128 protein-coding genes (2 of these 128 cut by a window edge) are annotated in these 109,298 nt (G+C 64.2%); 58 read left to right on the top strand and 70 right to left on the bottom strand.

All coding sequences use genetic code 11. From position 1 onward, the window contains the following. The 5 genes from cyoB to ACQY4Y_RS19625 form a co-directional block, all read left to right on the top strand. Positions 1-383, top strand: partial view of a cytochrome o ubiquinol oxidase subunit I gene (cyoB, locus tag ACQY4Y_RS19645; RefSeq protein WP_428492272.1) — the end only. Its footprint begins 1,621 nt before the window's first position; only the last 383 of its 2,004 coding nucleotides appear in the window; its start codon lies beyond the left edge, outside the window; it ends in the stop codon at positions 381-383. Beyond that, positions 380-1,030 (top strand): cytochrome o ubiquinol oxidase subunit III, encoded by a 651-nt coding sequence (gene cyoC / locus ACQY4Y_RS19640; RefSeq protein ID WP_428492271.1) that lies wholly within the window; start codon positions 380-382, stop codon positions 1,028-1,030. Before cyoB ends, cyoC begins: the two co-directional genes overlap by 4 nt. Then, positions 1,027-1,404 carry a cytochrome o ubiquinol oxidase subunit IV gene (gene cyoD, locus ACQY4Y_RS19635; RefSeq protein WP_428492270.1) on the top strand — a complete coding sequence of 126 codons (378 nt, stop codon included), beginning with the start codon at positions 1,027-1,029 and terminating at the stop codon, positions 1,402-1,404. The genes cyoC and cyoD overlap by 4 nt, the downstream gene beginning before the upstream one ends. Before the next feature lie 246 nt (positions 1,405-1,650). Then, entirely contained in the window at positions 1,651-1,989 is a 339-nt protein-coding gene (locus ACQY4Y_RS19630) for a hypothetical protein (RefSeq protein WP_428492269.1), read from the top strand. 140 nt (positions 1,990-2,129) lie between these two features. Then, complete coding sequence (locus tag ACQY4Y_RS19625; RefSeq protein WP_428492268.1) at positions 2,130-3,176, top strand: hypothetical protein; 1,047 nt, start codon at positions 2,130-2,132, stop codon at positions 3,174-3,176. Here the strand turns inward: ACQY4Y_RS19625 and ACQY4Y_RS19620 are convergent. Both ACQY4Y_RS19620 and phnF read right to left on the bottom strand, forming a co-directional pair. Then, on the bottom strand, positions 3,173-4,330 hold the full coding sequence (locus ACQY4Y_RS19620) for an alpha-D-ribose 1-methylphosphonate 5-triphosphate diphosphatase (RefSeq protein WP_428492267.1): 1,158 nt from the start codon (positions 4,328-4,330) through the stop codon (positions 3,173-3,175). The genes ACQY4Y_RS19625 and ACQY4Y_RS19620 overlap by 4 nt on opposite strands. A 21-nt stretch (positions 4,331-4,351) precedes the next feature. Further along, positions 4,352-5,110 (bottom strand): phosphonate metabolism transcriptional regulator PhnF, encoded by a 759-nt coding sequence (gene phnF / locus ACQY4Y_RS19615; RefSeq protein ID WP_428492266.1) that lies wholly within the window; start codon positions 5,108-5,110, stop codon positions 4,352-4,354. A 102-nt stretch (positions 5,111-5,212) separates the two neighbouring features. Between phnF and phnG the strand changes: the two genes are divergently transcribed. The 8 genes from phnG to ACQY4Y_RS19575 are packed head-to-tail and all read left to right on the top strand — an operon-like array spanning position 5,213 to position 11,496. Further along, positions 5,213-5,680, top strand: a complete 468-nt coding sequence (phnG, locus tag ACQY4Y_RS19610) for a phosphonate C-P lyase system protein PhnG (protein WP_428492264.1) — start codon at positions 5,213-5,215, stop codon at positions 5,678-5,680. Beyond that, complete coding sequence (phnH, locus tag ACQY4Y_RS19605; protein WP_428492263.1) at positions 5,677-6,273, top strand: phosphonate C-P lyase system protein PhnH; 597 nt, start codon at positions 5,677-5,679, stop codon at positions 6,271-6,273. The genes phnG and phnH overlap by 4 nt, the downstream gene beginning before the upstream one ends. A gap of 2 nt (positions 6,274-6,275) precedes the next feature. Next, entirely contained in the window at positions 6,276-7,346 is a 1,071-nt protein-coding gene (locus ACQY4Y_RS19600; protein ID WP_428492262.1) for a carbon-phosphorus lyase complex subunit PhnI, read from the top strand. Continuing rightward, positions 7,343-8,209, top strand: a complete 867-nt coding sequence (locus ACQY4Y_RS19595) for an alpha-D-ribose 1-methylphosphonate 5-phosphate C-P-lyase PhnJ (protein ID WP_428492261.1) — start codon at positions 7,343-7,345, stop codon at positions 8,207-8,209. The genes ACQY4Y_RS19600 and ACQY4Y_RS19595 overlap by 4 nt, the downstream gene beginning before the upstream one ends. Beyond that, positions 8,206-8,982: a phosphonate C-P lyase system protein PhnK gene (gene phnK, locus ACQY4Y_RS19590; RefSeq protein WP_428492260.1), complete on the top strand. Its 777-nt coding sequence runs from the start codon at positions 8,206-8,208 to the stop codon at positions 8,980-8,982. The genes ACQY4Y_RS19595 and phnK overlap by 4 nt, the downstream gene beginning before the upstream one ends. Next, positions 8,979-9,677, top strand: a complete 699-nt coding sequence (gene phnL, locus ACQY4Y_RS19585) for a phosphonate C-P lyase system protein PhnL (protein ID WP_428492259.1) — start codon at positions 8,979-8,981, stop codon at positions 9,675-9,677. Before phnK ends, phnL begins: the two co-directional genes overlap by 4 nt. Continuing rightward, the gene (locus ACQY4Y_RS19580; protein ID WP_428492258.1) at positions 9,674-10,813 is read left to right on the top strand and encodes an alpha-D-ribose 1-methylphosphonate 5-triphosphate diphosphatase; all 1,140 of its coding nucleotides are present in this window, start codon (positions 9,674-9,676) and stop codon (positions 10,811-10,813) included. Before phnL ends, ACQY4Y_RS19580 begins: the two co-directional genes overlap by 4 nt. Beyond that, a complete protein-coding gene (locus tag ACQY4Y_RS19575; RefSeq protein ID WP_428492257.1) occupies positions 10,813-11,496 on the top strand; it encodes a DUF1045 domain-containing protein in 684 nt (227 codons plus the stop codon). Before ACQY4Y_RS19580 ends, ACQY4Y_RS19575 begins: the two co-directional genes overlap by 1 nt. Here the strand turns inward: ACQY4Y_RS19575 and phnN are convergent. After that, complete coding sequence (phnN, locus tag ACQY4Y_RS19570; RefSeq protein WP_428492256.1) at positions 11,462-12,067, bottom strand: phosphonate metabolism protein/1,5-bisphosphokinase (PRPP-forming) PhnN; 606 nt, start codon at positions 12,065-12,067, stop codon at positions 11,462-11,464. The two genes, ACQY4Y_RS19575 and phnN, sit on opposite strands and share 35 nt — an antisense overlap. A 2-nt stretch (positions 12,068-12,069) precedes the next feature. On the opposite strand from phnN, the gene ACQY4Y_RS19565 reads away from it, so the two are divergent. Next, on the top strand, positions 12,070-12,915 hold the full coding sequence (locus ACQY4Y_RS19565) for a PCC domain-containing protein (protein ID WP_428492255.1): 846 nt from the start codon (positions 12,070-12,072) through the stop codon (positions 12,913-12,915). Between the two features lie 89 nt (positions 12,916-13,004). On the opposite strand, the gene ACQY4Y_RS19560 is transcribed toward ACQY4Y_RS19565, so the two are convergent. Then, positions 13,005-13,652, bottom strand: coding sequence for a cytochrome b/b6 domain-containing protein (locus ACQY4Y_RS19560; RefSeq protein ID WP_428492254.1), 648 nt, complete (start codon positions 13,650-13,652; stop codon positions 13,005-13,007). A 175-nt stretch (positions 13,653-13,827) separates the two neighbouring features. On the opposite strand from ACQY4Y_RS19560, the gene ACQY4Y_RS19555 reads away from it, so the two are divergent. The 3 genes from ACQY4Y_RS19555 to ACQY4Y_RS19545 all read left to right on the top strand — a co-directional run bounded on the left by ACQY4Y_RS19555 (position 13,828) and on the right by ACQY4Y_RS19545 (position 16,918). Next, positions 13,828-14,664 (top strand): carbon-nitrogen hydrolase family protein, encoded by an 837-nt coding sequence (locus ACQY4Y_RS19555; protein ID WP_428492253.1) that lies wholly within the window; start codon positions 13,828-13,830, stop codon positions 14,662-14,664. A 5-nt stretch (positions 14,665-14,669) separates the two neighbouring features. After that, positions 14,670-15,473 carry an NAD kinase gene (locus tag ACQY4Y_RS19550; protein WP_428493682.1) on the top strand — a complete coding sequence of 268 codons (804 nt, stop codon included), beginning with the start codon at positions 14,670-14,672 and terminating at the stop codon, positions 15,471-15,473. A 242-nt stretch (positions 15,474-15,715) separates the two neighbouring features. Next, positions 15,716-16,918, top strand: a complete 1,203-nt coding sequence (locus ACQY4Y_RS19545) for a M20 aminoacylase family protein (RefSeq protein WP_428492252.1) — start codon at positions 15,716-15,718, stop codon at positions 16,916-16,918. Positions 16,919-16,946: 28 nt separating this feature from the next. Here ACQY4Y_RS19545 and ACQY4Y_RS19540 read toward each other — a convergent pair whose 3' ends face one another. Further along, positions 16,947-17,597: an acyltransferase family protein gene (locus ACQY4Y_RS19540; protein WP_428493681.1), complete on the bottom strand. Its 651-nt coding sequence runs from the start codon at positions 17,595-17,597 to the stop codon at positions 16,947-16,949. Further along, entirely contained in the window at positions 17,594-18,082 is a 489-nt protein-coding gene (locus ACQY4Y_RS19535; RefSeq protein WP_428492251.1) for an acyltransferase family protein, read from the bottom strand. The genes ACQY4Y_RS19540 and ACQY4Y_RS19535 overlap by 4 nt, the downstream gene beginning before the upstream one ends. A 477-nt stretch (positions 18,083-18,559) precedes the next feature. Here ACQY4Y_RS19535 and ACQY4Y_RS19530 point away from each other — a divergent pair, with 477 nt between their 5' ends. Then, complete coding sequence (locus tag ACQY4Y_RS19530; RefSeq protein WP_428492250.1) at positions 18,560-19,744, top strand: serine hydrolase domain-containing protein; 1,185 nt, start codon at positions 18,560-18,562, stop codon at positions 19,742-19,744. Between the two features lie 270 nt (positions 19,745-20,014). Here ACQY4Y_RS19530 and ACQY4Y_RS19525 read toward each other — a convergent pair whose 3' ends face one another. After that, the gene (locus tag ACQY4Y_RS19525; RefSeq protein WP_428492249.1) at positions 20,015-20,326 is read right to left on the bottom strand and encodes a hypothetical protein; all 312 of its coding nucleotides are present in this window, start codon (positions 20,324-20,326) and stop codon (positions 20,015-20,017) included. A gap of 482 nt (positions 20,327-20,808) precedes the next feature. Here ACQY4Y_RS19525 and pal point away from each other — a divergent pair, with 482 nt between their 5' ends. After that, entirely contained in the window at positions 20,809-21,321 is a 513-nt protein-coding gene (pal, locus tag ACQY4Y_RS19520) for a peptidoglycan-associated lipoprotein Pal (RefSeq protein ID WP_428492248.1), read from the top strand. 32 nt (positions 21,322-21,353) lie between these two features. On the opposite strand, the gene ACQY4Y_RS19515 is transcribed toward pal, so the two are convergent. Continuing rightward, complete coding sequence (locus ACQY4Y_RS19515) at positions 21,354-22,085, bottom strand: dienelactone hydrolase family protein (RefSeq protein ID WP_428492247.1); 732 nt, start codon at positions 22,083-22,085, stop codon at positions 21,354-21,356. 131 nt (positions 22,086-22,216) lie between these two features. On the opposite strand from ACQY4Y_RS19515, the gene ACQY4Y_RS19510 reads away from it, so the two are divergent. Together ACQY4Y_RS19510 and ACQY4Y_RS19505 are read left to right on the top strand one after the other, a co-directional pair. Beyond that, complete coding sequence (locus ACQY4Y_RS19510) at positions 22,217-23,422, top strand: serine hydrolase domain-containing protein (protein ID WP_428492246.1); 1,206 nt, start codon at positions 22,217-22,219, stop codon at positions 23,420-23,422. A 152-nt stretch (positions 23,423-23,574) separates the two neighbouring features. Next, positions 23,575-24,414: a hypothetical protein gene (locus ACQY4Y_RS19505; RefSeq protein WP_428492245.1), complete on the top strand. Its 840-nt coding sequence runs from the start codon at positions 23,575-23,577 to the stop codon at positions 24,412-24,414. A gap of 379 nt (positions 24,415-24,793) precedes the next feature. Here the strand turns inward: ACQY4Y_RS19505 and ACQY4Y_RS19500 are convergent, their stop codons facing one another. Further along, positions 24,794-25,534 (bottom strand): SDR family NAD(P)-dependent oxidoreductase, encoded by a 741-nt coding sequence (locus ACQY4Y_RS19500; RefSeq protein WP_428492244.1) that lies wholly within the window; start codon positions 25,532-25,534, stop codon positions 24,794-24,796. 301 nt (positions 25,535-25,835) lie between these two features. Here ACQY4Y_RS19500 and ACQY4Y_RS19495 point away from each other — a divergent pair, with 301 nt between their 5' ends. After that, the gene (locus tag ACQY4Y_RS19495; RefSeq protein WP_428492243.1) at positions 25,836-26,720 is read left to right on the top strand and encodes a VOC family protein; all 885 of its coding nucleotides are present in this window, start codon (positions 25,836-25,838) and stop codon (positions 26,718-26,720) included. 126 nt (positions 26,721-26,846) lie between these two features. Here ACQY4Y_RS19495 and ACQY4Y_RS19490 read toward each other — a convergent pair whose 3' ends face one another. The 7 genes from ACQY4Y_RS19490 to ACQY4Y_RS19460 form a co-directional block, all read right to left on the bottom strand. Next, positions 26,847-27,698 (bottom strand): D-ribose ABC transporter substrate-binding protein, encoded by an 852-nt coding sequence (locus ACQY4Y_RS19490; RefSeq protein ID WP_428492242.1) that lies wholly within the window; start codon positions 27,696-27,698, stop codon positions 26,847-26,849. Positions 27,699-27,761: 63 nt separating this feature from the next. After that, positions 27,762-28,811, bottom strand: coding sequence for an ABC transporter permease (locus ACQY4Y_RS19485; protein WP_428492241.1), 1,050 nt, complete (start codon positions 28,809-28,811; stop codon positions 27,762-27,764). A 71-nt stretch (positions 28,812-28,882) separates the two neighbouring features. Next, complete coding sequence (locus ACQY4Y_RS19480; protein WP_428492240.1) at positions 28,883-30,382, bottom strand: sugar ABC transporter ATP-binding protein; 1,500 nt, start codon at positions 30,380-30,382, stop codon at positions 28,883-28,885. Between the two features lie 38 nt (positions 30,383-30,420). Then, complete coding sequence (locus tag ACQY4Y_RS19475) at positions 30,421-31,041, bottom strand: DUF2291 family protein (RefSeq protein WP_428492239.1); 621 nt, start codon at positions 31,039-31,041, stop codon at positions 30,421-30,423. Positions 31,042-31,112: 71 nt separating this feature from the next. Further along, positions 31,113-32,222, bottom strand: coding sequence for an alcohol dehydrogenase catalytic domain-containing protein (locus tag ACQY4Y_RS19470; RefSeq protein ID WP_428492238.1), 1,110 nt, complete (start codon positions 32,220-32,222; stop codon positions 31,113-31,115). After that, complete coding sequence (gene dhaL, locus ACQY4Y_RS19465; protein WP_428492237.1) at positions 32,219-32,905, bottom strand: dihydroxyacetone kinase subunit DhaL; 687 nt, start codon at positions 32,903-32,905, stop codon at positions 32,219-32,221. Before dhaL ends, ACQY4Y_RS19470 begins: the two co-directional genes overlap by 4 nt. Beyond that, positions 32,893-33,912, bottom strand: coding sequence for a dihydroxyacetone kinase subunit DhaK (locus ACQY4Y_RS19460; protein ID WP_428492236.1), 1,020 nt, complete (start codon positions 33,910-33,912; stop codon positions 32,893-32,895). The genes dhaL and ACQY4Y_RS19460 overlap by 13 nt, the downstream gene beginning before the upstream one ends. A 315-nt stretch (positions 33,913-34,227) precedes the next feature. Here ACQY4Y_RS19460 and rpiB point away from each other — a divergent pair, with 315 nt between their 5' ends. From rpiB to ACQY4Y_RS19430, 6 genes are all read left to right on the top strand, one after another. Next, positions 34,228-34,734 (top strand): ribose 5-phosphate isomerase B, encoded by a 507-nt coding sequence (rpiB, locus tag ACQY4Y_RS19455; protein ID WP_428492235.1) that lies wholly within the window; start codon positions 34,228-34,230, stop codon positions 34,732-34,734. Further along, on the top strand, positions 34,731-35,768 hold the full coding sequence (locus tag ACQY4Y_RS19450) for a sugar-binding transcriptional regulator (RefSeq protein WP_428492234.1): 1,038 nt from the start codon (positions 34,731-34,733) through the stop codon (positions 35,766-35,768). Before rpiB ends, ACQY4Y_RS19450 begins: the two co-directional genes overlap by 4 nt. 212 nt (positions 35,769-35,980) lie before the next feature. Then, entirely contained in the window at positions 35,981-37,045 is a 1,065-nt protein-coding gene (locus ACQY4Y_RS19445; protein ID WP_428492233.1) for a hypothetical protein, read from the top strand. Positions 37,046-37,050: 5 nt separating this feature from the next. After that, a complete protein-coding gene (locus tag ACQY4Y_RS19440) occupies positions 37,051-38,514 on the top strand; it encodes a hypothetical protein (RefSeq protein WP_428492232.1) in 1,464 nt (487 codons plus the stop codon). A gap of 192 nt (positions 38,515-38,706) precedes the next feature. After that, positions 38,707-39,816 (top strand): NAD(P)/FAD-dependent oxidoreductase, encoded by a 1,110-nt coding sequence (locus tag ACQY4Y_RS19435; protein ID WP_428492231.1) that lies wholly within the window; start codon positions 38,707-38,709, stop codon positions 39,814-39,816. 101 nt (positions 39,817-39,917) lie between these two features. Continuing rightward, a complete protein-coding gene (locus ACQY4Y_RS19430) occupies positions 39,918-40,355 on the top strand; it encodes a rhodanese-like domain-containing protein (RefSeq protein WP_428492230.1) in 438 nt (145 codons plus the stop codon). A 179-nt stretch (positions 40,356-40,534) separates the two neighbouring features. On the opposite strand, the gene ACQY4Y_RS19425 is transcribed toward ACQY4Y_RS19430, so the two are convergent. Both ACQY4Y_RS19425 and ACQY4Y_RS19420 read right to left on the bottom strand, forming a co-directional pair. Further along, positions 40,535-42,070, bottom strand: coding sequence for a glycosyltransferase family 39 protein (locus ACQY4Y_RS19425; RefSeq protein ID WP_428492229.1), 1,536 nt, complete (start codon positions 42,068-42,070; stop codon positions 40,535-40,537). A gap of 49 nt (positions 42,071-42,119) precedes the next feature. Beyond that, a complete protein-coding gene (locus tag ACQY4Y_RS19420) occupies positions 42,120-43,259 on the bottom strand; it encodes a glycosyltransferase (protein WP_428492228.1) in 1,140 nt (379 codons plus the stop codon). A gap of 517 nt (positions 43,260-43,776) precedes the next feature. Between ACQY4Y_RS19420 and ACQY4Y_RS19415 the strand changes: the two genes are divergently transcribed. Beyond that, positions 43,777-44,046, top strand: coding sequence for a GxxExxY protein (locus ACQY4Y_RS19415; protein WP_428492227.1), 270 nt, complete (start codon positions 43,777-43,779; stop codon positions 44,044-44,046). Positions 44,047-44,088: 42 nt separating this feature from the next. Continuing rightward, positions 44,089-45,363, top strand: a complete 1,275-nt coding sequence (locus ACQY4Y_RS19410) for an ISNCY family transposase (protein ID WP_428489471.1) — start codon at positions 44,089-44,091, stop codon at positions 45,361-45,363. 603 nt (positions 45,364-45,966) lie between these two features. Here ACQY4Y_RS19410 and ACQY4Y_RS19405 read toward each other — a convergent pair. The 5 genes from ACQY4Y_RS19405 to ACQY4Y_RS19385 all read right to left on the bottom strand — a co-directional run bounded on the left by ACQY4Y_RS19405 (position 45,967) and on the right by ACQY4Y_RS19385 (position 52,051). After that, positions 45,967-46,959 carry an EipB family protein gene (locus tag ACQY4Y_RS19405; RefSeq protein ID WP_428492226.1) on the bottom strand — a complete coding sequence of 331 codons (993 nt, stop codon included), beginning with the start codon at positions 46,957-46,959 and terminating at the stop codon, positions 45,967-45,969. 37 nt (positions 46,960-46,996) lie between these two features. Further along, on the bottom strand, positions 46,997-48,853 hold the full coding sequence (aspS, locus tag ACQY4Y_RS19400; RefSeq protein WP_428492225.1) for an aspartate--tRNA ligase: 1,857 nt from the start codon (positions 48,851-48,853) through the stop codon (positions 46,997-46,999). Positions 48,854-48,997: 144 nt separating this feature from the next. Then, a complete protein-coding gene (locus ACQY4Y_RS19395; RefSeq protein WP_428492224.1) occupies positions 48,998-49,546 on the bottom strand; it encodes a GNAT family N-acetyltransferase in 549 nt (182 codons plus the stop codon). Between the two features lie 80 nt (positions 49,547-49,626). Then, on the bottom strand, positions 49,627-50,829 hold the full coding sequence (locus tag ACQY4Y_RS19390) for a pyridoxal phosphate-dependent aminotransferase (protein WP_428493680.1): 1,203 nt from the start codon (positions 50,827-50,829) through the stop codon (positions 49,627-49,629). Positions 50,830-50,848: 19 nt separating this feature from the next. Beyond that, entirely contained in the window at positions 50,849-52,051 is a 1,203-nt protein-coding gene (locus ACQY4Y_RS19385; protein ID WP_428492223.1) for a pyridoxal phosphate-dependent aminotransferase, read from the bottom strand. 244 nt (positions 52,052-52,295) lie between these two features. Here ACQY4Y_RS19385 and ACQY4Y_RS19380 point away from each other — a divergent pair, with 244 nt between their 5' ends. Both ACQY4Y_RS19380 and ACQY4Y_RS19375 read left to right on the top strand, forming a co-directional pair. Next, positions 52,296-52,538 carry a type II toxin-antitoxin system Phd/YefM family antitoxin gene (locus ACQY4Y_RS19380; RefSeq protein WP_428492222.1) on the top strand — a complete coding sequence of 81 codons (243 nt, stop codon included), beginning with the start codon at positions 52,296-52,298 and terminating at the stop codon, positions 52,536-52,538. Next, the gene (locus tag ACQY4Y_RS19375) at positions 52,535-52,960 is read left to right on the top strand and encodes a type II toxin-antitoxin system VapC family toxin (RefSeq protein WP_428493679.1); all 426 of its coding nucleotides are present in this window, start codon (positions 52,535-52,537) and stop codon (positions 52,958-52,960) included. Before ACQY4Y_RS19380 ends, ACQY4Y_RS19375 begins: the two co-directional genes overlap by 4 nt. 334 nt (positions 52,961-53,294) lie before the next feature. Here the strand turns inward: ACQY4Y_RS19375 and ACQY4Y_RS19370 are convergent, their stop codons facing one another. Continuing rightward, positions 53,295-53,792, bottom strand: coding sequence for a hypothetical protein (locus ACQY4Y_RS19370; protein WP_428492221.1), 498 nt, complete (start codon positions 53,790-53,792; stop codon positions 53,295-53,297). Positions 53,793-54,076: 284 nt separating this feature from the next. Between ACQY4Y_RS19370 and ACQY4Y_RS19365 the strand changes: the two genes are divergently transcribed. The 9 genes from ACQY4Y_RS19365 (at position 54,077) to ACQY4Y_RS19325 (ending at position 61,767) form a co-directional block, all read left to right on the top strand. Continuing rightward, on the top strand, positions 54,077-54,403 hold the full coding sequence (locus tag ACQY4Y_RS19365; RefSeq protein WP_428492220.1) for an NIPSNAP family protein: 327 nt from the start codon (positions 54,077-54,079) through the stop codon (positions 54,401-54,403). Positions 54,404-54,733: 330 nt separating this feature from the next. Further along, positions 54,734-55,923 (top strand): ISAzo13 family transposase gene (locus ACQY4Y_RS19360; protein ID WP_428492219.1). Its coding sequence is split into 2 segments (ribosomal slippage): positions 54,734-55,223 and positions 55,223-55,923, totalling 1,191 coding nucleotides; the frame shifts between segments, so codons are not numbered across the junction. Between the two features lie 191 nt (positions 55,924-56,114). Continuing rightward, on the top strand, positions 56,115-57,317 hold the full coding sequence (locus ACQY4Y_RS19355; protein ID WP_428492218.1) for a hydantoinase/carbamoylase family amidase: 1,203 nt from the start codon (positions 56,115-56,117) through the stop codon (positions 57,315-57,317). A gap of 269 nt (positions 57,318-57,586) precedes the next feature. Further along, positions 57,587-57,868: an acyl carrier protein gene (locus tag ACQY4Y_RS19350; protein WP_428492217.1), complete on the top strand. Its 282-nt coding sequence runs from the start codon at positions 57,587-57,589 to the stop codon at positions 57,866-57,868. A 24-nt stretch (positions 57,869-57,892) separates the two neighbouring features. Further along, positions 57,893-58,396: a 3-hydroxyacyl-ACP dehydratase FabZ family protein gene (locus ACQY4Y_RS19345; RefSeq protein WP_428492216.1), complete on the top strand. Its 504-nt coding sequence runs from the start codon at positions 57,893-57,895 to the stop codon at positions 58,394-58,396. Beyond that, the gene (locus tag ACQY4Y_RS19340) at positions 58,386-59,567 is read left to right on the top strand and encodes a beta-ketoacyl-ACP synthase (protein WP_428492215.1); all 1,182 of its coding nucleotides are present in this window, start codon (positions 58,386-58,388) and stop codon (positions 59,565-59,567) included. Before ACQY4Y_RS19345 ends, ACQY4Y_RS19340 begins: the two co-directional genes overlap by 11 nt. A gap of 53 nt (positions 59,568-59,620) precedes the next feature. Further along, on the top strand, positions 59,621-60,934 hold the full coding sequence (locus ACQY4Y_RS19335; RefSeq protein WP_428492214.1) for a beta-ketoacyl-ACP synthase: 1,314 nt from the start codon (positions 59,621-59,623) through the stop codon (positions 60,932-60,934). A gap of 216 nt (positions 60,935-61,150) precedes the next feature. Beyond that, complete coding sequence (locus ACQY4Y_RS19330) at positions 61,151-61,480, top strand: nucleotidyltransferase domain-containing protein (RefSeq protein ID WP_428492213.1); 330 nt, start codon at positions 61,151-61,153, stop codon at positions 61,478-61,480. Next, entirely contained in the window at positions 61,477-61,767 is a 291-nt protein-coding gene (locus ACQY4Y_RS19325) for a hypothetical protein (protein WP_428492212.1), read from the top strand. The genes ACQY4Y_RS19330 and ACQY4Y_RS19325 overlap by 4 nt, the downstream gene beginning before the upstream one ends. A 195-nt stretch (positions 61,768-61,962) precedes the next feature. Here ACQY4Y_RS19325 and ACQY4Y_RS19320 read toward each other — a convergent pair whose 3' ends face one another. Then, positions 61,963-62,538, bottom strand: a complete 576-nt coding sequence (locus ACQY4Y_RS19320) for a TMEM175 family protein (protein WP_428492211.1) — start codon at positions 62,536-62,538, stop codon at positions 61,963-61,965. Positions 62,539-62,616: 78 nt separating this feature from the next. After that, on the bottom strand, positions 62,617-63,141 hold the full coding sequence (locus tag ACQY4Y_RS19315; RefSeq protein ID WP_428492210.1) for a DUF6790 family protein: 525 nt from the start codon (positions 63,139-63,141) through the stop codon (positions 62,617-62,619). 301 nt (positions 63,142-63,442) lie between these two features. Between ACQY4Y_RS19315 and ACQY4Y_RS19310 the strand changes: the two genes are divergently transcribed. Both ACQY4Y_RS19310 and ACQY4Y_RS19305 read left to right on the top strand, forming a co-directional pair. After that, positions 63,443-63,550, top strand: a complete 108-nt coding sequence (locus ACQY4Y_RS19310) for a hypothetical protein (protein WP_428493678.1) — start codon at positions 63,443-63,445, stop codon at positions 63,548-63,550. A gap of 383 nt (positions 63,551-63,933) precedes the next feature. Further along, complete coding sequence (locus tag ACQY4Y_RS19305; protein WP_428492209.1) at positions 63,934-64,737, top strand: SDR family NAD(P)-dependent oxidoreductase; 804 nt, start codon at positions 63,934-63,936, stop codon at positions 64,735-64,737. Between the two features lie 30 nt (positions 64,738-64,767). Here ACQY4Y_RS19305 and ACQY4Y_RS19300 read toward each other — a convergent pair whose 3' ends face one another. Beyond that, complete coding sequence (locus tag ACQY4Y_RS19300; protein WP_428492208.1) at positions 64,768-65,169, bottom strand: Zn-ribbon domain-containing OB-fold protein; 402 nt, start codon at positions 65,167-65,169, stop codon at positions 64,768-64,770. Between the two features lie 5 nt (positions 65,170-65,174). Continuing rightward, positions 65,175-66,347, bottom strand: a complete 1,173-nt coding sequence (locus ACQY4Y_RS19295) for a thiolase domain-containing protein (protein ID WP_428492207.1) — start codon at positions 66,345-66,347, stop codon at positions 65,175-65,177. 229 nt (positions 66,348-66,576) lie between these two features. On the opposite strand from ACQY4Y_RS19295, the gene ACQY4Y_RS19290 reads away from it, so the two are divergent. Then, positions 66,577-67,302: a response regulator gene (locus ACQY4Y_RS19290; RefSeq protein WP_428492206.1), complete on the top strand. Its 726-nt coding sequence runs from the start codon at positions 66,577-66,579 to the stop codon at positions 67,300-67,302. Positions 67,303-67,391: 89 nt separating this feature from the next. Here the strand turns inward: ACQY4Y_RS19290 and ACQY4Y_RS19285 are convergent, their stop codons facing one another. After that, positions 67,392-67,655, bottom strand: a complete 264-nt coding sequence (locus ACQY4Y_RS19285; RefSeq protein ID WP_428492205.1) for a DUF1150 family protein — start codon at positions 67,653-67,655, stop codon at positions 67,392-67,394. 76 nt (positions 67,656-67,731) lie between these two features. After that, complete coding sequence (locus ACQY4Y_RS19280; protein WP_428492204.1) at positions 67,732-68,211, bottom strand: Hsp20 family protein; 480 nt, start codon at positions 68,209-68,211, stop codon at positions 67,732-67,734. 476 nt (positions 68,212-68,687) lie between these two features. Between ACQY4Y_RS19280 and def the strand changes: the two genes are divergently transcribed. The 5 genes from def (at position 68,688) to ACQY4Y_RS19255 (ending at position 71,835) form a co-directional block, all read left to right on the top strand. After that, entirely contained in the window at positions 68,688-69,254 is a 567-nt protein-coding gene (gene def / locus ACQY4Y_RS19275) for a peptide deformylase (RefSeq protein WP_428492203.1), read from the top strand. A 6-nt stretch (positions 69,255-69,260) separates the two neighbouring features. Next, positions 69,261-70,169: a methionyl-tRNA formyltransferase gene (gene fmt, locus ACQY4Y_RS19270; protein WP_428492202.1), complete on the top strand. Its 909-nt coding sequence runs from the start codon at positions 69,261-69,263 to the stop codon at positions 70,167-70,169. 32 nt (positions 70,170-70,201) lie between these two features. Further along, positions 70,202-71,011: a tRNA pseudouridine(38-40) synthase TruA gene (truA, locus tag ACQY4Y_RS19265; protein ID WP_428493677.1), complete on the top strand. Its 810-nt coding sequence runs from the start codon at positions 70,202-70,204 to the stop codon at positions 71,009-71,011. Positions 71,012-71,269: 258 nt separating this feature from the next. Continuing rightward, positions 71,270-71,437 (top strand): hypothetical protein, encoded by a 168-nt coding sequence (locus ACQY4Y_RS19260; RefSeq protein WP_428492201.1) that lies wholly within the window; start codon positions 71,270-71,272, stop codon positions 71,435-71,437. 173 nt (positions 71,438-71,610) lie between these two features. After that, complete coding sequence (locus ACQY4Y_RS19255; RefSeq protein WP_428492200.1) at positions 71,611-71,835, top strand: hypothetical protein; 225 nt, start codon at positions 71,611-71,613, stop codon at positions 71,833-71,835. A 205-nt stretch (positions 71,836-72,040) separates the two neighbouring features. Here ACQY4Y_RS19255 and ACQY4Y_RS19250 read toward each other — a convergent pair whose 3' ends face one another. From ACQY4Y_RS19250 to ACQY4Y_RS19230, 5 genes are all read right to left on the bottom strand, one after another. After that, positions 72,041-72,598: a hypothetical protein gene (locus ACQY4Y_RS19250; protein ID WP_428492199.1), complete on the bottom strand. Its 558-nt coding sequence runs from the start codon at positions 72,596-72,598 to the stop codon at positions 72,041-72,043. A 5-nt stretch (positions 72,599-72,603) separates the two neighbouring features. After that, a complete protein-coding gene (locus ACQY4Y_RS19245; protein WP_428492198.1) occupies positions 72,604-73,173 on the bottom strand; it encodes a hypothetical protein in 570 nt (189 codons plus the stop codon). Further along, positions 73,170-74,315 carry a succinyl-diaminopimelate desuccinylase gene (gene dapE / locus ACQY4Y_RS19240; protein ID WP_428492197.1) on the bottom strand — a complete coding sequence of 382 codons (1,146 nt, stop codon included), beginning with the start codon at positions 74,313-74,315 and terminating at the stop codon, positions 73,170-73,172. The genes ACQY4Y_RS19245 and dapE overlap by 4 nt, the downstream gene beginning before the upstream one ends. Further along, entirely contained in the window at positions 74,315-75,154 is an 840-nt protein-coding gene (gene dapD, locus ACQY4Y_RS19235) for a 2,3,4,5-tetrahydropyridine-2,6-dicarboxylate N-succinyltransferase (protein ID WP_428492196.1), read from the bottom strand. The genes dapE and dapD overlap by 1 nt, the downstream gene beginning before the upstream one ends. 191 nt (positions 75,155-75,345) lie before the next feature. Beyond that, entirely contained in the window at positions 75,346-75,597 is a 252-nt protein-coding gene (locus ACQY4Y_RS19230) for a hypothetical protein (RefSeq protein ID WP_428492195.1), read from the bottom strand. 140 nt (positions 75,598-75,737) lie between these two features. Here ACQY4Y_RS19230 and ACQY4Y_RS19225 point away from each other — a divergent pair, with 140 nt between their 5' ends. From ACQY4Y_RS19225 to ACQY4Y_RS19200, 6 genes are all read left to right on the top strand, one after another. Next, positions 75,738-76,067 carry an FtsB family cell division protein gene (locus tag ACQY4Y_RS19225; RefSeq protein WP_428492194.1) on the top strand — a complete coding sequence of 110 codons (330 nt, stop codon included), beginning with the start codon at positions 75,738-75,740 and terminating at the stop codon, positions 76,065-76,067. A 269-nt stretch (positions 76,068-76,336) separates the two neighbouring features. Further along, positions 76,337-76,672, top strand: a complete 336-nt coding sequence (locus tag ACQY4Y_RS19220; protein ID WP_428492193.1) for a hypothetical protein — start codon at positions 76,337-76,339, stop codon at positions 76,670-76,672. Between the two features lie 8 nt (positions 76,673-76,680). Then, positions 76,681-76,875: a hypothetical protein gene (locus ACQY4Y_RS19215; RefSeq protein WP_428492192.1), complete on the top strand. Its 195-nt coding sequence runs from the start codon at positions 76,681-76,683 to the stop codon at positions 76,873-76,875. Positions 76,876-76,951: 76 nt separating this feature from the next. Then, positions 76,952-77,152, top strand: a complete 201-nt coding sequence (locus tag ACQY4Y_RS19210) for a hypothetical protein (RefSeq protein WP_428492191.1) — start codon at positions 76,952-76,954, stop codon at positions 77,150-77,152. 215 nt (positions 77,153-77,367) lie between these two features. Beyond that, complete coding sequence (locus ACQY4Y_RS19205; protein WP_428492190.1) at positions 77,368-77,790, top strand: Rap1a/Tai family immunity protein; 423 nt, start codon at positions 77,368-77,370, stop codon at positions 77,788-77,790. A gap of 35 nt (positions 77,791-77,825) precedes the next feature. After that, a complete protein-coding gene (locus tag ACQY4Y_RS19200) occupies positions 77,826-78,098 on the top strand; it encodes a glycine zipper family protein (protein WP_428492189.1) in 273 nt (90 codons plus the stop codon). 700 nt (positions 78,099-78,798) lie between these two features. Here ACQY4Y_RS19200 and ACQY4Y_RS19195 read toward each other — a convergent pair. Next, on the bottom strand, positions 78,799-79,062 hold the full coding sequence (locus ACQY4Y_RS19195) for a hypothetical protein (protein WP_428492188.1): 264 nt from the start codon (positions 79,060-79,062) through the stop codon (positions 78,799-78,801). A gap of 423 nt (positions 79,063-79,485) precedes the next feature. Here ACQY4Y_RS19195 and ACQY4Y_RS19190 point away from each other — a divergent pair, with 423 nt between their 5' ends. Then, complete coding sequence (locus tag ACQY4Y_RS19190) at positions 79,486-79,743, top strand: hypothetical protein (protein WP_428492187.1); 258 nt, start codon at positions 79,486-79,488, stop codon at positions 79,741-79,743. A gap of 910 nt (positions 79,744-80,653) precedes the next feature. Then, positions 80,654-81,265, top strand: coding sequence for a glutathione S-transferase family protein (locus ACQY4Y_RS19185; protein WP_428492186.1), 612 nt, complete (start codon positions 80,654-80,656; stop codon positions 81,263-81,265). 77 nt (positions 81,266-81,342) lie between these two features. Here the strand turns inward: ACQY4Y_RS19185 and ACQY4Y_RS19180 are convergent, their stop codons facing one another. Together ACQY4Y_RS19180 and ACQY4Y_RS19175 are read right to left on the bottom strand one after the other, a co-directional pair. Then, positions 81,343-82,623 (bottom strand): hypothetical protein, encoded by a 1,281-nt coding sequence (locus tag ACQY4Y_RS19180; RefSeq protein ID WP_428492185.1) that lies wholly within the window; start codon positions 82,621-82,623, stop codon positions 81,343-81,345. Positions 82,624-82,968: 345 nt separating this feature from the next. Beyond that, on the bottom strand, positions 82,969-83,634 hold the full coding sequence (locus ACQY4Y_RS19175; protein WP_428492184.1) for a hypothetical protein: 666 nt from the start codon (positions 83,632-83,634) through the stop codon (positions 82,969-82,971). A gap of 201 nt (positions 83,635-83,835) precedes the next feature. Here ACQY4Y_RS19175 and ACQY4Y_RS19170 point away from each other — a divergent pair, with 201 nt between their 5' ends. Further along, entirely contained in the window at positions 83,836-85,110 is a 1,275-nt protein-coding gene (locus ACQY4Y_RS19170) for an ISNCY family transposase (RefSeq protein WP_428489471.1), read from the top strand. Between the two features lie 440 nt (positions 85,111-85,550). Here ACQY4Y_RS19170 and ACQY4Y_RS19165 read toward each other — a convergent pair whose 3' ends face one another. The 32 genes from ACQY4Y_RS19165 to gpW form a co-directional block, all read right to left on the bottom strand. After that, complete coding sequence (locus ACQY4Y_RS19165; RefSeq protein WP_428492183.1) at positions 85,551-85,982, bottom strand: hypothetical protein; 432 nt, start codon at positions 85,980-85,982, stop codon at positions 85,551-85,553. A 112-nt stretch (positions 85,983-86,094) separates the two neighbouring features. Further along, the gene (locus tag ACQY4Y_RS19160) at positions 86,095-86,544 is read right to left on the bottom strand and encodes a hypothetical protein (RefSeq protein ID WP_428492182.1); all 450 of its coding nucleotides are present in this window, start codon (positions 86,542-86,544) and stop codon (positions 86,095-86,097) included. Positions 86,545-86,558: 14 nt separating this feature from the next. Continuing rightward, positions 86,559-86,924 (bottom strand): hypothetical protein, encoded by a 366-nt coding sequence (locus ACQY4Y_RS19155; protein WP_428492181.1) that lies wholly within the window; start codon positions 86,922-86,924, stop codon positions 86,559-86,561. After that, entirely contained in the window at positions 86,921-89,002 is a 2,082-nt protein-coding gene (locus ACQY4Y_RS19150) for a hypothetical protein (protein ID WP_428492180.1), read from the bottom strand. Before ACQY4Y_RS19150 ends, ACQY4Y_RS19155 begins: the two co-directional genes overlap by 4 nt. Positions 89,003-89,012: 10 nt before the next feature. Next, a complete protein-coding gene (locus ACQY4Y_RS19145; protein WP_428492179.1) occupies positions 89,013-89,348 on the bottom strand; it encodes a hypothetical protein in 336 nt (111 codons plus the stop codon). Continuing rightward, entirely contained in the window at positions 89,345-90,181 is an 837-nt protein-coding gene (locus ACQY4Y_RS19140) for a hypothetical protein (protein WP_428492178.1), read from the bottom strand. Before ACQY4Y_RS19140 ends, ACQY4Y_RS19145 begins: the two co-directional genes overlap by 4 nt. A gap of 1 nt (position 90,182) precedes the next feature. Then, positions 90,183-90,590 (bottom strand): hypothetical protein, encoded by a 408-nt coding sequence (locus tag ACQY4Y_RS19135; protein ID WP_428492177.1) that lies wholly within the window; start codon positions 90,588-90,590, stop codon positions 90,183-90,185. Positions 90,591-90,592: 2 nt separating this feature from the next. After that, positions 90,593-91,051 (bottom strand): hypothetical protein, encoded by a 459-nt coding sequence (locus ACQY4Y_RS19130; RefSeq protein ID WP_428492176.1) that lies wholly within the window; start codon positions 91,049-91,051, stop codon positions 90,593-90,595. Next, positions 91,048-91,287, bottom strand: coding sequence for a hypothetical protein (locus tag ACQY4Y_RS19125; RefSeq protein ID WP_428492175.1), 240 nt, complete (start codon positions 91,285-91,287; stop codon positions 91,048-91,050). Before ACQY4Y_RS19125 ends, ACQY4Y_RS19130 begins: the two co-directional genes overlap by 4 nt. Beyond that, positions 91,284-91,562 carry a hypothetical protein gene (locus ACQY4Y_RS19120; protein WP_428492174.1) on the bottom strand — a complete coding sequence of 93 codons (279 nt, stop codon included), beginning with the start codon at positions 91,560-91,562 and terminating at the stop codon, positions 91,284-91,286. The genes ACQY4Y_RS19125 and ACQY4Y_RS19120 overlap by 4 nt, the downstream gene beginning before the upstream one ends. Positions 91,563-91,572: 10 nt before the next feature. Continuing rightward, positions 91,573-92,100, bottom strand: a complete 528-nt coding sequence (locus tag ACQY4Y_RS19115) for a hypothetical protein (protein ID WP_428492173.1) — start codon at positions 92,098-92,100, stop codon at positions 91,573-91,575. A 10-nt stretch (positions 92,101-92,110) separates the two neighbouring features. Further along, on the bottom strand, positions 92,111-93,079 hold the full coding sequence (locus tag ACQY4Y_RS19110; protein WP_428492172.1) for a hypothetical protein: 969 nt from the start codon (positions 93,077-93,079) through the stop codon (positions 92,111-92,113). Between the two features lie 17 nt (positions 93,080-93,096). Next, a complete protein-coding gene (locus tag ACQY4Y_RS19105; RefSeq protein WP_428492171.1) occupies positions 93,097-93,690 on the bottom strand; it encodes a YmfQ family protein in 594 nt (197 codons plus the stop codon). A 1-nt stretch (position 93,691) separates the two neighbouring features. Continuing rightward, positions 93,692-94,855, bottom strand: a complete 1,164-nt coding sequence (locus tag ACQY4Y_RS19100; RefSeq protein ID WP_428492170.1) for a baseplate J/gp47 family protein — start codon at positions 94,853-94,855, stop codon at positions 93,692-93,694. 38 nt (positions 94,856-94,893) lie between these two features. Continuing rightward, positions 94,894-95,346, bottom strand: coding sequence for a phage GP46 family protein (locus ACQY4Y_RS19095; protein ID WP_428492169.1), 453 nt, complete (start codon positions 95,344-95,346; stop codon positions 94,894-94,896). A 3-nt stretch (positions 95,347-95,349) separates the two neighbouring features. Continuing rightward, positions 95,350-95,871 carry a phage baseplate assembly protein V gene (locus ACQY4Y_RS19090; protein ID WP_428492168.1) on the bottom strand — a complete coding sequence of 174 codons (522 nt, stop codon included), beginning with the start codon at positions 95,869-95,871 and terminating at the stop codon, positions 95,350-95,352. Then, positions 95,868-97,028 carry a phage baseplate assembly protein gene (locus tag ACQY4Y_RS19085; protein ID WP_428492167.1) on the bottom strand — a complete coding sequence of 387 codons (1,161 nt, stop codon included), beginning with the start codon at positions 97,026-97,028 and terminating at the stop codon, positions 95,868-95,870. Before ACQY4Y_RS19085 ends, ACQY4Y_RS19090 begins: the two co-directional genes overlap by 4 nt. Further along, positions 97,025-98,392 carry a DNA circularization protein gene (locus ACQY4Y_RS19080; protein WP_428492166.1) on the bottom strand — a complete coding sequence of 456 codons (1,368 nt, stop codon included), beginning with the start codon at positions 98,390-98,392 and terminating at the stop codon, positions 97,025-97,027. The genes ACQY4Y_RS19085 and ACQY4Y_RS19080 overlap by 4 nt, the downstream gene beginning before the upstream one ends. Then, positions 98,389-100,395, bottom strand: coding sequence for a phage tail tip lysozyme (locus ACQY4Y_RS19075; RefSeq protein WP_428492165.1), 2,007 nt, complete (start codon positions 100,393-100,395; stop codon positions 98,389-98,391). Before ACQY4Y_RS19075 ends, ACQY4Y_RS19080 begins: the two co-directional genes overlap by 4 nt. A 200-nt stretch (positions 100,396-100,595) precedes the next feature. Further along, positions 100,596-100,892 (bottom strand): phage tail assembly protein, encoded by a 297-nt coding sequence (locus ACQY4Y_RS19070; protein WP_428492164.1) that lies wholly within the window; start codon positions 100,890-100,892, stop codon positions 100,596-100,598. After that, positions 100,892-101,260, bottom strand: a complete 369-nt coding sequence (locus ACQY4Y_RS19065; protein ID WP_428492163.1) for a phage tail tube protein — start codon at positions 101,258-101,260, stop codon at positions 100,892-100,894. The genes ACQY4Y_RS19070 and ACQY4Y_RS19065 overlap by 1 nt, the downstream gene beginning before the upstream one ends. Positions 101,261-101,326: 66 nt before the next feature. After that, a complete protein-coding gene (locus ACQY4Y_RS19060; RefSeq protein ID WP_428492162.1) occupies positions 101,327-102,874 on the bottom strand; it encodes a phage tail sheath subtilisin-like domain-containing protein in 1,548 nt (515 codons plus the stop codon). 3 nt (positions 102,875-102,877) lie between these two features. Then, the gene (locus tag ACQY4Y_RS19055) at positions 102,878-103,063 is read right to left on the bottom strand and encodes a DUF2635 domain-containing protein (protein WP_428492161.1); all 186 of its coding nucleotides are present in this window, start codon (positions 103,061-103,063) and stop codon (positions 102,878-102,880) included. Between the two features lie 11 nt (positions 103,064-103,074). Next, positions 103,075-103,611, bottom strand: a complete 537-nt coding sequence (locus ACQY4Y_RS19050; protein ID WP_428492160.1) for a hypothetical protein — start codon at positions 103,609-103,611, stop codon at positions 103,075-103,077. Then, positions 103,608-103,964 (bottom strand): head-tail joining protein, encoded by a 357-nt coding sequence (locus ACQY4Y_RS19045; RefSeq protein ID WP_428492159.1) that lies wholly within the window; start codon positions 103,962-103,964, stop codon positions 103,608-103,610. The genes ACQY4Y_RS19050 and ACQY4Y_RS19045 overlap by 4 nt, the downstream gene beginning before the upstream one ends. 7 nt (positions 103,965-103,971) lie before the next feature. Continuing rightward, positions 103,972-104,217 (bottom strand): hypothetical protein, encoded by a 246-nt coding sequence (locus tag ACQY4Y_RS19040; RefSeq protein WP_428492158.1) that lies wholly within the window; start codon positions 104,215-104,217, stop codon positions 103,972-103,974. Continuing rightward, positions 104,196-105,275, bottom strand: coding sequence for a major capsid protein (locus tag ACQY4Y_RS19035; RefSeq protein WP_428492157.1), 1,080 nt, complete (start codon positions 105,273-105,275; stop codon positions 104,196-104,198). Before ACQY4Y_RS19035 ends, ACQY4Y_RS19040 begins: the two co-directional genes overlap by 22 nt. 67 nt (positions 105,276-105,342) lie before the next feature. Further along, positions 105,343-106,026 carry a head decoration protein gene (locus ACQY4Y_RS19030; protein WP_428492156.1) on the bottom strand — a complete coding sequence of 228 codons (684 nt, stop codon included), beginning with the start codon at positions 106,024-106,026 and terminating at the stop codon, positions 105,343-105,345. Positions 106,027-106,091: 65 nt separating this feature from the next. Further along, positions 106,092-106,637, bottom strand: coding sequence for a hypothetical protein (locus ACQY4Y_RS19025; protein ID WP_428492155.1), 546 nt, complete (start codon positions 106,635-106,637; stop codon positions 106,092-106,094). A 196-nt stretch (positions 106,638-106,833) separates the two neighbouring features. Further along, on the bottom strand, positions 106,834-107,595 hold the full coding sequence (locus tag ACQY4Y_RS19020; RefSeq protein ID WP_428492154.1) for a S49 family peptidase: 762 nt from the start codon (positions 107,593-107,595) through the stop codon (positions 106,834-106,836). Between the two features lie 8 nt (positions 107,596-107,603). Next, positions 107,604-109,271 carry a phage portal protein gene (locus tag ACQY4Y_RS19015; protein WP_428492153.1) on the bottom strand — a complete coding sequence of 556 codons (1,668 nt, stop codon included), beginning with the start codon at positions 109,269-109,271 and terminating at the stop codon, positions 107,604-107,606. Further along, positions 109,271-109,298, bottom strand: the 3' portion of a protein-coding gene (gpW, locus tag ACQY4Y_RS19010; protein WP_428492152.1) for a gpW family head-tail joining protein. It continues 239 nt past the right edge of the window; the window shows 28 of its 267 coding nt (coding positions 240-267); the start codon falls outside the window, past its right edge; it ends in the stop codon at positions 109,271-109,273. Before gpW ends, ACQY4Y_RS19015 begins: the two co-directional genes overlap by 1 nt.

The following is a 109,298-nucleotide window of genomic DNA, read 5'->3' as shown; positions in this document are numbered from 1 at the left end:
CGACGCCGTCTCCGCCGCCGGCATTCAACTTCGCCGTGCTGCCGACCATCGAGGGCGAGGATTTCTATTGGGGCATCAAGCAACGCGCGCTCCGCCAGGCGAAGCTGCGCGATGAGCCCGAATACACCGCGATCGAGATGCCGCGAAACAGTCCAACCGGTTTCATTTGCGCCTTCTTCGCCACCTTCACGGGGTTCGCGCTGATCTGGCACATCTGGTGGCTGGTTGGCGTCGGATTGCTGGGCGCGTTCGCCACCTTCGTGGTGTTCGCCTGGCGCGATCAGGATGAATACGTCATTTCCGCGGATCAGGTGGCGCGCATCGACCGGGCCAACCGCCGCGTCCGCACCGAGGCGCTGTCCAGGCTCCGGGTGACCACATGAGCGCGTTCCAGGGAGCCGCCGGCAGCAGCGACCCGCCACGGATCGAGCGAGGCGGAGTGCCGGCGCGGCCGATCAGCGCATTGGCCTCCAAGCGGATCATTGTCGGCTATGGGTTCTGGGTTTTTCTGCTCAGCGACATCATCATGTTCTCCGCCTTCTTTGCCAGCTACGCGGTGCTGGTGGGGAACACCGCCGGCGGGCCCAGCGGGCACGACCTGTTCGATTTGCCCAACGTCGCGCTGGAAACGGCCTGCCTGCTGCTGTCCAGCTTCACCTGCGGCATCGCCAGCATCGGCGCCCAGCGGCGCAACGGGCTTTGGTTCTTCGGCGCAATGGCGGTCACGTTCATCCTGGGGGCGGCCTTCCTCAGCATCGAGGTGCGCGAGTTTGCCGGCATGGTGGCAAAGGGCGACGGCCCGACCCGCAGCGCTTTCCTGTCGGCGTTCTTCACCCTGGTCGGCTGCCACGGGCTGCATGTCACCTGCGGCCTGTTGTGGCTGCTGACGATGATGGCGCAGGTGTTCGCCAAGGGTTACCGGCCTGACATCCTTCGCCGCATACTGTGTTTCAGCCTGTTCTGGCATGCCCTCGACATCATCTGGGTTGCCTTGTTCACCGTGGTATACCTGATGGGAGCCGGCCAATGAGCCACGCCGACACCGAGCCGGAAAGCACGGACACCGCGCCCGGCGGCCAAGAGGTTGAAGGCGTCCTGCCCTATCTCATCGGGCTCGGGCTGGCGACCCTGCTGACCGTGGTGGCTTTCTTCATCTCCGGCACGACGCTGGTCTGGGGACCCAGCATTCCGGTGGCGTTGTCGGTTCTGGCAATCGGCCAGATGGGAGTCCACCTGGTGTTCTTCCTGCGCATCACCAGCGGCCCCGACAACGTCAACAACGTCATGGCGCTGGCGTTCGGGGTGTTGATCGTGTTTCTGGTGATCGGAGGGTCGCTTTGGATCATGGCGCATCTGAACCACAACATGATGCCGATGAGTCAGATCCTGCAGATGCAGCGCTGACGCCGGCCGCGTTCCGTATCTGGCGGATTCGCCGACGTCGAATTAGGCCGCGAATGCCACACCAAGGCGAATGCCACACCAAGGCGAATGCCACACCAGGGCGTGCGACGCCGGTTGGGCTAACACGATGGCGTGCGCAGCGAACGAAACGTGAAGAAAAAATCATCAAACCGGCGCGCCCGCGCCTCAATCCGGTCACTGTGCGCACCCATATTCCGCAACGATCGTATTTCAGGAGTGAAAAGCATGATGCGCTTCAAGGCTCTTTTGATCGCCGCGCCAGTCGCGGCGGGTCTGCTGGCGGCGCCTGCGGCGCATGCCGATTGGCACGGCCACGGAGGCGGCAACCACGGCGGCTACCACGGTGGCTATCACGGCGGATATCATGGCGGCTACCGCCACGGTCCCGGCGTCGGCGGTGTTCTGCTTGGCCTTGGCGCCGCGGCGGTCGTTGGTGGCGTGATCGCTTCACAGGCGTATGCACCTCCCCCGCCGGTGTATTACCCACCGCCGCCGGCCTACTACCCCCCGCCGCCGGTGTATTATTCGGCTCCTCCGGGCTATTATCCCCCGCCGGGCTATTGATCCCGAGGGCTGGGCGTCTACCGCGGCGGCCCCAACCGGCGGTCGCGGACGCTTAGCGCCGCGGCGACTGGACATCGCGCAGGCCGCCTCGCCGATTACGTCACGGGGAGGCCGCGGGCGCTCCGAGGGAGGATGCGAAAATGGCGAACTCCTTTGCGCCGCCTGATCCGTGGCTGAAACAGCTACTCGCCGCCGAGTGGACTGACGGAATTCGCACCCGCCCCTCCCGCCTTGTAATCAACGCCGATCATGTGATGATCGGCGGCCTGGTTGCGCCAATTGGTTCGCTGATCGATGCCAGGCCGGCAGATCAACCCGGCGCCGTCCTGTCCTTCGATCTGCTGCATGATGGATGGAAGGTCACCAGGCTGCACAAGTATAAGCCGCTGATCTACTACGCGGCTTTCGGCAGCGAGGACATCTTCGCTTGCCTCCGCGCCTCGATATTTTCGTTGCTGACCCACGGCCGTTGGCGGCACGACATTGCCGTGCTGACGAGTCCCGATCGCGTCGCTCTTGTCCGCCAGCAACTTGCCCCGATCTGTCCGCCGCAACGGCTGCATGTGGCACCCGTGACGGGTGAGGATCTGCTGGACTGGTGCTGTGCCCGCTATCGGTTGAACGCGTTCCAGGCGCTCTGGTCGGCCCAGCCGTTGCTGTATCTGGATACCGACGTGATTTGCGATCGTCCCATCGATGAGCTGATGTTGGGACTGATCGGTTCGAACACGATCAACCTGCGACAGGAAGGACGGCTCGACGAGGGTGAGGCGACTTCGGCCGGCCATTGGTTCGGATGGCGGTTGCTCGCCGGTGACGGTGTGCCATTCGACCCATCGTCACCGGGATTTTCCTCCGGTGCCATCGGATTTGCAAACGCCGTCATGGCACAGCCGCATTTCGATGCGATCCTGGCGAGCACTTACGGCCATGCCCGTTCAACAGCAAACCGGCACTACTACGAAGGCTACGATCAACCGTTCGCCAATTACGTGCTGCGCAAGCGACGGTGTTTTGCAACCGATCTTCTGAACCGGAGCTTGCGAATACACCGAGTGGCCGCCGATCACATCTCCATGCCCGCGCCCCGGTCCGCCACCGGATTGGTCCATTTCACCGGTGGGGTGGGCTTGGCGGAGCCCAAGCGTGCCGCGATGGAAAACTATCTTGCCGCTCTGAGCCCTTAACGGATAACCCGACCCGCCAGCAGACGCATCCCGCCCTCGGCGGTCAGATGCGCGATCCGGCCGCCGACGATCGTTGCGACCGCCCGCGACGTCGCCGGATCGGCCAACACCAGATCGGCGCGCTTCCCCGCCGCGATCGTTCCCCGGTCCGTCAACCCCGCGGCGCGTGCCGGATTTTCCGAGATCAGTCCCCATGCACGCGCCAGGTCCAGCGCCCCTCGGTCAGCCAGGATAAATGCCGCCCGCGTCATCGCCGGGTAGTAATAGTCCGACGTCAGCACGGTGCAGACGCCCGCCTCGGCCAAACGCGCGGCTGAGGCCCATCCCAGGTGAGATCCACCGCGGACTACGTTCGGGCAGCCCATGACGACGAAGTCACCGGCCTCGACCGCGGCGCGTCCGACGTCCTCGGCCATCGGAAATTCACAGATCCTGGCTCCATGTTCGCGGAAACCACTGCGCGCCGCGATACTGTCGTCGTCATGGCTCGCCATCGGCAGCCCAGCCGCCCGCGCCGCCGCCGCGATCCGATCCAGCGCGGCGGGAACCGCATCGGCACGTGACGCGATCGTATCCGCCATGCCGCGAAACGCATCCATTTTCATGCCGGCACGACCGCTGTACTTCGCACCCTCGATCGGATCTTTCAGCTTCCGCAAGATCGACGGCGTGTGGTCGTTGAACGCCAGCAGGTGCACGCGCCCGGCCTCGATATCGGTGATCGCGGTTTCCAGCGCGTCGAGATTATACGCCTCCCACCGCAGATGCACCCGCATGTCGCAGGTCCACGACCCGCCATCAAGCGCCGCCAGCAAGGCACGCCACGCGGTCAGGCTGCGCAGTCCAGGCTCCCACGACAGGGTGACGCCGTGGAACGCCGTGGTGATGCCGTTGGCCAGAAGTTGCGATTCGGTATCACGCAGCGCCAGATCGGTCGGAAAATTCACCCCAGGCCTGGGCTGAAGCTGACGCTCGAAGGCGTCGCCATGCAGATCGACGATCCCGGGCAGCACCAGCAATCCGGTGGCATCCAGCCGCAGGCTCCCCGGCTTGCCCGCCTCACCGACCCGCTCGATCAGCCCGTCGGCAACCGCCAGGTCGGTCCTCACCGGTCCGTCAGATGCCAGCAGAACCGTTCCGCCCGTAATACTCATATTGTGCATATTTATAGACCTTTACGGTTCGAAGACGATCTGAACCCGCGGCGTCGGATAGCACCCGGTGGTGAACTCGATGATCGTGCCGGCATGATCGACGTTGATATTTTCGGTGACCAGTACCGGGCGGTTGCGCGCCATGCGCAGCAGATCCGCCTCGGTCTGGGTCGGCAGCCTGGCGGTCACCCGGGTCTGCTGGCGGAGGTAGTCGTCGACGCCGACAGAGCGCAGCGCCTCGGTGATGCGCGGCGTCGCCTGCAGTGCCTGCAACATCCCCTTCAGCCGCACGGCAGGGAAAAAGTGCCGAGCGAGACTGACCGGACGGTCGTCGGCGAAACCCAGACGTTCCAGCACCACGACCCGACTGCCGCCGCGCACCCCAAGGCCGGCGGCGACCCGCGCATCGGCAGGAATCTCGCGCAACTGGCGAACGATGCCCGAAGGTTCCTTGTTGTGCTTGCGGATCCATTCCGCGAAGCGCGTGCGCGGCTCGACGTTGTACTCCAGCACGTCCTCGGCGACGAAAGACCCGCGGCCCTGCTCCACCCGCACCAGCCCATCGCGCGACAGTTCCTCCAGCGCCCGTCGCACGGTGTGGCGGTTGACGCCGAATTGCGCCGACAGCGCCGCCTCGGTCGGCAGTTGCGAACCTGGCTTCAGGTCACCCGAGGCAATCTCGGCCTGCAGTTGGCCGACGATCTGACGCCACAGGGCGATACCATCCTGTCGGTGCACCGGACAGATCGTCAGGTTATCCATATCGGCGGGCGCGTTCATCGATGTTTCATCCATTCCCCGGCGATGCGATGGCACTTTCGTGGTTGACGTTAGACCGGCGCGCGTCTAGCTGTCTAGACATCTAAACAAGACCCGACAGGCATGCACGACCTTTTATCCACCGATCACCCCTGCCCTGCCCGCCGCCGCTGGATGGCCGCGCTGGCGCGGGCAACCGCCGAACGCATCGCCGCCCTGCTGGGCGACTGCGCCGAACTGCCGGGCTATGCGATCATCCGCGGACCCGAGGCTGGGCTGGTGATGGTCCGCGGCCGAACCGGCGGGGGCGGATCGGTGTTCAATCTGGGAGAGATGTCGGTGACCCGGTGCACGGTACGGACCGACGCCGGATTCGTCGGCCACGCCTATGTCGCCGGCCGCGAAGACCGGCGCGCCGAACTCGCCGCCGTGGTCGACGCGCTGATGCAGGATCAGGCTTGGACGGCGAAGTTGGAAGCCTGCGTCATCGCCCCGTTGCAACGCGAGCAAGGTCAGCTTGCGAAGACTCGGGCGGCCAAGGCGGCGGCAACCCGGGTGCAGTTTTTCGCCATGCAGACGATGCGCGCATGAGCAACGATCTGTCCCCTGGTTTCGCCGATCCCGTTGCCGGTGCGCAAAGCTGCTTCCGCGCCGTGCTCGATGCGATGGCGCGCCCCGGCACCCCCCATGCCGTCAGCGGCGTAACGGCTCCGGCACCACTATGCGACGCGGCGGCGGCGGTCGTGCTGACGCTGGCCGATCACGAGACGCCGCTGTGGCTTGACCCGGGGGTGGCCGAGGCGCGCAGCTGGATCGCGTTCCACACCGGCGCACCTATCGTTTCGGCTTCGCAAGCTATGTTCGCGATCGGATTGACGCTGCCCGATTTGACCACTTTGTACGACGGCAGCGATGAAATGCCGGAAACCTCGGCGACGCTTATCCTGCAGGTCACATCGTTTTCCGCTGGGCTCTCCGCCGGGCTTTCCGCCGGCCGGCGATACCAGATCGAAGGTCCCGGATTGCGCGAGACCGGGTTGCTGGCGATCGACGGCCTGCCCAGCGATTTCGCTGCCATCTGGCAACGCAATCACGCGTTGTATCCGCGCGGCATCGACCTGATCCTGTGCGCCGGCGATCGGCTGACCGCGCTGCCCCGCGGCATCAGCATCAAGGAGGCCTGAACATGGCGTATGTAGCGGTCAAGGGCGGCGAGCGGGCCATCGACAACGCCCATGCCTGGCTGGCCGCTGAACGTCGCGGCGACACTGCGGCCCCGGCGCTCTGCGTCGGCCAGATCGAGCAGCAACTTGGCCGAGCCGTCGATCGCGTCATGGCCGAGGGATCGCTGTATGATCGCGAACTCGCCGCGCTGGCGATCAAGCAGGCGCAAGGCGACCTGATCGAGGCGGCATTCCTGCTGCGCGCCTACCGCACCACGCTGCCCCGCTTCGCCCACTCCTCACCGCTGGAAACCGCCGCGATGCGGATCGAACGTCGGGTTTCCGCCGTGTTCAAGGACCTGCCCGGCGGCCAAATACTGGGGCCGACCTATGACTACACCCATCGGCTGCTGGATTTTGCCTTGCTGCAAGATCAACCCGTTGCTTCCGGTAGCCGATCAGAGACGCCCGACTTTGAAACCATGCCGCGGGTGCCGGACATCCTGGGCGCCGAAGGTCTGCTGGAAGCCGACGTCGGATCGGATGGCGAACCCGGCGACCTGACCCGCGACCCGCTGACGTTCCCGGCCCAGCGTGATGTCCGCCTGCAGGCGCTGGCGCGCGGCGACGAAGGCTTCCTGCTGGGACTTGGCTATTCCACCCAACGCGGCTACGGCGGGTCGCACCCGTTCGCCGGCGAAATCCGCATGGGACAGGTTTCGGTCGAAATCGAACCTGCCGAACTCGGTTTTTCCATCGACATCGGCGACCTCGTGCTGACCGAGTGCCAGATGGTCAATCAGTTCAAGGGCTCCAAAACCGTACCCCCGCAGTTCACCCGCGGCTACGGCCTGGTATTCGGCTTCGGCGAGCGCAAGGCCATGGCGATGGCCCTGGTGGACCGCGCGATGCGTGCCGGCGAACTGGGTGAGGACGTGACCGCCCCGGCGCAGAACGTCGAGTTCGTGCTGTATCACTCCGATAACATCGAGGCCACCGGCTTCGTGGAACATCTGAAACTGCCGCACTACGTCGATTTCCAGAGCGAACTGCAGAACGTGCGGCGGATGCGGGCGGAGGAGGTGGCGGGATGAAAGGCTACAATTTCGCCTACCTGGACGAGCAGACCAAGCGGATGATCCGCCGCGGACTGCTGAAAGCCGTTGCGATTCCGGGCCATCAGGTGCCGTTCGGGTCGCGTGAGATGCCGCTGCCGTACGGCTGGGGCACCGGCGGCATCCAGGTCACCGCGTCGATCCTGGGCGCCGATGACGTGCTGAAGGTGATCGATCAAGGTGCCGACGACACCACCAACGCGGTCTCGATCCGGCGCTTCTTTGCCCGCACCGCCGGCGTCGCCACCACCACCGCGACCGCGGAGGCAACCGTCATCCAGACCCGGCACCGGATCCCCGAGAAACAACTGCGCGAAGATCAGATCATCGTCTATCAGGTGCCGCAGCCCGAACCGCTGTCCCGCCTGGAACCCAGCCGGGTCGAAACCAAGCGCATGCACGGACTGGCGGATTACGGGTTGATGCATGTGAAACTGTATGAAGACATCGCGAGGTTCGGCCAGGTCTCCATCAGCTACGACTATCCGGTGATGGTGAACCAACGCTACCTGATGTCGCCAAGCCCGATCCCGGCGTTCGATAATCCGAAGCTCGACATGATGCCGGCGTTGCAACTGTTCGGCGCCGGACGCGAGAAGCGGATCTACGCCATCCCGCCATGGACGCGGGTGAAATCGCTAGATTTCGCCGACCATCCGTTTCGCGCGATCAATGCGCCGCACCCGTGCGGCCTGTGCGGCGCAACGGATTCCTACCTCGACGAGGTGGTTACCGACAACCACGGCGGCCGGCTGTTCGTCTGCTCCGATACCGATCATTGCGCCGAACGGCGCGCCAGCGGCCATGTCGGCGCCGACGGCCTGCGGGACGCCGCGGAATGACCGAACCGACCCTGCTATCCGGTCGCGGCCTGGCGTTGAACTTCGGCGCGATCGTCGCCCTGTCCGATGTGGATGTCGATCTGTGGCCCGGCGAGATCCTGGCCGTTGTCGGCGAATCCGGGTCCGGCAAGACCACGCTGCTGAACGTGCTGTCCGGCCGCCAAACGCCGGACACCGGCGTGGTATGGTATCGCGATCCCGACTGCCGCCTGCACGACGTGCACGCCATGCCAGCCCCGGCGCTGCGCACGCTGCACCGTTCGGACTGGGGCTTCGTGCACCAGGATCCGCGCCAGAACCTGCGCATGGCGGTCAGCGCCGGGGGCAATGTCGGCGAGCGCCTGATGGCACAGGGCGCGCGGCACTACGGCGATATCCGAACCGCGGCGCTCGACTGGCTGGCGCAGGTGGAGATCGACGCAGACCGCATCGACCACCTGCCGCGCACCTTCTCCGGCGGCATGCTACAGCGATTGCAGATCGCCCGCACCCTGGTGACCCACCCGCGCCTGGTGTTTATGGATGAACCGACCGGAGGCCTCGACGTTTCGGTGCAGGCACGACTTCTCGACCTGATCCGCTCGCTGGTGGCGCGGCTCCGCATCGCCGTGGTGCTGGTCACCCACGACATCGCGGTCGCCCGCCTGCTGGCCCATCGCATCGCGGTGATGCAGCGCGGCTGCATCGTCGAGACCGGGCTGACCGACCAGGTGCTGGACGACCCACGCCATCCCTATACCCAGTTGCTTGTCAGTTCGGTGCTCAACGCATGACCGTGATGCTAAGCACTCGGTCGCTGGCCAAGAGCTTCACCCTGCATCTGCGCGGCGGGTTGTTAATGCCGGTGCTGTCGGGTGTTGACCTCGACGTCGGCGCGGGTGAGTGCGTGGTGCTGTCCGGCCCCTCCGGCGCCGGCAAATCCACCCTGATGCGCAGCCTGTATGGCAATTACCGTGCTGAAGGCGGCAGCATCCTGATCCGCCATCACGGCGAAATGGTGGACATCGCCGCCGCCGATCCGCGAACCATCCTGGCGGTACGGCTGGAAACCCTCGGCTATGTCAGCCAGTTCCTGCGTGTGGTTCCAAGGGTCCCGGCACTCGACGTCGTCGCCGAGGTACTGCTGTCCCGCGGCATCGAACAGGACATCGCGCGCGACAAGGCTCGGGCACTGCTGCTGCAACTCAATATTCCCGCCCGCCTGCACGCCATACCGCCGGCGACCTTTTCCGGCGGCGAGCAACAGCGCGTCAACCTGGCGCGAGGCTTCATCGCCGGCCATCCGATCCTGCTGCTCGATGAGCCGACGGCATCGCTGGATGCACAAAACCGGGCGGTCGTGATAGCGATGGTGCGGCAGGCGAAGGCGGCGAGCAGCGCTATCGTCGCGATCTGCCACGACGCCGATGTTCGCGACGCCATCGCCGACCGGCTTTTCAACCTGACGCCCTACCAGGATGCGGCATGAACCAGGAGACGATCCTAACCAACGCGATCCTGGTGTTGCCGAATGAAACGCTGCATGGAACCATCGTGCTGCATGGCACGGCGATCGCCGATATTCAGTCCGGTCGGTCACACTCCAGCCGAGCCATTGATTTCGCCGGAGATACGGTTATCCCTGGCGTGGTCGATGTTCACACCGATAATCTCGAACGGCAGGTTCAGCCGCGCAGCCTTGCCCGCTGGCCGTCGCGTTCGGCGATGGTCGCGCATGACGCACAATGCGCCGCGGCGGGCGTGACCACGGTGCTCGATGCCCTGTGCCTGGGCGATCTCGGCTTCGACAAGGAGCGGATCAAGACCTTCCGGGACGGCGTCGTCGATCTCGACGCGCTGACCGAAGCGGGGGTGCTGAAATCCGACCATTTCCTGCATCTGCGCTGCGAAGTCCCGGCGCAGGACATGCTGGATCTGCTCGATCCGGTCGCCGATCATCCGCTGGTCCGCATTGTCAGCCTGATGGATCATTGCCCCGGCGTCGGCCAGTACGCCAACATGGATTTCTACCGCAAGCTGCGCCGCCGGGACGGCCTCGATGAGGCCACTCTCGAACGCCGGATCGAGCAGATGCAAGAGCAGCGCGCGCGACTGCGTGACCCGAACCGCAGGGCACTGCTAGACCGGGTGCGCGGCGGATCGATCGTGCTCGCCAGCCACGACGACCGCACCGAGGACGAAATCGCCGAGAACGCCGCTGACGGCATCCGCATCAGCGAGTTTCCGGTCACCCTCGAGGCCGCCACGGCAGCGAAACGAGCGGGCATGCGGGTGATAGCCGGCGCACCCAACATCGTGCGCGGCGGTTCGCATTCCGGCAACGTCAACGCGGTCGATCTGTTGCGGGCCGGGGTGGTCGATGCCTTCGCCTCGGATTACGTCCCGCCCAGCCTCGTCGAAGCCGCCTTTCAGTGCGCCCGGCAGGAGGCGATCGGCTTGCCCGAAGCGGTCGCCATGATCTCCGATCACCCGGCGCAAATGTCTGGCCTGAACGATCGCGGCCAACTGCGGACCGGCCTTCGCGCCGATCTGGTCCGCATCCGTCTACTCGGCAGTCTGCCGATCGTGCGCCAGGTCTGGAGTGCCGGTGAAAGAGTGATCTGATGGCCGCGCCCGCTCGGGTGGCAATCTACTATGCTGCCCTATCCGACGATCCGCTGACGCGACTGAGTTCCCGCTGGCTGGGCCGCGACCCGCTGACCAATGCGGCAGTACCGCAACCGGCCTTGGATGGCATCGAGGAAATCACCGCCGAACCGCGCCGCTACGGTTTCCACGCCACGCTGAAGCCGCCGATGCGGCTTACCGAGGGAACAAGCTGGGCCGGTTTTGCCGCCGCCGTGCGCGAGGTCGCCGCCCACATTGCGCCGTTCGAACTGCCGCTGCTGGCAGTCGCCGATCTGCGCGGCTTTCTGGCGCTGCGAGAGACGGCCCCGTGTGACGCGCTGCAGGCCCTGGCCGATGTCTGCGTGGAACAACTCGATTCGTTCCGCGCCCCCCCTACCCAGGATGAACTCGCGCACCGACGCCGGGCTCGGCTGACGCCGGAGCAGGATGCGATGCTGGCACGCTGGGGTTATCCCTACGTGTTCAGAACCTGGTTCTTCCACATGACACTGACGCGCCACCTGTCGGAACCGGAAAAAGCCGTGTTGCTGCCGGCGGCGCAGTCCTGGTTCGCGCCGGCGCTGGCGGTTCCGCGGCGTGTCGCGGACATCTGCCTGTTCACTCAGCTCGCACCGGGCGCCGCATTCACCCTGGCGGAGCGCATCGCGCTGCGCGGATAAGAGCGGCGACGAAACGATCCGCCGCCGCTGCCGGGATCGTATCATTCACCACGATGTCGACAGGAACGTGATCCGGAATAGCCACCTCGCGGCCAAGCCGCTTCGCAACGTCCGCTGCGGTCTCGCGTCCGCGGGCGGCCAGTCTTCGCGCCAGTATGTCGGGTGGAGCGGTCACCACGATCACCCGCGTCGGAAACCGCTCCGCCGCCTGGACGATGACCCCGCGCGATACATTTGCCACCACGGTGAGGCCGCGCGCGATATCGTCGGTCACATCCGACGGGATGCCGTAGTGCAGCCCGTGCGCTTGCCAGCGCAGCGCGAATGACCGTTGAGCGAACTCGGCTTCCGACACCGCGTCATGATCCTCGCCGCCGGCATCGGCAGCCCGGGTAATCACCCGGCGCACGAAGCGAAATCGCGGATCGCCGGCCAGCGCCTGGCGCGCCATCCCCAGCAATGTATCCTTTCCGGCACCACTGGGACCGACCACGAGTATCAGCACCGCCATCCCCCATTGACCGCCGCGAACCTGAAGATAGCTTGCCGTGTGATCAACCGTCAGGAGCATCCATGGACGCGATCCGGTCGCTGCGCCAGCCCGGTCCTGCCCACCCCAGCCGGATCGACGCATTCCAAGACGATATCCACCCGCTGCGCGTCACCTTGCAGCCCGGCATGTCGCTGAACCGGGCAGTCACCGGCCCGCTGGTCGAGGCCGGATTCCAGTGCGCCACGATCGTATTGAAGGCCACCGCCCTGAACCCGTTCCGATACGTGATGCCGGGTCCGGCCGATGACGAGTCCCATGTCGCCTACTTCACCGCGCCGCGTGCGCCATCAGGTATCACCCGCATTGAACAGGCCAACGCCACCTTCGGCTGGGCCGACGGCCAGCCGTTGATACACTGCCATGGCGCCTGGATCGAACCCGACGGCAGCCGGCGCGGCGGCCATATCCTACCATCTGAAACCATCGTCGCTGAACCGGGGGAAGCGGTCGCTTGGGGATTTCGTTCCATCCGTATCGACGCGGCACTCGACCGCGAAACCAATTTCACGCTGCTCCAGCCCCACACGAGTCCCGGCGGTGGTGGCGGAGGCCTGGTCGCTCGCATCAAGCCGAACCAGGACATCCTGGAAGCGCTCGAAACCATCGCGCGCAACCATGGGTTCGGCAACGCCATCGTTCGCGGCAGCCTCGGCAGCCTGGTCGGCGCGCGTTTTAGCGGTGGCGGCCAGGTCGATGATCATGCCACCGAGGTCCTGGTGAGAACCGGCTCGATTTCTCAGGGCACCGCCGCTTTGGACATGCTGGTCGTGGACATGCGTGGCCAGGTGCATCAGGGCTGGCTGCGTCGCGGCGAGAACCCGGTATGCATCACCTTCGATCTGGTGCTGGAGACCCCGGAGCCATAATCTGGCGGTCCGATCCCGACAGTAGCATCCCCATGCGATCGGGCGGATCGACCCACGAATCAACAGATAGCGGTTCGAATCAGGCGGCGCTATACCCGCACCAGCCACGCCACCACCGCCACCGCCGCCGCCAGCGTCAGCACAGCCCAGATCGGGCGCACCAGCCGTGGCGCCGCGGCGTCCACCGGCAGCAGTTTCGTCCCCGTGACCATCGGCCGCACCAGGTTCTGCCGCTTCAGCACCGCATACACCGCGATCGCCAGCACGTGCAGCACGATCACCGCCTCGATCAGGGTGAAATTCAGCGAGTGGATATGGCTCAGCCAGTTACTCTGGTCCTTGTCGACCAGGTGCATCAGCGGCCCCTCGGTGTTGGCGTCGTCATTGGCAAATAGCCCGGTCCCCGCCTGCACCCCAATCAACACCAGCATCAGCAGCACCATCCAGCCGCCGGCCGCGTTGTGGCCGATCTCGCGGTCCGCCTCCGAGCGATGGATGCGCGCCAGGTGCCGCAGCGCGGCCACCGGGCTGCGCAAAAACCCTGTGAACCTCGCGGTGTCGCTGCCGATGAAACCCCAGACGATGCGGAACAGCAGCAGCGTCAGGATCGCGTAGCCGCTGCGCACGTGCCATTCCATGTGGTTCCACTCCTGCGTGGCCCAGGAACAGAAGATCAACACCACGATCGCCCAATGGAACAGCCGCACCGGCAAGTCCCACACCTTGGTCCGCCGCATCCGCCCCCCCTCGCTGCCGCGGTGCACCATAGCACGATGCCACCCCTGTTGCGTCCCGTCGGCGGATAAGCTTTTCTGCCGAGCTACCAGCCGCCCAACCGGCGACTGCCACCGAGTTTGCAATGCCGAACGCGGCCAACCCGCGAAACCGTGCCATCCAACCGGAGGCCGAAGAATGCGCGTCAGCGTGATGCAGATGAACCCCGGCGCCGACAAATCCGCAAACATCGCGCAGGCCAGGCGGCTGATCGAGGCCGCGGTCGATCAGGACCGCCCCGACATCGTCAGCCTGCCCGAGGTCTGGGACTCCCTCGGTGGTGACCGCGCCACCCGCGGCGCCAACGCCGAAACACTGCCAGCGAAGGGGTCCAACCAGCCCGGCGGTGAAGCCTACGAGTTCCTGCGCGAAATCGCCCGCGCCGCCAAGGTCCACGTCCACGGCGGCTCAATCATCGAGCAGGGACCGGAAAAACTGTTCAATACCACCGTGGTGTTCAACCCCGACGGCAGCGAGCTGGCGCGCTACCGCAAGATGCACCTGTTCGACATCACGGCGCCCGACGGCACCGGCTACCGCGAAAGCAACAGCTACGGCGCCGGCGACGAGGTCGTCACCTACCGGGCCGGCGGCGTCACCGTCGGCTGCGCCATCTGCTACGATGTGCGTTTCCCCGACCTGTTCTGGACGCTGCGCGAACAGGGCGCCGACCTGATCTTCCTGCCCAGCGCATTCACCCTCGCCACCGGCAAGGACCACTGGGAAGCGCTGATCCGCGGTCGCGCCATCGAGACCCAATGCTGGTTCGCCGCGCCGGCCACCTGGGGCAAGCATCTCGAAGGCAAGGGCGAGGCACGCTTCACCTACGGTCACTCGATGGTGGTCAACCCCTGGGGCCACGTCGTCGCCCAGGTGTCGGACGGCATCGGTTGGACCACCGCGCGCATCGACCCCGACCTGACCGCCCGGGTGCGCCGCGACATGCCGGTGCTGGAACACAGGAAGCGGGTTTGAGCGGGCTGGTCTCCGGCCCGCCGATCGGCGAGGACCGCAGCATCCTCGCCGGCCAGATCGCCTTCGTCGCCGCCCCCACCGAGATCGCCATCGAGGCACGTCAAAGACTGATCGGGCGTTACGGCGAATGCCCGCTGTCGCAGGCCGCCGTCGTCGTGGCGATGGGCGGTGATGGTTTTATGTTAGAAACGATTCACCAGGTCCTGGCGCTGGAGGTCCCGGTCTACGGCATGAACCGGGGTTCGGTCGGCTTCCTGATGAACGCCTACAACGAGGACGATCTGCCCGCCCGTCTGTCGCGCGCCCAAGCCGCCGAACTGCACCCGCTGCGGATGCGCGCCGTCACCACCTCCGGCAGCATCCAGGAAGCGCTGGCGTTCAACGAGGTCAGTCTCCTGCGCCAACTGCGCCAGGCCTCGAAGATCCGCATCCTGATCGACGGCCGGGTGCGACTGGCGGAATTGTCCTGCGACGGCGTGCTGATCTCCACCCCCGCCGGATCGACCGCCTATAACCTGTCGGCACATGGTCCGATCGTGCCGCTGTCGGCCAATCTGCTGCCGCTGACCCCCATCAGCGCGTTCCGCCCCCGGCGCTGGCGCGGCGCGCTGCTGCCTAGCAGCGCCGAAGTCCTGTTCGAGGCGCTGGAGACCGACAAACGCCCGACCGCGGCGGTGGCCGATTTCACCGAGGTGCGCGACATCGTCTCGGTCGCCGTCAGCGAAGATCGCTCGGTTGCGGTGACTGTACTGTTCGACCCCGATCAGGGCCTGTCGGAACGCATCATCGCCGAACAGTTCACGGTGTAATCGGGCTGATCCGGGACCGGCCGGGGACATCGCGGGGCAATCGCCTGGTCGGTACGCTACCGGTATCAACAGGCCAAATCACGTCCGACTGACACCCTTTGCGCTGACTGCGAAAAAATGGTCAGCTTGATCAAAGCCGGCGGCCGGCGAGCGATCGTTGTGGGTCGGCCGGAGCGCCGGGCGTTTTCGGCCAATTCCGGACTTGCGCAAAAAAAATTGCTCACCGACAACGAAAGAGCCCCATGGCACCGCTCGACCTGATCGCCGACCTCAAGGCCTACGAACCTGAACTGATCGCGATCAGGCATGACATCCATCGTCATCCCGAGGTCGGGTTCGAGGAAACCCGCACCGCCGCGCTGGTCGCCGAACGACTGCGCGCCTGGGGGCTGGACGTCACCGAGGGCATCGCCACAACCGGCGTGGTGGCGACGTTGAAGGGCCGCCTGCCGGGCCAGCGCGCGATCGGCCTGCGCGCCGATCTCGACGCGTTGCACATCCAGGAAGTGGCAAACCGGGCGCACGGCTCGACCGTGCCAGGAAAAATGCACGCCTGCGGCCACGATGGCCACACCGCGATGCTGCTGGGCGCCGCCCGCTGGCTTGCTGAACATCCCAACAGTTTCGGCGGCACCGTCGCCTTCATTTTCCAGCCGGCCGAGGAAGGCCTTGGCGGCGGTCGCGAGATGGTGGCCCAAGGCATGTTCGACCGCTTCCCGGTCGATGCCGTTTACGGCATGCACAACATGCCCGGTATCCCGGCGGGCGAGTTCCGCACCCGCACCGGCGCCTTCCTCGCCGCTTCCGACACCTGGTCGGTGGCGTTCACCGGGACCGGCGGCCACGGCGGCGCCGGGGCGCATCTTTCGACCGATGCCACGCTGCCGATGGCACAATTCATCATGGCGCTGCAGACCATCGTCAGCCGCAATATCGCCGCCGCCGATACCGCGGTCGTCAGTGTCGGTTCGGTCGCGGGCGGCGACCCCGGGTCATCCAACATCATCCCTTCTCGCGTCACCGTCACCGGCACCGCGCGGTCGTACAACCCGAAGGTCCGCGACCTGATGGAACAGCGCCTCGGCGAAATCGCCCGCACCCAGGCCGCCGTGTTCGGCTGTTCGGCCGAGGTGATCTACGAACGTCGCTACCCGCCGCTGATCACCCACGCCGAACCGACCGCGCTATCGATCGCTGCCGCCACCGCCCTGGTCGGCGCCGACCGGGTGGACACCGACTGCGCGCCGTTCACTGGGTCGGAGGATTTTTCCTTCATGCTGCAGGCACGCCCCGGCGGCTTCATCATGATCGGCAACGGCGCCAGCACGGACGGATCGGTGCATCATGTCCACACCCCGAACTACGATTTCAACGACGAGATCCTGACCCTGGGTTCGGCGTACTGGGTTCAATTGGTGCGGACGGAGTTGGGCGCCCCCGCTTAGGTCGGCCGTGCGGCGTCCAACGCCATCATCAACCGGTTCCGCTACTCTCGGACAAGCCGATGGGCACGGCCAGCCGGATCGCCCGCCGGTCGCGAAAGTGACCACGAAGCGAAAGGAAAGGCCGCTCAACGGCATAATACGAGATTGACGCCACCACGAGGCTGGCAACCAGACAGATGGTAGCTTGTTGCCAGGCTGGCAAGCCGGTGACAGGCAGGAAGGAGGCTACCCCTTCGTGCCATACGTATAGCGAATAGCTCAGCCGACCGATCCATCGCAGTAAAGCCATGTTCAAGATCCAGTGAATGAACCGGTAGTTCTTGCCGAAAAGCACCGCTGTCACGAGCACGACAATCGACACGCCAAGCAGGGAGTAGCGCAAGGTTTCGCGGAACCAAGGATCACGCACCAGCAGGCAGGTCATAATCGTCATCAGAGCAACGATGGGATAAACCGGGTGAGTCAGCCGAAGCAGAGTGGCGCGTCCGCCCACCGTCTGGCAGGCCAAGGCAAGGATGACCCCAAAACCAATCGAGTCCAGGCGATACTGCGATAGAGCATAAAAGATCTGCGTATCGATATATTCAGGATGCAGCCCGGCGACCGTTACCCGCAGCAGCAAACATCCGAGACATAACGCAGTCAACAACCACATCAATCGACGCGGATTTCCATTCAGCAGACAGAAGGCAAGCGGAAATAAAATGTAGAAATGTTCTTCAACTGATAGAGCCAGAAGATCTCGAAAGGCATTTTTTGCGGGATTCCATGCGTATTCAAATATACGTAATAATAGTTTGCAAAATAGCCCAATGCGGAGGCGGGCTCAAGCAGGTCGTAGGCGCGATGAAGACCGATATCCATCAGCGTCACAACGCAAGAAAACACGATGATAACCGGATAGAGCCGACAAATCCGACGGACATAAAATGCCTTTAAGGAAACAGTCCTTGTAGCGTCTTGTTCCGCCAGCAACAGACGTGTGATTAGGAATCCGCTAATAACGAAAAAGATGTACACCCCAAGCCCACCAGGAAAAATCTTCCCGCTGACGAAATGGGCTAACAGAACAATCGAAATGCTGATAGCACGCAGCCCATCCAGACTTGGCACGTTGCCTCGACGGGCGGACATCTCGTCAGCCGTTAAGTATAGATCTTTCATCGGTCGGTTGCCTGACGTTTTTAGTCCGTTGACTGGCGTCTGAAGCGGCTGAGCACGCTCGCGGTGCGGTGCGGTGCGCAAAGCGCAAAGTTGGACATCATTTGTTGAAGGTGACGGCAGGCCCTCGATAGCCTTGGTAAAAGCGAGGACGGCTCAGGCTTGTGTCATTATCATGATAACACTCGATCCACGATTTATTATGAGAATGTTATTGAATAATTTGTCACAATCATAGTCACAAATGTGCCATTTCATACAACTGCATCGCAAGTTTTACTTAATTGAAAACGCCTCCCTCCCGCGTCGGTTGGCCAGACTCCGGCAGGAAACTTGATGACTGCGCCGCCGCCCGCCAACTGCCCAGGGACCCCTCGCCACGCGGACCGGCCGATTGAGCCTCACCACTTGAGGACACCTGCTTGATCCCACCGCGCATCCGGCGATACTGCCAACTCCGCCCACCAAAGGACCGCCCGGATGACCGAACCGCTGCCCACCGCCAAGCCCGAGGAAGTCGGCCTCAGCGAGGCCGCGCTAACCCGCCTGTCCGCGGCGCTGAACGAGCGCATCGCTAGCGGTCACATCCCAGGCGCCGTCGCACTGGTTGCCCGCCACGGCAAGGTCGCCTACCACCAGGGCTTCGGCCGGCTCGATCCGACTTCGGAACAGCCCATGGGGACCGACGCGATCTTCCGCATCTATTCGATGACCAAGGCGATCGTGTCGGTCGCCACAATGATGCTATGGGAAGAAGGTCGCTTGCTGCTGAGTGACCCGATCAGCAAATTCATCCCCGCCTTCGCCGATACCCGGGTCGGCGTCGTCTCCGGCGACAGCTACACCCTGACCGCGGCGAAAAATCCCATCACCATCCAGGACCTGCTGCGCCACACCTCCGGCCTGACCTATGAATTCCGCGGCGCCGGTCCGATCCACAAGGCCTACGGCGAAGCCCGCGTCGCCCGCCTGAAGCAGACCAACGCCGACCAGGTGGATGAACTCGCCGGCCTGCCGCTGCTGCACCAACCGGGCACCGTCTGGGAATACTCCCGCTCCACCGACGTGCTGGGCCGGCTGATCGAGGTGATCTCCGGCCAGACCTTGGGCAACGTCCTGTCCGAACGCATCCTGCGCCCGCTGGGGATGTCCGACAGCGGTTTCTCGGTGCCCACCGCCGATCAATCCCGCATCGCCGAACCGTTCACTAAGGACCCCGACGACGGCATCGATGTCGCCTTGCTGGATATCCGCCGCCCGGCGATGTTCGAGTCAGGCGGCGGCGGCATGGTCGCAACCGCGATGGACTATGCCCGCTTCCTGGGCATGATGCTGGGCAACGGCCGGCTCGGCGCGACCCGCCTGCTGGGACGCAAGACCGTCGAACTGATGACCTCCGACCACCTCGGCAGCATCACCGGAGCGGTCGATCTGCTGCCCCCCGGCCACGGCTTCGGCCTCGGCTTCGCGGTGCGCACTGCCCCCGGCATGGCGCCGTTTCCCGGATCGGTCGGCAATTACTATTGGGGCGGAGCGGCCGGCACCACGTTCTGGGTCGATCCGGTCGAACGGTTATACGCCGTGCTGATGATCCAGGCACCGGTGCAGCGCGAACATTATCGCTTGTTGTTCCGCGACATGGTCTACGCGGCGGTGACCGATTGACAGACCTGCTGACCCCCGGGGGGGACGACCGGGAGCCCGATGCGGCTTGGGCGGAACGTTCGTCGTCCGAACGACGCACTGTTCCACCTTCAGCATGCACAGTCATGCTGAAAGTGGTCTAGCCAAATTTTGCAAATGGCGGCCGCGCCGGATTGGAACCATGGGAGGTTACAGTCGGATTTGACGGAAACGCTCGCGCTGGCGCCGGCGGTGCTCCCACCGGGAACAGCACGCGGCACTGTGTCCCACCGACTTCGCTTCCCGTAATGATCATCCTGCCGCCCAACTGCGATGCAAGGCCATGCAAAAGGCCCTGGCCGTGGCCCGCTGATAACATGCCGCGCCGATAAGCACCCCGGCAAACAGAAATATCCGCGCATAGAGGATGGATGCATCGGGCAGCAATGCGCCCGCGCCTGCCCCGATCATCACGACGGTCGCGAGCACACGAACCCAGCGGGAGCCACGCAGTGCGTCTGCTTCCAGCCAAGCGTTGTAGGTTCGCTCAACGGCTTCCACGCTCGCTCCGTCCAACTCGATACGCGACATTAAGTCGTTCTGGCCGTCGCGGTTCTCCGTCATGCCTTGTCCGAGGCGGGAGTGTTTACACATGTCGACAGTCCGCGGTTTCGTAATGTGCTGAAAAGCTGGCATCTTGTGGAAGCATCCGAGCCACCCTGCTCCAATATTGTCACGCGGATTTGTATCCCGGATCTTCCAGATACAAAGCTGCGTCCTCGACAATGGTACTGAGTGCAACGAGTTCCTCAGCGATCACCCCGATCCTTGTTCGCCCGATCCTTGTTCGCCCAAGCCTTGTTAGATTGTGCGCGGTTTGGGGCAATCTTCCTGAGATGTTCCCGATCCGCGGCACCACTTCACGGCCATCAACCTCGGCGTGGGATGTGTGAACCGGGGAACCCCAACCACCGGAGCTGTGGGTCGGTGGCGCACGGCTCTTGGCCGGGGCTCGCCTGTCATCCGTTACAGCATTAGAACCGTGCCGCGAATCGAGGCCGTCCGGCTACAACACGGCGGCCACATCACCCGACCGGAGATGCTTCATGAAACACCGGACCCTTGCCTGCCTGCTCAGCGTCGCCTTGCTCGCCGCCTGTTCGTCCGCCAACGAGTCCAAGACCGCCAACGGATCCGGCGGCGGCGGATTTGGCCCAGGCGGAGCAGGCGGGGCCGGTGCCGCGGGCGCCGGCAGAGCCACGCCGGGCAGCCAGGAAGACCTCACCCAGTCGGCCGGCGATCGCATCTTCTTCGACACCGACCGCAACACCCTCAGCCCGCAGGCAACCGCCACGCTGGACCGCCAGGCCGCCTGGCTGCAGCAATATCCCCAGGTCAACGTCTGGGTGGCCGGCAACTGCGACGAACGCGGCACGGAAGAGTACAACCTCGCCCTCGGCCAACGCCGAGCCGCCGCCGATCGCGATTATCTGGTGGCCCACGGTATCCAGCGCAGCCGCATAGAGACCATCAGCTACGGCAAGTCGCGACCGATTGATGCCGCCTCCACGCCCGAGGCCTGGGCGCAGAACCGCAACGCCATCACCTCGGTGCGCTGAGTCCGGCGATTCGCGGCAAGGCCGCACCCGCCTCAGGTCAGTCTGCGCTTCCACAGGTCGAATATGTCGCTCCAGGTCTGTTCCGCCGCCTCGGCGTCATAGACCGCCCGTTCGGCGAAGCAGAAGCCATGGTGGGTCCCACCGAACACCTTCACGGAGTTGGCGACATCGGTCTTCGCCAGCGCCGCGCGCAGGTCCGGGATCACCGAGGCCGGAACCGATTGGTCGTGTTCGGCGAATGCATAATAAAGCTCGCCCTTCACCTGAGGCAGCAACAAGTGCGAGGAATCCGCCTTGTCGGTGACGATGTTGACCCCATACAACGACGCCGCCGCCTTGATGCGGTGGGGAAATCTGCTGGCGACGGTCGTGATATAGCATCCGCTCATGCAATGACCGACGCAGCCCACCGGACCGGGAGAGGCCTTGTCGCTGGCATCGAACCAGGCCAGCATCGCTGCGGTATCGTCTGTCACCAGGGCGTTGGTGATGCTGTTCATCGATGCCCGGATCACCCCCGACATCGCGTCGTCGCGGCGCGGGATGTCGAACCGGACCGTTCCCAGCCTGTAATACATATCCGGCAGCAGGCAGAAATAACCCTGCTTGGCGATCCGGCGGGTCATGTTGCGCAGTTCTTCGCGGGTGCCAGGCGCATCCATGTAGAAGATGACCGCCGGAAACGGCCCCGGCCCATCCGGACAAGCGGCGAACGCCGGCATCCGGCCGTGCTTTGTCGTTACTGTGACGTTTTGTTCAAACATTCCCACGCTCCCGGCATTGTTGGACCCTGTCACCACAGTTTCCCGCGCCGACGGTCGGTTTGCAAGCCACCGCCAGCGAATGGTAGTCTGCCCGGACCTTGAAACGAGACCGACGTGACAGCGATGGACGCATGGCAACCGACTCTCCGATGCGCAGCACGGCGCTGATCGACAGCGTGCTCGCCGCCGCGGTCGGCGGCGGGAAAATCGCCGGCCTGGTCGCCGCGGCCGCCGACAGCAAGGGGGTGATCTATCGTTCCGCGTTCGGCCGCCGGGACCTGTCGCTGCCGCAGCGGATGACCGCGGATTCGGTTTTTCGCATCGCCTCGATGACCAAGGCGATCACCGCCACGGCGGCGATGCAGTTGACCGAGCAAGGCAAGCTGGCACTCGACCAACCGGCCCGCGAAATCCTGCCATTCCTCGCCGAAACCAAGGTCCTGCTCGGCTTCGACGCCAACGACATGCCGATCATGCGCGCCCCGCGCGGCGAAATCACCCTGCGCAACCTGCTGACCCACACCGCCGGCTTCGTCTACGACACCTGGAACCAGGAGATGAACCGCTACGCCAAACTCACCGACCTGCCCCCGACCCGCACCGGCCGCCTGGCGTCGCTGACCGCGCCGTTGAACTTCGATCCAGGCGAACGTTGGGAATACGGCATCAACATCGACATCGCCGGCCGCATGGTGGAGGTCGCTTCCGGCCTCGATCTCGAGGCCTACATGCAGCGCCACATCTTCACCCCGCTCGGGCTCACCGACACCAGCTTCATCCAGCGGCCGGAGTGGCAATCCCGGCTGGCAACCGTCCACTCCCGCCAGCCCGACGGTTCGCTGCGGCCGACCGCCGCACCGCCGCCGGCGAAAGAGCGCGAATTCTATCCCGGCGGCGGCGGACTGTTCTCCACCGCCTCGGATTACATGCGGTTCCTGTGCGCGCTGATGAACCAGGGCGAACTCGACGGCGGCCGCATCCTGCAACCCGAGACGGTCGCCCTGATGGGCCAGAACCATATCGGCGCGCTCAATGTCGGCCCGCTGCCGACGCAGTTGCCGGAGTTGTCCAATCCGGTCGAATTGTTCCCCGGCATGGTGAAGAAATGGGGCCTGAGTTTCCTGATCAACACCGACCCTGGGCCCGCCGGGCGCAGCGCCGGCAGCCTGGCCTGGGCCGGACTGAACAACACCTATTATTGGCTGGACCCGGTCCGCAAGATCGCCGGCGTGCTGCTCACCCAGACCCTGCCGTTCGCCGACCCGACAGTGTTGCAGGCGCTCGACGGGTTCGAGAGCGCGGTCTACGGATCGCTGGACCCGTCATCGGCTGGCTGATTTTCGGCTGATCGCGCCGCGGCCCGGGGGGTAAACGCTGGTCAACAGCGACATTACTTGCCGGATCGCACGTAGTTGTTCAAAATTCAAGCATCGTGTTGTATCAATTCCAATAACTCTGCTAGACTCGCTGAATATCATGAGGGGATGTGATGAAGCAGACCTTACTCAAAGTTCTGACCCATCCGACGCCACTCAGGGTTGTAGCAACGCGTAAGCTGGTCAAGTATTTCTCGCTGTTGTCGTACCCCCAGCGCCTCGATATGGCGGCGGTGGATCGCCCGCACTACGGCCACTGCATTCATGAAGCTGTAAAGCTCGCCGCGCGGCTCAAATATCCGGAAATCAGCGTTGTCGAATTCGGCTGCGGTGGCGGCAACGGACTGCTCAACGCCGAAATGCACATCGCCGAGATCGAGAAGTTATACGCGGTCAAAGTCCAACTCTACGGCTTCGACAATGCAACCGGATTGCCGCCAACCGAGGATTACCGTGATTTCCCACATTACTTCCGCCGTGGCCAGTTCCGGATGGATGTCGATGCCTTGCGCAAGAGATTGACCCGGGCAAAGCTGGTGATCGGTGACGTGGCGGAAACCCGCACGCGCTTCCTGCAGGATTTCAAGCCGGCCCCGATCGGCGCGATACTTCACGATCTCGACTTCTACTCTTCCACGCGTGACGCGCTGCAACTGTTCGACGTGGAGTCCAAATATTTCCTACCGCGTGTGTTCATGTATTTTGATGATATCAACGGCAACAACACATGGCTGCCCAGCGAACACACAGGCGAGTTGCTGGCGATCAACGAATTCAATCAGACCCATGATTCACGGAAGATCGCGGTCAACCGCAGCATGCCGCATTGGTACCGCGATCAGGGATGGCTGAACCAGATCTACATATATCACGATTTCCAGCACCCTGATTATAACGTATTCGTCGGCGGTGCCGAGTCCGCCCTGCATGATGGCGACATAGAACTTCGCTGACCTCGGGGCGATGCACCCAGCGATTTGCGCGACGGCACGATAGCCGCGGGCATGGTCATCGCCCGGTCGCTGGCTGTCCGGGCACGATGCCGCGTGGGCATGACTCAAACCGCAGGATAAGCCGGCGCGTCCGCATCGGCCCGCAGCGTCGCCGCCGTCGCGGTCCACCCGCTGCGGCCGGTTTCGATCACCGCGGCCCGGTCCGAGACGGGCCCCGCAAAATTGCAGGCTCTGCTCCGCCATCAATACGGTGGCGCCGCTTCAGTGCCTTGATTGCCCGCGCCACCTGCTCGACCACGACCGGCGAAACCTCGGGCACGGCATGCACCCCGCCAAACGTTTGCTGACGGCGTTGATCGCACCGATCGCCCGCCGCCGATCAGACCCGTTGGCCGCCGTCGATGTGGACCTCGGACCCGGTGATGTACATCGCCTGGTTGGAGCACAGGAAGAACATCAGATCGGCGACCTCGTTCGGCTTGCCCAGCCGTCGCATCGGGATTTCGCGTTGCACGAATTCATCGGTGCCGGGCGACAGGATGGCGGTGTCGATCTCGCCCGGCGACACCGCGTTCACCCGCACCCCGAAGCGCCCCAGATCGTTGGCCATTTCCCGCGTCAGTGCCGCCAGCCCGGCCTTGGACGTGGCATAGGCCGCGCTGGCGAACGGATGCACGCGCGACCCGACGATCGAGGTCATGTTGACGATGCTGCCCTTCGATTCGATCAGATAGTCGCTCAGCCCTTGGGCCAGCAAAATCGCGGAAAAGAAGTTGACGTTGAAGATATGCAACCAGTCCCTGTAGGCCATCTCCAGGCTGCTGATCTTGCGACCGTCGGGATGCTTGGGCGAAATCGCGGCGTTGTTGATCAGCGCGTCCAGCCGGCCGCCGGCGATGCGCTTGATCTCAGGCAGCGCATCGCGCACCACATCGACTTGGGACAGGTCGAGCTGAATGTGATTGCGCTCCCCGCCCGGCCAGGGACAGCGCGGGTCGAACGCCTGGCGCGACATGGTCAGCACCCGCCAGCCCTCGCTGCTGAAACGCTTGACTGTGGCATGACCGATGCCGCGGCTGGCACCGGTCAGCAGCAGAACAGGTTGTTGGCCGGCGGACATGATCCGGATCCTTTGCGCTGCATTCGGCTACCGACAGGCGAACATAGGCCGCGGCGAGAAAAAATCCCAGAGGGCCATGGTTTAATCCCGGAGGGTGTTTCCCCAGCGGCGTTTCCCCTTGGCGTTCCCCCCAAGACCGCGGCGCTGATCACGCCGGCTTGACGGTGGACCCATCGAAGCGGAAGACCGCCGTTACGCCCAGCGTGGCATCCGCATTATCCTTGCCTGCCCTGTCAATCCTGTCCAACAGTGCCGGGCCGGTCGCGCGACGATCGGCCGCCAATGATCGGGATCATCGTATATGCCTTGTGATTTCCCCGTACCCACGCTCGACCATGTCGTCGTCAATGCCCGCGACCGCCTCGACGAGGTCGCACAAACCTACCGCCGCCTGGGATTCAGCCTGACGCCGCGCGGCTACCACACCCTGGGTTCGATGAACCACCTGGCGATGTTCGGCACCGATTACCTCGAATTGCTTGGTTCCCGCCCAGGCGAGGACAGCCGGCCGGAGCTGATGGCCGCCCCGTTCGGGCTCGACGGCCTGGTGTTCGGCACCGAAAACGCCACCGCGACACACCGGACCCTGCTGCGCAACGCGGTGCCGATCGACCCGCCGAGACAATTCTCCCGTCCGGTGCCGGTCGAGGCGATGACCGCCGACGACACGACGGTTTGCTGCGCCGAGAGCGAACCACGCGACGCGGTGTTTCGCACCACGCAACTGCGGCGCGACGCCACCCCGGCCGGACGGTTCTATTTCTGTCAGCATCTGACGCGTGACCTGGTCTGGCGCGACGCCTGGCGCCAGCACCCCAATGCCGCCGTCGGGGTTGCCCGCGCGGTCATCGCAGCCGAAGACCCGGCGATACTGGGCGGCCTGTTCGCCCGCATGTTCGGCGCCCGCCCGGTGCGCCAGACCGACGACGGGTGTTCGCTGATCCTGGGCCTGGCGCGGTTCGACGTGGTCACCCCGCCGGCGCTTTGGGAAATGTTGGGCGCAGCGGCGCCGGACAGCCGTGGCCGGCGCGACTACATGGCGGCGCTGACCATCCGCACCCTGTCGCTGGATGCGGTGGAGACAGCGCTCGACGCCGGCGGTATTCGCGGCTGGGACCGCATCGGCACCAGCGTGCTGGTTCCGGCACGGGAAGCCTTCGGGGTGACCATCGAATTCAGCGTCTAATAAGCCCGAAGCGTCGCCATCACTTGCCAAGCGTGAACGGCGACACGAAGCGCGAGGTGTTGGCCTTGGTGATGAGAACGCAGTTGAACAGTTGCTTCTCGGCCGGCGCCCCGGTCTTTCCGGTCTTCAGGAACGAGTCCGCTTCCTCGACCGCCTTCGCGGTGAAACCGCCACCGGCTGCAACACGGTGTAGGCCATTTCCCCCGACTTGACCGCCGCGACCGCATCCGGCGACCCATCGAAGCCCCCGACCTTGATGCTCGAAAGCTTTCCCGCCTCCTTCAGGGCGGCGATCGCACCCAGCGCCATCTCGTCATTGCCGCTGATCACGCCGATGATGTCGGGGTGGGCCTGGAGCAGGTTCTGCATCTTGTCGTGGCCCTGCGTCCGGTCCCAGTTGGCGACCTGCGATCCGACCTTGATCAAGCCGGGATACTGGCTGAGCACGGTCTTGTAACCGTTCGACCGCGTCGCTGCATTGTTGTCGGACGGGGATCCCAGCAACTCGACGTAATTGCCTTTCTGACCGACGACGCGTACCCACTGTTGCGCCCCAAGTGCGGCGCCCTGGGCGTTGTTGGACACCAGTTGCGCCTTCGCCAGGCCCTCCTGATTGATCTCGGCATTGACCAGAAACACCGGAATGTGGGCGGCAATGGCCTTCTTCACCGCGCCCACCGACCCGCTGGCGTTCGCCGGATCGAGGATGATCGCCACCGACCGATTGGTGATCGCGGTGTCGATCAGGTTGCTCTCGGTGTTGGTGTCGCCCTTCGAGGCGCTGACGTTCGGTTTATAGCCCAGCTTCTTCGCCTCGGCCGCGGCGACGTTGCCTTCGGTCAGCCAATACGGGTTCGATGGGTCGTTGACGATGATCGACATCAACCCTCCCTGCGCGGCGACGGCGGGCGCGACGAACGCACCTGGCGCGATCAGAGCCACGGCGGCAAGCATCAGCAACAGTTTGTTCTTGGACACGACTTCTTCCTTTCCAGATATCGCATTGCGGATAAATTTTTTATTATTTTCCCATTACGAATTCTAACTCGCTTTCGACACGAGTGTCGGATGATCTTTGGTTGGCCTAGGAGTTTTGGGTCGACGGCGGTACTGAACTGCGTTCAACAGCACCGCCAGCACGATCACCGCACCGGTAAAAACCGTCTGCCAGTAAGAAGAGATGCCGATGATCACCAGCCCATCGGACAGAAAGCCGATGACAAAGGCCCCCAGCAGGGTTCCGCGGACCGTCCCGCGACCACCGGTCAAGGCCGCGCCGCCGATGACCACGGCCGCGATCGCCGTCAGTTCGTACGAGATGCCCGCCGTCGGTCCGGCCGAGGTCAACTGCGACGACAGAATCAGCCCTGCCATGCCGGCGCAGACACCTGACAGCACATAGACCGAGATCTGCACCGGCTTGACCGGAACCCCCGAAAGTTCGGCCGCGCGCTCGTTGCCACCCGAAGCGTACAGCCATCGACCGAAGGCGGTCCGCGTCAGCACCAGGTTGGCGACGATCGCGACCACCACCAGCACCAACACGCCGATCGGGATGCCGAACAAGTGGTTGAACCCAAGCCAGTTGAACCCGGTGTTTCCCAGTTCCGCCTTGCCGCCGAGATCGTTGTAGGTCAGGCCGTTGGTGATCAGCAGCGCCACTCCACGTGCCACATACATCACGCCCAGTGTGGCGACGAAGGCGGGAACCTTGAAGCGCGCGATCAGCACACCGTTGACCAGACCCACGAAGCCGCCCAAAGCGCAGGTCAGCACCACGACAACCCAAACCGGTGGATACAGGACGTAGCCGAGTGCGCTGAAGGTGACGCCCTGCATCAGAAAGCCGGCGATGACGCCGCACAGTCCAAGCGTGGATCCGACCGACAGATCGATGCCGCCGTTCAGGATCACCAACAGCATGCCCACCGCGAGGATTCCGAAAATGGCGACGTGAGACGCCATCGTCAGAAAGTTGCTCACTGAGAGATAATATGGCGACAGTATTGAAAACACCAATACGATCACAATCAGGGCGAAGAATGCGCGGCCTTCCAACAGCAGCCGCCCCAGCTCGAAATCGCCGGACAATACGCCAACGCCTGTACGTTTTGGAGACAAAACAGTGTCTGTCATAGTCGGGACCCTGGCTGTTGGGGTTGTCAGCTCACCACGGCTTCGCCGGAAGCGGCCATGATCTCCTCCTTCGACACGTCAGGCCCGAACTGTGCCGATATCCTGCCCCGGCGCATCACGATGATCCGGTGGGCAATGCTCAGGCACTCCTGCACTTCCGAGGTCGAGAACACGACGGCGAGCCCCTGCGCGGCCCGTTCGCCAAGCAGGCGGAACACTTCCGCCTTGGCACCGATATCGATGCCGCGACTTGGTTCGTCCAGCAGAATGACCTTCGGATCGGTCGCCAGCATTTTGCCGATGACCACCTTCTGCTGATTACCCCCCGACAACGAGCCGATCGGGGCAGCACCACCCGCGGTCTTGATGTGAACGTTGCGGATCGACGCCTCGATCAGTGCCCGTTCCCGGGGCCGCGACGTCAGCACACGCTTGATGAACGCGCCAATGCTGGCAAGCGACAGATTCTGCCCGACCGACATCGTCTGGACCAAACCGTCACGCTGACGGTCCTCCGGCACCAAAACAAGGCCCCTGCCGATCCGCTCGGCGATGCTCGAACCGGCGATCGGTGCGCCCCTGAGCAATACCCGACCGCCAGCCATCGGCACGCGCCCGGCGATCGATTCCAGAAGTTCGGTACGCCCGGCACCCATCAGGCCATAGATGCAGACGACCTCGCCGGCCCGGACGTCGAGCGACAGGTGGTCGACGATCAGATTGCCCAAACCGGCGGTGTCCGCGACGCACACGTCGTCAACCGACAGGACGACCTCGCCGAAGCCGTAGCCTGCCGGCGGCGAGCCGCGATCGAAATGATCGCCCACCATATTGTGGACGATCCACTGCAGGTCGATGTCCTTGGCCTCCGCCGTCGCGGTGATGGTTCCGTCACGCAGCACCACCGCATAGTCGGTGATCTGCAATGCCTCCTCGAGGTGATGGGAGATGTAGACGATCGACACGCCACGACTGGTCAGCTCGCGGATGACCTTGAACAGCACCTCGACTTCCGTCGCGCTCAACGCCGAGGTCGGCTCGTCCATGATCAGGATGCGCGCGTCGACCGAGAGCGCGCGCGCAATCTCGACCAGTTGCTGCTGCCCCAGACGCAGATCCTCGACCAAGGTCACCGGGTCGATGTCCTCTTCCAGATCGGCCATCAGTATCCTGGTCTGCCGCGCTTCCTCGTCGAAATCGACGCCGGTCGACCGACGCAGTTCCCGCCCCAGGAAAACGTTGTCGCGCACGCTCAGGTTGGGGGCCAGGCTCAATTCCTGATGGATGATCGAAATCCCATGATCGCGCGCATCCACCGTGGACGAGAAACTGATGCGACGGCCGTCGAGCTCGATCTCGCCCAAGGTCGGGGTCTCCACACCCGACAGGATCTTCATCAGGGTGGACTTGCCGGCGCCGTTCTCACCAAACAGCGTGGTGACTTTGCCATGGTGGATGTCGAAATTGACGCCTTTCAAGGCGTGCGTATTGCCATACGACTTGGAAATATTGCGCGCCGAGAGCACAACCTCCCGGGTGGCGGATAAGCTCGCCGATCCCATGCTCATCGAACGCTCAGCTGCACCGGCGTGACGGCCCAGTTATCCGGGTCGGTGAGCTGGAACACCCCGACCACCGAGATCGTCTTGCCGGTCAGGGTGCCCGCATTGATCTTCGAAATGACCTCTTTCTTCATTGCCATGTTCAACGCCGAGCCCGCGTTCTGATAATCGATCTGATTACGGAATTGTCCGAACGTGATCGACCCCGTGCCATCGCGCAGGTCGGTCCCCATAATCGCCGGTCCGGTCTGCACCGTGATATGGATCGCAGCGGGCACGCCCGCGACCGATACGTCGTAGACACCGAGATCCTGCTTGCCCGCCCGCCCGGTGAACTTGACCGAAATCTCCGGGCCGGCATCGGATGCGACGCCGTATTGCTTCTCCGCCGCCGCCTGATCCTTGCCCAGGGCAGCCGCCAGTTCGGCGGCACCGACCGCGCGGCTCTCGACCGCCGCCTGCACCTTCGGAAAATTGGACTTGCCGAAGGCCGTCGGGGAAAACACGTTGGACTGTACGTCCGCTTTGGAACCGATCCTCACCACCTTGGTGTCGATCACCATCGCCGCGATCAGGATCAGCACCGCGCCCGACACCAAGACGAGCCTGCCGCCGCTGGTCATCCGTCCGGTCCCCGGCTGCCGACCCGCGGGCCTGGATGCGGACCGAAGCGCCGAAGCCGCGTCGGGGATGCTCACTCCGGAACCAGTACGATCTTGATCGAGCCATCGCCCTGCTTCATCATGTCGAAACCGGTCTTGAACTCGGTCAGCGGCAGAACCGTCGTAACCACGCCCTCGGTCGGCAACCGTCCGTCGGCGATCGCCGCGGTGGTGAACGGGTAGCAATGCGGGCCGAGGTGCGCGCCATACAGGTCGAGCTGCTTGCGATCGCTGATGATGCTCCAGTCAGCGGTCACCTCCTGGCCGAACACGCTGAACTCCACGAAGCGGCCAAGCTTGCGGATCATGTTCAGACCCTGGGTGACGGCGGACGGGTGGCCGGTGGCTTCGATGTAGACGTCGCAGCCGTAGCCGTCGGTCATGTCCTTCACCGCCTGCACAACGTCTTCGTGCAGCGGGTTCATGGTTATGTCTGCACCGAAACGTTTTGCCAGTTCCAGCCGCTCCGCCTTGGTGTCCAGCACGATCAGCCTGGACGGATTCTTCAACCGTGCCGCACCCACCATGCCCAGGCCCAGCGGGCCGGCGCCGGCCAGCACCACGACGTCGTCCAACTGGATCAGCCCGCGATTCACCGCATGGACCGAACACGCATACGGCTCGATCAGCACGGCCCGTTCCATGGCGAGGTCATGCGGCACCTTGTGGGTCCGCGACTCCTTGGGGAACCGCATGTACTTCGCCATGCCGCCGTTGACGTTGCTCTGGAAGCCGTAAACGTCGTGCCGCTCGCACATCCAATACTCGCCGCGTCCGCAATAGCGGCACTGTTCGCATGGCACGATCTGCTCCGAGATCAGCCGGTCGCCCAGGCGGTATTGTCCCTTGCGGGCGACGTTCTCGCCGATCTCGACGGCGCGGCCGATGAATTCATGCCCGGGGATCATTGGCGGCTTGACGTAGCGCGCCTGGCCCTTGCCATCGCCCCAGAACGACGGCGCGCCCTGGAATGTTTTTATGTCGCTGGCGCAGATGCCACAGGCCTCGACCTCGAGGATGATGTCGTCAGGTCCGGCGCGCGGCACCTCCACCGTCTCCAGCCGGTAATCGCCCGGCGCGTAGGCCACGACGGCTGTCATGCTTCGGGGAAGGTCGTTGCGGAACGCGGTGCTCTCACTCATCGCGACACTCCTTGTGTTCCGTGTTGCTGATCCTGGGTCTGGTGCAACAGCCGGGTCAGGCCATCGGCCATGGTCGCCAGCAGCAGGTTGCAGGACGCAGCACCCGCATCCAGCGTGCCGCGCGACCGCTCGCCTAGCCGGCTGGCGCGTCCAACCTTGGCAACCATGTCGCGGGTCGACTCCAGTCCTGCCGCCGCGGCGTGCATCAGCGCGCCCAGGCAGACTTCGAATGGATCGCCGTTGCTGCGCGCGACCGCGAACGCAGCGGTGGCCGGCGCCAACACATCGACCAGCGTCTTGTCGCCGGGCTTGGCATCGCCCAGCTCCCGCACCGCGGCGCAACCGGCATCCAGCATGGCGGCAAACCGTTCGGCATCGATCGTCCGCGCGCCGTCCAGCGCGCCCGCCATCTCGGTGAAGCAAGACCCGTAGAGCGGCCCCATCGACCCGCCGATGTCGCTCAGCAGGGTATCGCCCAAGGTCGCCAAACCATGCGCCAGCCCGAATGATCCGCGGGCGCGCAGCCGATCGGCGGCCAGACGGAAGCCCTTGGCCATGTTGATGCCGTGGTCGCCGTCGCCGATCTTGCCGTCGATTTCGCTCAACATCCCCTGCTCACGCACAATCGCGGCGGCCATGTCCAGCACGATCGGCCCGGCCTGGCGTTCGCTCACCGACTGCATGTCTGGCGCTCCAGAACCGTCAGGCCGAGCGAACGGGCCGGCGCCGCGATCAGGCGGTCCAACTCGCCATCGAGCCGGGTCAGCGTGACCGACACGCCCATCATCTCCAACGAGGTGAAATAGTTGCCGACGAAACGATGGCGCGGGATGATGCCGCGTGCCCGCAGCAGGTCGTCGACATGACCATACAGCAGATAAAGCTCCATCAGCGGCGTGGCACCGAGGCCGGAGACCAGCACCGCGACGTCGTCGCCACCGCCGAGCGGCAGGTCTACGATGATCCGCTCGACCATGTCGGCGGCCATCGCGGCGGCCGTGGTGATCGGCATCACGGCGATGCCGGGCTCGCCATGGTGGCCGATGCCGACCTCCATCTCGCCATCCTTGATGGTGAAGTTCGGCTTGCCGGCAGCGGGAATGGTGCAGGGCGACAGGCCGATGCCAACCGAACGGGTCGCCTCGATCGCATTTCGCGCCGCGCCGATCACCTGCGCCAGGCTGCCGCCCTCGGCGGCACGGGCGCCGCCGGCCTTCCACATCATGATCTCGCCCGCCACCCCGCGGCGCTTGTCCCGCTCGAGCGGTCCGGCCGAGGCGACGTCGTCGTTGGCCACCACGGTCTCGACCGCGAGCCCGGCCTTGGCCGCCAGCTTGACCGCCATTTTCACGTTCATGTTGTCGCCGGCGTAATTGCCATAGAGGCAAGCGACGCCGGCGCCGCCATCGGCCGCCTCGAACGCGGCGTGAAAGCTCTTGGCGGTCGGCGAGGCGAAAATCTCACCGATGGCAACCGCGTCCAGCAGCCCGGGCCCGATATAGCCAAGGAAAGCCGGCTCGTGCCCGGACCCGCCGCCGGTGACCACGCCGACCCGGCCCGCCACCCGCGCCCCGGCGCGGCGCAGCACGCGTGGGTGATCGGTCGCGGCAAGCAGGTCAGGGCAGGCCGCGAGATAGCCGCGCAGGCTGTCCTCGACGATCTGTTCTGGATCGTTGATCACCCGATTCATGGTCGCACCTCCGCCAGCGGCGCCGCGGCGGAGCGAGATCCGTTGGGGTGAGATGATGTGCCCAGTTTGTCCTCCCGCCGACTTTCGGAAAGCGTGCCCAGCCAATGCACGAATGTCAAGCCAGTGAACGAGTGATCAAGGCGAATTTCGACCAAAACACCAAACTCTCTTGAATGTTTCGCAAGACAGCGCCCATCTTACAGCCAAACAATAGGATTTTGCAATTTCGGCCGGCTAGGATACCGTGCAACTTCTCAGATGATGAACATTTGTGCAACGCAGCATCTTGTCCCGAGCCTCGTTGGAGAGCACAGCATGACGATCGCAATCGGCTGCGATGAGGCCGCGTTCGAACTGAAGCAGGCGCTGAAACAGTGGCTGCTGGATGACGGTCTGGCGGTGGAGGATTTCGGCACCTTCGACACCCAGCCGGTGCTGTATCCCGACATCGCCTTCGCCGCCGCGCAATCCATCGTCGAGGGACGCAACCAGCGTGCGGTCTTGCTCTGCGGCACCGGCATCGGCATGGCGATCAGCGCCAACAAGGTGCGCGGCATTCGCGCCGCGCAGTGTCATGATCCGTATTCGGCGGAACGCGCGCGCAAGAGCAACGACGCCCAGGTCATCACCATGGGCGCCCGCGTGATCGGCGCCGAGTTGGCGAAGACCATCCTGCGCGCCTGGCTTGCCGCCGACTTCGAGCCCGCGAGGTCCGGACCCAAGGTGGCGCGTATCCGTGAGTTCGAGGATAACGTTGCCAGGCCGTACAGTCCGCCTGACAACCCCCCCGCCGCCATCGATAAGCCGGAACCCAAGCCGTGAGCGCCTTCGTCAAGGAGATCCCGCGCCCCGCTGATTGGGGCGACGTCTCGACCGACACCATGGTCGAGATCGCCAGCCTGTACTACTACCAGGACATCACCCAGGAAGAGCTGTCGCGCCGCTTCTCGGTCTCCCGCGCCAAGATCAGCCGCTTGCTCAAGCGCGCTCGGGAAGACGGCATCGTCGAGATCCGGGTGCACCAGCATCCCGGCGTGAGCAACGACCTGGAGAAGGAATTCATCGCCGAATTCGGCATCGATCGGCTGCTGGTCGCGCTCGATCAGCGCGACCCGGAAGCACAGCGCTTGGCCGTCGCCGGCCTGGTCGCCAACCATCTGTCGCGCACCCTGACCGAAAGCATGACCGTCGCCGTCGGCATGGGCCGCAATGTCGCCGCCGTGGCCGACTGCGTCGCGCCGACCCGCCGCGCCGTCACCTTCATCTGTGCGATCGGCGGATCGGTCCGCGCCGGGGAACACATGAACCCCGATCATATCTGCCGCCGCCTGGCGGTGCGCTTCGGCGGTGACAGTGAGACGCTATACGCGCCGGCCCTGGTCGCCGATGCCCGGTTGCGCGAAGAGCTGCACCGCAACGACACCGTCAAGCTGGCGCTGGACCGAGCCCGTCGGGCGGACGTGGCGCTGGTCGGCATCGGCGATCTGAGCGAGGACAGCAATTTGGTCCGCATGGGCTGGTTCTCGCCCCAGGAGGTCGCCGAAGCCCGCCTCGCCGGCACCATCGGCGACATCATGGGCTACGATTTCATCGATATTCACGGCCGCGCTTCCAGCGCCAACATGCAGGGCCGCGTCATCGGCCTGACCACTCGCGACCTCGGTCGGATTCCCAACGTGGTCGCGATCGCCAGCGAGAATACCAAGGCAGCCGCCATCCTGGGCGCGCTGCGTACCGGGGTCATCAATACGCTGGCGACCAGCTCCACCAATGCCCGCACCATCCTGCGCCTGCATGAGGCGACCAGGATGGCGAGCGCGGACGCAACCAGCCGTCGGACCAAACCCGAGGCGTGATCGGACGCGCCGGACGGTCGCGGCGCGCCAGTCTGCTTAGTCGTGTGTTCTGCTTCGTCGTGTGTTCTGCTTCGTCGCGTGTTCTGCTTCGTCGTTTGTTCTGCCTGGTCGCGTGTTCCGCTTCGTCGCGGGTAAGGATTGATTAAGCTGTTGGTGGCTACCCTGCGGCGGTGAAAGATCCAGCCCTTCCGCCCGACGAAACCGAGCACCCGATGACGTTCAGCAGCCGCGGCGTCAGCGTGAACTTCACGACGCCGGTGCTGGTCGGCGCGCGGGTCCGCCAATCGCTCGATCGAGAGCTCGAGATCCTGCTGCCCAATCCGTCGGGCGCGCGCGGCGTCTATGTGCTGACCTGGCCCGCGGTCCGCACGCGATGCCACGTCACACTGCACGACGCCGTCCTGTTCAAGCGGTTTCAGGGTCTGGCAACGATCGAGCCGGCCTCGATCCGCGACGCGACGCTGCTTGTCGCCCGCGAAGGCCTCGCCGGACGCAACGCCGCCCAGGCAGCCGAGGTCGCGCTGGCGCAGGACCGCGCGCAGCGGCTGCTGGCGCGGCTGCGGCTGATGACGGCGCTGGTCGAGCCGGAGGATCCCGATACCGCGGGCTGCCGGCGCACACCGGCGGAGATCGAGCACCGGGCAGGGCTGGCGCTGCGCCAGATCGCCGCCGCGATTGGCCGCTCGGCGGCCGAGCTGTCGGCGGCGCTGACGGCGCTGGGCGATCTGTTCGCCCCGATCGGGATCACCGCCACCGATCGCGATGCCAGACTGCCGCGTCTGCTCGCGCAGCTGGGGCAAACCGCGGCGGATCCCTCCGACTGGCTGCGCTCCGATCCCGATCCCGACATCAGCGGACTGGGCGAAACCATCAGAACCGCCATGCTGGGGGCAGTGCAAAGCGGCATCGCTGTGCTGCGGACCACCCGCATGGCGTTGGTCGATCCGGCGCGGCTGCTCAAGCGTCGGATCAGCGACCCGGACAGCGTCTTGGCCGCCTCGGCACGCTGCGATTGGTTGCTGGACGGCTGGGAGCGGATCAGCCTTCTGTGGCTCGCGGCCAACACCGCCGCGTCGCGACGCGCCGCCTTGCTGGAGGCAGCGCCGCTGGTGCCGGTGCTGCCGCGCGAGGTGCTGCAATGGGTCGGCGCTGCAATCCCGCCCGAAGCGATGACGCAACTTTGCCGGGTGACCAGCCAGCGCGACGCTTGGCGCACCGGCAGCGCCGCATTCCGCCTGGTCGAGCGCAACGAAAAGCTGCTGGCGATGAGCATTTGAAAGCCATGACGGACGAATGGAACCCGATGGACAACGCATCCCCCGACGCGCTGACGCCAGCCGCATCGCCGGATGCGATCAACCCAGACGCATCCCTCGACGCGATCAACCCAGACGCATCCCTCGATGCGAGCAACCCAGGCGCATCCCTCGATGCGAGCAACCCAGACGCATCCCTCGATGCGATCAACCCAGACGCATCCCTCGATGCGATGAGGCCAGACGCATCCCTCGATGCGATGAGGCCAGACGCATCCTTCGATGCGATGAAGCACGCTCTGATTGATGCCTCGGACCCGCAAATCCTCAAGATCGTGGCGGCGGTAGACGCGATGATCCAGCGTGGATCGGCGGACTTCCTGATCGTGCCGCTGCGCCCGCGGCTCGCGGTGCTGCGGCCGCCCAGGCCGCTACGCTTTGCCCGGCTGCTGTTTTACCCGCTCAACCTGCTGATGGTCCGCGCCGCTCGCTGGCGGCTTGGCCAGCCGTTGATACCGCGCAGCGTGATCAAGCCGATGGCCGAACAGGTGCGCCGCGCGATGGGCCAGGCGGTGGTGGCGTTCGGCAGCGAAATCGCCGGCCGCAGCACCGCCGAGATCGACGTCATCACCCATTGCGGGCAGACCTTGTGGCCGCTTGCCGCCACGATCCTGGCCGACCCCGCCGTGCCGGGAGGTTGGGGCGAGACCGGCCTCGGCATCACCAGCTATCGCCCGCTGGCCGACGCCGTCGCGACGCTGCTGGCCGAGGCCGTGACACTCGATCGATTTCGCCTCGACGCGGCGTTCGGCCTGCTGCCGGCGCAACCGGACGCGATCGCGGCGATGCTCGACCGGGTGGACAAAGCTAACCGCGCGGCTATGCCGATGATGGTCGCCTTGCTGCTGGACCAGTTGCCCGAGGCGGCCGACGTCCTGAACACGCGGCACTGCGGCCTGCCGGACAGCGTCATCCGAAGCGCGACCGACGCAGCGGCCGAACTGCTGCTGCGCCGGCTCGAACAGCAGAATGGAATCGAATCCCGTATCGCCACCGGAACCCTGGCCGATGCCGGAGCAGCGGCGGCGCGGATCGCCAGCCTGCTGCGGCACCTCGGACTGATCGACCCCAGCGCCCCGCGCCGGGACCGGCTGCGGACCGCAAGGCGGCATCTTGTCGCGGCCTGCGAAGCCCGGTTTGCCGCCGGCCTGCAGCAGGATTTGCTGGCACCGCTGAGCCGGATCGGCATGACCTCGGCCGCGCTGGACGTGGCCGCGCTGGAAGCGGCGGCGCGCGGTTTGCGGATGCTGGAGACCGAGGCGCGCGCGGTCGGCGGCGCCGCGACTTACGATCTGCTGCTCGGCAAGGCGACCGAGGCCATCACCGCCGACGCCATGCGTCACCGCCTGGCGCCGCCCGATCAGCTTCGCCTGGTCGAAATCCTGGCCGGATCCGATGCCGCCCTGGCGATCCTCGAGCGGGCCGGTTGATTCCGCGCGTGACCTGACCGGTCAGTCGCAAGCGATTGGTTCCTGCACCGATCCCGCCCGATCCAAGGCGACGAACCGATCGAGGCAATCGCGGACACACGCTGCCCACGCCGATCCGGCGCGTATGGACTCCACGTCGCCGCCAGCCTAACCCGTGGCGCATCGCAGCGTGGATGGCTGAAGGAGACCGGCGTGGAGCAAGTCGATTGCGTCGTGGTGGGCGCCGGAGTGGTCGGCCTCGCGGTGGCGCGCGCGCTGGCGATGGCCGGGCGTGAGGTCATCATCCTGGATGCCGCCGAGGCCATCGGCACCGAAACCTCGTCGCGTAACAGCGAGGTCATCCACGCCGGCATCTACTACCCCGCCACCAGCCTGATGGCTCGGTTCTGCGTCGCCGGCCGCCGCCTGCTGTATGCGTTCTGCGCCGCGAAGGGCGTGCCGCACATCAATTGCGGCAAGCTGATCGTGGCGACCAACCAGCAGGAAGACGCGTTACTTGGGGGCATCAAGCAACGTGCCGAGGCCAACGGCGTCGAAGGCATGCGCGTGCTCACCGAAGCCGAGGCGGTGGCGCTGGAACCCAACCTCAGATGCACCAGCGCCCTGTTGTCACCCGCCACCGGCATCGTCGACAGCCACGGGTTCATGGTCGCGCTGCAGGGCGACGCCGAGGACGCCGGCTCGGTCGGGGTTTTCTTCAGCCCCGTGCTGGGCGGGCGGGTGGTCGGGCGCGGGGTCGAAATCGACGTCGGCGGCGCCGACCCGATGACGCTGCGCTGCCGGCTGTTGGTGAACTCGGCCGGCCTGCACGCAGCGGCATTGGCCGGCCGACTGCGCGGCATGCCCGCCGAACGGGTGCCGACAACCTATTACGCCAAGGGAAACTACTTCACGCTGTCCGGACGCTCGCCGTTCTCCAGGCTGATCTACCCGGTGCCGGTGCCCGGCGGCCTCGGGGTCCACCTGACGGTGGATCTGGGCGGCCAGGCGCGGTTCGGCCCCGATGTCGAGTGGGTCGACACGATCGATTACACCGTCGATCCATCACGCTCGGACAGTTTCTATGCGGCGGTGCGGAAATACTGGCCGGGGCTGAAGGATGGCGGATTGCAGCCGGGGTACTCCGGGATCCGGCCGAAGATCGTGCCAAAAGGCGTAGCGGGACAGGATTTTGTCGTGCAGGGGCCGCAGACCCACGGCGTTGCCGGGCTGATCAACCTGTTCGGCATCGAGAGCCCGGGCCTGACCGCATCAATGGCGATCGCCGAACACGTGCTGCGGGTTTCACGCACGGAGTCGTAGTCCAGTTTATGCCGGACATCCTGCGCCTGACTGTTTCATGAGGTTAAGCCTTAAATCTGGTGACTAAGGATTGGGATGTTCATCGGGCATGGAGGTCGATCATGGCGAACGGGATTTCTGCGGTGCTTGAGTTTGGCGCGCCTGATCCGGGTGAAGCCGCGACGATGATGGGAGACAAGTTGCGGTATCACACCGATTCATGGGATTTGTCAGTTGATCTCAAAGCCGCCCTTGCCGACATCGTCGTGATGGACGCCCGCTCTCGCGCTGCATACATCGCGGGCCATATTCCCGGTGCGGTCAACTTTCCGCATCACGAAATGAACGCGGAAACCACCTCAGGCCTCGACCGCAGCAAAGTGTATGTCGTGTATTGCGACGGGATCGGCTGCAATGCATCGACCAAGGGTGCATACAAGCTCGCACGCCTGGGATTTCGCGCAAAGGAACTGGTCGGCGGGCTCGATTGGTGGCGTCGCGACGGGCATCCGGTGGCCGCTTCGAATGAACCGGGTAGTTTGGTTGCCGCTGCCGAATAGCAAGCAGCGCGGGGCGGCTAACGCCTGGCCGCGCGCACGGAAGCCGAATCCAACCGACGCGCTCAACGCGCTCGCGAGGGATTTCCATACACAGATGCCGCAGCCATTGTGCGACGGACAGTTTGGCGCCTTTTCCATTATGATTACGGCCACGACCCAGACCAAACCGTGCGGCAGGACTACCTGCCCCCGGCGATTCCACCCGATTGCCGCGCCGGCAGCGCAACCACAAAGGCGCCGCGCTTCACGGCGGTGACCCGATAGACCGTGAAACCGCGACCCGGCGCACCCGGCCGGGTCGCCGCCCCAATCCGCTCGACGTCGGTCCAGATCGCCGCATCCGGTGCCCGGCCCGCAGTGCTGACCAGCAGTCCGGTGCGCCCGGCGATCCGTGCCCGGGACAGCGTCGTCAACCGCCAGCGTTCACCTGTCGCAACGACCGGGACGGCCGGCGGCATCCGCCACGCCAACTCGCTGACAACGGCGTAGTTGTCGGCCGCGACGAAGTCGGCGTTCGCTGCCTTGCCCAGCGCCGCCACCTGTCGCGCGAGCGCACCCCATCCGTCCAGCCGTATCGCAATCGGGTCGATCCGCGGTGGCAGCGGCAGCAATCCGCTGGTCGCCTGCACATAGGCCAAAGCGGTGATCGCGAACCCGACGGCGCTCGCCCCGACCCACCAGCGCCGCGTCAGCGTCAGGCCGCCGGCACCGACCGCCAGCGCAGGATAGATGATCGCCGGCCAGTTGCCCTGCACCCGGTCGCCGAACGCATGCTGCACGAACACCAGAACCGGGGGCGCCGACAGCGCCGCCAGCAGCGACCACCCGACATCGCGCCCGGCCGAACTTCGCCGCACCGCGACCACCAGGGCGATCATGCACAGCACCCAGACAACCGGAGTGGCGAGGCCGATCTGACCGCCGACCAGCTCCGCCAGGAAGCCGACGGCGCGGGCCGGACGCCAATCCTCCACCCGGCCGCCTTGGCGGGCGAAGCTGGCCCAGCCATGCGCCGCGTTCCATGCCAGGACCGGGGCGAATAGCCCCAGCCCGATCAGGCAGGCCGCCCAGGGCTGCCAACGCCGAAGCCACGGCCGCACGGCGGGAACCAGCAACACCCAAAGCCCGACGCCGATCCACAGCAGCAGAGCGGTGTATTTGCTGTCCAGCGCCAGCCCGCCGAACAGCCCCGCCGCCAACCACCACCCCCCCGCTCCGCCGGCCGCCAGCCGAGCCACCGCCCACAGCCCGGCGGTCCAGAAGAACAGCAGCGGTGAGTCCGGCGTCATGATGACGGTACCGACGCCCAGCAGCAGCGTCGCGTTCAACAGCATGACCGCCGCCGTCCCGGCCATGATGCCCGGGAACAACACGCCGGCGGCGTCGAACAGCATCCACGACGCAAGCGCCGCTGCCAGAGGACCCAGCAGGCGCACGCCCAACGCGGTCTGCCCGGCCAGCATCGTGCCCGCCTTGATCCACAGCGCCACCATTGGCGGATGGTCGACATAACCCGCGGCGAGCGCGTGCGACCAGACCCAGTAATACGCCTCATCTGGCGCCAGCGGCGCCACCGCCGCGACGATCAGCCGAAGCAGGGTCAGCACCGCCACGGCGGCGACGAGACGCTTCGCCGGATACGTCGGACCGGCGCCGAACCGATCAAGGCCGGCAGCCGAAGCTGCCACTGGCCCGCGGATCGATGGCAGCTTCACCGGCCCGGCGGCACCGCTGCCAGCACCAACTCGAAGCTTGCGCCCGCCGTCATCGCGATCGCCACACCAGGGTAGCGGAAACGGCGTAGTTCCACACCACGCCGATCAACGCGCCGATACCGCCGGCGATGGTCCACACGGTGTGCCGCTCATACAGGACCTGGGCGATGCCGACATTGGCGATCGCACCGAAGCCGCAGACCACCGTGAACAGCAGCAATCCCCGCCACAGCCCAGGCCCGCTCAGCCGCTGGTCGCGATAGGTGACCGAGTTGTTCAGATGGAAGTTGAACACCATCGCCGCGATCGTCGCCACCGCCTGCTCGGTTTCGAACGACAACGAACTACTTTGCCGTACCGTCGCCAGCACGGCCAGGTGGATGAACACACCCAGCGCGCCGACCAGCGCGAACGAGAAGAATCGCAGCGGCAGCAACCCGCCGCACAATTTGTCCAGCAACAGTCCGGCGAACTGGACCACGACCAGCGCGTCCATCTTGCTCTGCCCCGCGGCACGTTCGCGGAACCGGGCAGGGACCTCAAGCACTCGCAGCGGCGCGGTGCTGCTCAGCACAAGGTCGAGCAGGATCTTGAAACCCTGGCCGTTCAGGCCACGCGCCAACTGCTCGAACAGCGCCCGAGGCAGCATGAAGAAGCCGCTCATCGGATCGGTCAGCCGCACCGGCAGGAACGCCTGCGCCAGCCAGATGCCGCCGTCGGACAGCATGTGCCGCCACTTGCTGGGCAGGCCAGAGCTGTCGCCGCCATCGGCGTAACGGCTGGCGACGGCAAGATCGTAACCGCCGGCACGCAGTGCCTGCAGCATCACCGGCAGCCGGGTCTCGTCATGCTGCAGATCGCCGTCGATCACCGCGACATAGTCGGCCGAGGACGACAACGCGCCCTCGATCACCGCCGAGGCCAGGCCGCGGCGGCCGATGCGGCGGATACAGCGCACCCTTGGGTCTTCGCCGGCGATGCGGCGCACCTCTTGGGCCGTGCCGTCAGGGCTGTTGTCATCGACGTAGATGACTTCCCACGCGGTGCCGGCCAATGCCTCGTCCAGCTTGGCGATCATCGGGGCCACGTTCGGCCGTTCGTTGAAGCAGGGAACGACAACGCTGAGCACAGGCGTGCCCGCGGCAAGGTCGGCCACCGAGGGTGTGGCGTGGAGGGTCGTTTCGGGCATCGGTCTGCGATCAGTTCCGCGTGAAGCGCCGGGCACAGATACAAGATGCCGATCGGCGGTCAAGAGGAGGTCGGCAGGCAACCCAGGCGTCCCGCCCAAACATGCCTTCCTCAGTCTTGCCGCTCGCATGATGGACATCATGAGTTTGACGAAGCGGCGCAGTCACCGGCGCAATGATACCGGCGGCCCGACGGGCTAACTGGTATTCGAGGCGTGGGTTGCCGTGGCCGCGGCGATGCCAATTGGGCCGATATTCCGCGGAAAGGCGCTGGCGAAGCCGGAAACCTGCTCCGTGCCACTCCGTGGCCTTGATCTTTCTCCGTGTTAAAGCCTTCGCGACGCCCGCACGCCGAGGCCGGGATGCGCCGAGAGGTCGTGTTTCGTCATGCTCCGGGTGTGCGCGTGGGGCTTGGTGGGTCAATACGAGGCATAGGGGCGAACGCGTTGCGGCTTCGGCTTTTGTTAAGGTTTAGCACGGAGAAAGTGACGAACCCACTGAGCGCCACAGAGATCGATGGTGTTGCAGCATCGCGCGCTGACCGAACGCTCCATTGGGTTGGCGATCGACGTGCATCGCGAGGTCGGGCCTGGGCTGTTGGAGACGGTTTGTGCTGCCGGTCTCTGCCTGGAACTGAACCAGGCGGGCATTGCGTTCGGGCGTCAGGTGGCGATCCCGGTGATCTATAAGGGCATCCCGATCGGGCTGGGGTTTCACGCCGATGTCGTGGTTGAGGACGCGGTGATCTTCGAAGTCAAGGCGGTGCCGGCGCTTGTTAGCCCCAAGTAGGAATGTCCCCTCCGTCCAAAGTTAGAATGTCCCCTTTTGCGCATGCTTGGGGACGCAATGGCCGAGACGGGGTTGTGGATGACGCAGGCGGAGCGCGATCGCGCCTATTGGGTGCGCCAGTCGATCGAATGTCGGTTGGGCCAGGCTGAAGCAGCGGAGCGCGTTGGCCTCAGTGTCCGCCAATTCAAGCGCTTGGTGCGTAAGGCGAAGACTGAGGGCGACGCGGGTCTGGTTTCGCATCAGCGCGGCCGGCCATCGAACAACCGGATGTCGGCGGCGCTGCGCGGTCGTATCGCGACGCTGCTGAGGGACAAATACCCCGACTTCGGCGCGACGCTGGCGGCGGAGAAGCTGCTGGAGTTGGACGGGATCGTCGTTTCGGCAGAGACGATCCGCCAGATGCAGATCGGCCTTGGCCTGTGGCGGCCCAAGCGCCGCCGGGCCAGGCGGGTGTTTCAGCTCCGCCAGCGGCGTCCGCGGTTTGGCGAGTTGATCCAGATCGACGGCAGTGCGCACCACTGGTTCGAGCGGCGCGGGCCGCGCTGTGCGCTGATCGTGTTCATCGACGACGCCAGCGGCCGGCTGACCGCGCTACGCTTCGCCCCGGCGGAGACGACGGCGGCCTATCTGGCGGCGCTGCGCGGCCACGTGCTGGACCATGGCCGGCCGCTGGCGTTCTACTCCGACCGGCACGGCATCTTCCGGATCAACGCTAAGGACGCCACGAGCGGCGACGGCAAGACCGAGTTCGGACGGGTGGCGGATCGGCTTGGGATCGAGCCGATCCATGCGCTGACCCCGCAGGCCAAGGGTCGTGTCGAGCGCGCCAACCAGACCCTGCAGGACCGGCTGGTCAAGGAGATGCGTTTGGCCGGCATTGGCTCGATCGAGGCGGCGAATGGCTTCGCGCCGGCGTTCATGGCGCGCTTCAACGCAAAGTTTGCGGTGCCGCCGCGCGACCCGGCTTCGGCGCACCGGCCGTGGACGAAGACCGCGCAAGCGTTGGACGACGAACTGGCACGGCGCGAGCAGCGGGTGCTGTCGAAGGCGCTGACCTTCCGCTCCGGCGGGACGATGTATTGCGTCAAGACACCCGGGCCTGGCACCGCGCTGCGCGGCGCGAAGGTGACGCTGCATCACTTTCCCGACGGTGCGCTGAGGGTGCATTACAAAGACCGGATCCTGCCGGTAACGGCCTATGCCCGCTATGCCATGCCCGCCCCGGCGGTGGACGGCAAGACCATCGATGCCCGGATCGACGCAATGATCGCTGCGCGGCACATCCCCAACGCCGCGGTTGAAACCGTCCCGGGGTGAGTACAGCCCGCGTAACAGCCGCCGCAGCCGTGGATAAGTGGCCCGCTTGCGCCCGATTCTGAACGATCACTCCAGCGGGCCACTTACCCACCGCTCCAACACCGCGATTGGACTAACGCTTGACCGGTGCCCACCCCCCGCCCAGCCCACAGGGGACATTTTAACTTTGGGGAGTCAGGGGACATCTCTACTTTGCATTGACAGGCGGTGCCGGCGCTGATCCCGGCGCATGAGGCGCAGATCCTGAGCTGTCTGCGAATGAGCCGGCTTGGTGTCGGGTTGTTGCCTAATATGAGTTGGCCTCAAGTTTCGGGTTGACTGGAAAAGAATGAGATTCGGATTGCTGTTGCCATTCAGCCTTTCAACCATGGTGCGATTGGCACGATCGACCAGGCTAGCGCCAAACGTGCGAGCCTGGCTCTTTAGCCTTACATTCAGCCCGGCACTCGTCCCAGCCGAAATCGGCCGGCAGAAAGAGAGATCGGTTTTAGGATGAAGTGCAACTTTCTTGCTGGCCGCGGGCACGCGGCGCGCGTGGTTCGCAGTTCGTCGTTAGTAGCCATTTCCGGTTAGATGGAGCGAGGGAGAACCGCACCCCAAACCTCAGCACCGATGCGGCTGTGGCGCGAACTCCTGCATCTTGGCGTTCATCACGAACTCGCCAAAATCCATCTTCATATTGTCGGCCACCCCGTTCTCCCAATACCGCATCGCCACCTCATACGACGGCATCATCGATTCGGGGCCATGATCGAAGAACGCGATGTTGACCTTGGTGCTGGGCAACGACGATAGCGTCGGCCACTTGTTCGGCGTCGGCGGCTTCCAGTCGAGCACCACGATGAAGCTGTCCTCCACCCCGTTCTCGTCGGTGCCGTCGAACAGCGGCAGGGCGAGGAAATGCTTCTTGCCGCGCGCCGCGGCGATGATCGCGGCGGTGTGCGCCATCGGGAACAGGGTGCCCGGCGGCAGCGCGCTGGTGGTGTCATGCGGGGAGTTGTAGTGCGCCTCGCCGGGACCGCCGACCTTTGACAGCGACGCCTCGCCGTCGGTCTGGCTGGTCACCGCGGTATCGGTGGTCTGGCGCATGTGATAGCGGAACTTCAGCCCGTCCTTGGACTCCCAGGTGGCATAGTCCGAGGCCATCTGGATGTCCTGGCCGTCGGCGTTGGTGATTGTCATGTTCAGCCGCTGGCGCACCGCCCAGCCGTCGCAGGCATCGGTCACCTCATAGCCCATGGTGCCGCGGGCAGCGATCACGTCGTTGCTCTTGGCGCTGTCCAGGGTCAGCGAATACAGCGCCTTGTGCGCGATCAGCAGGCTTGGCACCGAGGGCACGCTCGGCGCCGCGGTATTGGCCGCGAGGGCCGGCGGAACAGCAAAGATGGCGGTCAGAAACAGTGCGCCGAGGGCGGCGGGAAGGCGCATGAAGAACTCCGCTGGAAAGATCGCCGCGAACCGGCGCTTGAACGTCGCCGCGATGCGACGCTTGAACGTCGCCGCGATGCGGCGCGTGAACATAGCCCCACGTCGGCACCATGCGCCACCGCCGATCGCGGCGCCGCGCCCCGTCTCAGCCACCAGCGTCTCAGCCACCAGCGTCTCAGCCCCTCGCGTCTCAGCCCCTCGCGTCTCAGCCACCCGCGATCTTCGGCGCCGCCTCTGGCGTCGGCGCGCCGGCCCCGGCCGGCTGCGGTGCCGCCCCCGCCTTCGGCCTGATCGGCGCAATATCGAGCCGCAGCGACAATTCCTTCAGCCTCGCCGCAGCAATCTCCGCCGGCGCCCCCATCATCAGGTCCTCGCCCTGCTGGTTGAGCGGAAACAGAATCACCTCGCGGATATTCGGCTCATCGGCCAGCAGCATGACAATGCGGTCGATCCCCGGGGCGGCGCCGCCATGCGGGGGTGCGCCGTAGCGGAACGCATTCAGCATGCCGCCGAAATGCTGCTCCACATCGGCCGCGGTCATGCCGGCGATTTCGAAGGCGCGGATCATCACGTCGGGGCGGTGGTTGCGGATCGCCCCCGAACACAGCTCGATGCCGTTGCAAACGATATCGTACTGATACGCCTTGACGGTCAGCGGATCCTTGCTGTTCAACGCCTCCAGTTCGCCCTGCGGCATGCTGAACGGGTTGTGGCTGAAATCGACCTGCCCGGTCTCCTCGTTCAACTCGAACATCGGAAAATCGGTGACCCAGCAGAACCGGAAGCTGCCGCTTTCCATCAGGCCGAGTTCCTCCGCCAGGCGAGTCCGCACCGTGCCGGCAAATCTGGCCGCGATATCCTTCTTGCCGGCGGCGAAGAACACCGCATCGCCCGGCTGCAGGCCGCACGCCATCCGGATCGCTTCGGCCCGATCGGCTTCCAGGTTGCGCGCGATCGGCCCTTTCGGACCCTCGGCATCGAACGTGATATAGCCCAAGCCCCCCTGCCCCTCCGCCTTCGCCCAATCGTTCAGCTTGTCGAAGAAGCTGCGCGGCTGCGCCCCCGCCCCCGGCGCCGGAATTGCTCTGACGATGCCGCCCGAGGCGGCGATGCGGGCAAACAGCCCAAAACCGGACCCGGCGTAGTGTTCGGTGACATCGGCGATACGGATCGGATTGCGCAGGTCCGGCTTGTCGGACCCGAACGCCAGCATCGCCTCGTCATACGGGATGCGCTGGAACGGCGGCCTGGTCACCGCCCGGCCGTCGGCGAATTCCTCGAACACACCGGCGATCACCGGCTCGATGGTGTTGAACACGTCCTCCTGGGTGACGTAGCTCATCTCGAAATCGAGCTGGTAGAACTCCCCCGGCGAGCGGTCGGCGCGCGACGCCTCGTCGCGGAAGCACGGCGCGATCTGGAAATAGCGGTCGAACCCGGCGACCATCAGCAATTGCTTGAATTGCTGCGGCGCCTGCGGCAGGGCGTAGAATTTCCCCGGGTGCAACCGGGCCGGCACCAGGAAGTCGCGCGCCCCTTCGGGCGAGGACGCAGTCAGCAACGGCGTCTGGTACTCCAGGAACCCCTGCTCGATCATCCGCCGCCGGATCGAGGTGATGACCCGGCTGCGCAGCATCATGTTATGGTGCAGCTTGTCGCGCCGCAGGTCGATGAAGCGGTATTTCAGCCGGATGTCCTCGGGGAATTTTTCCTCTCCGGCAACCTGCATGGGCAGCACCTCGGCGGCGGATTGAACCACCAGGTCGGCGACCCGCAATTCGATCTCCCCGGTCGGCAGCCGCGGGTTGATGGTGCCGGCCTCGCGCATCACCACCTGGCCGGTGACGGTGATGACGCTTTCCGGCCGCACCGCGTCGGCGGCAGCGAAGCCCGGGGTGCCGGCGGCGAACACGCACTGGGTAATGCCGTAATGGTCGCGCAGGTCGATGAACAGCAGCCCGCCATGGTCGCGCTTGGCGTGTACCCAGCCCGACAACCGAGCCTCGATCGTTGCGTCGCTGGCGCGCAGGGCGCCGCAGGTATGACTACGGTAGGCGTGCATCGTTGAGGTCCCGGGGGAAAATGGGCGAGGGGAAATGGGCGAGGAAAAATAAGCCAGGCCCGACGGCCCCTGGCATCAGGACCCTCCGGCATCAGGCCGGCACACAAGCCCCGCGCGGTTGGTCAAGTCAAGCGATTGTCAGGCTCAGCCCGAAGGGTCAACGGTCGAACCATCCACCAGCTTGACAAAGCCGAACTCCTGCGAATTCGAGAGATCGTTCAGCACCCTGACCGGACCGACCCGCGCATAACCGCGTTTCTGGTAAAACCGATGCGCGCGGTGAAAGCGCGTGTCGCTCCACAGCGCCAGGCGCCGGGCACCGGCCGCGGCGGCATAGCCTTCCGCCCGGTCCAGCAACGCATGACCCAGGCCCAACCCATGTCGCTCGGGATCGACATAGACGCGGCAGATTTCCCAACTCGGCGGCTCGATCGGCCGCACCGCGATCATGCCGACCAGCGCGGTGCCCGACTCGGCGATCCCCGCCTGGGCGATCCCCGCCTGGCCGATCCCCGCCTGGCCGATCCCCGCCTGGACGATCCCCGCCTGGACGATCCCCGCCTGGGCGGTCCACAGCCGGCCACCCTGACCGCGATAGTAGCTGTCCAATGCCCGCAGTTCCGGCATCTCCCGGTCAACATCCATGATGACACCCGGATATTGCGACCAGCAGGCCGCGATCAGCGCGATCATGCCGGCACCATCGGCGTCGCGCCCTGCTCGGATCAGCCAGCCCGGATCAGCCAGCCCGGATTGGCGAGGCCCACCACCGCTCAGCGCAGGCCCTCGCAGAAAGTCTGGATCCGCCGCAGGCCCTCGGCCAGATCATCATCCGCCGTCGCGGTGCTGATGCGCAGGAACGGGCTCATGTGGTAGGCCGCGCCGAACACCGTGGCAACGAAGTTCTCCTCCAGCAAGGCCAGGCAGACGTCCTCGTCAGTGTTCAGCCCGCGTCCGCCGGCGGTGGTCTTGCCCAGGCAGCCGGCGACATTCGGGAACACGTAGAACGCGCCCTCCGGCTTGTGACAACTGATGCCCTTGGCCGCGTTCAACTGCTCCACCGCCAGGTCGCGACGCCGCTCATAGGCCGCGATCTGCACATCGACGCCGTCCTGAGGGCCGTCCAACGCGGCAGTGGCGGCGGCCTGTCCCGGCGTCGAAATCCCCGCCGTGGCCTGCCCCTGCATCACCGTCATCGCCTTGATCAAGGTCTTCGGGCCCCCCGCGAAGCCGACCCGCCAGCCGGTCATCGCATAGGTCTTCGACACCCCCGAAACCGTCAGCGTCCGCCCCTTCAGGTCCGGCGCCACCTGGGCAAACGTCGCGTGCTGAAACCCGTCGAACACCAGGTGCTCGTACATGTCGTCCGACAGCACCCAGACATGCGGATGGCGGCGCATCACCGCGGCGATCTCGGCGATCTCGGCCGCCGAACAGCACGCCCCAGTCGGATTGTTCGGGTTGTTGAGGATCAGCCACTTGGTCCGAGGCGTGATCGCCGCGTCGATATCCTCGGCGCGCGGCTTGAAGCCGTTGTTCTGCGGGCAGTTCACCAGCACCGGCACGCCGCCGCACAACTGGGTCATCTGCGCATAGGCGATCCACGACGGCACCGGAATGACCACCTCGTCGCCGGGGTCCACCGTCGCCATGATCGCGTTGAACAGACACTGCTTGCCGCCGTTCGATACGGTGATCTCCTCCAGCGCGTAGTCCAGCCGCGAATCGCGCATGAACTTGCGCTGAATCGCCTCCTTCAGCGCCCGCGTGCCATCCTGCGGGGGGTATTTGGTGTCGCCCTTCAGCGCCGCCTGATACGCCGCCTCGATGGCATGCGGCGGACTGTCGAAATTCGGCTCCCCGGTGGTCAGCGTGACCACCGGCTTGCCGGCGGCGCGCAATTCCCGCGCCTTGATCGTCATCCGCACGCTAGCCGCCAACTCGACCCGGCCGATCCGCCGCGACAGCCCCGGCATCGTCCCCACCCCCGACATCCTAGTGCATCCCCTGGCAGAAGCGCTGAATACGCACGCACGCCTCGCGCAGCTCCTCGGTCGCATTGGCATAGCTGATTCGGATGTAACCGGGATAGCAGAACGCCGCGCCATGCACCGTCGCCACCCCTTGCTCGGCCAGCAAGGTCAATGCGAACGCCTCGTCGTCCTTGATCGCCACCCGGCCCTCGCTGGTCTTGCCGATACAGCCGTGGATCGACGGATACACGTAGAACGCCCCATCCGGCCTGCTGCAGTTGATCCCCGGCGCCTGGTTCAGCATCTCCACCACCAGGTCGCGCCGCTGTTCGAACACCACGCGCATCTCTTCCACCGTGTCCTGCTGTCCCAGCAGTGCCTCGACCGCCGCCGCCTGGGCGATCGAGTTCGGGTTCGAGGTCGATTGGCTCTGCAACTTGTCCATCGCCTTGATCAGCGCCACCGGGCCACCGGCAAAGCCGATCCGCCAGCCGGTCATCGCATACGACTTCGACACCCCGTGCACCGTCAGCGTGCGATCCTTCAACCGAGGCTCCACAGCCACGATCGTGCCCGGCTTGAAGCCGTTGTATACCAGCTTGTCGTAGATGTCGTCGGTCAGCACCCAGACGTGCGGGTGGCGCAGCAGCACCTCGCAGATCGGCCTGAGCTCGTCCGCGCTGTACGCCGCGCCGGTCGGGTTGCACGGATTGTTCAGCATGAACCAGCGAGTCCGCGGCGTAATCGCCGCCTCCAGGTCCTCCGCGCGCAGCTTGAAGCCATTGTTCTGCCCGCACGGCACCAGCACCGGCTTGCCATCCGCCAGCGTCACGATGTCCGGATAACTCACCCAGCACGGGCTGGGAATGATCACCTCGTCGCCGGCATTCAGCGTCCCCAGCATGGCGTTGAACAGCACCTGCTTGGCACCGGTCGAGACGATGATCTCCTCCGGCTTGTACTCTATGCCGCTGTCACGCGCGAACTTGGTCGCCACCGCGCGGCGCAGCACCTGCGTCCCCGCCACATCGGTATATTTCGTCTCGCCCGCCTCCAGCGCTCGGATCGCCGCGTCCTTGATGTTGCGCGGAGTGTCGAAATCCGGCTCCCCCTGCGACAGGCTGATGACGTTCTTGCCCTCGGCGATCATGCGCCGCGCGACAGTGGAGATCGCAATGGTTAGGCTGGGCTGAATACGGTCGAGCCGTTCGGCGGTGAGAGACATCGGGACATACCAGTTCGAGAAAGGACAGGCGGCGTAAAGCCCGCCAACCTACCCGCGCCCATGACCCGGATCAACCGCAACGCCCAGCCTCCCAGGGTAGAAGCCCCCCGGGATTGAAGCCCCTTCCCACGCTGCACAGCCGCACAGCCGGCTCCCCCTGGCGTGACCGCCTCCCAGGCGCTCAGAACTTGCCAGACCCCACTGCAAGCCTATATATGACCAACAACTTAGTCAGGACAACGACATGGACACAATCAACCTCGCGGAAGCCAAAGCGCATCTCAGCGACCTTGTCGCCCGCGCCGAGGCGGGCGAGTGCGTCCAGATCAGCCGGCGGGGACAACCCGTGGCGGAACTTCGCCCCGCCGCGCGCCCGCGAACAGCCATTGACATAGCGATGCTGCGCGCCCTGACCGATACGATTCCGCCCGCCACCCAGCCAGCCGAAGCGCTGGTTCGGACGATGCGCGACCAGGACCGCTACTGACGCTCTACCTCGACACTTCGCTGCTGGTCGCCGCCCTGGCCAACGAGCCCGCCACCCATCGCATCCAGGCCTGGCTCGGACGCCAGCGGCCGGAAACCCTGCTGATCAGCGACTGGGTCCTCACCGAACTGGCCTCCGCCCTCTCCATCAAGGTCCGCACCGGCGACCTCAGCGGCCCGGACCGAGCCCGTTTGGCTAGCGTGTTCACCCGGCTGCGAACCGAATCCCTGACCGTTCTGCCGGTCAACCGAAGCCACTTCGGCACCGCTGCCGGGTATGTCGAACAAGCCAGCCTCGGCCTGCGCGCCGCCGACGCCCTGCACGTCGCCATCGCGGCGGAGCACGGCGCGACCCTATGCACGCTCGATCGCCGCCTCGCCGAAGCCGCCACCACCCTCGCGGTCAGCGCCGAACTGGTTTAGTTAGGTCGAACACATTGACAAACCAACCAACTTTTCCCTTGCTTAAGAGCCTGCAATTGCCGACGAATTGACTGCTCCTGAATCATCCGGCACAGACGACAATATAGCAGATGACAGTCCTAAAGCATTTTTATGGGCTCTAAAATCCTTCTTGAGGAAAGGGGAGGAGTCCTCAAAACCAAAATGCTGCCGATGCCAGATCATATAGCCTTCTCGCTCGGGACTCATCTTCACCTTAATGTCGTCCGCGAGACCGAGTAGCCGCTGGTTTTCCAGCCCGAGCTCCTTATTGACCAGAATAGCTCCTTCGGTATTGAAAGAAATCAGTCCTCTGTCAAAAGCCGCAACGGCAGTCGCGATCCTCGATTAACCACCTACGGAGTATATCCTGCCCTACGCGCTGCTTAACCAGTCGAAGAATCTCAGTCTCAACGGGGTGGTGTACAATAGCTTTTTCGAAATCCGCCAGAATGGGATTATGGCTGTCGCCCAAGACGATGGCCTTGGCTTCCGCCGATTGCACATATGCCCGGATTTTAGCCGGAATGGCGGAATACTGCTTTATGCCTCTTGGTCTTTGGACGCTGGTATGAAGACCCAATTCTGTCATCTGCTTAAGCGCAAAGGCAACGTAGTTGACCCAGGCGATTTGTTTGCCATCGGCCTGTCTACGAGTCTGTTGCTCTATGCTGAGTCCGGCCGCCTTGGTGCAGTTTTGTCTAGCCTCAATATTGGTATACGATTGTTTCTCCAGCGCCCATGGAAGGAGGTAGGGAAACAATTCGTCACCCCACGGTAGGTCATTGAATTCTCGCGTGCTGGCCGCTGTCATTGTAATACGCTATGTTTGATGGTGCCTTTCTTTAGGAGTTTCGACCAAAGACCTTTACGACGGGTTAATTTCTGGGACGGGATTCGCCGCCACAATGTGCTTCAGCATACGCAACGCCCTCCTGTTTCAACAAGTCGTTTCTTAGGCACTCAGACCGGATAACTGCAGATCATCATTAAAATACCGTAAGGAAAGCACGCACTCAATAAATTGGGATGCAATACCCTTGCTCACTACGCAGCGCCGCAGCAGACTTCGATCGTCGCAATTCCTGGAGGAAACCCATGATCTACGAACTCAGAATCTACGAAGCCATGCCCGGCCGCCTGCCCGACCTCAACACCCGCTTCAGCACCATCACCCTCAACATCTGGCAGCGCCACGGCATCCGCCAGGCCGGCTTCTGGACCACCCTGATCGGCGAATCCAACATGACCCTCTACTACATGCTGGCCTGGGAATCCCTTGCCGAACGCGAAACCAAATGGAACGCCTTCCAGGCCGACCCCGAATGGCACGCCGCGCGCGCCAAGACCGAGGCAAATGGCCCCCTCGTCGCCAAGGTGACGAACTACATCCTGGGCCCAACCCCCTACTCCAGCGTCAAGTAAGCCGAACCAGCATGCCGGGGTGAGCTCACCTCACGCCGGCATCCCGAATGCTCCAACCGCGGACCAGATGCTGACCTCCAACCAAACAGACGCAGTCCGTCAATTACCACGCCATAATAAACTTCGTGTCTCCGTGTTGACAAAACCAACAAGCGCACGAACCGCGCCGACAACCCATCGAAGACGTCAACAGCAGCAACCAGCCTTCCATCACCAACCGCCCCTTAGGACCCGCCGAGAAATTATCGAATCGCAGCGACTTTAAGAACGCAGGAATAGAATCGCGAATTTGCTGGCTGCGACGCGGTACCGCACGGCTAACCTGAGCCGGTGATTGATATCGACGACATCCGCGCGCGCTGGCAGTTGGCGGCCCCGTTTCTCGACGAGCGTGGACGGCGCTTGTTCGCCGCCAATGAAGCGCTGGCCCAAGGGCTCGGCGGCGTCACCGCAACCGCGCGAGGGTCGGGGCTGGCGCACAGTACGATCAACCGTGGCATGCGCGAGCTTCGGTCTGCGCGCAACGATATCGATCGGCGGGTGCGCCGTCCGGGCGCCGGGCGTAAGCCTGCGGTGGCGCATCAGCCTGGCCTGCCGGCAGCGTTGGAAGCGCTAATCGAGTCGGCGATCCGCGGTGATCCGGGTTCGCCGTTGCGCTGGGTCAGCCGCAGTCAGCGTCACCTGGTCAAGGCGCTCGCCGAGCAGGGGTTCAAGGCCAGCCAGCGCGTCGTCGCCAATCTGCTGCGGGAGCTGAACTACAGCTGTCAGGCCAACAGCAAGACCCGAGAAGGCGGTAAGCACCCTGACCGGGATGCGCCACCGTGAAGGCCGCGACCAACGCCGGCGAGCCGGCGATCTCGGTCGACACCAAGAAGAAGGAACTGGTCGGCGACTTCAAGAACAACGGCCGCGAACTGCGTCCCAAGGGCCAGCCGGAGGCGGTGCGGGTGCACGATTTCAAGATCCCCGCGTTGGGCAAGGTCGCCCCCTACGGCGTGTATGACATCGCGGCCAATCATGGCTGGGTCAGCGTCGGTGTTGATGCCGATACCGGGGCATTTGCCGTCGAGAGTATCCGGCGCTGGTGGTACAAGCTTGGCCAAACGCGCTATCCCAATGCCAAATGCCTAACGATCACCGCCGACTGCGGCGGCAGCAACGGGCCGCAAGTCAAGCTATGGAAGCGCGAGTTGCAGCGCTTCGCCGATCAGACCGGTCTGACGGTGACGGTGGCTCACTTGCCGCCTGGCACAAGCAAATGGAACAAAATCGAACACCGCCTGTTCGCCTTCATCACCACGAGGCGCGGCAAGCCACTGGTCAGCCATCAGGTGATTGTTCAGCTGATCGGATCGACAACAACCGAAACTGGCCTCAAGGTCTGCTGCGAGATCGACGGAAACCTCTACCCAAAGGCAATCAAGATCACGCACAAGGAAATGCAGGCGATCAACATCACCCGCGATGAGTTCCATGGCGAATGGAACTACACCATAGCACCCACCCAACGACCGCCTTGAAGCACTTATTATTCCGCAGGCCCTAAACAGCCGCCTCGTCCAAGACCGATTCGCGGGAAATGCTGATCAGCATCTTCACCCGCCTCATGCGCGCGATCTCGTCCGCACGAACAAACCCCGGCGCACGAACAAACCCCGGCCGGAATGGCGCCGTTTCGGTCCGACGCGCAACCGCCCCCAGGAGCCCACGCATGCCCGCCATCGACCCAACCCGCCTGCTCCGCGACCTCTACGCGACGGGCGAAATCGGCAAATACAAAACCGGCGTGCACCGCCCCACCTTCTCCCCCCAAGACGTCGAAGCCCGCCACTGGCTCGCAGCAAAGCTAACCGAGGCCGGCCTGGACACCTCGATCGACGGCATCGGCAACGTCTTCGGCCGCGACCCCACACCGGGGCGCAAGCTGCTGATCGGCAGCCACATGGAAACCCAGAACCATGCCGGCTGGCTGGACGGCGCCCTCGGCGTGATCTACGGCCTGGAGGTCGCCCGCAGCCTCGGTCACGGCATCGACGTCGCCGCCTGGGCCGACGAGGAAGGCCATTTTGGCTCGTTCATCGGCAGCCGGTCGTTCTGCGGCCTGCTGACCGAGGCCGAAATCGACGCCTGCGCCAATCGCGAATCCGGGGTCTCGTTGCGCGATGCGCTACGCCAGGCCGGGTTCGCCGACCGTCCGCGGCAGACCATCGACGCCGCGCGCTACCGCGGCTACCTCGAAGCCCATATCGAGCAAGGCGCCGACCTTGAAGACCACCATCTGCGGCTCGGAATCGTCACCGCCATCGTCGGCAGCCACCGCTTCCGCATCCAGTTCAAGGGCCAGCAGAACCACGCTGGCACCACCCGCATGGCGGTGCGCCGCGACGCCGGGGTCGCGCTGGTCAAGCTGGCCGCCGCCATCGAAACCCACTTCCCGCGGATCGCCGGGCCGCGCACGGTGTGGACGACGGGCGATATCAAGCTCGACCCCGGCGCCCCCAGCATCGTGCCGGGCGCCGCTGAACTGGTGTTCCAGTTCCGCGATACTGATCCGGCAATCCTGAACGCGCTCGACGCCGCGCTGCACGACCTGGTGGCCGAAGCCGCCAACGGCCCCTGCGAGGTCCGCATCGCCCATCGCGCGACCACCGCCCCCAGCGCGATGGATCAAGGCTTCCGCCAGGCCCTGTCGACCGCCGCCCAAACCCACGCCCCCGGCCTGCACCAGTCGATGCCGTCCGGCGCCGGCCACGACGCCCAGATCATGTCACAACGTCTGCCGTCGGCAATGCTGTTCGTCCCCAGCATCGGCGGCATCAGCCACCACTACGCCGAAAACACCAGCGACCAGGACATCACCCTCGGCTGCCAGGTGCTCACCGACGCCGCCGCCGCGATTCTCGCCACGGAGTGAGGGTCGGACAGCAAGGCCGGGGCTTTGCCCCGAACCCCACCAAGGGCCGGCGGCCCTTGGAACCCCGGTATAGGGACTGGGTGAGGAGGGGGCTACTCGAGGAATGCAACGAACTCGGTCGCCCCCTCCTTACCCAGTCCCTAAATCAATGGGATCAAAGGGGGCGTCGCCCCCTTTGCGGGTCCGGGCAGAGCCCTGCCTTTCTTGCGGACTCTTGCCACCCATGGGCGACAATGTTAGTGCCGCGCGACTTTCTCAGGGGCTTGGGCATGGCATCGACGTACGAAACCGTGGCGGGGATCATCTCCGACACCTGCGACATTGAACCCGACAAGATCACGCCCGAAAGCCATGCGATCAACGACCTGGGCATCGACAGCCTGGACTTCCTCGATGTCGCGTTCGCCATCGACAAGGCGTTCGGCATCAAGATGCCGCTGGAGCAATGGACCCAGGACGTGAACGCCGGCAAGGTTACCACCGACGAGTATTTCGTGCTGAAGAACCTCTGCGCCAACATCGACAAGCTGGTGGCGGCCAAGGCGGCATGACCGCCGCCCAAGCGGTGTGACCTGATGCGCCTGGAATACTTCCAGATGGTCGATCGGATCATCGAACTCGACGTCGCGGCCGGCCGCATCGCAACCGCCGGCCAGGTGCCCGACCGGTCCCCGGTGTTCGAGGGCCATTTCCCCGGCTATCCGATCCTGCCCGGGGTATTGATGATCGAGACCATGGCGCAGACCGGAGGCTGGCTGGTGCTCGCCACCCTGCGCTGTGCCCGGATGCCGTTCCTGATCCAGGTCGAAAAAGCCAAGATGCGATCCATCGTCCCACCCGCCCAAGACCTGCGCACCGAGGCAACCCTGCTGCACGAAGGCTCCGGCTACGCGGTCGCCAAGGCCTCCATCACCGCCGGCGGCAAGAAAATCGCCGACGCCGAACTGCGCTACGGAGTCGTGGTGTTCCCCAACCCGACCTTGCGCGCGGCGATGATCGCCACCGCCCACCGCATCGGGCTGGCAACAGCGTTCCTGCCCCCGGCGGAGGCCGCGGACGGGTCAGCCGATGGTGCATGACCGCGACGCGCTGATCACCGGCATCGGCATCGTATCCAGCCTCGGCTGCGGCACCGACGCGCACTGGCAGGCGTTGAACGATTTCCGCTCGGTGCTGGACCCGACCAGCTTCGCCCCCTTCGCGGTGCATCCGCTGGCCGCGCTGGACTTCGACCGTCAGATCCCCAAGCGCGGCGACCAGCGCCAGATGGAGGCCTGGCAGCGCATCGGCGTGTTCGCCGCCGGCCTGGCGCTGGAGCAAGCCGGCGTAAAGGGCAACACCGATCTGTTGTCGAGGATGGGGATGATCGTCGCGGCCGGCGGCGGCGAGCGCGACTACGCTGTCGATTCGGCCCTGCTGTCGGGTTATCCGCACGCCACCAACCCTGGACTCTTTCTGAACCAGCATTTGCAGGGCGAGCTGCGGCCGACCCTGTTCCTGGCACAACTGTCCAACCTGCTGGCCGGCAACATCTCCATCGTGCATGGCGTCATCGGATCGTCCCGCACCTTCATGGGAGAGGAAGCCGCCGGCGCCGACGCCGTCCGCATCGCCTGTGCTCGCATTGCCGCCGGCCAGGGCGAGATCATGCTGGTCGGCGGGTCATACAACGCGCAGCGTGCGGACGTGGTGTTGCACTATGAGATGGGTGGACTACAGCGCAGGGCGCCATTCGGCCCGATCTGGGAGCGCCAGGCGTCCGGCGGCGGCCTGGTGCTGGGATCGGTCGGCTGCTTCCTGGTGATCGAAGCCCGAGCCCATGCCGCCATTCGGGGCGCACCGGCCTGGGCGCACATCGCCGCGATCTGCACCGACCGCAGCCGCCGCCTGCCGGGCGAGGCCGCCGCCAATGCCAAGGCGCAGTTCCAGACCATGGCCGCACACTACCATCCAACCGAAGCCGCGGTGATCTCCGGCGCCTCGGGAGTCGCCGCGGCGACACAGGAGGAAGCGACGTTCCTGGCTGACCTGGCAGTCCCGGTGCGGGCCACCGCGACGGCGCTGGGCCACGCGCTGGAGCCGTCGTTCCCGGCCAGCCTGGCGTTCGCCGCGTTGGCGGTTCGCCACGCCGCGCTGTTCCCGCCGCTGGAGCCCGCCGAACGGCCGATGACAACACCGCTGCGGCAAGCCCTGGTGACATCCTGGGGCCACTGGCGCGGCGAATCGCTCGCCCTCGTCACCGCCGCCTGAAGCTGTTGAGCAAGAGCACCCATCCGAGGGGGGGCAACCCGCAGGGAAGCATAATGACCATCGACACCGATCACCTGGGCCGCCGCATCGTCGTGGTGACCGGCATGGGCGTGCTCACCTCGCTGGGTCAGGGCCAGTCGGCCAACTGGCAGGCGCTGACCGCCGGGGTGTCCGGCATCCACCGGATCTCCCGCTTCCCGATCGACGGCCTGCGCACGACGATCGCCGGCACCGTCGATTTCGTGCCGGTGACCGAGCCTTCCGCCCCGGCCTTGTCGCAACGGATGGCCGAATTGGTCATCGAGGAAGCCATCGCCGAGGCCGGCATCGGACGGTTCGGCGATTTCCCCGGGCCTCTGTTCCTGGCGCTGCCGCCGGTGGAGCTCGAGTGGCCGCAGCGTTTCGCCATGGCGGCGGCGTCCGGCGTGGACCACAAGCCGAGCACTGAACACGGTTCGGACGCCGAACGAACCGTGTCCTACAGCGACCTGTTGCGGGCCGCCAGCGGCGGAGCGTTCGAACCGTATTATCGCCGCTTCCTGTTCGGATCGGTCGGCGAGAACCTGGCTGATCGGTTCGGCACCAAAGGTTCGCCGGTAACCACCTCGACCGCCTGCGCCTCCGGCGGCACCGCGATCCAGCTTGGGGTCGAGGCGATTCGCCGCGGTGAAGCCGACAGCGCGCTGGTGGTCGGCACCGACGCCTCAGTCAACCCCGAGAGCCTGATCCGGTTCTCGCTGTTGTCGGCGCTGTCAACCCGCAACGACCCGCCGTCATCGGCGTCGCGCCCGTTCAGCAAGGACCGCGAAGGCTTCGTGATGGCCGAGGGCGCCGGCGCCCTGGTGCTGGAAAGCCTCGCCGCCGCCCAGGCTCGCGGCGCCACGGTGCTGGGCGTGATCGAGGGCTGCGGCGAGGTGGCGGACGGCTTCCATCGCACCCGGTCCTCGCCCGACGGCAAGCCGATCATCGCCTGCATGCGCAACGCGCTGGCCGACGCCGGGCTCGACCCGGCGGCGATCGATTACATCAACGCGCACGGCACCGGCACGCCGGAGAACGACAAGATGGAATGGGTCGGCATCACCGCGGTGTTCGGCGATCGGGCCGGATCGATCCCGGTGTCATCGAACAAGTCGATGATCGGCCACAGCCTGACAGCGGCCGGCGCGGTGGAGGCGATCTTCACCCTGCTGGCGATCCGCGACGGCTTGCTGCCGCCGACCATCAACTACGATCTGCCCGACCCGGCTCTGCCGGTGGATTGCGTGCCGAACCTCGCCCGCCCGGCCACGGTGCGCCACGCGATATCGAATTCGTTCGGCTTCGGCGGCCAGAACGTCTGCCTGGTGATCGGCGCCCCGGCGTAGCCGCGAATACGAGACGCCGGCGGTCTGCGGTATAATACAAACACCGCATCGCCGATGCCGGAACCGCCGCCCAGTCGGGACTGCGTCACCTGCTAAAAGGGGAGCTTCGTCGAACCCGCCGACCTGACCTTACGGAGCGGGGGACGGCGTGCCCCGCGCGTTTCCACGCGGGATGCACGATATCAAATGGACCACGGTTATGCTAGGCTTGAGAGAATGACTGAACCGGTTCATCCCTCGTCCGATCCCGTGCTCGTCGGCTTCCGTCAGGCGCTGACCAAGATGTATGGCGATCGTCTTGACCGTGTGGTGTTGTATGGCTCCCGCGCGCGCGGCGACGCGCGTGCTGAGTCCGACTACGACGTGGCGGTGTTCCTGAGCAACATGGATGACCGCGGCGTCGAACTCTACCGACTAGCCGACCTGAGCACCGAAATTATTGACCAGACCGGCGAATTTGTGCACGCGATGCCTTATCGCGCTGGTGCCTATGATGAGCGGACGCAGCTTATGCTTGGCATCCGCACGGACGGTATCGACCTGTGACGCCGGAAGCCGCCGCGTTTCTCGGCAAGGCTCGTGCGGCGCTGGGGAAGGCAGACGGAATGCTCGACCGCTGCCCCAATGAGGCAGGCCGCGAGGCGTATCTCGCGGGATTGCATGCCGCGCAAGCCTTGATCCTGGAAATCACCGGCAAGCTCGCGAAATCGCATCGCGGCGTGCAGAGTGAGCTTGGACGGCTGAGCCGTGTTGACCCGGAATTGCGTGCTTTCCTGAGCCGCACTTACCAACTCAAGGCCATTGCCGAGACCGGCGAGCTGAATTTTTCCTGAACGGGCGAGAGCCGCGATAGAGGTGGGCAAGCGCTTAGTAGCGAAGGTGGTCGAAATGATTGAGAAGCGCTTAAAGCCGCCTAACTCAAATCTTGACATGGAAAAATCACTACCGAACTCGCGCAATCGTTCTGAAGTATCCGGATGTAGGCGTGGTCTAGAATTCAAGACTTCCGGACAGGTTCGCTGTGCTGGTCAGGCGGCTTTACGAGTGCGAGAGCCGAAAAAAGCCGAGACAGGCATGATCAAAAGCAAGATCCAGTGCGCAATCTTCATTCGGCCACCAAACGCCACCGCTGCCGACATCAGGAAGACAATCGCGGTGAAAAAGGGTGAAAGGATCATGTCCGGGCGAACGCCAGGCTGCAGGATCCGATTGGCGAGAAAGGGCTCTCGCAAGCCATACGCAGACAGTGCGGCTGAGAGCATCGAAACGAGCGTCATAACGACCGCATACAGAATGAACGCGAAGCGGTCGCCGTGTTCGCTGAGCACGCCGGTCGCGAAGGGTATCAGGCAGAGAGTCAACAGGTAGAACAAGTTCAGCCAAAGCAGCCCGCTATTGACCTGACGAATGTAGCTGAACTTGCGGTGGTGCCCGAGCCAACTCATCCCAATGATGATGAAGGTAAAGACGAAGATGAGCAGTTTCGGTCCCATGGTCAGCAGCGCATCCCATATCGCCGCATCTCCTCCCTCCACCGGCGGTAGCCGCAGATCGATAACCAGCAGCGTGATGGCAACAGCGAATACGCCATCGCTGAAGGCCAATAGCCGCTCCGGTCCGAAGAGCTCCCTCTGCCCTGGTGTCGCCATTACTCGGTCTTTCTCGTTATGCCGAGCGCTACGCTACTGGATGGCCCAGCCCGGGCGCCTCTGGCGGTATTGGAGCCAAAGCAGCACGAAGCCGAGCAGCGGAATGAGGATGTCCAGGTAGAAGATGATTCCGGCATTGCCCGGCGCAAAATTATGTGTTGTCACCATCTGCTGGACGTGACCGACGGCGGCACCAAGCATGAAGATGCCGGGGCCGATCACCGCCACGAGCCGGCGGTCGAAACTGGCAAAAGCGGCGATGAAGCCGGCGACCGCAAAGCCCAGGCTCGCCGTGCCAACCTCGACCTGAAAGGGGCTGTCCGCCCAGCCAATGAACGCAGCTGCGATCCGGCCGAAGAATACGTGGAAAACGAAATTAACTAGATACATGAAACCAATATTAAGAAGGACATACCACGCCAGGAGCTTGTCAACCGCAACCGCGCTGCTGATCGGCCGTGGCATCCGCGCAATCGCTATCGCAGAGGCAATCAAGCCGATCACAAAGAAGGTGAGCACATAGTTTGATATGACGGCTGCTATAACTATCTTAATCATGCCGTGCCTTAGCCAAAAATCCGATGCGTCTTGCGCCGGCTCATTGGACTGTACTCTCAACCTATTGAGCTTGGCCAGTATCGGAGCGGCAAACGCGACTCAGGTGAACGGAATGAGCTTTGGCCAAATGTGACGCGTCTGCCCCCCGCGTCGTCGACCTTCGGATCAGACTTGAAGATGTGTGGAACATGTCGCGCGATACGACCGACCTTCTCAACATCGCCCGCGAAATGCAGCGAGCCGGGGCTGGTATTCGGTCACTGGCCGAGCCGTTCCTTGAAACACGTCCGACTTTGCCGAGATCGTTTTTGCGATCCTTGGCGTTGCCGCGAATCTCGAACATCGCCGCATCAAAGAGCGCACGGCGCGAGGCCGTGCTGACGCGAGAGCGAAGGGCGTGAAATTCTAGTGTCCTGCCCGAGAAGTTCGCCGCACTTCGCAGCGGACGCATGGGATCGGCAGGCCACTGAAAACAAATGGCTAGTGTCCCGAGGCTGGGGTTCGCCTGATAGGGCGAACTTCGGACTCGCGAGACTAGACCTCGAGAGAGGTCGTCAATACCAAAGTACTTACGAGCGTGAGCATCGGATGAGCCGCCTTTCAGTGTGCCGCATTAGCCGGGCCCACCGTCGGTCACATAGCATCAGGCCCGGAAATTGACAGGTCTCTGGACGGACCAGCACCCTTCTGTAACGACCCCCTGATCAGCCGACGATTTGGCATCCCGCCCGGCTCGCCGCAAACTGCGGCGTAGAACTAAAATGCCGCACCGCGGCGCGGGAGGAACCAACAATGCCGACACCACCCAAGACAGCCATCGTCACCGGAGCCGCCAGCGGCCTGGGACGCGCCATGGCGCTCGGCCTGTCCGACGCCGGGTTTAACGTCATCGCCGTCGATCGCAACGCCGCCGGCCTTGCCACCCTGCCCGAGCCGATCGCACCGCTCACCGCCGATCTCGCACAGCCCGATTCGTTCGATCGCATCGTATCCGAAACCATGACCCGGTTCGGCGGCATCGAGGTCCTTGTCAACAACGCCGGCATCGGCCAGGCGGCGATCCGCCCCGATCAGCGCGCCAACCCGATCCGCTTCTGGCAGATCACCCCCGACCAGTGGCAACGCTTCGTCAGCATCAATGCCACCGCGCCGATCCTGATGTCGCGCGCGGTGCTGCCGCACATGCTGCAGGCCAACAGCGGGCGCATCATCACCGTGACCACCAGCCTGGGAACCATGGTCCGCGCCGGTCACCTGCTCTACGGATCGAGCAAGGCCGCGCTCGAATCGTCGATGGCGGTGCTCGCCGCCGACCTGGACGGCACCGCCGTCACCGCCAACGTCCTGGTGCCCGGCGGCACCACCGATACGCCGCTGGTGGGCCAGGCCGGCGACCGGTCCAAGATGCTGCGGCCCGAGATCATGCTGCCGCCACTGCTCTGGTTGGTCTCCGATCAGGCGGTGGGCGTCAGCGGCCGACGCTTCATCGCCGCCGACTGGGACGCCTCGTGTCCGGCGTCCCAGGCAGCGGAAGCCGCCGGAGCGCCGGTGGCTTGGCTGAGCATCGCCCGCATGCCGATCGAGCCCGGCACATGACCGTCCGGGCCCTGACCCGTGCCGCGCGGGTCAGGCCGGGGTGAACACCGGCATCGACGGTCCATCGCCCTCGGTCTTGGCGAATGCCACCTTCACCGGCTGACCGATCTTCAGCGCCTTGAAGTCGCACTCGACGAAGTTGGTCAGCACCTTGGGACCCTCGGCCAGCGTGACATAGCCGATGGCGTAGGGCGGATTGGCCCGCTCCATCACGCTGAACGTGTAGATCGTGCCCTTGCCGGAGGCCTGCTCCCAGGCGCAGGCGCCAAAGCAGAACGGGCACAGTTCGCGCGGATAGTGGTGCACCTTTTTGCAACTGGTGCAGCGCCGCACCATCAGCTTGCCGGCGGACGCGCCGTCAAAGAACGGCTTGGTTTCCGGATTGGTCTCGGCGCTGCCGACGAACTGGATTTTGCGCGCGGTTTCGGCCATGTCGATTACTCCCGTTCCAGGATCACGGTGCTGCCGCAATGGCGCGTGCCAAGCGCGCCGCCGGTGCCGTGAGCGATGGCGAGGTCACAGTTGGGAACTTGCACTTTCGGATGGGCTTCGCCGCGCAACTGGCGCACCGCCTCGATGATCTTGGTGATGCCGCCGCGGTTGGCCGGGTGGTTCGAACAAAGCCCGCCGCCATCGGTGTTGAACGGCAGCTTGCCGGTGCCCGAGATCAGGTTGCCATCGGCGACGAATTTGCCGCCCTGGCCCTTCTCGCAAAACCCCAGGTCTTCCAACTGCATCAGCACGGTGATGGTGAAGCTGTCGTAGATCGAGGCGTATTTGATGTCGGACGGCTTGACCCCGGCCATCTCCCACGCCGGCGGCCCGGACCAACGCGCCGCGGTATAGGTCAGGTCGAGGTCGCCGCCCGCCTGGTGCTTGGGCGCCTCACCGACCCCGATCACCTTGACCCGCGGCCGCTTCAGGCTCTTGGCGATCTCCGGCTTGGTCAGCACCAGTGCGCCGCCGCCGTCGCTGATCACGCAGCAGTCCAGCCGGTGCAGCGGAGTGGACACCATCGGCGAGCTGACCACGTCCTGCACGCTGACCACGTCACGCAGCATGGCGTGCGGGTTGTGCTGGGCGTGGTGTGACGCGGCGACCTTGATCCAGGCCAGCTGCTCGCTGGTGGTGCCATACTCGTGCATGTGCCGAGCGGCGCACATCCCGTAGAGATTGGCCGTCGCCGGGCCATAGGGAAACTCGAACTGCATTTCCGGCGCGCTGGGATTGCCGGGCCTGGGCGCGGTGCCGGTGGCCTGCCCCTCGCTGCGCGGCCGGCCGGACAGCGTGATCAGCGCGACGTTGCAACGCCCCGTCGCGATCGCCTCCAGCGCGTGACCGACCGCCACCTGATAGGACGACCCGCCGACATCGGTGCTGTCCACGTGACGGCATTTCAGGTTCATGTAATCGACCATCGACAGCGGACCCAGCGCTCCGGGTGCGTCACCGGCGCAAAAATAGCCGTCGACATCGTCCTTGGTCAGGCCGGCATCCTCCAGCGCGCCCTTGGCGCATTCGGCGTGCAACAGCGCGATCGACTTGTCCGGCGCCTTGCGTGTCGGGTGCTCCCACGCTCCCGCGATATAGGCCGCAGCTTTCAAACTCATGCTTCACTCCCCAGGGATCGGCCCGCGGGCCAAAGGTCGGCCCCACGGAACAACCGGGGCGCGACGTCGGGGCGATTATACTGATCGGTATGCGCTCGGCTACCCCAGCATCCAATCGGCGGTCCGAGCAATCGTTGACCACCTCCAACGTGTCAATTTGTTTCCGCATACAGGTTACACTTGTTCGTGAACTGCATGCGGTGGCAATCTGGCGGCCGAAAGGTGGGCCATGGACTCTTTATCCCGTATCGCCATCGTCGAAGACGATCCCGAAATCAGCCGAATGGTGAAAACCTATATGAGTGACAATGGCTTCGAGGTGACAGCCGCGCGCACTGGGCGCGACCTCGATCAGGTCATGGCGGGCGGCCGGCTGGACTGCGTGATCCTCGACGTCGGCCTGCCAGGCGAGGACGGCCTCTCCATCTGCCGCCGGATCCGCGGCAAGTCATCCGTGCCGATCATCATGGTGACCGGCCGGGGCGCCGACACCGACCGCATCGTCGGGCTCGAAATGGGCGCCGATGACTACCTGCCCAAGCCGTTCAACCCGCGCGAGCTGTTAGCCAGGGTGCGCGCGGTGATGCGTCGCAGCGTGCAAACCGACCCAGGCCAGGCCGAGGCGCCGCAGGTCCTGGTATTCGAGGGTTGGCGGCTGGATGTCGGTCGGCGACAGTTGTTCTCCCCCGACGGCAAGTCCCGCCCGCTGACCAGCGGTGAGTTCAGCATCCTGCTGGTGTTTTGTCAGCACCCGCGAAAGGTGCTGTCGCGCGACGATCTTCTGGAACTGGTGCACGGCCGCGCGGCGGCGGTGTTCGACCGCAGCATCGACGTGCAGATCAGCCGGCTACGGCGCAAGATCGAGACCAACTTGAAGGACCCGTCCTTCATCAAGACCGTGCGCTATGGCGGCTATGTCTTCACCCCGTTGGTCACGCTGGCGGCCGACAACTGATCCCGCCGATCAAACACCGGATCACGCCCCGCCGCGCCGGCCGCTCGTTAACCCGACGGCCGGCTTACCGGCCTCACCGGGCCGGCCGATCAGTGCACTGAAAGCGGCATCATCTCGTGCTGCATCACCGCGGCGACGGCGACCTCGCGGTCACCCGCGACCGCCATCGGCGTGCCATCGGCGGCGTGAATCGCGAACCCCTGCACGCCGTTCACCATCACCGGCTTGACGTAGGCGATGTGGGCCACACCAAGTGCGGCAAGTTGCTGTTCCGAAAGATGCCTCACGTCGAACGGGATCATCTCGGCCGGCGAGGCCGCGGAATCCATTTGGTCGGCTGGGTCGATATTCATCGCTTGTGTACTCCTGTGTGACGACAGCCTTGCCGAAGCGCTGTCGGTGCTTGCGAGGCCAGCAGCCCCCGCCGCCTCATCGGTCCGCCTTGCTGTCAACCAGGGCACCAACATCGGTGCCGTTCGGCCGCATGGCGGAAGCCGAGCTATTGCGTGTGATCGGGATCGTCTTGACGCGAACCTCGGGCTGCGGCTTGGCCAGGTCGATGTGCAGCAGGCCGTTATCGAGCCAGGCCCCCTTCACCTCGATCCCCTCGGCCAGCACGAAAGACCGCTGGAACTGCCGCGCCGCGATGCCGCGGTGCAGGAAAATCCGGCCCTGGCTGTCGTCGGTCTGTCGCCCCCGGATAACCAGTTGGTTGTCCTCCTGGGTGATCTGCAGATCGTCCATGGTAAAGCCGGCAACCGCGAGCGTGATGCGAAGTCCGGTCGGGCTGGTTTGCTCGATGTTGTACGGCGGGTAGCCGTCGGACGACGTCTTGGACGCACGCTCGAGCATTTGCTCGAGGTGGTCAAAGCCCAAAAAAAGCGGTGAAGTAAACATGCGGGTCGTCAAGGCCCCCTCCTACGAGCGAAGCAACCGCCGAAACCCTGTCAAGGCGTCTCGGCTACGCAACATCTTGGCAGCCACCACAGCGGATTCAAGAGCCCCGGTGCCCCAGAAGCTCGCCGCACTTCGCGGCGGACCTATGGGATCAGCAGGCCACTGCAAACAAAAATGCGAGTGTCGCGAGGCTGATGGTCGCCTGATACAGCAACTTCAGCCTCGCGACACCAGCGGTCCGATCCCGACAGCAGCATCCCATGCGGTCGGGTGAATCGGCCCAAAAAACCACAAGCCAGTGGTTCAAATCAGGCGGCACTCTCCGGCTGATTTGAACCACTGGAATGCGCCGCCCGAGTCGGACTTGAGCAAAATCAATCCAACCCTCCGCCGCGCCGCCGAAAACGGCGCGGCGGAGCATATTATCGCATGATTAACCGCCGCAGACGTTCCGCTGAACGCGATCGTACCTTAAATGCAGCGACAGAATGAGCAACGACAAAACCCAGACCCCGACACCGGCGCAGATCGAGCCGCTGGAGATCCTGATCGCGCCAAATCCGATCTTGAAGGCCCGCGCCCAACCGGTGAAGCCAGCGGATTGGGATACCCTGCGCGAGCTGATCCCGCGGATGTTCGCAACAATGTACCTGGCCCCCGGGATCGGCCTTGCGGCACCACAGATCGGTCTCGGCCTGCGCCTGGTGGTGATCGATCTGGCCGCGGACGACAAAAACCAACCGCACAGCCTGATCAACCCCGAGATCGTCGCCGCCAGCGACGAACTCGCCACCCGCGAGGAAGGCTGTCTCTCGCTGCCCGGTCAATACGCCGACATTCCCCGCCCGGCTCGGGTCACGGTGCGCTACCTGGACGAGGCCGGCGCCAGGCGTCAGATCGAGGCCGACGGTCTGCTCGCGGCCTGCCTGCAGCACGAAATCGACCACCTGGACGGGGTGCTGTTCGTCGATCACCTGTCGCCGCTCAAGCGAAACATGATCATGCGCCGGCTGGCCAAGGAACAACGGCAGAAGCAAGACGAACGGAAACGGTGAACGCCCATGCGCATCGCCTTCATGGGCAGCCCGGAGTTCGCCGTTCCCGCCCTGCGGGCCCTGCACGACGCCGGCCATGACATCGCCGCGGTGTACTGCCAGCCGGCGCGACCGGCCGGCCGCGGCCAGGCGATGCGGCGCAGCCCGGTGCAGGTCGAGGCCGACCGGTTGGGTCTGCCGCTACGCACCCCCGCCCGGCTGCGCACCGACCCCGATGCGGCCGAGGCGTTCCGCCGCCTGCATCTGGACGCCGCGGTGGTGGCCGCCTACGGCCTGATCCTGCCGCCGCCGATGCTGGAGGCGCCGCACCGAGGCTGCCTCAACATCCACGCCAGCCTGCTGCCGCGCTGGCGTGGCGCCGCGCCGATCCAGGCCGCGGTCCTCGCCGGCGACGCCGAGACCGGCGTCACCATCATGCAAATGGAGGCCGGCCTCGACAGCGGCCCGATGTTGCTGCGCCAAAGCGTGCCGATCAGCAGCCAAACCACCACCGCCATGCTGCACGACGCGCTCGCCGCGATCGGTGCGAAGCTGATCCTCGACGCGCTGGCGACCTCGCCCACGCCAATGCCCCAGCATGCGCCGGACGTAACCTACGCGGCAAAACTGTCACGCCAGGATGGCCGCATCGATTGGCACGAATCCGCCGCCATCATCGACCGCCGGATCAGGGCATTCGACCCCTGGCCCGGCACGTTCACCAGCCTCGCCGGCAGCGCACTGAAAATCCTCGCCGCCCACCCCGCCAACGGGTCCGGAATCGCCGGCACCGTGCTGGATGGCGCGCTGACCGTGGCGTGCGGCAACGCTGCTGTGCGACTGACACGCGTGCAACTGCCCGGCCGCGCCCCGCTCGACGCCGACGCCTTCCTGCGCGGCCACCCGGTGCCCTCCGGCACCGTGCTTGGACAATGACCCGCGCGATGTCCCCCGCGACGTCCCGCGCTATGTCCCGCTGGGCGCTACTGCTGGAATATGACGGCGGCCCGTTCGTCGGCTGGCAGCGCCAGATCAATGGCCTGTCGATCCAGCAGGTGCTGGAACAGGCCGCCGCCCACCTCAACGCCGGCCAACCGGTCGCCAGCATCGTCGCCGGACGCACCGATGCCGGCGTCCACGCCGAGGGCCAGGTCGCCCACATCGATCTGCCTGACTGCCACGGCGCGGGCGCCGTCCGCGATGCGCTGAATTTCCACATGAAGCCGCACCCGGTCGTCGTGCTGGACGCGGTCGCGGTGGCGCCGGACTGGAGCGCGCGGTTCTCCGCCGACCACCGGTCCTATCGCTTCCGCATCCTCAACCGGCGCAGCCGCCCAGGCCTGATGGCCGGACGGGTCTGGCACGTCGCCGCCCCGCTCGATGCCGACGCCATGCACCAGGCCGCCCAACATCTGCTCGGCCGGCACGACTTTACCTCGTTCCGCGCCGCCTCCTGCCAGGCCGCCTCGCCGATCCGCACGCTCGACCGGCTCGACGTCACCCGCCATGGCGACATCGTCGAAATCACCGCCGAGGCGCGCAGCTTCCTGCACCACCAGGTGCGCAACCTGGCCGGCACGCTGAAACTGGTCGGCGAGGCGCGCTGGCCCGCCGAGCGGGTCAGCCAGGCACTGGCGGCTCGGGACCGCGCCGCCGCCGGTCCCACCGCCCCGCCCGAGGGGCTGGCGCTGATCGGCGTCGGCTATCCGGACAACCCGTTCCGCGCGACCGAGGCGATCAAGCACGATCCTGCAGGGCCGAACCCCCAAGGTGCATGAATCACGCAACAAAACAAAAGTGATTATACCGGGCGCTGTGTAATCCCCCAGAATACCCAAGGATGGAGGAGCAGTATTTTACTGTCGCTGCCAAAATCCAGAATGCACTCGTATACTTTCTCAAGAACGTAGCTAAGCCGGCGCCATCAGTACCAAACGAGGCGACTGCGCTCACGCGTCGGCAATAGCCGATGATCGGAGACTCACTATGGTTACTTGCAAGTCAATCTGACTACGATCAGCCGCTTGAGGTATGCGATGCCGGCACCCAAGCCACCGTCGTCTGATAAGAAGCCACAGTTTGAGCATTTCATCGAAGCTGCCCGCGATCTTGGATGCGACGAGAACGAGGCGGCGTTCCGTGCCAAACTGGCGGTGATCGCGAGACAGAAGCCGAAGCATAAGAAGAAACCGATCCAAGGATGAGTAGGGCGGCTTTTTGGCTGATCGGTTTCGTACTCGTGGCTTGTACGGCCGTTTACGCCTGTTCAGCCGGCCTCGTGTGGGATCGGATTTACCAACCTGATCCAGCATCATTCAAGGCAGCGGTAATAAGCATCGTTCCCATCGGGACCGCAGTAGCCGAGGCCAGATCCAGGATGGAAGCCAAGGGCTTCAAATGCCAAATGCACTTCAACCAACCTTACGCCGACTTTACCTCGCCGGGCGCCCGGCAGGTAGATTACCCGCCGGCCGATATTTTTTCTTGTATTGCAGGGCGCACGGTCAAATTGGTTCTTGAGAAAAGTTGGGCTGCTATCTTCGTCATCGTGAACGATAAGGTGACCGGTATTGCAACGAACGTTTACCTCACGGGGATGTAGATCGTTCCAAAATGCTGGGTGCCTTTTCCTACGCCGGTCGCGTGTTTGCAAAGTGCGTAATCGCCAAAACAAAGACTTGTGTCCTGCCCCAGAAGTTCGCCGCACTTCGCGACGGACAAATGGGATCAGCAGGTAACTGAAAACAACGAGCGAATGTTGCGAGACCGATGTTCGCCCAATACGGCGAACTTTCGGACTCGGTAAACTACGGACCGATCATCAGCGCCAACGAAGCCAGCACAACGCCGATCGACTGGTCCAGCAGCACCAGCCCCACCGCCGCCAGCGGCGCGACACCGAAAGCCAGCCTCGTGGCATACCATTCCAGCCACAGCGCCCAACCGACGGTGACCAGTTCGCATGCCTGATCGACGATCGGCGGCGCACCCAGCACGCCGGGGATGCAGCCGAGGATGATCAGCACGCCCTCGATGACGTTGCACCAGTTCCACACCGCGATGAACCGGCCCCAGCGGTCGGCTCGTCCGATCAGCGGGGCCAGGCGATAGGTCACTTCGACGAACACCAGCCAGCCGACCACGAAGACGATCAACTCACGTGCCAGCAGATGGCCGGCATCGGCCGGCACGCCGCTGTCCTGCCAGGACATCAGCAACCGGCAAGCCACCGCCGGCAGGCAGAACGCGATCGACCAGAAGCTGCGCACAATGGTCTTGCGATCGTTCGGCACCAGCACGACGCCATCCGCCCGGCCGCGCGCCAGTCGCAACGCCGCATTCAGCCCAAGGGTCACGACCGACACCGAACTCATCCCAGGTCCTTGCCCAGCAGCCGCGGGCCGATGACCACCAGCGCGGTCGCCAGGTTGACCAGAAACACCAGCGCCACGGCGCGTGACCGCGACAGACCCAGCGCCTTGCGGGCCAGGAACCAGTGCAGCCAGAGCCCGTAGCCGCCAAGGCAGCCCACCAGAACGAAACTGGCCGCGGTTTCGCTCATGCCGGCGCCGATCGCCACGCTCAGCGGCACCATGACAAAACAGGCCAGCACCGGAAGGATCCACTCGCACCAGTTGAACGCCGTGGCGAACCGCGCCCAGGCCTCGCCTCGCTCCCAGATCCGCGCCAGTTCGAACGACACCACCGCCGGGGTCAGCAGCGCGCAAAGCGTCATCGCCAGACCGGTCAGTGCCGGCCTCGGCCCCTCGCTGAATGCCGCCAGGATCGCGCCGACCAGCGGAAACGCCACCAGCGGCGCCAGGCTGGACAGGAACGCCTGCGAGGTCGCCCCGAAACAGTCGACGCCGTCAGCCCGGCCGCGGGCGATCCGCAGGATCCCCATCAGGATGCTCTTACGCGGCACCGAGCCCTGGCTCATGCCAGGAAGGCCGCGATGATATCCCGATAGATCCGAGCCAGGTCGCGCAGTTCGGACACCGGCACACGCTCGTCGGCCTGGTGCATGGTGGCACCGACCAGGCCGAATTCGGCGACCGGACAGTAACGGGCAATGAAACGCGCATCCGACGTGCCGCCCCCGGTATCCAGCTTCGGCTCGATCCCGGTCGCGCCGCGGATCGCATCGCGCAGCAAGTCCACCAACGGTCCTGGCTCGGTTACGAACGACTCGCCGCTGACACTGGATTCCAGGTCGAAGCGTTCGGCGTATCGCATCACCGTCGCCCGCACCCAGGCGGTCAGCGACACGCCGCTATGGCGGTCGTTGAAGCGGATGTTCAGCGCCGCCCGAGCCACCGCCGGGATCACGTTGGTGGCGTCATTGCCGACATCGATGCTGGTCACCTGCAGCGACGAGGGCTCGAACCATTCGGTCCCGGCATCCAGCGGCGCCGAGGTCAACGCAGCCAGCGCCTGGATCAGCCGATGAACTGGATTGTCGGCCCGATGCGGATAGGCCACGTGACCTTGGGTGCCATTCACCGCGAGCGTCATGTTGACGCTGCCGCGCCGGCCGATCTTGACCATATCGCCCAACCGCACCGGACAGGTCGGCTCCCCAACCAGGCAGAAATCCGGCAGTTGATCGTTCTCCCGCATCCATTCGAGCACCTTGACCGTGCCGTCGGTGGCGGGGCCCTCCTCGTCGCCGGTGATCAGCAGGCTGATCGAGCCTGTCCGACCCGCCGAACCTGGCTGTTGCGCGACCGCGGCGACGAAGGCCGCAATCGCCCCCTTCATGTCGCAGGCACCACGGCCATACAGCAGGCCGTCGCGCACTTCGCCGCCGAACGGATCGGTCCGCCAATCCGCCGCGCCCGGCGGCACCACGTCGGTATGGCCGGCGAAGCAGAGATGCGGACCGCCATGGCCCCGTCGTGCGAACAGGTTCTCGACCGCGCCGAAACGCAGCCGCTGGACGCTGAAGCCGAGCCCGCCAAGCATGGTGCCAAGCGCCTGTTGCGCCCCATCGTCGGCCGGCGTCACCGATGCGCAGCGGATCAGCGCCTGTGCCAGCGGCAACGGATCGGTCAGGTCCGTTTCCGTGCCCAAGCCGTCCATCAATCGCGCAACAACTCGTTGATCGACGTCTTCGCCCGGGTCTGGGCGTCCACCGTCTTCACGATGACGGCGCAATACAGCGACGGGCCCGGCGAGCCATTCGGCAGCGTCTTGCCCGGCAGCGACCCGGGAACCACCACCGAGTAGGCCGGCACCCGGCCGATGAAGATCTCGCCGCTGGAGCGGTCGACGATCTTGGTCGAGGCGCCGATGAAAACCCCCATCGACAGCACCGCGCCGCGCTCCACCACCACGCCCTCCGCGACCTCGGATCGGGCGCCGACGAAGCAGTCATCCTCGATGATCACCGGGTTGGCCTGCAACGGCTCCAGCACGCCGCCGATGCCGACGCCGCCCGACAGATGGCAGTTGGCGCCGATCTGGGCGCAACTGCCGACCGTGGCCCAGGTATCGACCATGGTGTTGCGCCCGACCCAGGCGCCGACATTGACGAAACTGGGCATCAGCACGGCGCCCGGCGCGATGAATGCCGAACGGCGAACCACCGCGCCCGGCACGGCGCGAAAGCCGGCCTGCCGGAAGCGGTTCTCCCCCCAGCCGGCGAACTTCATCGCAACCTTGTCCCACACCGGCGCGCCGCCCGGCCCCTGCATCGCCGCCGAATCGGTCAGCCGGAACGACAGCAGCACCGCCTTCTTCAGCCATTGATTGACCGTCCAGCCCGCCGCACCTGGCTCGGCGACCCTCACTTGGCCGCTGTCCAGGGCGTCGAGCGCCGCCTCGACCGCCTCGCGCGCCTCGCCCCCGGTGGCCGACGACAGGGTTTCGCGGCGCTCCCAAAGCTCCTCGATCGGGTGTTGCAGGCTGTGTTGAGGCATTGCGCGGCCGTTTCCTGGATTGCAGCGGCCGGACGATGCGTTCGCCATCCGGTCATGTCAACGCGCCCATTTCAACGTGCCGCCCATTTCAATGGGCTCATGCCAACGCGATGCCGCCCACCCACCGGGTCAACACGGCGGTCCCCCAAATGGGTCCCTCCCGGGCGAATCCCGCAGTCGAGGCTCCGCGCTCAGCGATAGAAGGTCGGATTGTGGTAGAACACCGGCGGCGGAGCGTAGTTGCCGTACGGCCTGACCGCCAGGGCGGGGGGCCAATACTTCCGTTGCCAGTGATGTTCCCGCCATTCGTGTTCCCGCCATTCGCGTTGGCGCCATTCCCGACGACCTTGCCAGCGCCAATCGTCATAGGCGAACGCCGGCGCCACCGCACTGAGCGTGGTGACCATGCAGCACAGTACGATCGCTAGCCTGCGAAGTGGCATTGGACTGTTTCCTTTGTTGATTGAACCAGCCCCTACGATGATTACCGGCAATGTCGAAAATTCGTCCGCTTGATGGCGTTTTTTCGTTCACTGGACGCAGCCGGTGCGGTAAAATCACCCAGCGAATCCTGGAATGACCGATGTCACTAGGCCGAGAATTGAAGCGACGCGCCCGCATGATGGTCGCACCAGCGGTGTTCCTGGCGATCACCGGCTATTTTGGCTGGAATGCCACGCAGGGGGATCACGGGCTGGTGGCCTACGCCCGGAGGCAACAGCTTCTGCGTGAGGTCTTGGTCGACCAGGCCGCGGCGAGGGCGGAACGCGATGCCTGGAGTATCCGCGTCTCCGGCCTGCGCGCCAGCCACCTGGATCCGGACACTCTGGACGAGCGTGCCCGCGCGATGCTCAATCTGGCCGACCCAAGCGACGTGATCGTCAAACTCGGACCGCAGGATAAGCTGTTCTAGCCCAGATCGTGCGCTGAGGCGCCTCGGACTTGCATTTTGTCGCTCTCATGCGCACATTCAGCAATGCTTCGTGCGAGGGTCCCTGACCTGCCCGGGTGCCTGCCCCGTCCACTTCCCTCCGCGCCGGACAGGTCATTCCGTCAGCCTCACGCTGACCTGATCGCCGACTGGCCTGACCAGCACCCGCGTCGTTCAACGCAAGGCCGGATAGGTTGCTCGACATTGGCGCGAACCAAAGGGTGCGACCGATCATCACAAAGGAAACCAGCATGAACAAAACCGATCAGCCGACCGAGGCCGGCCCCGGTCAACCCGATGATCCAGGCGCGGACCAATCAGCCGGCGCGATGAAGGACCAACTGCAAAAGGACGTCGCATCCTGGCGCGAAGGCCGCTCCGACGGGTCGGGGCGCGCGGCCACTGAACTCAGCGTCGCGGTCGCCCGCCCGATCGTGCCGCCGACCAATGCCAAAATGAAGCGGACCAGGCCCGCCGCCGTTGAAACCAAGCCAGCAAACACCGAAAAGAAGCCATTCGGCATGTCCTACGATGGCACCAGCCGGGCGGATTACATCAAGCTTATGATCTCCCGCGGGGCGCGATGAACTGGGCCTTGTTCGAGACCACGACCGGCGGCCTGTTGATGGTTCAGGTGCGGCACGTGGTTTCGATCTACGATGAACAGGGCGAGGTCAAGTTGGCGACCGCCGCCGGCGGGGTGCATGTGCTGAAGGATGTCACAGTGCAGCGCGCCGCCGCGATAGTATCCCGGGCCGAAGACGCGGCGCCTGTTCGCGGCGTTCAGTGACCAACAGGTCATTGACCGCCACCTCGGCCGCCTCCGTTGCGGCTGACCAGCGGGGCAAAGCATGGCGGCGTGAAACATGACCGACACATCGTACCGCATAGTCCATCGCGAAGACGACAGCTTCGCCGTCGAGATCGTCAGCGTTGGGGCGCTGCCGCAGACCGCGACCGGTTTCGCCACCGAGGCGGCGGCCAGGGGCTGGATCGCACGGGATCAACGTTTTCGATATGTCACCGATCCATTCGCCCAACCGTCGGAGCGCCGGCGCGGATACTGATCCCGGCCCACCGCGCGGCCTACCTGTCCGGCTTGCGCGCAGGCGTCGCCCCACCCAGCGCAAGCGTGACGCCGCCGGCCTGTCTCCAAGGTTGTCAGCACCGTCGAAGCGGTTAGGTTGGTTTGCTTTCAGCCATCATGGCCATGACAATCGCGTTGGGTCCCCGACCCACAGGAGAGGTAAACTTGGGTCGCCGACCCACAGGAGAGGTAAACGTGATCCGATTTTCGACCTTGGCTTGCGCAATTGCCCTGTCCGGCGCGGCGGCGTCGACTGCGGCCCACGCGGCGGTCACCCGCGACCAGTTCCCGCCGCGCTCGACCCGCGATCTGATCGATCTGTGCAGCGCCGGCGCCGACGACCCGATGATGCATGTGGCGCACAGCTTTTGCCGAGGCTTCGCCGACGGTGCGGTTGGCGTAGCACTCAGCTACGAGGCGGTCACCCGAGCGGATCGCCAGCCGTTCTGCCTGCCGACGCCACGACCGTCGTACGACGAAGCACTGGCCCGGTTCGTGACGTGGGCCAACGCCGACCCCAAGCGGATGACCGAACCGGCGGTGCTCGGCCTGATGCGGTTTCTGATCTATCAATATCCATGCTCGCATTCGCCCGCGCAACGACCTGCATCGAAATGAACACATCTGGCGACAACCTCGGAGGAAGCCGCACTATGAAGAACTTTGCCTTGGCATTGGTTGTCGTCGCCGTTTCACTCGGCGGCTGCGCCAACCTGACACCGGGTGAACAGCGCGCCGCGACCGGTACCGGAATCGGCGCCGCCGGCGGCGCGGTGCTCGGCGCTTTGGGCGGCAATGCCGCATTGGGCGCCGGTGTAGGCGCCGCCGCCGGTCTCGCCGGCGGGCTGCTGGTCAATTCCTGGAAGAATAACGAACACGAATCCTATCAGCGCGGCTACTACAACGGCCAGCGGTCGCAGTATTAGACCCGTTGTGGCGGTGGTTCGCGCAGCCGGCGAATGACCAACCGGATGGCCACATGCAGGTCATCAGGATGGGCCCATGGCTGCTCTGGCCATGCCGGCGGCAATTTCCGATCCGCCGCGCCGCGCCGTAACCTTCGTGGTCGTCCGCCCGAAACGATAAAAGCGGCGGCGTCGCACTCCCCATGCCCGCCTGTCACGCGGATGGCCTGATCGAGGACTACGCGCATTACCACCGCGGTCGTTTACCGCCTTCGCGGCGGCACTCTCCTGATTTTGCGGTCATCCGCCGGGGACCCAGCGGTCGTATGGCTGCGCTGGGGCCAGCAGATGTCAAACCCGAAGCCTTGAACCACCCCCGCACCGCTGTTGAGCTTGCGAGGAAAGCCGCTCACTTGTTGATGCTGCTGGAGGGGATCGAACTCTCGACCTCTCCCTTACCAACACACAGCCCCTGCCCGCGAGCATTGATTTCATTGATCGCGAAACTGCGAGTGGACCCGTTTTGGACCCTGTTTTGCAGGATAAACGGGGACACTGTCCCCGGTTTCAATCCTTTGGACGTTCTTGGTATGTTTCCGTGAAGCACCAACCGCCTTCATCATGGTTGGCAAGAGCGGTCACGCCGACGAACGTGCCGGCCAGTTCAGTCCATACATTATTCTGAATCATGGTCTCGCGACTGGAACAGGCTCATCCCGACCTATCGGTTCGCAACGGTCTCGATCACGAACGCAAGCAGGACAATCGTCGCAAGCACGATCCCACTGCAGATCAGATTGAGCAGCCGTGTGCAAATTCCGACGAACCGTTTATCGCGGTCGATCGGCTGCGGCGTCGGGTAAAGGTGCGGGTGAAGTATCTGCATACCGCGCAAGGTGCGCTTGGCAGCTGCACGCTGCTGGCCGCGGTTCCACAGCCATATCGCGATATAAAAACCAATGGCGGTCGTTGCGATTGTCTGCATGTGACTCGTCCTACAGGATCAGAACGTAACATATACGATATAAGATTGCAACGGACTTGTCTCTACCGCTTTGCGCGAGTTGTCGCACTTGACGCCAAGAACATAATACGAACATCATCCGCCCGATGGTTCGCCCGAACGCCCCAGCTCAAACTCCTGCCACCGCTCGGGCCATCCTCAAGAACGATGCCATCCTCTGGCTGCTGTGCCAGAACTGCGACCGCGAAGCCAAGACCGACCTGGCTGCTATCGTGGCCCGGGGCCTAGGGGATCGCCCGGTGCAGGAATTGAAGTTCCGGTGCTCGGCCTGCAGGTTGACGCGGGCGCATTTGCACCTGTCGTCGGCCGCGGCCGATCGGTTTCGCCTCCGTTGACACGTGGCGGACAGACAGTTCTAAATACGTTCCCGTGATCGGTGAACCAATGCCTGACGACGAACCCGAGTGGCGCATACAGTTTGAGAGGGGTGGCGAGCAGGAACTTCGCGATGCCATTAATCGGGGCATGGGCATAATTCCCGAGACGAAGCGGCAATTCGCCTTTCGTTGGTTACGCGAGAAGGCCGACGCCAAAGAGGTTCGGGAACGCCGGATGCTCCGTTACACGCAGTTCACACTTTGGGCTGCTATAGCGGCGGTGTTAGTCGGAGTGATCGGCATACTTGTAACGTTGCTTCACTAGCTTCGCCCTGTATGTTGCCCGTCCAGGCCGCTACACGCTGCGTGCGAACACGAGCATGTGCCTGTCATTCATCTCCACTTGCCTGGTCTTCCGTTAGCGCCCTGAAGTATTGTTTCGCCTTACGACCAGCTCCTGGCTGCTTCAGGCTATATGAAGGCCCCGCCTGCAATCGCGCTACCAAGATACTGTCCTGTGGCAACAACACACGTTGCATCTCGGTTCTTATATCTCTGGGGAGAAACCTCGCCCTTATAAAGTAACATTGTTTTATAATGCTATTTATATTGTTCGACCCTAGGAATGTTTGAAGGTGTCTTTTGAATCTGGCATAATGTGCTTGGCGCCCGTCCGAGTTTTTAAGATCAAACGTCACTATATAATACCGTGGAGTGTTCAGTTTTCGATAACCTGATTTCCGCTTCTTCATTTCGTCATCATCAGCCATTCTCATTCGCATCCTTCGCTGGGCAGAGTACCCTGGAACGTAGGAGACGACCTTGTCGTTCGCAAATCGACGGCGCAGCGCACGCATCATACCAACCGCCTGCCGCCTTCACCTTGACCAGCCGTCCGCCGAGCGCCATTTCGAGAGGGTGATAGTCACCGCCAAACCCCCGAAGCGCCTAACGCCGCGCAAACCCGTGCGCTCGCAGGCTGCGCAGAAGCCGACGGCAATCGTGGTCGAGGCGAAAAACCTCGGCCGATGGAAGCTGCCCAAGAATTCGGCCGTTGATGATCCAGAGGCCGACGCCCGGGTCGCGGCGTTCTTCAAGCGGATGATACGGCCGCGATCAAGGCAGACGCCATAGAGGTTCGTCGGGACCAGGCTCGCCGACGTGATCGTGGTCACCCCCGGCGCTGACGCAACCAAGGTGATTGACTGCTTTCAAAGCCTTCCGCAAATTCAGCCATGACACTGACGATTTATGGCTCACCCCGTTCACGCACAATGCGCGTCCTTTGGGCGGCCGCTGAACTGAAGCTCGAATACGAGCACGTCCCTCTCGCGTTCGATGATGCTGCGCTGAAGACGCCCGATTTTCTGCGCGTCAACCCGGCTGGGGCAGTGCCGACCATCGTCGATGATGGCTTTGCTCTTTCTGAGTCGCTTGCCATCAATCTCTATCTTGCGAAGAAGTATAGCTCGGTTGGTGCGGAGGCTCTGTACCCTTCAGACTCTGGGGAAGAGGCTGACGTCTGGCGTTGGACGCTGTGGGCACAGGGGCATCTAGAGCCGTGGGTGCAACAGGATGCTCTACTCGCCGAATTGCGGCGAGCGACATGGCCACATGCGCAAGAGGCCATAAAGACGGCGCTTGGCGTGCTCGATAGAGTCCTTACCGGCAAGAATTGGCTAGCTTCAAGAAGCTTCACGGTGGGTGACCTAAATGTTGCGTCGGTTTTATCTCCATCGCGCGCGAGGCATCTTAACCTTGTCCCCTATCGACATGTCTCTGACTGGCTAAAGCGCTGTTATGACCGACCGGCGGCAGTGGCAACGCGGCATCGGTTTAGCGGGTAAACCTGCTATGTGGTCGTGCCCGCTCACGAGCTCGATCACGCGGTCGAGCCCCGTGATGTGCCCCCGCTCGTATCGTATCATCCCCACACGCTGCAGTGCGCCGGCCCCGCGCTTTGCTGATTACCCGACGTCGGCGGAACGTAGGTGATCTGCGATCCTTGAACATGGAACGACGAAGCCGAGTACATCGCGCTGTTCAGATGGATGTCGGCGATCTGGCTCTTGGCGGCGGTCGGGCTAGGCTGCTCGTAGACCATCAGGTTGTTGCCCTTCAGCATCTCACTCAGGTTCGACGTGCCATCGAACTGGAGAGTACCGCCGGCTGAGATGTTGAGGGTGGAGCTGAACCCGGCGGCCGAAGCTTCACCAATAAAGCCTATCGAGCCGTGAGTGCCGCCGAACTCCAGCATGCCGGACGAGATGGTCACATTGCCGCCGGACATCGAACTTTCCAAAACCAGGCTGCCATCATCGACATTTGTCGTGGCCGACGCCGACTGCTTGACGGCTGCGGCGATCGTCAGCGTTCCGTTCCCGCTGTCCAGGGTATTGTTGTTGTCGACCACGCCTCCGCCGGCTGCGCCGAGGAAGACATTCCCGCCGCCTATGGTCCCATTGTTGACCAAAGCCGAACCGCCGAAGCTGATTTCAGCAAAGCCGCTGGCCCCGGTGGCACCGATACTGCCACTGTTGATGAAGCTCCCGCCGATGCTGGCGAAGATGTCACCGCCGGCGGCGGTCATGTGGCCGCTGTTGTTGAACGCACCGAGCCCGGAAATGTCGATTGTGCCGTCGTTGTAGCCCGAGCCGGTTGCCGTCATCTGGCCGGCGTTGCTGAACGCCGCGTCCTGGGAGACCGAGATGCCGATCACCGTTGGTTCAGTTCCCGCCGGCGCGATGATGTTGCCGGTGTTGTCGAACGTGGCGAAGGTGCCGGCGCCGCTGACATTGATGTCCAAGGCGCCATGAGCGTCTTCAATCGTGCTGGCGTTGACCACATTGCCGGTGGTGTTGATGACGACGGCCCCGTCCTCGGACACCGTGGTGATCGGCGATCCGGCACCCAGGAAGGCATTTTTCATGTTGAATATGACCGGGGCCGAACCGGTTCTGTCGAGGAAGATGGACTTGCCCTCGATGTCGGAGTTGGTCGTATTGACCGTGCCGGATTGGATCGTGAGGTTGTCGCCTGGTTTCGGCGCGCCAGCCGGCGACCAGGCTCTCGGATCGGCTAATCGGTGTGTTCCGCCGAGGTAGACTTTGTCTGCCATCGATTTGGTTTCCCCTCGTTTTTTACTAGGCTTTTTCGTTTTGGTTTGAGGGGATGTATCGAAAAATGGGGTCCGCCTAAAACACAACTACGTGTATCATTTAAGATTATCGTATCGTAAAAAAGGCATTAAGCAAATTCGGGGGCGGTCAAAACGCAGAAAGGCCGCAGGCTTGCCCTGGCGGCCGCGACAGATTGTTATCGGCGTCGCTTATTCCGATCGAAGCGATGAGGCGGCGGATTGAGCAAAAAATCGCGGTGTCCTGATCCCCGAGCAATGCCCTCTCGCTGGCTAGATCAGCGATCGCCTTCATGGGGCGGAAGTTGTGCCGCATCGAAAAGCCGGGCGTGCGGATCGAATTCAGACCGTTCCGCTCTCCAGAATCTGCCAATTTTCAAGGTATTGTGCCCACTTCCGCTCGATATTGTAGCCTTATTCTCCCGGGTTCGCTGAGTTATCGTTCCAAGACATATTGAATGGCCCGTCCGGCTTTCGGCCCTTCTGGACATTACTGGTCTGTCTATCCAGGCATTCCTGAAACACAACATGTTTCGGCATGATGTAAAAGTCGTGTTTCGCTTTACCCATTCGGACAATGATTATGTAATCTGAGTTGCTCAATTCGGGAACTACTACCGCGCCTTTCTTGCAGGCTCTGATCCTGGCGTGTCCGGCGGCAGGTCTGCACGTCTTAACGTTGATGCGAACGGAACGCGCACCTTTTTGCGCTGAAATATCAAAGTCCCGAGCGTTTTTTACAGGATGGTTCAAATCCGTTGCGATCCACTCACGTCGCCGAAGTTCAGCCAAGACCGCTTGCTCCCCGAGCGCCCCCACGACTCGGATGGTAAGCGCTTCCTCTTCATCCGCAATTTCGCTTTCGGCGACCTCCTTGAACAGCCGGTACGCGGCTATTGCCTCCACGAATGCGTCCTGAGCGATACCTGGCGGAACACAAAGCACTCCACCGGGAGTGGTAAAAGTGCTCGCCTGAAGAGCCTCGGCGGCATCGGCAACACGTCTCAACTGTTTGAATTGATCCCGGTCTGGGTCGCCAATGTTGTTTCGCATTTCGTTAACCCCGATTTCTGCGATCAATGTTCCGCTGATGTGACTCGGCTCAATACTCGCGAGCGGTTCATCGACGCGGCTGGCGGCTACCGGTCTTCGTTCTCGATCGCATCGAGACAACGCATCATGCTATCGCACTCTGCGCGAGTGCGATAGCGCGGAAGGCCAGTTGTTAGCCCCAAGTAGGAATGTCCCCTCCGTCCAAAGTTAGAATGTCCCCTTTTGCGCATGCTTGGGGACGCAATGGCCGAGACGGGGTTGTGGATGACGCAGGCGGAGCGCGATCGCGCCTATTGGGTGCGCCAGTCGATCGAATGTCGGTTGGGCCAGGCTGAAGCAGCGGAGCGCGTTGGCCTCAGTGTCCGCCAATTCAAGCGCTTGGTGCGTAAGGCGAAGACTGAGGGCGACGCGGGTCTGGTTTCGCATCAGCGCGGCCGGCCATCGAACAACCGGATGTCGGCGGCGCTGCGCGGTCGTATCGCGACGCTGCTGAGGGACAAATACCCCGACTTCGGCGCGACGCTGGCGGCGGAGAAGCTGCTGGAGTTGGACGGGATCGTCGTTTCGGCAGAGACGATCCGCCAGATGCAGATCGGCCTTGGCCTGTGGCGGCCCAAGCGCCGCCGGGCCAGGCGGGTGTTTCAGCTCCGCCAGCGGCGTCCGCGGTTTGGCGAGTTGATCCAGATCGACGGCAGTGCGCACCACTGGTTCGAGCGGCGCGGGCCGCGCTGTGCGCTGATCGTGTTCATCGACGACGCCAGCGGCCGGCTGACCGCGCTACGCTTCGCCCCGGCGGAGACGACGGCGGCCTATCTGGCGGCGCTGCGCGGCCACGTGCTGGACCATGGCCGGCCGCTGGCGTTCTACTCCGACCGGCACGGCATCTTCCGGATCAACGCTAAGGACGCCACGAGCGGCGACGGCAAGACCGAGTTCGGACGGGTGGCGGATCGGCTTGGGATCGAGCCGATCCATGCGCTGACCCCGCAGGCCAAGGGTCGTGTCGAGCGCGCCAACCAGACCCTGCAGGACCGGCTGGTCAAGGAGATGCGTTTGGCCGGCATTGGCTCGATCGAGGCGGCGAATGGCTTCGCGCCGGCGTTCATGGCGCGCTTCAACGCAAAGTTTGCGGTGCCGCCGCGCGACCCGGCTTCGGCGCACCGGCCGTGGACGAAGACCGCGCAAGCGTTGGACGACGAACTGGCACGGCGCGAGCAGCGGGTGCTGTCGAAGGCGCTGACCTTCCGCTCCGGCGGGACGATGTATTGCGTCAAGACACCCGGGCCTGGCACCGCGCTGCGCGGCGCGAAGGTGACGCTGCATCACTTTCCCGACGGTGCGCTGAGGGTGCATTACAAAGACCGGATCCTGCCGGTAACGGCCTATGCCCGCTATGCCATGCCCGCCCCGGCGGTGGACGGCAAGACCATCGATGCCCGGATCGACGCAATGATCGCTGCGCGGCACATCCCCAACGCCGCGGTTGAAACCGTCCCGGGGTGAGTACAGCCCGCGTAACAGCCGCCGCAGCCGTGGATAAGTGGCCCGCTTGCGCCCGATTCTGAACGATCACTCCAGCGGGCCACTTACCCACCGCTCCAACACCGCGATTGGACTAACGCTTGACCGGTGCCCACCCCCCGCCCAGCCCACAGGGGACATTTTAACTTTGGGGAGTCAGGGGACATCTCTACTTTGCATTGACAGCGCGGAAGGCCAGTTATGTCCTTAAAGTCGCCGCCATTCTCCGCCTCCCTTACCACCCACCTCTGGGCGAGATTCTCGGTGACCGGAAAACACTGAAACGCTTTCATGCCTGCAACGTGGCATAACCCAATCTGCAGACGCAAAAAAGACCGCTAGGGTTTCCCCCTGCGGCCTTCCTCCAACCTACGGCGCGGAAGCGGATCATCCGCCCCGTACTACCGCCATTCAGCGCCATCCTAGTAGCATTGTGTCATCGAGCCGGTACTGTAGCAGGTGGTTGATCTCGGCATCGCCTGCAGGGCTTGGATGCGGGCTGATCGATCAGCGTTTTGCTGAGACATGCGGAACTCAACCCATTTCCTTTGAGCCTCGGCTTCCGACATTTCGTGGTCTTTGGTCGAAGTGATCAGGCTATCTGTGTAGAGGACGAAGGCATTGCCGGCACTCGAACAGACATTGTGGGCTGTGCAGAACGCGTATCGGTTTGCTTTGCCACATTCGGCCATCGCAACAAATGAGGCGGTGGATTGAGCGCACTGATCGTAGAAACTCCAAACAGGCGGCAGTGGCTTTGTGGCGCACGCGGAAAGCATTACGACAAAAAACAGGAGCAACGCGAACGCGCTAATCAGGCCACGGGCGACCAGGTTTGAATCCTCATTCGTCAAGCGGGCGAACCTTAGAGTGTGCTAAAGCGACATTGTATCGACCGCCCACTAGCCGGTTCCTGTTGCCCGGCGCAAGTTTTCCGTTAACGGGGGGCCTGCCTCCCAAGGCAACTTAAGAAATCTGTAGAACATCGGCTGTCCCCGATTTCTCCACGACTGCCAGAGCGATCGGAGCCTTAACCGGAGCCGCAACCACCCCATGCGCAGCGGTGTCCACCGCCCCTACGATCATCCGGGCCGCCCCATCCGGCGTTAGCCCCATCGCAGTCGCCGCGGCGGGAACAGCGGCGATGACCGCGCGGGCCTGGTCGAGCACCGCCTGGTTGGAGACATTGATGTGGGCGCGCTGCAGCACGCCCTTGTCCAGATCGGTTTCGAGGATGCCGGCAGCGGTCTGCACCGCGCCGGTCACCACCGCGCGCTGCTGATCGGTCAGCGCGATGCCGGCGCGAGCCTGCAGCGCGGTCAGGATCTTGGGCACGTAGATCGCCAGCAGGCCGGTGATGATGGTGCCGAGACCGACCAGGATGGGCTGGACGATCGGCGTGAGGTCGAGGGTCATGGTGGTGTCCTTGATTATGGCCAGGTGATCACCGGTCCGAACCCAGGCGAGGCCGGCAACGGCAGCGGATAGATCGACAACTCGGGATCGATCTGCAGACCGATCAGCCACTCGTACGTGCGAGTGAGCGTGCCGTCGTTGGTCGTGACATCCACCTGAACACGGTAATAACGACCCGGCACACCGCCGGCGAGCACCGCGACCAGCTCGGTCCCGATCAGATCGAGGCTTTGCGCCACCATCTCGCCGGCGCCCGACGGCAGGATGCGCAGCGCCGCCATTGTAATGGTCTGCGATGTTGGGATGCAGCTCAGATCGAGGCCGTAATCGAGGTCAGAACCCGGCTGCTTCAACGGCCAGGTCAATGTTCCGGTGATCATTCTGGCGGTGCCTTCAGTGTTCGGTTCAGGACAGCCCGGGCGGTTCGGCCGGGGTTTGGAACCCGAAGCGCGCGGTCCACCAGATAGGCCGTCAGCGTGCGGATTTTGGGCGGCAGCCGGCGGACCCCGCTGGTGTTGTTGATCCAGGTCGCGATAGCCGAAGCCTGGGCCGCGAGGACCAGGTTGCGCAGCGGCTGCGCGATGGTCAGAACAGCCCCACCTCGCGCTACGGCGGCTAATACTGCTCCGCGTATCTTCGTATTCGCGGCAGACGCCCCGACCGCCACGGGGCGGATCAGCCCGGTCGCACGGGTGACGACGCCGCGCGCCGCAGACGCCGCGCTAATCGTGCGCAGCCGCAGAGCCATCAATCCGACCGCTGCCGTTGGCGCGGTGGTGGCCGCAACGATCCTGCTGGACCGCCGACGAACCGTTGCGATCGTGGCCGCGGCCGCAATCACCGACCGGCCGATCAATCGGGTCACTGTCGCCGATGTGGTGATCACCACGACGGCGGTTTTGCTCGTGCCACGACGCAGCGTGCCGGTTGATGCCGCCGCGGCCAAGACCGTGACCAGGCGAGCCCGGATGGTGGTGAGAACCACCGTCGCATGGCCCGAAGCGGTGAACTGCTTGGCCGATGCCCGGATGGTGGTGAGAACCACCGTCGCATGGCCCAAAGCGGTGAGCTGCTTGGCCGATGCCCGGTGCATCGTGGCGGCCGGGGTGTTCGCGGCAAAACTCAATCGGCTGGTCAGGCGCTGCAACCCGGTTGTCGTGGCCGCGATCCCGGATGAAGTCCTGGAAACGCCACGACGCAGCGCGGCGGCCGAACCCGCTGTGGCGTGCAGCAGCAACGACAAGGCGTTTTCCAGATCAACGAAGGCGAACGGCGCGCTAGACGCTATGAAGATTACCGAGAAGGCCTTCAAGAACTTGACGGTCGCCAGCGCCGCGCCCGATGCCGTCACGGTCCGGTGTCCGGAATACCTGAGACGTGCGAGCGCCGACGCGGCGGAGATCGCGGGAAGGCGTCGCGACATAACCCGGCGTAAACCAGCGATGGACGCCGCAGCCGCTTGCAAAGAGCGAGCCGCATCGAGGACAGAGGTAAGTGCCGCCGTTGCGGACGCCGAGGCCAATAGAGTGAGCGACCCAGGCGGCGCCAGAATATCGGCAGCACGGAACGATATTCCAGGAGAGCCAACCGGCGGCAGGATGAGCGAACTGGGTGTCGCTGCCGGCTCCAACTGGAAGCCAGCGAACCGGTAGGTGATGTCCACCGTCCCACCGGTGACGTCCACAGTGAACAGCGGCTGCAGGAACGCCGTTGTCGCCGGCGTCGGCCCACCTCCGCCCGTTTTGAACTGCGTAGCAATCGGGGCCGCCGCGGGGTCCGCGACAGTCGTCTGGAACAGAGTCCCGAGGTTGGTGAAATTGTTATCTATGCACGTGGCGGAAAGGTCCGCTGTCCCGGCGGTCATCCCGGCCGTGGTGCCCGCCGATATGGCCCAGTAGAGGGAAAGCGACCAGGTTTGACCCGGCGTGGCCGGAACCTCGCTCGGGTAAATGAAGATCCGGCCCGAACTGACCGAAGTCCCGAAGAACCGAAGATCGAAGTACGGCAACGAGCCGATCGTGCCGAAGCCGACGACCTCCGTGTTCAAATTGGTTGGAAGGAACGCGGTTTGATAACCCGCCGGCAGCGTTCCCGGTGTTCCGACGACGGCGCCCTCAAATCGAGCATTGGCGACGCTGTTGCTGGACGCCCCCTCTAGTAGCGTGGCAGGGCCGACGAACGCCGTGCCATTCCAGGTGTAGGCGTTGGTCCGCTCGACATTGACGGCGGCGGTTTGCAGGGTGCCGCTGGCGTCGAAATAGGTGGCGACCGAGGCGCGCGAAAACGTTGGGCGGGACGCGACAGCACTGGTCACCGCTGCCCCCTGCGCCGAACCCTTGCGGATGACACCGGTATTGCGCACCACCGCCGACGAGGCCGCAGACGATGCCTGGAACGACAGCACATGCTGGGCCTTCGAGGCGAGTTCCTCGGTCAGCCCCAGGTATGAATAGGACATCGGCTACCGCTCAGGTTCGCAACAGCTTCCAGTCGATACTTCGCGCCGTGCCAGCGACCTGCTTCAGCGTGACTTTGATGCTGATATCGCTCGGCTGCGGTGGTGACGCGATGACGAAGGCCGCCGGCGGCGACGGGCCGATCGTGGTCTTCCAGGTGACTTCCGGCGTCGAGAACGTCGTAGTGAGGGTTTGCGTGTATATGCGCAGTTCGAGCACATCCCCTATCACCAGGTTGTTGCCCCGCACCTGGAAATAATATGTGCCGTTGGTCGCGTCGCTCGCCAACACGAACTCGGTCCCGATGGTCGCGGTCGTCGTGCCGCTGGCGCTGACAGCCCAGGTCATTGTCGCACCCCATAAAGCGTTACGCCCATCAATCGGTCGGGATTGACATTGGTCTGGCTTTGCATCCGTACCGCCACCCGCGACCCAGCCCGTATCGGGAACGGGAAGTAGGGCGAATTGACGTTCAGCACGGTCACGAAACCAGAATAAGAGAAGGTCGTATTGTAGAAATACGGCAGAATGATCTTTTCCGAACCGGCCGCGCCGATGGCAAGCTGCATCAGGGTGCAGGCTGACTCGCCCGAACCGTTCTGTCCGTCCTGACCGTCAAAGGCGAGGAAAAACCCGGCAAGGTCGTTGGTGACACTCGCGGTGAGCTGGGCGAACGCCCCCATCTTGTTCACCGTCGCGCCAGGATCAACGGGAGTGCCAACGCCGGCCGCGACGTTGAAACCGTAGGTGTCGATCGCGGAACCACCACCGCCCGATAGCGCCCCGTCGGCAAACAGGGTCAAGTTGATGTTGGCGCCGTAAAATGGTTGGTCCGAAGCAAACCGGGCGGACACCGGGGTACCGGCTGGTATCACCAGCGGGAAAAAATACTGGGCCGGAAGATCGCCAGTGCCCGACAAACTCAAGTTCGCCAGGACCACAAATTCGCTGCCCGCGGCGCCGATGGCGATATCGAGCGCGCAGGTCGTCCCGCCGGGTTTTTCAAGCTGGACCAGTACCCAGGCCGTGTCAGAGGCGGTGGCCGCGATAAGCTGCAGCCAAGGACCTTTGACGAACGCCGTGTCGCTCGAATAAACCGTGCTCGGGTTTGTGGACGCCGGGACCGCACCGACATTTTCGGGGTTCGCAAGCTGCGGACCGACCTGCCAACCGCCGGCCACGTCAGTTTGCTCCGATGACCGCGGCGCGTGCCGAAGTCAGCAGGTTGATCGACACCAGATAGGCCAGGCCCTGCTGCACGACAGGATCGGCCGGTTTCACAGTGGCGGCGGTCGAGAGCATCAGCAGGAACATCTTGACCTGCGCATCAGTGCTTCCAGCGATGGCGGCGTACTCAGCCGGGGTGAACCGTTGGACCCATTGCCACGTCGAAAGCACGGTCACCGGTGCCGGGGGCGGGCCGAAGCTCTTGGTTGCCGTGTTCCAGACTTGTCCGGCCGGGCTGCCGGCAAGTTGGAGTGCCGTGTAGCCTTTGGCAGCCAAGGTTGCGGAATCGGCGATGGCGGTGCCAGTGGAGATCAGATCCCCACTGGCATCGACGATTGCGTACCAGGTTGCGGTGCCTGACACGATCAAGCCGGGATGTATTTGAGCTGCGCGGTGAACGCGATGGAGTCGCCGCTGTTCACGTTCACCTGGGCAAACACCGATCGGATCAGCATGTTGCCGGCGCTGACCAAATCGAACAAGCCGGCCTCGGTGATCGCCAGCGTGCTGGTCGCGGTCACGGTCGAGGCCACCTGATAGGTGTCATTGGTGACCGTTGTCGTTGCCCTGCTCTCGGTCCCGGCGACGCGACCGCCGCCGGTGGTCGGCGCCGCTTCGCTGCCGAGCGCGGTATCCGTAACCGCCGCCGCCGTGGTGCCGACACCCCAACCGAGGTTCTTAGGCGCGGTTGCGGCCTGGATCATGCGGTTGGTGACGATCGCCGCACCGGCGTTGGTGAACACTGTGCCGAGGGCGTGGATGATGGCACGCGGGCCGGCGAGTATGTCGATACCGGGCAGCAAGGCTTCAGCGGTGTAACTCATGACACGTCTCCGGTTGCGGGCGGGAAATCAGCCGACACCCGTTTACCGGGCGCGTACATGCTCATGTCGTCGGTGCCTGACGGGACGAAGCGGAAGCTGTGCCCCTGCACCTCGTCCTCACTGATCAACTCGACCACGAAACCAGGCGCCATCGCCGAAATCTCGTGACCGTTGTGCATGACGGTGATCGGCACATCGCTGCGCGTGATCGAGTGCACCTTGTAGGAAATCCTCATTTCAGCTTCTCCGAAAAACGTTTGATTGCCGCACCTACGCGCATCGCCCACACCCCGAGTTTGATGCGGGTATCGGTGATCACGGCGGGGGTCTCGACAGGCTCCCCGGCGGCCTCGATCGGCGCACCGCAGTTGGGGCACTCGTCGGGCGCGAGGGGCGGCGAATAGGCATCCGGGTGCTTGCTGCCGCACTCCTTGCAACGTGGCAGGAAACGATGCAGCACGGTCGCCTCATAGCGCCCGGCTGCGCCGGTGGTAGAATTGGTGATGGGCATGTGACTGGTCTCAGACGGTGAGGGTTACGCTGGCGGCCGGCAGCGACGTGGCCTGCAACGGGTTGCCATCGATGATGAGGTCGAGCGTCGCGGCGTAGGAAGCGATTGCGCCAGCAACGACTTTGTATTGGCTCGCGTTGAAGCTGTGCCAGGTACCGTTGGCATCCTTCATCGGGTAGCTCGACACTCCGCCCGGGAACGATCCGGAAGCGACCAAGGTCGTCACCACGCCGCCGATTTTGGTCTGCGTGGCGGGGTCAGTCGGGAAAACGGTGGAGGCCAGGGTTATGCTGCCCGACAGTGTGAGCGTGATCCCGGCGGCCATGGCCGCAGCGGCTTGCTGCGGCAACAGGACAATGGGCTGTGTCGGCGGCGTTAAAGCCGCCTGAGCCGAAGCTGGTAGCGTCGCGAAGAAAGCCGACCACCGCGTATCGCTGGCCTCCACCGTCCCCTGGTTGGGAAACGAGGTATCGCTTTGCGCGGTTGCGAAGACAGCCGTAATGACAGCTTCAGTCGTGTCCGAAAAGGCGACGAACATGTTGAACACCTCAGAATTTGTAGCCGTTCATGTAGATCGTGCAAATCACTGTCCCGCTTACATTTGTAATCGTGTAGTATAGCGTCTGCGCGACAGAAAGCAGAGTGCTGAAGCTGTTCCAAATACCTTCGCCGGGGGCTTGCGCAGACGCATTGATCTGGCATCCCGTGCTTTGCGCGGAACTGAAAATGTCAAACAGCAGACTCCCCGCGGCGGAAGACAACGCAGACGTTACTCCCCGCGCTTCGACGGCGTTCTTCGGGATAACCGAGGCCACGGAGAGGGCGGTTAAAGAGGCCACGCTGGTGATCGTTGCGACCAACACGTTGAAGAAATCGACGCTGCGGTCACGCTGATAGCCGACGATGAACCGCCCGCTGGAATCGGTCGGCCAGACGCTAACCAGGGCAGAGAAGGTGTAGCCGGCCGGCATGTGGCCGCCCGCATACACGTTGGGAACGGCGGCCGTCGTCGCGTTGGTTGCCAGCAAAGCGGACGCGCCTGACGTCGGGTTGTAAATCGCGTAGATGCCAACGAAACCAGACGTCGGTGCCGAACCGGTGTCCATTCCGTTTACGCCGGTGACAGTCAGGTTGATCGAGTGCGAAAAATTGCCCAGACGGAAAGCGCTGCCAGCGAGCGCTGTTTCGACAACCACCTCGTCAGCGGAAAATGTCGCGCTGATGGATGGGGCTGTGACCCACATTAGCCCGTTGCGGATGGAACCAACAACGCTGCCGCCGAGTGTTTGAATGGCCTGTGCAAGCTGCGCCCAGTTCGTGTCGTCCGGCGTGACCCCAGCCGCCAGGATGGCGTTCACGATCTCATCTTGGATCATGTTAAAAGCGTAGGCCGGCCAGATCGTTCCCGGTATTCCGGTCGCGGGATTGCCATCTGTCGCGTACTGCGGCGTACCGGTTATGGGCGCGATGTCGCGACTTGAGAACGCAACCGAGTTCGTTGCTTTAATACGATTCATTTCTGTTGGTCCTAAGTCTAGGAGTATGAAAACAGCAGTGTCGTGTGCGCTGGGGCAAGCCGCTGCAGCTCGCACTGCAGGACTGTATTGCCGAAGCTCGAAAACGGCTCGCCGAATGTATCCCGGCCGAACGTGAAGTGAGTGATGCTGAAGGTCGGCGCATTGACCTGCCAGGCGAATGCCCAATCCTCGCCCGCAAACGGCTGGCCGAATGGTTGCCCAAAGCGCGAGGGCGTGAACTGCGTGATCGTGATCTGGTATCCCAGCGCAGCGGCAACCGAGACGAAGTAATTAACCGACTGGCCCCCGCCGGCGATGAAACGAGCGTTGACCTGTTGCTGCCTTACTTGAAGCGTCGGTGCTGGTCCTGCGCATGGATCAGGCAAGCCGAGCGTTGATTCCCATTCTGGTAGCAGTTCCACCGGCGCGACCGGGAAGGCATCGGTCAGCAGGTTCGCAGCCCGGCCGGCATTGCCCGGGTAGAGCCCGGTGAGCGCGAGCGCGACCTGCGTCTGAACCGCGTCGGCATCCCGCGGCCATACCGGTCCGGTTGGCAGCAGGGCCTGAAAGCCGGCGAGGAAATCGGCCGCGGTGTAGATCGGTGCGGGCATATCAGGCCGAGAAGGTTAGAGTGCCGACCGTCAGCAGCGCGCCCGCCGACGGTGAGATCGCGCCCGACGGAACGGTCACTTTGAACTCCGACAGGCCGGGTATGGCCTCCAATGCGGCATACCAGTCGCTGGGCTCGATCCCGGCCCAGGGCGCACCGGTCGTCGGGTTGATGGTGCCGCCGGCCTGGCCGAGACGAAGGAACATGTCGGCGAGTGCGGAAGCGATCAGCGCCTGCATCGCAGCGGTGTTGTTGCTGCCGAGATCGGCGATGGTGAAATCGGTTGGTTGCGGCGTCGGTGCCACGACATAGACCAGGGCGGTCACCGGCTGCAGCGGGAACAGAGCGTTCGCCACGGTAAGCTGGTCGCCTGTTGCGGTCGCGGCGCGCGGTTCGTTGCTGGCGCAGCCGTTCGACCCTTGCGGGAAACCGCCGTGCTCAGCCTCGGCATCGTCCAGCATGACGAACACAGTCACGGTTCCAGCGCCCATACCGTTGGGCACGATCCAGGCTCGGGTGACGCCAGGGACGGCCAGGGCCCATTCGATGTAGTCTTGCCGGTCGCCGCCTTGGGGCGGAGCGGCGTAGACGATGAGCATGCGGGTCCGCAGCTCGTCGTCGGTCTCCTGATCGGCACCGTCGGCGGTCTGCGTCGAGGTGGTCGAGACGGATTGCACGTTGGCGACCGAGGTGGCCAGGTTGAACACCGCACCGGTCTCGAAATTGCCGGCCGATCCGGGGATGGCGGCGACAAACGGGACGGTGATCGAGCCGCTGACCGTGCTGGCGTCGGCGGTCGAGGTGTAGGTCACGCCGTCACTACGGACGATGCCGGTTCCGGAGACAACTGTCGTTGTTGCATTGGCCACGAATGCAGCCGTGCCAGTTGTCGGTGTGGCCGGCTTCCGGGTGACGCCCTTTAGGTTCGCCCAGCCCTCCAGGAACTCGCCGGTGGCGGTGAACGGGACTGCCTGCTTGGATATCCAGTCGATGTAGCCGTAATGCTCGGTCGCGAGCCCGGCTTGCGCATTGGCGAGAACACGAAGGACCGACCGCTGCAACAGCCCGACCAGAATGTTGCCGTTGGCATCGGTGACCCGAGCCGCGTTGATCCCCTGCAGCATCTGCTGACGCAGATCGGTCAGGGTCGGATATGAATAGGGCATCGGGCCTCACTTGGGCAGGCGTGGCAGCGGCAGCGCGATCAGGCGCCTTGCCAGCTCCATGCGAAATTGAATGTCGTCGGCGGCGACTGCGGCTGCGTCAGCGTGATGCTCAGGCCGATGTTCCCGCCGCCCATGTATGTCGCCACGGTGGTCACGGTCGCCACTACGCCGGCATCGATCAACCATTGCAGCGCGGCGTTGCAGATGCCTTGCACCTGCGCCAGCAATGCGGTTGAGCCGTTGATCTTGGACCGGTCCAGCGTCCAGAGCAGACTGCCGATCGGGTATCCCTCGAACGTGTCTCCCCACCATCCGCGCCGGCCGGTGGGTGAACCAGCGGGAGGCACATAGTCAGGCGGGGCAACCTGGTCGGTGAACAGAGAAAGCAGAACGGCAGTGCGGAGGCCGCCCGGGTCGATTGCCAGGTCGCCGGTCGTGACGCCCCAATCGCCGCGGAAGCTGGCGGCGTCCCACTGCAGGCCGATGTCCATGGCTCAGGTCCCAGCGGTTGGCGAGACGGTGCCGGCGGCGGCTGTGCCAGTGCCGTGGCGATGAGTGCCAAGGCTGACCTGATCGGCGCTGCCGTAGCCTTGGATGACCTGTCCGGTGGCGTGGATATCACCGTTCTGTAGGATCGTCGGGCAGTTGGTGAAGGTGATCGGCTTGCCGCCGCCGTTGATGACGATGCCGTCCTGGGTCAGGTAGATCGTCATGCCGAAGGCGTTGTACAGGACGCTCTCGCCCGGCTGCTTGCCAGTGGGGCGCGTGGCCTGGTGTCCGGTTGCGACAACGGCGCCGTTCGAGCGGTCTCCGCTCACATAGACCGCGATCACATCTGAGCCGGCCGGAGGCACCGATGAGAAGCCGAACTCTTGCACCACCGGAACGCCGTCGCGGGTCTCCAGGTAGCTGATCTTGATTTGTGCGCGCATGACCGGACCACTGTCGTCGGCGATCATCAGCTTCGCGGGCGCGACGAAGTTTTGAATGCGCTGCCACAACCGCTCGATCATCATGTCAGCTGCTTGTCCACGAGCGGGTCGCCACCCGGGGTGTTCGCGCTCGGCAGAAGGTTGGTGAAAAGTTCGGGTGCCGGCTGGAACGCGCCTTTCGGCATCATCATCACCTCGGCGATGGTGCCCCGCGTCGGGTCACGCAAATAACCGACGCTCGCGATGACCCATGGGTCCGATGTTTGGACCTGCTTCAGAGACGGCAGGGTGATCGGCGCATAAGCGTTCGGTTGCCACAGGGTCCCGGCGCTGTCGCGCCAACTGTCGCAGGCCACAGACATGGTTTGGCTGCGGCCCTTCCGGCGTGCGGCTTCCCACTGTGCTCGCTTTACCGCGAACGGCGTCACTGAGTCATTGCCGGTGAGCTGAAACTGTTCGGACACGACGATCATCTGGCGAGCGGGCCGTATGTCGGCATCGATCACGGCCTGGCTGGAAAAGTCGATCGAGGCAGGACCGCCGACGACGTTCATGCTGGTCAGGTTCGGCAGGTAGGTGTGGAACCTCTCGTCGGCGGAGAAGGACACGCCCGCATCTTGAATGTTCACGCCTTCCTCGAAACCGCTGGCCATCGTCGAGGTGCCGACATCTGCGATGACCAGATTGCCGTCGGCGTCGTCATAGAGCAGGACGCCCAAGCATCGGGAAACCCGCTCTAGGATCGTCCAACCGGTTTCGGTCAGGATCGCGCTGATGATGTCGCCCGTGTACGTGGGCAGGGATACGTTCGTCTTGGATAGGTTTTTCACCGAGATGCCGTACGGGGCACAGATCCTGGTCGCTAGGTCGGTCAGCGAGGCCGTCAGGATGCTGCCACCGAGCAACACAGATGGCGTGATCGAGCAGTCGTGGATGTCCTCAAGTTTGGACCGACCCATGATGCGAACGTTGTGCCGCGATGGGCTGACCTGCATAACAACGCGGTCCACGTAACCGGTCAGCACCTTGTCACTGTCGATCATCACCTGACAGGTAGCGCCAGGCATGGCCGACATCTGACTAGGGTCGGTCGGATAGCGTTCGGATAGCTCGATGTCGAAATCGCTGGGCACTCGGTCAATGCTGCGGGTAACGCGAGTGGCTTCCCAACCGGTCAGCGCCTGGCCGTTCACCAGCAGCGTCAGCGTGCCGGTCGGATTGCCCTGTTGCGCGCCACTCATGAACTCAACGCCTGGAAAGATAACGGCATGAACAGCGGAGAGATCGGGTTGCCACGGGCGATCAGTTCGTCGCTGCGTGTGGCGTCGGCATACAGTGCGTACGCCAGTGCGAGCGAGGGCGTCGGCGTCTTTGTGGTGACGACCTTCAACCTAGGCAGGTTGGCCGCCCTGGTCAGCAGATCGTCGGCGATTGCTGCGCTCAACGCCTCAAGCGCCAGGTAGCTGGCGGTATTGCCGGCATCGGCCGCGGCGACCGCTTCCTGGTCGAGCAGGTCTGTCACCGTCTGCAGTACAACCAACGCGTCGTCATAGCTGGTCGGCTGGTAGATCGATGTCGCGTTGGCGGTGCTCACCAACGCCGCAGCGCGGAACAGGTGCACCGTGGCATCCTGGATCGCCATGATCGCCGCACCGACGGGCGCCGAACTGGATGTGATCGCGGGGTTGAAGGCCGCAAGGTTGGCCATCAGCCGGATTTGGTCGGCCGGAGCTTGTGCCACAGCCCGCACCGCTTCGGTCAGGGCTTGCACGGCAGCCGGCAAGAGGGTCGGATCAACTATCGCAGTCGTGGCGCCGCCGGCGACCGCAACGGCCGCACGGGAGATGGTCAGGCCGGCGATGACGGTTGCCACGGTCGCGGTAGCCGGTTGCGGGATCGCGCCGTAGGCATAGCGTCCATTGTTGCCAGGCAGGCCGAGCACAGCGCCGAGCGTGGCCCCGCTGTCGGCGGCCGTGCTGATCGCCAGAGATGAGAAAGAGGTGATGATGCCTTTGACGGTGTCGAACACGTTGCTGGCGAAGGAGAGCCCGGCGTTGATGCCGCCGATCGCCGTGGTGACGGCCCCGATGAAGTCTTGCGCGGTGGCTTCGGCCGTCTGCACGGCGGAGGTGATCGCTTGGAGCGCGGTAGCGATGGCTGAGGTCGGGAACGCCGGCGAACTCTGGCTTTCGATGAAGCTCAGTTCGATTTCAACGGTGCGGCCTTGTTCGGCCTGCTCTGCCTCACTGAAACCGACCAGGGAGGCCATGACACTGCCCAGCGACGGATGCACCAAGGCGCCGGGGCCGGGCTTCTCCATTGCCGCCAGCATGGCATCGCGCTGCGCGTAGACGTCATCGCCGATCAGGAAGCCGGAGAAGCTGATCGAGCGGGTTCCACGGCCCAGGTCTTCCACCCAAACCGTGTCGCTGTACGGATATTCGTGCACCGCGATGCGGCGGCCGCGGCGGATGGATGATGACCGCACAGCAAACGACAGGCCGCGCCATGATGCAGGCTGCAACCCATAGGCCCAAGGGCCTAGCTTCAGGTTGCTGGCGAAGTTCAGCAGGGAGCCGACGTCGCCGCCGAGAAATCCGCTCATGGTCCGGCCAACGTGGTTTGAGTGACTTTCGGCGGCCCGTCGAACACGTTGCCCGCGACCGACCCTTTGGTCGTGGTGCCGGGCGGGACGTTGCCGCCAAGGGTCACGTGCAGGCTGGCTTTTCCGTTCAGGGGTGGCGCGGTGGGCTGTGTCGTGGCCGTGCCGGTGCCGTTTTGGATGGCAGGCAACGGGGGTGGCGCTGGTGGTTCTTTGTAGGCGTTGTAGATGTCTCGTGCCGCCATACCGCGTGCGATAGCCTTGAGGCCGAGCGGATCGTATGGCCTCTCGCCGCCGGTGGCGTCATAACCGGCCGCATACGGTGATTTATCTCGCGAAAGCAGATTGCCGGTTTTCTTCTCGGTTGTACGCAACTCTATGGCGTCGAAGTCGATCTGTTCGTCGGCAGTGCTTTGGCGGATGTCGTGGCCGAAAAGCTTCTTGAAATACGCCTGACGGTCAGGGTGCAACTGCAAAAGGCCGTAGGCCGTATATTTGCCCGAAGCGTCTTTGTCTCCCTGCTCTGTAGGGTTCATACTGCTTTCGGCGTTCATCTGCGCGGCTTCCCCCGCGGCGGCGGCTTTCGATAGCCCGTCCTTCATCAGTCTCGCCATGACGTAATTGGCAGACACGGCGCCCGCCGCTTTCGTATCGAAATCGCTGGCTGGCTTTGTCTCCCCGGTCTTGGGGTTGGCATAGGCCGTTGGGTTGCCGGCGTCGTCGACGGATGAAGCTATGGTGAAGCCCTCTTTGCCTGCTTGAGATGTCCGCGTGAATGAGTCCCTGCCCGCTACATACGACCCAGCGGCGCCAGCGACCGCCAGACCTCCGACTGCTCCTGCTACGATGCCCGCACCCAATGTGGCGCCGGCGCCTGCCCCAACAACACCTCCGGTCGCGGTTTCAAGCGCAGCTAGGGCGGTGAGTTTGGTCAGCGTGAACGCTGTCTTCACGCCAAGCCCTACGATCGCATCCTCAAGTGCACCGACACCAGGAACCATGCGCGCCACGATAAAAGGTGCGATGACCTCCATAACGTCCTGCCAGCCGCCGAACAGCTTCACGACAGGTTCGAGGGTTGTCTTTATGGCGCTGATAGCGTGGCTGTAATCGTTGAACCACTTCGTTGCATCTGAGGCGATCAGGTCCTGGTTCTTCATCGTCCAGGTAGTCAATTCCGTGATCAACGGGGTGAGCACCGGCGCCAAAGCTCCGGCAATGGTGTTGCCCAACTTGGTCGACGCGATGGTCAGCTCTTCCTGCTTCTCGCGAAGCGCGTCGGCGGCTTTGGCCTGCTCGGTCGTAGTGGTGTTGTACTTCGCGCCGTCGGCGACATACTTCCTGATTTCCGTCGCGCTGCGGGTCCAGATCGGAGCCAATTCGGCTGCCGAACTCCCGAGCAGTGAGGTTGCCCAGGCCGCCCGCACCGACATGTTCGGGATTTTGGACAGTGCCATCAGGATCTTGGGCATCGCTTCGCCCGCGTTCCGCGCCGAGATGTGCAACTGACTAAACGCGGCGATGAACTTCGGGTCCGCACGCCCGGTCGAGAGGCCGGTCAGGTTGTCCTGCAGCGACACCAGCGATGACGACATGCCTTCTGCGGAAGCGCCGGCAAGTTTGGCCGCACCTTGTAAAGCACTGAGCTTTTCCACGCTGACGCCGGCGCGACGGGAGGTCATGAGCAGACTGGTGCCGTAGTCCTCCCACCCGCTGACCAGTTTGGCCAGGCCGGCGACACTGGCCGCGCTGGTGATGACCGCAAGCGGCGTGATGATCCGGCCGATGTTCTCGAACGCGCCGAGCGACTCCCGCGCCAGTCCGCGCATGCTCTTGCTGAGATTGTTGATGCCGACTGTGTCGGTCATCTTCGACGTGGTTTTGGTCAGCGCCTGAGACCGCTTATCGAGGCCGCCCAGGGTTTTGTTAAACGCCTGGATCTGCTTCGACGCCGCGGCTTGATCGGCCGTGATCTTAATTGCGATCTGGGGATTGCTGCCGGACATGCTCAAACCCCGAAGCTATCTACTCGGCTTGTAGTTCGGCGAAAACAGATCCGAACTACTGGACCGCTCGCGCCGAACCATGTCGTTGGCCCGCTCGCAGTAGATGACCAACTTGGCCAGCGTCATGCGCTCGATGCTCATGGGCGAGCAGGAATAGAACCTGGCGATTTGCGCGATCAGGTCGTGCCAGCTCGTCGGGTTCAGATAGTCGGGGAACCGGCCAAAAAAGTGCTGATGTACTCCATCGCACGGAACAGGGCCGAGATCGGAATTTGCTCGATCACCGGCAGCGGCACACCGGCGGCCTTCGCGACCAGGTGCATTTCCATGTTCCGCACGGAATGCCCGTTCTGGCCGTTGCGAATGTGCTCAAGAGCCGAGAGAACTTCCTTCGCGGTGGGTTCCCGCAGGATGAGCTGCACGTACTCACGGCCGTCGAAATTCACCGGCTTGGCCAACTCGATGGTCAAGGTCGGAGGCGGAAAATTGTCGGACATCAGATGGTCGACTCCGTCACGCTGTCGCCCTCGAACCGGATGGCGAACGAGCCTTCCTGAGTGCGAACTTCGATTTCGCCGACCTGCCACATGTTCGCGCCGTAGACGGTGATCCCGTTGGCGAGTTGCAGCACGATGGTCGTGCTCGTCTTGCCGTTCAGGCTGTAGACCGTCGTGTCACCGCGGGCGCGCAGCGTGGCCGCGATGTAGCCTTGCATCGGCATCTCGCTGAAACCTTCGACCCGCGACTGACCTTTCAAGGTCTCGCGCGTGACGGTGCTGGGGCCGTAGGCCGCATCTCCGGTGACGTCCCAGGTGTCGCCGTCGATCGTCATTGCGACGATGCCGGCCAACCGCACATTTGGCATGGTGGAAAACTCCTATTCGGTGCGGCCGGGCCGCGATCTATTCAGTCGTGTGTGGAGACGGCAGTATTACGGCTGCGTGAACTGGACGTTCGAGGCAATCGCGATCAGCTGGCCGCCCAACTGCACCGGCAACAGCATCGTGACGACGCCACCGCCCGCGTTCTGAGCCTGAGCCTGCAGCGCGAACTGCGCGGCGTTCTGCACCAGCCCGACCGGAGCACCGGGCAGGCCGTTGTTGGCGATCTGCTGGTACTGGGCGATCACGGCGTAGAGGATCGTCTGGCTGGTCACCATCTGCGATCCGGCAGGGATGCGCGAGCCATCCGACACCAGCTTGACCCGGTTGAAGTTGCTGCCCAGCATCGTCTCAAGAATGCGAATGTAGGCCATTAATTGATACGGGACATTCAAATCGAGATACGAATTGTCGGGCGACCCTGCCGCATTCTGCTGGTAGGTCGTGATCGCGCGATCCACGTAGACCGTGCCGTCGGCGCCAACCTTGTACGTGCTGATCCCGTCGAACAGCATGGTCTCACGAGCGGCATAGCCGTCGCGGTCAGCCGCCGGCGGGGCAACCACGTTCAGCGCGACGCCCTGGGTCAGGCCGCCGATCGGGATTGTGGGGTCGGCCCGCAGGCTCACGGCCGAGGCCGCACAGAAGTCGGTGGCCCAATGCCAATCGGGCGACGGGCTGCCAAAGGCGCCGATCGCGGCGGTATGCTGGTCGTTGCGGGCGGTCGACCAGGTGGTGCGGGCGGACAGCGTGCCGCTCTTCGCGGTGAACGCGCCGCCATACTTTTGCACCGACCAGTTCCAGCGGCCCGAAGCGTCTGACAGGAACGCCTGGATCGCGTTCAGGCTCTGGGTATCGTTGAACGGCACGACGATGAAATCGAACGGCTCTTCCGGCAGCGCCGCCAGAGCAGCGGTCAGCACAGGGTCTGTCGCGCCGCCGTTGAACGCCACCACGGTCGCGGTGATGCCGGCCACGTTGGTCGTGCCAGGCTGGCCTTCGCCCGCGGCCGTCCCGTTGAACGACAGCAGGATCGTGCCCTGGTTGCCCAGCGTGCCCTTGTTCCGCGCGGTCAGTGTGACGGTGCCGGACGTCGAAGTGGCGATCGCCGTCAGCGGGTTGCCGCCGGCGGTGGTGGTGCCATTGATCGCGATGACGGCATTCGTCGCCACGACCACAGCGGTGTCGCCGCTGTTGACCGGGCAACCAATAAGCTGGCCGTTGACGTAGACCGGCACGGTGCCGTTCTGCGTCGCGGTGCCGGCGAACGCGATCGAGCCGGACGCCGCGGTTGAGGAAACGGCGTCGCCCAGCGGCAAGCACCAGACTTCGCCGGTGAGGTCCAGCGCGCGGTAGCGTTCGACCATGACGGCCAGCAACGACCCGGCGCCGTAGTTGTCTTGCGCGTCACCCACGCCGGCCGAGAGTGTCGCGACACCCGAAACGGCGGGAGCCGTGGACAGCTGTTGACCGATGATCAAGGTGCGCTGGTTGATCGTGCCGGTGTTGGCTTTCGATGCGTCGACAACTGCATAGACGCCCGGCACGCGGTTCGTGCTCGGGTAGCCGGGCACGATGATGGAATTTGAACCGCTCATTGGTTAGGCATCCTTTCGGGCGATAATCTTGGGTGGGATGACGACGTCGCCGTGTGCCAGGCGCTGCAGCCAGAATGCGTTCTCGGGCACCTCTTGGCCGGCGTCCGGCAACAGGCCATGCGTGCGAGGCACGCGGACCTTCAGCAGCGTTCCGGGGATCTCCGGGTTCGGGCCTGGCTTGACGAACATTGATGGAGCCTTCAGGTGGTCGGATTGACGTTGAACATGGCGAGCGTGCCGCCGTTCAGGATGTCGGTGATCGTGCCGCGAATGTCTGTCAGGGGTTCGGACAGGTTCGGCTCGTAAATCTGGAACACCTCGACTTCGAGAGTCATGCGAAACGCGCCGGCGTGCTGCTTGCCGTCAGAGTCAACACCGAAAACGGTCTGTATGCTGCTGAACTGCTGGACGTTCTGCACGAAATCCGATGTGCAGAGCAGTGCGTTCTCGACTTCTCGCTTCAAGTCACGAACAGCGCGGCCGACCTTTTCTGGGTCTGTGCCGGCGACCCGGCCTTCGATGATCAGCGCGACACTCGTGTTGAACGTCGGGACGCCGCGGTTGATGGAGGCTTTGTTTTCGCCCGGTGTCTGCAGCATGAGCAGCGGGAACATTTCTTGCCGGGTTGGCCAGTCGCGGATCGGGAAAACCCGGTCTTGCGCGGCCGTGTGTGCGGCTATCAAGGTCGCTGCCGCACACTCGACGATGTGGTCGGCGAAGGCACCTTCCTGAATCACGGATCAATTCCAGCTTGGAGGTTCAGCAGCAGCTTTGCGCCACCGTGGCCGTCCACCCGGACCTCTTTGACCCGGTATGTTGCGTTGGTGCGGACTACGACCAGCGTATCGTCCTGCTCCGGTTGATGCTGCACCGGGAACTGAGAAAGTTGGACGCCCAGGACCGGCTTTTCGGTGCTGACCGCACCGAAATTACCGTCAGACATCCCGCCCACGCCGAGCGGAGTCAGTTCCAGGTAAGCCTCATCGAACACGCCGGTGATCGGGAAGATGGCCTCGCCATAATACATCACCGCTTCACCGAACACGGCGATGCACGGCCCGATCACCAGGGCATCGAAATCGACGGCCATGGGCGGCTTACGAGCGTTCGGTCCGCACCATGCCGGGCTTCGGTTGCACGATCCGTGGATCGTGCAGGAAGCCAGCGCGGAGCAGGTGGGCGTGCTCGTCCGCTGTCAGTTCGACCACGGAACCCGGGCCGTGCTTGACGCCGTTCAGGGACAGAGTACGCCCCCGCGCGACGGTTGCTTCAAGCAGGTGTGGAGCGGGGGCCGCAGCCCCCTTCTCGACGACCGCCGCCATCAGATCACGGTGCCTGCGCACACCGTCGCCGCCAGGCACGCGTTCACGCGTGACGGGATGACGATCGGGGAAGACTGCATCATGATGAAGCGTTGCGCCGGGTCCTCGGAAATCCAGGTCTTCGGAGCGAACGGCAGCGCCTCGTAGTTGAATGCCGGGTCCATGATCTGCCCGAACGCGCGGGTGCCCATCATGTCCGCCCCGCACATAAGCACAGTGCCGTCGGGCAGCATCGGTTGCTGGACGCCGTTGTCGTCGATGTACCAATCGTTATAGAGATACAACGAATACTGACCCCACTGGCCCTTATACGCTGCACCGCGGGCGATTGTCGCACCAGGGTTCACGCTGTTTCCGAAGTCGCCCAGCTTGGGATAGTAGATCGCGCCCTCGACGCCCTGGGCGTTCACGAACTTGGTGTACGGGGTCGTGGTGAACACGATGACGTTGGCGTTGGCGCCGGACAGCTTCAAGATCTGATGCTGCCATTGCTCTATCGAGAGCACCGGAACCGGGTCGCGGCCGTTGGCCGAGAAGCCGGCGGTGTAGCCCCAAGAGCCGGCACCGGTGCCGAGCGCGATGGTCAGCGACGGGTCGCGGCCGAAGTCAACCTGCGTTTGCGGGTAGCCTTCACCGGAGATGGTGACTGTGCCGCTCATCAGAGCCTGCGCTGCCATCCATTCGAGACGCCGGGTCAGCATGTCGATCTGATCGGCCATCTCAAACTCAAGATTGGCCATCTCGCGCTCGGCGCCGGTCATTTCACCGCCGATGCGCTCGCCGATCATGCGCCGTACTGGCTTACGCAGATCGGGCGCCCGCTTGTCTTTGATGTAGGCCGGCTTGAAGGTGTTGGTCTGAATGCGGCGCTGCTCGACCAGCTTGCCCTGAACCAAGGGGCTGACGAACGGCGACATGCGCCGCAGGCCGACATCAACGTCGATCGACACGAACTCGCTGTCGCTGGTGACGATGTTGGGGAAGAAGGTATCGAGCAGAAACGACTGTGCCCGCAGCAGGTTGGGAACAACCTGGATGAGGGTGTTGGTGTCATACACCAGGTTGCCCTGAATGGCCATTTTACTTTACTCCACGAAACCCCGCAAAGGCGGGGGCGATACTTGCGGGGTTGAGGAAACGCGTCGGCTACTTCGGGTCCGCCGCGGACACGACCGGTTTCAGGAAAATCGAATACGGCCGCAGCGCAGTGGTCAGCAGATCGATCGTCCACGAGGCATCGAAGATCACCGCGTTGCTGTTGAACTCACCGGTCAGGTAGGCACCGGCGGTCACCGCACCACTAACCGGGTTGGCATAGTCAACCAGGATCGCGACGGGTGTTTGGCTGCCATCGGAGGCATTTTTCACGCAAGTGGTGAAGCTTCCAACCGCGTCGGTCGACGCCAGCGTGAAGCTGTCGCCGGCAACGAAGGCCGTGCCGCCCCCAGTGATGGTGAAGCCGATACCACTAGCGCTGTAGGCGGTGCCGACCGTCGCGTTTGCCATCGCGACGCCTTCCGGGTTGTGCACCGTGAAGACCGTCGGGCTGGTCGCCGATAGGAAGTAATTGCCAAGCTCGGCGCCGGTTCCGGTGGTGATGCTGCCGACGGTACCGTTGCCGGTGTTGGCACCCGGGGTCGCGACGACGCCGTAGCTGGTGATCTGCCCAAGCACCGTGCCACGCGCCAGCGCAACCGCGCCGGACGCCACGATGATCGGCTGGGTCACGAGCTGGAAATTACCCGCGATCAGTTGATCAGGGACATAGGTTTCGGCGAACACGCCCGGAATGAACGGGTTGTCGCCTACAACGGTAGGAGTGAGAGCCATTTGAAGCACGCCTTTTCTGCTTTGGGGGTGGGCGGCCTAGCGCGGCCGCTTGGGTTCGCCGAGGATCAGCCGCCGGCGCGGCGCCGGGTGCCGGCAGCGATGATCTGGGCGGCGAGGCCCTGAACACCGGTCGGATTTGCCACGTCGCCGGCTCCGGCGATGGGGCTGCGGACAGCCGCCATGCGCTCGTCCAAAGTCGGCTTGCGCGGGGCGGCGGGAGCTACGGCCAGGCCGCCAGCGCGCAGCACGGCGAGGGCCTGGCTGCGCGGCAGGTCGGTGGTGAAGGCGACGGTGGCGGCCAGCGCCGGGTTCTTGCCAGCGGAGGCATCGGCGAAGATCGCCGCGCAACGGGCACGCTCACGCAGGCGGGCCGAGCGCGCCGACTTCTTCTTCATTTCGGCGCCGTCGGAGCCGTCATCGCCTTCCTCGTCGTCATCCATATCGTCATCGGCGCGGGCGCGCTTGGCTTTCTTGGCGTCGGTGTCGTCGCCTTTGTCGTCGGCGTCGTCGCCCTGGTCGTCGTCCTTGTCGTGCATTCGGTCGGAATAGTCGCTGTCCGACTCGTCCTCGTTTTGCTTCCGCTCGTCCGGCAAGTCGTCGATTTTCTTCATGCGATCGGAGAAGTCCTGGTCGGACTCGCCTTCGCCTTGCTTCCAATCGGTTTCGTCGGAGGCGGTCGCGGTGGTGGCTGATGCCTTCGGGCCGCGGCCGATAAGATGGGCGAACGCGCTGCCGCCCGCGAATACAGGTAGTTTCATTGTCGTAACTCCGTGGGTTTGCAGTCGGTGCGGCGCCTGCCGCGAGTATTCAGGCGATGGCTTCAAGAAGCCCGGCGATGGCGTCCTGGGGTGACAGAACAGCGTCAGCGAGGCCGGCTTCGACACCTTGCTGCCCGAGGAATGTCCGGGCCTCGAAGGCACGGATTTGGTCGGCCGTGACCTTGCCCTGACGAAAGAGGGCGACGCGCTCGATGAACATGTCAGCCATCAGGTCAACGTCTGCCTGGAGGCTGGCTTTCGCGACATCGCTCAACGGCTCAACGCCGTTTTCTTCCATCTTGCGGGAGCCCGATCGGATGATCGTTGTGGTGACACCCATTTTGCGCATCATCTCGGTGACGTCAGCATGAACAACGACACAGCCGATTGAGCCGGTTCCGCCGGTCATCGGCACGGTTATCATGTCGGCTGCGGCGGCGATGCAGTAGGCTGCGCTGTACGCACCATCGGTGAGCACTGAAACAATCGGCTTCGAGCCCCGTGCTTCGTATATGGTGTCGGCCAACTCAAAGAGCCCGGGCACGTCACCGCCAGGGGAGTTTATGACGAAGGCGACAGCGGCGACCGACGGATCACTCATCGCCGCACAGAAATCCGCCCGGATGCTGCCATACCCAAGCGTCCCCCAATCCGGGTCGCCGCGGCCGTGCACCAGAACCCCGCAGATCGGAATGATAGCGAGAGCCCCTAGCAACCCTGACGCTTCGGCCGTGGCACTTCGCTGCGGAGCCAGGGCAAAGCCCGGCAACAGCGCCAGTGGCTTATTCAGCATCTGTATCGGCAGGTGCATAGAGTCTGTCATCCACCCGATCCGATCTTGCCGCCATCGGGCTGCGAAGCAATGCCCTGGTAGACCTCGGGCAGTTCGATCCCGCGTTCCTTGAACCGGGCGATTTCGACACCGCGCTGGTCTAAAATCTCTTCCCAGTCAAGCCCTTGCTCGGCCGCTTCGGCCTCCAGAGTGGACAGGCCGCCCTGCATTGCGAGCGTGGAGGCGCGAACTTCATCGATCGGGTTCACGCGGCCCCTGCCTGGCTTCAGCCACATGGCCTTGCTGTACGCGGCCCGGAACTCCTCGAACGGCGGAGCGCCGGCGGGTAGCGGAACGTCCTCGACTTCCATCACCTCTTCCAGGAAAGCAGCCCGGATCTGATTGCAGAACCCGGCCTCAAATCCCTTCGTGCGGCGGTTGAAGGTCTTCAGGATCTCGTTGGTGGCGCCGCGGAAGCTCGAATAGTTGGTCTGCGAGAAATCGCCGGTCAGCTGCTCGTACGTGACGCCGATGCCGCCGGCTATATGCCGGAGGATTGCGGTCTCGAACGGTGCAAAGTTTGTGGACGGGCGTGCGGCGTTGACGGTGCCGACCTCTTCACCCGGAAACAGGTGGGTCATCTGAGCGTCGCCGATCAGCGCGCGCTTGTTGTGCCAATAATCGGCCCGCATTCCTTGATATTCGCCCAGACCATCGGTATCCACGCCCTCCGAAGACAAACCCGCTTCGATCATCTTCGGATCGTACGGGCTGCGCACATACGCGGCGAAAATCGCGTTGATCACTGCGGCGTCGAGTTCGGTGGCGTCGTAACGGCTGAGCATTTTCAAGCGCTGCAGGATCGGTGTCAGGATACCAACGCCGCCGTGATGCTGCGAAGCCCGGTCGTGATCGTAGTCATGCACCACGATCGGCCTGCCCCAGGAAGTGCGGCGGTCGAACCGGTCCCACTGCACCGACTTCGCGGCTGAAAACCAGTCGCCGGCATGCGCCCGCCTGATCCAGTAGCCCACAGGCACGCCGTAGTCATCGACCTCGACACCGCCGCGCATGCTGTTCTGGTCGAACCGAAGCTGCGGGTTGGAAAGCCGGTCTGGGTCGATCAGTTGGACGCTGGTCGCGTAGCGCGCTTTGCCGAAACCAAGCGTCTCGGGCCGGTACAGCATGACCGCCAACGCGTCGCCGTCGATTAGCTTGTGCCTGAGTGCCACCCAGAACAGTTGCGGCATCGTCAGGCACTGCATCGCGTCACAGTAATGGTTCACATCGTCCGACCAGGCACGCCAGCAGGCATCAACAGCGTGGCCGAACTCGTCAGCCCAGGTTGGATCGAACGCCGCGTTGCCGGTGAAGTGCTGCAGTGCCCGGTAGTCGGGTTTCGATATCGGGCGGAAGTCTGCACCGATTACATTGTCCAGGACGCGGGTAACGCCGCCGCGCGCCCAGCCATCGTTTCGCTCGACGTCGCGGGCCCGGGATGTGATCCGGTCGCGATATCCTTGCTGCCGCTCTGCGTCGGACGACCACAGGCTCGGCGTCCAGGCTTCCATCTGCGGCGAATAGAGGTCGGCCGCGTCGAAGGGCACGTTGCTGCGCCCGTGCAGCGCGCCGGCGTGTGGCCGGGCACCAGCGACACCGCTAGGACGGCTCGGCGCCAACGGCCGACCATCGGGACCGAGGATCGATACGGGCATCAGCGGAAGGCAAACCGGATTGGCGCA

This window comes from Rhodopila sp., assembly GCF_965277165.1.
In the GTDB taxonomy this organism is placed as follows: domain Bacteria; phylum Pseudomonadota; class Alphaproteobacteria; order Acetobacterales; family Acetobacteraceae; genus Rhodopila.
Note: the sequence above shows the minus strand (reverse complement) of the source record. Positions and strands in the feature narration are given on the sequence as shown.

Excerpts from the sequence above, each read along its gene's own strand:
- cyoC (WP_428492271.1), top strand. The coding sequence starts at position 380 with ATGAGCGCGTTCCAGGGAGCCGCCGGCAGCAGCGACCCGCCACGGATC.
- ACQY4Y_RS19085 (WP_428492167.1), bottom strand. The coding sequence starts at position 97,028 with ATGAGTGGCGCGCAACAGGGCAATCCGACCGGCACGCTGACGCTGCTG.
- ACQY4Y_RS19445 (WP_428492233.1), top strand. The coding sequence starts at position 35,981 with ATGACGTTCAGCAGCCGCGGCGTCAGCGTGAACTTCACGACGCCGGTG.
- ACQY4Y_RS19045 (WP_428492159.1), bottom strand. The coding sequence starts at position 103,964 with ATGGCCGTCGATTTCGATGCCCTGGTGATCGGGCCGTGCATCGCCGTG.
- ACQY4Y_RS19055 (WP_428492161.1), bottom strand. The coding sequence starts at position 103,063 with ATGTTCGTCAAGCCAGGCCCGAACCCGGAGATCCCCGGAACGCTGCTG.
- ACQY4Y_RS19370 (WP_428492221.1), bottom strand. The coding sequence starts at position 53,792 with ATGACAGCGGCCAGCACGCGAGAATTCAATGACCTACCGTGGGGTGAC.
- ACQY4Y_RS19115 (WP_428492173.1), bottom strand. The coding sequence starts at position 92,100 with ATGTTCGTCGCCTTTTCGGACACGACTGAAGCTGTCATTACGGCTGTC.
- ACQY4Y_RS19220 (WP_428492193.1), top strand. The coding sequence starts at position 76,337 with ATGAACAAAACCGATCAGCCGACCGAGGCCGGCCCCGGTCAACCCGAT.
- ACQY4Y_RS19300 (WP_428492208.1), bottom strand. The coding sequence starts at position 65,169 with ATGGCCGAAACCGCGCGCAAAATCCAGTTCGTCGGCAGCGCCGAGACC.
- ACQY4Y_RS19630 (WP_428492269.1), top strand. The coding sequence starts at position 1,651 with ATGATGCGCTTCAAGGCTCTTTTGATCGCCGCGCCAGTCGCGGCGGGT.
- dapD (WP_428492196.1), bottom strand. The coding sequence starts at position 75,154 with ATGCCTCAACACAGCCTGCAACACCCGATCGAGGAGCTTTGGGAGCGC.
- ACQY4Y_RS19120 (WP_428492174.1), bottom strand. The coding sequence starts at position 91,562 with ATGCCCATCACCAATTCTACCACCGGCGCAGCCGGGCGCTATGAGGCG.
- ACQY4Y_RS19365 (WP_428492220.1), top strand. The coding sequence starts at position 54,077 with ATGATCTACGAACTCAGAATCTACGAAGCCATGCCCGGCCGCCTGCCC.
- phnN (WP_428492256.1), bottom strand. The coding sequence starts at position 12,067 with ATGCTCCTGACGGTTGATCACACGGCAAGCTATCTTCAGGTTCGCGGC.
- ACQY4Y_RS19495 (WP_428492243.1), top strand. The coding sequence starts at position 25,836 with ATGCCTTGTGATTTCCCCGTACCCACGCTCGACCATGTCGTCGTCAAT.
- ACQY4Y_RS19515 (WP_428492247.1), bottom strand. The coding sequence starts at position 22,085 with ATGTTTGAACAAAACGTCACAGTAACGACAAAGCACGGCCGGATGCCG.
- ACQY4Y_RS19130 (WP_428492176.1), bottom strand. The coding sequence starts at position 91,051 with ATGAGTTACACCGCTGAAGCCTTGCTGCCCGGTATCGACATACTCGCC.
- ACQY4Y_RS19505 (WP_428492245.1), top strand. The coding sequence starts at position 23,575 with ATGAAGCAGACCTTACTCAAAGTTCTGACCCATCCGACGCCACTCAGG.
- ACQY4Y_RS19210 (WP_428492191.1), top strand. The coding sequence starts at position 76,952 with ATGACCGACACATCGTACCGCATAGTCCATCGCGAAGACGACAGCTTC.
- ACQY4Y_RS19150 (WP_428492180.1), bottom strand. The coding sequence starts at position 89,002 with ATGTCCTATTCATACCTGGGGCTGACCGAGGAACTCGCCTCGAAGGCC.
- ACQY4Y_RS19170 (WP_428489471.1), top strand. The coding sequence starts at position 83,836 with ATGCTTGGGGACGCAATGGCCGAGACGGGGTTGTGGATGACGCAGGCG.
- ACQY4Y_RS19575 (WP_428492257.1), top strand. The coding sequence starts at position 10,813 with ATGGCCGCGCCCGCTCGGGTGGCAATCTACTATGCTGCCCTATCCGAC.
- rpiB (WP_428492235.1), top strand. The coding sequence starts at position 34,228 with ATGACGATCGCAATCGGCTGCGATGAGGCCGCGTTCGAACTGAAGCAG.
- pal (WP_428492248.1), top strand. The coding sequence starts at position 20,809 with ATGAAACACCGGACCCTTGCCTGCCTGCTCAGCGTCGCCTTGCTCGCC.
- ACQY4Y_RS19565 (WP_428492255.1), top strand. The coding sequence starts at position 12,070 with ATGGACGCGATCCGGTCGCTGCGCCAGCCCGGTCCTGCCCACCCCAGC.
- ACQY4Y_RS19095 (WP_428492169.1), bottom strand. The coding sequence starts at position 95,346 with ATGGACATCGGCCTGCAGTGGGACGCCGCCAGCTTCCGCGGCGATTGG.
- ACQY4Y_RS19285 (WP_428492205.1), bottom strand. The coding sequence starts at position 67,655 with ATGAATATCGACCCAGCCGACCAAATGGATTCCGCGGCCTCGCCGGCC.
- ACQY4Y_RS19245 (WP_428492198.1), bottom strand. The coding sequence starts at position 73,173 with ATGAGCCAGGGCTCGGTGCCGCGTAAGAGCATCCTGATGGGGATCCTG.
- ACQY4Y_RS19015 (WP_428492153.1), bottom strand. The coding sequence starts at position 109,271 with ATGCCCGTATCGATCCTCGGTCCCGATGGTCGGCCGTTGGCGCCGAGC.
- ACQY4Y_RS19025 (WP_428492155.1), bottom strand. The coding sequence starts at position 106,637 with ATGAAGAAAATCGACGACTTGCCGGACGAGCGGAAGCAAAACGAGGAC.
- ACQY4Y_RS19430 (WP_428492230.1), top strand. The coding sequence starts at position 39,918 with ATGGCGAACGGGATTTCTGCGGTGCTTGAGTTTGGCGCGCCTGATCCG.
- ACQY4Y_RS19385 (WP_428492223.1), bottom strand. The coding sequence starts at position 52,051 with ATGTCTCTCACCGCCGAACGGCTCGACCGTATTCAGCCCAGCCTAACC.
- ACQY4Y_RS19080 (WP_428492166.1), bottom strand. The coding sequence starts at position 98,392 with ATGAGCGGATTTCTCGGCGGCGACGTCGGCTCCCTGCTGAACTTCGCC.
- ACQY4Y_RS19535 (WP_428492251.1), bottom strand. The coding sequence starts at position 18,082 with ATGAAAGATCTATACTTAACGGCTGACGAGATGTCCGCCCGTCGAGGC.
- ACQY4Y_RS19185 (WP_428492186.1), top strand. The coding sequence starts at position 80,654 with ATGACACTGACGATTTATGGCTCACCCCGTTCACGCACAATGCGCGTC.
- fmt (WP_428492202.1), top strand. The coding sequence starts at position 69,261 with ATGCGCATCGCCTTCATGGGCAGCCCGGAGTTCGCCGTTCCCGCCCTG.
- ACQY4Y_RS19460 (WP_428492236.1), bottom strand. The coding sequence starts at position 33,912 with ATGAATCGGGTGATCAACGATCCAGAACAGATCGTCGAGGACAGCCTG.
- ACQY4Y_RS19340 (WP_428492215.1), top strand. The coding sequence starts at position 58,386 with ATGGTGCATGACCGCGACGCGCTGATCACCGGCATCGGCATCGTATCC.
- ACQY4Y_RS19560 (WP_428492254.1), bottom strand. The coding sequence starts at position 13,652 with ATGCGGCGGACCAAGGTGTGGGACTTGCCGGTGCGGCTGTTCCATTGG.
- ACQY4Y_RS19500 (WP_428492244.1), bottom strand. The coding sequence starts at position 25,534 with ATGTCCGCCGGCCAACAACCTGTTCTGCTGCTGACCGGTGCCAGCCGC.
- phnG (WP_428492264.1), top strand. The coding sequence starts at position 5,213 with ATGCACGACCTTTTATCCACCGATCACCCCTGCCCTGCCCGCCGCCGC.
- ACQY4Y_RS19035 (WP_428492157.1), bottom strand. The coding sequence starts at position 105,275 with ATGGCCATTCAGGGCAACCTGGTGTATGACACCAACACCCTCATCCAG.
- ACQY4Y_RS19090 (WP_428492168.1), bottom strand. The coding sequence starts at position 95,871 with ATGATGATCGAGCGGTTGTGGCAGCGCATTCAAAACTTCGTCGCGCCC.
- ACQY4Y_RS19190 (WP_428492187.1), top strand. The coding sequence starts at position 79,486 with ATGCCTGACGACGAACCCGAGTGGCGCATACAGTTTGAGAGGGGTGGC.
- ACQY4Y_RS19260 (WP_428492201.1), top strand. The coding sequence starts at position 71,270 with ATGCCGGCACCCAAGCCACCGTCGTCTGATAAGAAGCCACAGTTTGAG.
- ACQY4Y_RS19595 (WP_428492261.1), top strand. The coding sequence starts at position 7,343 with ATGAAAGGCTACAATTTCGCCTACCTGGACGAGCAGACCAAGCGGATG.
- ACQY4Y_RS19315 (WP_428492210.1), bottom strand. The coding sequence starts at position 63,141 with ATGATTAAGATAGTTATAGCAGCCGTCATATCAAACTATGTGCTCACC.
- ACQY4Y_RS19295 (WP_428492207.1), bottom strand. The coding sequence starts at position 66,347 with ATGAGTTTGAAAGCTGCGGCCTATATCGCGGGAGCGTGGGAGCACCCG.
- ACQY4Y_RS19510 (WP_428492246.1), top strand. The coding sequence starts at position 22,217 with ATGGCAACCGACTCTCCGATGCGCAGCACGGCGCTGATCGACAGCGTG.
- ACQY4Y_RS19200 (WP_428492189.1), top strand. The coding sequence starts at position 77,826 with ATGAAGAACTTTGCCTTGGCATTGGTTGTCGTCGCCGTTTCACTCGGC.
- cyoD (WP_428492270.1), top strand. The coding sequence starts at position 1,027 with ATGAGCCACGCCGACACCGAGCCGGAAAGCACGGACACCGCGCCCGGC.
- ACQY4Y_RS19545 (WP_428492252.1), top strand. The coding sequence starts at position 15,716 with ATGGCACCGCTCGACCTGATCGCCGACCTCAAGGCCTACGAACCTGAA.
- ACQY4Y_RS19030 (WP_428492156.1), bottom strand. The coding sequence starts at position 106,026 with ATGGCTCTCACTCCTACCGTTGTAGGCGACAACCCGTTCATTCCGGGC.
- ACQY4Y_RS19440 (WP_428492232.1), top strand. The coding sequence starts at position 37,051 with ATGACGGACGAATGGAACCCGATGGACAACGCATCCCCCGACGCGCTG.
- phnF (WP_428492266.1), bottom strand. The coding sequence starts at position 5,110 with ATGAACGCGCCCGCCGATATGGATAACCTGACGATCTGTCCGGTGCAC.
- phnL (WP_428492259.1), top strand. The coding sequence starts at position 8,979 with ATGACCGTGATGCTAAGCACTCGGTCGCTGGCCAAGAGCTTCACCCTG.
- ACQY4Y_RS19420 (WP_428492228.1), bottom strand. The coding sequence starts at position 43,259 with ATGCCCGAAACGACCCTCCACGCCACACCCTCGGTGGCCGACCTTGCC.
- ACQY4Y_RS19305 (WP_428492209.1), top strand. The coding sequence starts at position 63,934 with ATGCCGACACCACCCAAGACAGCCATCGTCACCGGAGCCGCCAGCGGC.
- ACQY4Y_RS19100 (WP_428492170.1), bottom strand. The coding sequence starts at position 94,855 with ATGCCCTATTCATATCCGACCCTGACCGATCTGCGTCAGCAGATGCTG.
- phnK (WP_428492260.1), top strand. The coding sequence starts at position 8,206 with ATGACCGAACCGACCCTGCTATCCGGTCGCGGCCTGGCGTTGAACTTC.
- ACQY4Y_RS19390 (WP_428493680.1), bottom strand. The coding sequence starts at position 50,829 with ATGCCGGGGCTGTCGCGGCGGATCGGCCGGGTCGAGTTGGCGGCTAGC.
- ACQY4Y_RS19355 (WP_428492218.1), top strand. The coding sequence starts at position 56,115 with ATGCCCGCCATCGACCCAACCCGCCTGCTCCGCGACCTCTACGCGACG.
- ACQY4Y_RS19470 (WP_428492238.1), bottom strand. The coding sequence starts at position 32,222 with ATGAGTGAGAGCACCGCGTTCCGCAACGACCTTCCCCGAAGCATGACA.
- ACQY4Y_RS19410 (WP_428489471.1), top strand. The coding sequence starts at position 44,089 with ATGCTTGGGGACGCAATGGCCGAGACGGGGTTGTGGATGACGCAGGCG.
- ACQY4Y_RS19625 (WP_428492268.1), top strand. The coding sequence starts at position 2,130 with ATGGCGAACTCCTTTGCGCCGCCTGATCCGTGGCTGAAACAGCTACTC.
- ACQY4Y_RS19230 (WP_428492195.1), bottom strand. The coding sequence starts at position 75,597 with ATGCCACTTCGCAGGCTAGCGATCGTACTGTGCTGCATGGTCACCACG.
- ACQY4Y_RS19350 (WP_428492217.1), top strand. The coding sequence starts at position 57,587 with ATGGCATCGACGTACGAAACCGTGGCGGGGATCATCTCCGACACCTGC.
- ACQY4Y_RS19600 (WP_428492262.1), top strand. The coding sequence starts at position 6,276 with ATGGCGTATGTAGCGGTCAAGGGCGGCGAGCGGGCCATCGACAACGCC.
- ACQY4Y_RS19075 (WP_428492165.1), bottom strand. The coding sequence starts at position 100,395 with ATGTCCGGCAGCAATCCCCAGATCGCAATTAAGATCACGGCCGATCAA.
- ACQY4Y_RS19525 (WP_428492249.1), bottom strand. The coding sequence starts at position 20,326 with ATGACGGAGAACCGCGACGGCCAGAACGACTTAATGTCGCGTATCGAG.
- ACQY4Y_RS19330 (WP_428492213.1), top strand. The coding sequence starts at position 61,151 with ATGACTGAACCGGTTCATCCCTCGTCCGATCCCGTGCTCGTCGGCTTC.
- ACQY4Y_RS19530 (WP_428492250.1), top strand. The coding sequence starts at position 18,560 with ATGACCGAACCGCTGCCCACCGCCAAGCCCGAGGAAGTCGGCCTCAGC.
- ACQY4Y_RS19345 (WP_428492216.1), top strand. The coding sequence starts at position 57,893 with ATGCGCCTGGAATACTTCCAGATGGTCGATCGGATCATCGAACTCGAC.
- phnH (WP_428492263.1), top strand. The coding sequence starts at position 5,677 with ATGAGCAACGATCTGTCCCCTGGTTTCGCCGATCCCGTTGCCGGTGCG.
- ACQY4Y_RS19020 (WP_428492154.1), bottom strand. The coding sequence starts at position 107,595 with ATGCACCTGCCGATACAGATGCTGAATAAGCCACTGGCGCTGTTGCCG.
- ACQY4Y_RS19380 (WP_428492222.1), top strand. The coding sequence starts at position 52,296 with ATGGACACAATCAACCTCGCGGAAGCCAAAGCGCATCTCAGCGACCTT.
- ACQY4Y_RS19065 (WP_428492163.1), bottom strand. The coding sequence starts at position 101,260 with ATGCCAAATGTGCGGTTGGCCGGCATCGTCGCAATGACGATCGACGGC.
- truA (WP_428493677.1), top strand. The coding sequence starts at position 70,202 with ATGTCCCGCTGGGCGCTACTGCTGGAATATGACGGCGGCCCGTTCGTC.
- ACQY4Y_RS19335 (WP_428492214.1), top strand. The coding sequence starts at position 59,621 with ATGACCATCGACACCGATCACCTGGGCCGCCGCATCGTCGTGGTGACC.
- ACQY4Y_RS19105 (WP_428492171.1), bottom strand. The coding sequence starts at position 93,690 with ATGCCCGCACCGATCTACACCGCGGCCGATTTCCTCGCCGGCTTTCAG.
- ACQY4Y_RS19475 (WP_428492239.1), bottom strand. The coding sequence starts at position 31,041 with ATGACCAGCGGCGGCAGGCTCGTCTTGGTGTCGGGCGCGGTGCTGATC.
- ACQY4Y_RS19580 (WP_428492258.1), top strand. The coding sequence starts at position 9,674 with ATGAACCAGGAGACGATCCTAACCAACGCGATCCTGGTGTTGCCGAAT.
- ACQY4Y_RS19395 (WP_428492224.1), bottom strand. The coding sequence starts at position 49,546 with ATGATCGCGCTGATCGCGGCCTGCTGGTCGCAATATCCGGGTGTCATC.
- ACQY4Y_RS19255 (WP_428492200.1), top strand. The coding sequence starts at position 71,611 with ATGGAAGCCAAGGGCTTCAAATGCCAAATGCACTTCAACCAACCTTAC.
- ACQY4Y_RS19060 (WP_428492162.1), bottom strand. The coding sequence starts at position 102,874 with ATGAGCGGTTCAAATTCCATCATCGTGCCCGGCTACCCGAGCACGAAC.
- ACQY4Y_RS19160 (WP_428492182.1), bottom strand. The coding sequence starts at position 86,544 with ATGACCCTCGACCTCACGCCGATCGTCCAGCCCATCCTGGTCGGTCTC.
- ACQY4Y_RS19145 (WP_428492179.1), bottom strand. The coding sequence starts at position 89,348 with ATGACCTGGGCTGTCAGCGCCAGCGGCACGACGACCGCGACCATCGGG.
- ACQY4Y_RS19620 (WP_428492267.1), bottom strand. The coding sequence starts at position 4,330 with ATGAGTATTACGGGCGGAACGGTTCTGCTGGCATCTGACGGACCGGTG.
- ACQY4Y_RS19070 (WP_428492164.1), bottom strand. The coding sequence starts at position 100,892 with ATGTCCGACAATTTTCCGCCTCCGACCTTGACCATCGAGTTGGCCAAG.
- ACQY4Y_RS19555 (WP_428492253.1), top strand. The coding sequence starts at position 13,828 with ATGCGCGTCAGCGTGATGCAGATGAACCCCGGCGCCGACAAATCCGCA.
- aspS (WP_428492225.1), bottom strand. The coding sequence starts at position 48,853 with ATGCACGCCTACCGTAGTCATACCTGCGGCGCCCTGCGCGCCAGCGAC.
- ACQY4Y_RS19155 (WP_428492181.1), bottom strand. The coding sequence starts at position 86,924 with ATGATCACCGGAACATTGACCTGGCCGTTGAAGCAGCCGGGTTCTGAC.
- dapE (WP_428492197.1), bottom strand. The coding sequence starts at position 74,315 with ATGGACGGCTTGGGCACGGAAACGGACCTGACCGATCCGTTGCCGCTG.
- dhaL (WP_428492237.1), bottom strand. The coding sequence starts at position 32,905 with ATGCAGTCGGTGAGCGAACGCCAGGCCGGGCCGATCGTGCTGGACATG.
- ACQY4Y_RS19290 (WP_428492206.1), top strand. The coding sequence starts at position 66,577 with ATGGACTCTTTATCCCGTATCGCCATCGTCGAAGACGATCCCGAAATC.
- ACQY4Y_RS19195 (WP_428492188.1), bottom strand. The coding sequence starts at position 79,062 with ATGCAGACAATCGCAACGACCGCCATTGGTTTTTATATCGCGATATGG.
- ACQY4Y_RS19110 (WP_428492172.1), bottom strand. The coding sequence starts at position 93,079 with ATGAATCGTATTAAAGCAACGAACTCGGTTGCGTTCTCAAGTCGCGAC.
- ACQY4Y_RS19225 (WP_428492194.1), top strand. The coding sequence starts at position 75,738 with ATGTCACTAGGCCGAGAATTGAAGCGACGCGCCCGCATGATGGTCGCA.
- ACQY4Y_RS19125 (WP_428492175.1), bottom strand. The coding sequence starts at position 91,287 with ATGAGGATTTCCTACAAGGTGCACTCGATCACGCGCAGCGATGTGCCG.
- def (WP_428492203.1), top strand. The coding sequence starts at position 68,688 with ATGAGCAACGACAAAACCCAGACCCCGACACCGGCGCAGATCGAGCCG.